This is a genomic window from Deinococcus misasensis DSM 22328 (genome assembly GCF_000745915.1).
Classification (GTDB): Bacteria; Deinococcota; Deinococci; order Deinococcales; family Deinococcaceae; genus Deinococcus_C; species Deinococcus_C misasensis.
Genome location: NZ_JQKG01000006.1, coordinates 115,343 through 198,082 on the forward strand (window position 1 = coordinate 115,343; position 82,740 = coordinate 198,082).

The window sequence follows — 82,740 nt, forward strand, 5'->3', positions numbered from 1 at the left end:
TGGTGGCCGCCGAACGACAACAATGAACCTTGCGGACCTGCTGGGCAACCTGTGGCTCTGGACGGGCTTTGCTGCTGCAACGCTTGCACAACTGTTGAAGGTGCTGCTGGCCCTGATCTTTGAGCGCAGGTTCCGTCCCGGTCTGTTCATGGAAACCGGAGGGATGCCCAGCAGTCACACGGCTCTGGTCGCAGCCCTGTGCACCGGACTGGCTTACACCCACGGGATGGGCCACCCGGTTTTTGCTGTGGCGGTGGTCTTTGCCAGCATCGTGATGTACGACGCCACAGGCGTGCGCCGATCCGCAGGAATGCAGGCCAAACTCCTCAACGAACTGATGGTGGAAATCCGCGAACTGGTCCGTGAAGGGTTTGCCCCCCAACCCCTCAGGGTGCTCCTCGGGCACACCTATTTTGAGGTGGCGGTCGGATTGATCCTCGGGATTCTGGTGGGCTACTTCAGCTTCAAGTGGTTTTTCGTGCCTGTGGCCTGAAACCACAAAAAACCCACCAGAGGAAATGCTCTGGTGGGTTTTGTTTTGCAAGTTTACACAGCAGATTTGGTGCTGTCGCGGGCTTTTTCCAGCAGCTCTTTCAAACGTTCACGGGTGAAAGGGCGTTTGCCTTCCAAGAGTTCACCGTGGTGTTCATGCAGGTGCCAGTGTTTGCTGCCCCCATGCAGACGCAGGCTGATGCCTTTGTCTTCCACGTGTCTGGGGCTCACCGCCGCCAGCAGCAAGGTTTCCCCTCTGGCATTTTGCACAGAAGCACTGGCAATGATGGTGGGCAGGTCGTAGCCGCGTTCCATTCGATAAATGTAATCGGGGAAGTCGGAGACTTTCACGAAGGTCAATCCCAGCTCTTGAGACAGTTCTTGCATCCAGCCAAGAACGTTGGTCCACAGCACATAAATTTTCTGGGTATCTTGCATGATACCCAGAGTATAGCATTTGTGCTTTATCTCCCAAGCTGAACGTCCCTTGCCAGAGTAGGATCAGCCTAGAGTCTGACTTTTGGCAGGTCACTTGAAAAAGCGTTCAGCCCTCAGCTTTCAGCAAAAAGCTCACCTTGAGGCTTCTGCAAAAAGAAAACAAAAAGACAAAAAATGAAAACCACTCAGACTTTCAGGTCAAAAGGCATCCAGAAAACTGTCCTTATGTCTGACGGCTGATCGCTGATGGCTCTTTGTGTTGGCATGACCTGACAGCGACTTTAGGCTTACCCTGCTTGCCAGAGTCCCAGCCCAACACCTTTCAGCGGCAGTCTGCTGTGTAAGAGCTTGCCTGAAAGAAACTGGAGGTGTCTCCGCCCACCGAGGTGGTGCGCACATACAGGTCATAAATGTTGTGCTCTGGACGCACCACAATGCCCTGGACACCAATCTGGTTCTGGTTCACCGTCACGGTGTTTTTGAAGGTTCCAGAGTCGTCTCTGGACAGGAAAATCTTGAGGGTCCCCACCGCATTGCTCAGGCTGACAGCGTCCCCTTTGCGAATCAGCATGGCTTCATAGCTCTGGATGTTGCCGTACGTCTGGAACGAGAAATCATAGCTTCTCTGGTAGGTGGGGCAGTACCACGCTTTGATGTTGCCCGGACGGCCATCTTCGGTTTCAAAATCAGAGATCACCAGGGTGCAGGAACTGAGGGATGCGGCCAATACAGAGAGCATCAAAAGTCTTTTCATGAAGACAGCATAACAGCGGTTTGTAACAAATCATGCGGTTTCGATCTGAATTCTTGCTTCAGGGAGTTCTCAGGGAAATCTCAATGTCAGTCCACTGCAACCTGTGAACTTTGATCAACAGCGACTTTAGGCTTATCCATCACGTGTCCTGCATACGCACAATCCATCATGCAAGTCCGAAATCGGTATAAGATAATCCGGTATGAATCTGAAAGATGCGCTGAGAAGCGCCGTACAACAGGCCATTGCGCACCACGGGCAAGATGTCGAGGTGGCGATTCAGGACACACCCGCCGACAAGCCCGGAGACTACGGTACGCCCGTGGCCTTCCAACTGGCCAAAGCACTCAAGAAAAATCCTGTGCAGATTGCCGCTGAAATCAAGGAGCGCATTTCACTCCCTGTGGGCATTGCCCGAGCTGAAAATGTGGGGCCTTACCTCAACTTCTTTGTGGATGTCCCCAGTTACGTCAAAGGCCTCACCGAAGAGGATTTTGTCCCAGAGCAGAAAACTGGCAAGGTGCTCATCGAGCACACCTCGGTCAACCCCAACAAGGAACTGCATGTGGGGCACCTCAGAAACGTGGTGCTCGGGGATGCCATGGGCCGCATTTTCAGGGCCAATGGTTACCCTGTGGAGATCCAGAATTACATCGATGACACCGGTAGACAGGCCGCAGAAAGCCTGTTCGCCAGAGGTCACTATCAGGCCGAGTACACAGGCACCCCCAAGTACGACCACTGGCTTGGAGAACTGTACGTGCGCCTGAATGCCGACCCCCAGAAAGCCGACCTCGAACCGGGCATCAAAGAGGTCATGCACAAACTGGAGGCCGGAGAACTCCGCACCGAAATTGAAGAAGTGGTGCGTTCCCACCTCGAAACCTGCCATGCTCTGGGTGCCGAATACGACCTTCTGGTGTGGGAATCCGACATTGTGGGCAGTGGCTTCTTAAGCAAAGCCATGAAGATCCTCGAAGAGAGCCCGTACTGCTCCCATCCCACCGAAGGCAAGTATGCAGGATGCTTCGTGATGGATGTGTCCAGTTTCATTCCCGGACTTGAAGACCCCATGCTGGTCCTGATCCGCTCGGATGGAACGGCCACCTACACCGCCAAGGACATTGCCCAGCAGTTCTGGAAATTTGGCCTCTTTGAAGGGCTGGATTACCGTCCCTTCACCCAGGAACCCAGCGGAAAAACCCTTTACACCACCCACCCAGAGGGTCAAAAAGCCGATTTCGCCCATGCCTCCCGCGTGATCAACGTGATCGACTCCCGTCAGGAATTCCCCCAGACCGTGGTGAAAACCGCTCTGGCGATTGCCGGGCATCAGGAAGCCTACCAGAACAGCTTCCACCTGTCTTACAACACTGTGCTTTTGGAAGGGCAAACCATCTCTGGACGCAAAGGCATCACCGTCTCTGTCGATGAGGTGCTGGAAGAAGCCAAAACCCGTGCCATGTCGGTCATCAAGGATCTTGAAGCCAAGCGGACCACTCCATATGTTGATCCTGAAGAAGTGGCAGAAAAGGTTGCTCTGGGTGCCCTGCGTTTCACCATCCTGAAACCCGAGCCCACCCGCCAGATCGATTTCCGCTGGGATGCTGCTCTGGCCCTCAACGGAGACACCGCCCCTTACGTGCAATATGCGGCGGTGCGTTGTGCGACCATCATCAAAAAAGCACAGGAAAACGGCATTGGTTTTGACGGTGCAGATTACAGCAAAGTCACCGATTACGAACTGGAACTGCTGAAAGTGTTGGCCCGTTACCCTGAAGTGCTGGACATGGCCATCCGTGACACCAGTCCCCACCATGTGGTGCAGTACGCTCTGGACCTCGCCACGGCCCTCAACGGCTGGTACAACAAAAAAGACAAGGAAGGCAAAGCGGCCACCCGCGTCATCGATGCAGAGGCAGGCCTCCGTGAAGCCCGTCTGAACATCGTGCTCAGGGTTCGCAAGACCTTAGAGCAGGTGCTCGGGACCCTCGGGATTGGTGTTCCTTCAGAGATGTGATCTTGAACAATTACACAAACCCCCAGAACCTTCTGGGGGTTTCATTTTGGCAATTTGGTGATTCAGGATCATGCAGGATTCAAGGCTCCATCTGTTGCAGGCCACACCCGATTCCGTCCAGAGTGTTTGGCCTGATACAGGCACTGGTCGGCTTGCTGAATCAGGGCTTCAGGGGTCTGGTCATCTGAGCAGGCATAGCCCACGCTGGCGGTCACCCAGAGGTCTGGCTGGATCTGGTTCCATGGGTAAGTGGCAATGGCATAGCGCAACCTTTCACAAGCTGCATGGGCATTTTGTGGCTGCAGGGTCAGAACCAGCAAAAACTCCTCACCACCGTAACGGATCACCAAGTCGCTCTGGCGGCTGTGGTGTTTCAGCAGTTGCCCGAGGTGCCTCAGCACTTCATCGCCTGTCTGGTGCCCAAAGCGGTCATTGATGGTTTTGAAGTGGTCGATGTCCAGCAGCACCACCGTGTAAGGGGCTGGGTGGCTCTGGTAGCGCGGAAGGTGCAGGTCCAGAGCCCTGCGGTTCAGGACCCCGGTCAGGGGATCCAGATGGGCCAGAGAATGCAACTGTGCGGTCAGGATTTCGAGTTCCTGAGAGCGCAGTTTGTGCACTTCCGCTTCCAACAGGGCCTGTTGAAGTTGCATGCGCGCCTCGACGGACTGTGCCCACCATTTGGCCCGCTCATGGGCAAAGCGTTTGTGCAACTGGTGGGCGGTTTTCAGACTGACAATGGCTCCAATCTGGTCGCCCAGTTTCTCCTGACTCTCGGCAAGCAGTTCATAAGCCCGAGCAACCTTGTCTTTGAGGCCCGCGTTTTGTGCGTCCTGCAAGCTGCTGTCCAGCAGTTCGATGGCCTGCTCATGCTGGTTTTCCCTCTGGTAAGCTTCGGCCAGGGTGAGCAGGGCTTCCAGCCTGAGCCACGTGTAATGCATGATGTCTGCGATGCCCAGAGCCTGATGGAAGGAAACGGTGGCCTGTTCAAAGTGCCCCTGTGCTTGCAGGATCTGCCCCCTGTAGAGGTGGATCAGACCTTCCAGACCGGGAAAATGGATTCGGACAGCCCGTTCTTCGGCTTCTTCCAGCAAGGCCAGAGCCATCTGTTGGTGGGTGTGCATGTCTTCATCGGGCAGCAAGCTGAGCTGGTGGTGCCCGTAAGCCAGTTGGGTCAGGGTTTGCTCAAACCAGCAGGGATCGGCAAACTCGGTGTGTCTGGTCCGCACCTCTTCCAGCACCTGCAAGGCTTTGTGCGGTTCTCCCATCCCAAAGTATGCAGAGGAGGTCTTGTACAGGGCCCGCAATTTCTGGTCTGCATTGCCCAGACGAAGCACATGTTCCAGCTGGTTGATGGCCTCTTCAAAACCGCCCAATTCATTGTGGATCACGGCCAGCTGCCAGTAGGCCTCGGCACTGATGGTGAGGTCCTCAGGCTGGGCAGCAATGGTCTGGTAAAACGCCTCCACTGCATTCTGATAATCCGAAACCATGTAATAAGCATCACCCAGCACCTGCAAAGCCGCTGCCTTCTGGTCGCCTTGCAAATGGGGCAGCAAGGGTTGCAGCAACTGAAGGGTTTGTTGAGGTTCGGTGTGGCACAGCTTTCTGGCCTGCTCGATGATGGGCTCGGGATCGGAACGCATGAGAGCCTCCTGTAATGGTTTTACTTTAAACCAGAGGCTCTTGCAGGATTCTTTTTGAATGTCCTGCAGGATTGTTTAGGGTTTTTCATGGCCTCTGGAAGCCGCCCTCTGAAAGTCCTGTTCATAGGCAGGGGAGAGGGTTTTGAACAAGCGGTCCCAGAGCAGGGTGTAAAACCCGAAATTGTGGTGGGCGTCCTGATGGTGCTCTGCATGGAAGGTGCTGGTGGAAATCTCTTTCAGCACAGGTCTTTTGATCCATGCCACAGGAAAAGGTTCCACGCCCACATGACCCAGCAGACCAAAAATCACGTTGAAGGTCAGGTACACCACCATGCCTTCGATGGTGGCTGGATAAACCCAGACGGCAAAGAGCCAGAGGAACCCGAACCCCAGCACTTCCAGTGGATTCAGCACAAACAGGGTCAGGGGCCTCGGGTTTTCGTATTTGTGGTGGGTCAGGTGTGCCCAGGGGTAGATTTTCGGATGGTGGGCAAGCCTGTGCAGCACGTACATCCCCAGATCCATGCCCAGAAAGAACACCACAAAATCCAGCAGCACCCTGAAGAATGTCGCAGGCAAGGTTTCAATCCAGCCGTTTCGCCACATCCACAGGCCCAGTGCCGTGATCAGGGTGTTGAGCAGCACCGTGGAGCAGGCAAGACCCACTTCTGTGCGGGTTAAGGGAGGGGGAACATCTGCCACCCGATGGTTCTGGTTCAGTCGGATGATCCCCTCTCCTGCAACCACACAGCCCAGCACAATCATCACGTTCCAGAGCAATCCCCACAAACAGGCTTGCAAAAAAGGCATGTTGAACAGTGCATCACTGATCTGCTGGATGAACATGCTTCCAGTGTAAGCTCAGATGCCCCGTTGCACCTGAATTTGCCCCAGATTTTCGGCGTCCAGCAGGGCTTGAAAATCCCTCTGGTTGACCTCTGCGTATTTCAGGGCGAACTGGGTGACTGCATTTGCAAAACCATCATCCTCACCCAGAAAACCAGAGATCAAGGTGGCATCTCCAGAGCGGGCATGGGCTCGGGCCAGAACATAAGCGCACAATTCGCTGTATTCTTTGAGGTCCTTGTCACTGAGGTCCTCAATTTCAATGCTTCCCTTGCGGTCCCGCAGTTGGCGCACGTAATAATGGCTGTTCCTGAAAGTGGTCCATCCCAGAAAGATGTCGCTGGTGGCCTGCATGAGTTTTTGACCTGAAACCACCCGTTCTCCGTGATGGGCATGAACGCTTTTCCCCAGAGCCGCTTCCAGGGTGCTCGGGAAGGCTGGTTTGAGTTGCAGGATCAGGGTGTCTCGGGTGTCCTGACCCTGCATCAGGGCCACGTAGACCTGTCTGCCTGCACTGCTGACCCCAGTCAGGCGGTATGCTGCATCCACAAAATGGTATTTTCCGAGCAGGAAATGCCGGTCCACAGGCAAACTGTCCAGATACTCCCTGAACAGGTGTTCCAGACGGACCCTCAATTCACTTTCCTGCACAGGCTGGAGTTTGGGAGGATCTGACTTGAATTTCCACTGTCCATCCTGCAGCACAGCCATTTTTTCCAGTGCCTGTTGAGGGGGCTTGTTGGCTTTCTTGACGCTTTTTTGCATGTGGTCTCTGGCATGGTTCAGGATGTCCAGCACCCGATCAGCATCCACATGGTGGTACCAGACCTCCAGATGGGTTTGACCTGCAAAATCCTGAATGTGCTGCTGATAAGACCGCAAGGCCGCCAAAGTGATGCTCTGTGCCAGACTGTCACTGAATCCGAGGTGCTTCGCCGCAACCGCACAACTGGCCGCCAGTCGGTACAGGTCCCATTCAAAAGGACCGGGCAGGGTTTCGTCAAAGTCGTTCAGGTCAAACATCAATTGCCGCTCTGGTGAGGCGTACAGGCCAAAATTCCCGAGGTGTGCGTCTCCACAGAGTTGGACGGTCACCCCTGAGTTGGGAAGGTGGGACAGATCATGGACCATGATGGCAGCAGAAGCCCGATACAGGGCAAAAGGGTCTTCCAGCATGCGTCCGTATCGGATGGGCAGGTATTCAGCAAGCCGCCCGGCATTCTGAACCTGTTGCAAATTCAGCGTTTCTTGAAGGCTGCGGTTCACCTGAAAGGATTCCAGTGCACCCAGCTCAAACCGTGCACGAAGGTCTTTTCCAATCTGCAAGCGCTCAGCAGGGGAGAGGTGAAAATTCAAAGTGTTTTGAGTGGTCATCGGAAACCTCCAATGTCAACGATTTTAAAGGTTGCCCTGTGCCGTGTCTGTTGTGCTTGTGGCAGCATTCGGTTTGGGATGTGCTTCTGACCCTTGTGGAACTTGCACTGCTCCTGTACGTTAAAGCGGTGAGTGCTTATCCATTGTGTGCTGTGACCGCCCGTGCTCTGGGTGAAAATCCCCTCGGGAGTGCCCCCCATCCCCATGCTCTGGTGGTGGTGGCGGTGCCTCCTGCCGATTGGAAGCTGTACCGTGAATTTGACCAGATGACCCCGGAGGCCCAGGAAACCCTGCGCTCTTTGAAACAGCCTCCCACCATTCTGGCCCTGAACTCCGATCCCCATTACACCCGAGCAGGTTATGTGTTTGTGGCCCGTCTGGATTGGACCCCCTCTGGAATGCACACACAGGCTTTTATGGTGGCAGAGGCCAACCTGCCAGAGGCCTTCGTGGCCTTGCTGCAAGAAGACTGGAACACCCTGTCGCCATGGGAAATCGATGCTCCTGAGCGGATGATGCTGGTGTGCACCCACGGCAGCCACGACTCGGCGTGTGGAAAACTCGGGTATCCCATCTACCAGCACCTCAGACAGCATGCTCCTGCTGGAACGCAAATCTGGCGGGCCAGCCACATCGGAGGGCACCGCTTCGCACCCACCTTGATTGATTTGCCAGAAGGCCGGGTGTGGGGTTTTCTGGACCAGAAAACCGCCATGCAGGTGCTGGAACGCTCTGTTCATCCTGCACAGCTCAGGGGACAACTCAGGGGCTGGATGGGCTTGCCCCCTTTCGCGCAGATTCTGGAAGGCGAAGTGTTTTTTCAGCAAGGCTGGGACTGGATTCACCAGCACCGCATTCTGGAACTTCATGCCATTGAGGGCGAAGTCACCAGCAAACCATTCCAGCAGAAAAACCCTGCCAGAGTGGTGAACATCGAGCTCAGCACGCAGACAGGGTTGTACTCAGGGGTGGTGGCGTACAAAGGCACAGGAAAAACCGCCCTCAACTCAGGCCATGTGCCTCTGGCCGACATCCACCAGTACCGGCTGGAAAGCCTGCATCACGAAGGCTTCTGAGCGTAAAACAAGGTGCGTTTGAAGCCGAAAAACGCTGTTTCGCCCGGATAACGGGTTTTCAGTTCGGCCAGCACCTCCTGCAAAAACAGGTCCCGATGCGGCTCTGGAAGCTGATCCATGATCGGGACCAGCAGGGTGCCTTTGATCCACTCCAGCATGCCTTCTGCTCCAGCAACCACATGGGGGTAAACCTTCTGGTAGCACTGGATGTCCTTGCCCCCCAGATCATGCAAAATCTCGGCGTACTGTTCCAGAGGCAGCACATGGCGGTGGGCTCCGCTCGGGTGCACAAACTCACGGTAAGGGTCCCTCTGGATCACTGTTCGGGCGGTCTGGTAGGTGAAACTGTCAAAATTGCTGGGCAATTGCACGGCCAGTTGCCCTCCGGGTTTGAGCAGGTTCCACATGTGGGTCAGCACACCAGGATGGTCTTCCAGCCATTGCAGCACGGCATGGGAGAAAACCACATCAAATGCCCCAGAGGTTTCCCTGAGGTCCTGCATGGCAAATTGCACCTGATCTGAGGCCAGAGGTGCCGCTTTGACCAGCATCTCTGGGCTGACATCCACCCCCAGAACCTGCGCATCTGGATACACTTCCAGCAGTTTGACGGTCAGGGTTCCGGGTCCACAGCCCAGATCAATGATCTGGGGCTTTGGTGCAGGTTTCAGGTGTGAGATGAGGTCAAAGAAAGGGGCTTCGCGTTCGTTTTGAAATTTCAGGTACTGATCAGGGTTCCAGGTCATGCCTGCAGGTTAGCATGACCCAAAATGAGAGTGTTACCACTCTGGTGGTAACACTTCGTACAGACTTGGCAGTGCTTGGGGTGCTTCTTGTTCTACAAGGAATCGGGCTTCATCAGCGTGATTCCGGTGTCGGTGTGGATCAGGCGCAGCAAGCGGTTGGCACGTTCCACAAACTGGTCCATGTGTTCGTAGAGGTACACAATCCGGCCACTGGACAGATGCACCTGCAAGCAACCTTCTCCCAAATCACGCAGCAACTGGATGTGGGTGACGTTGATCACATCCAGTCCAATGGGACCATTGGCTTCCAGGGCAACGTTGGCAAAAATCAGCATAAAGAGAGTTTAACAGGAAAATCCTGACAGGTGCCTCAATGGCGACACCTGTTGATCTTGTCCTTTCACTCACTCGATTCTTTAAGACCTTCCAGATATGCCTTGATGGATTTTGCTGCTCCGGTGCCCACTCCCGGCACCCTTGCAATTTCTTCCAGAGATGCAGCTTCCAGATCTTGCAGGCTTGTGAAATGCTCCAGCAAAGCCTCCTGCCGTTTCTTGCCAATGCCGGGCAGGTCATCAAAAATGCTCTTGAACATGCTCTCTCCACGCAACTTGCGGTGGTAGGTGATGGCATAATTGTGCACTTCATCCCGCACGGCAATCAGCATCCTTAAAGCAGGATGGGTTTCTGAGAGCAGGAGCTCACGGTTTTTGCCCACCTCTGTCCCGGAGTCCAGCCACCACTGCGCCCCATAAATCGAAGGCAGAATGATCCGCTCTTCGCGTTTGGCCAGACCGATCAAAGGCACTTTGATGCCTGCTTCTTGCAGGGCGTCCAGAGCTGCATTCACCTGACCCCGGCCTCCGTCAATCAGCATCAGGTCAGGCACAGGCAACTTGTCCGAAAGGGAACCCGTGAAACGGCGGTACACCGTCTGGCGCATGCTGGTGTAATCGTCTGGGTGTTCCAGACCCTGCACCTTGAACCTGCGATGCTGTCCTTTGCGGGCACGTCCTCCCTCAAAGACCACCATGCCAGAGACAATGTGCGTGCCAAACAGGTTGCTGTTGTCATAGCCTTCAATGCGCCAGGGACGGTCTGGCAAAGCCAGAACTTCCCGCAAGGCTTCCAGACCTGGATGGTCGCCCCGTTTTTCCAGAAGCAACAGTTCGGATTCCAAACTGTTTTGGGCATTTCTCTGGGCCATCTCGATCAGGTCGGTTTTTTCACCCCTCTGGGGGGTGCGCAGTTCAATTTTGCGCCCCACCTTGTTGCTCAGAAAATCTGCCCAGAGGTTCTCGTCTTCCAGTTCGGTGGGCATCAGGATCAAAGGGGGAATGTGGGTCACTTGCGTGTAGTAATCCTGCAAGAAGGCGGTCAGGATTTCCTCTGGGCTGGATTCTGCTGCACCTGAAAGGAAACGCTTGTCCCGGCCAATCACCCGACCAGAACGCATCCGGAACACCTGCACCATGGCGTACTCCCCGGCCACTGCAAAACCCAGAAAATCGAGGTCTTCCAGACTCATGCTCATGGCATGCTGCTCTGCGCCGAAAAGTTTCTCCACGGCCTGCATGCGGTCCCTGAGTTTTCCGGCCATCTCGAAATCCTTCTGCTTGGCCGCTTCGCGCATCTGGTTTTTCAGGGATTCGGTGACTCTGGAAACTTTGCCTTCCAGCAGGGCTTTGACATCCTCCACGATCTGGTCGTACTGGGCTTTGTCGGCCCTGTTGACGCAAGGGGCCAGACACCGTCCCATGTGGTAATTCAGACAGGGACGGGTTTTCTTTTGCATGGGGTAACCGCTGTTTTTGCGCAGGGCAAACATTCCGTCGATCAGGTTCTTTACCCTGTGCACTGCGCCAGCGTCTGGATAAGGCCCATAATAAGACCCGCCATCTTTGATGACCCGTCGGGTGACCAGCAGGGTGGGGTAAGCCTCTGCAGTGAGTTTCAAGAAGGGATAGTGCTTGTCGTCTTTGAGCAGCACGTTGTAATGGGGCCGATGCTGCTTGATCAGGTTGGCTTCCAGCACCAAAGCTTCCATCTCATTGCGGGTGGTGATGAAATCCAGACTGGTGGCGGTTTCGGTGATTTTGCCGCTTTTTCCACCTGCTTTGAAGTGGCTGGTGACGCGGTTTCTCAGGACTTTGGCTTTCCCGACATAAATGATGGTGTCTTCCTTGCGGAAGATGTACACGCCGGGTTCGGTGGGCAACACAGGAAGGTCGTCGAGACGCACCTTTTCATTTTACATGTTCTTTTACGGTGGAAACGTAAATCTTCTGCCAGTGGAGGGTAGGCACAAAGGCGGACGTTTCATTTCAGGAGAGGGTGTGTTGGTGGTCCTTGCTCGGAAAAGTTGCCAGTCTACAGTGGACAGTTCACAGCAAGTAATTTTCGTACAGGACATTCCATTGCGGTCAACATCATTGGTGAAATTGCACCAGATCATGGAGATCCATCACCTCTAGAATCATAAAGATAATACTTTCACAAACAAAATAAAAAAGACCATAAATCACAAACGCCCCAATTTCTGTACCCACCAATCAAATCCGGTATAGTGGTCCAATTGCTCCCCAGAGCACCCAGAGAGGTCCCCATGTCTGCAACCCCTTCCAGAGCCCTGTTGCCTCCCATTCCTGCAGCCTTGACTGCCATGCTTTCCATTCAAGCCGGTGCAGCATTTGCCAAATCGCTTTTTGTCACCATTGGACCTCTGGGCACCACCAGTTTGCGGCTCACCCTTGCGGCCCTTTTGCTGGCGGTCATTCACCGCAAGCCCTTGCAACAACTGAACCCGCAAGCATGGAAAGCCATCGTGCCTTACGGTCTGATGCTGGGCCTGATGAACCTGACTTTTTATCAGGCCGTAGAGAGGCTTCCTCTGGGTCTGGCTGTCACCATCGAATTTGTGGGTCCTCTGGGTGTGGCGGTCTGGAGTTCCCGCAAAAAGCTGGATTACCTGTGGGCCTTGCTGGCCGCTGTGGGAATCCTTTTGATTTCGCCCTGGACACCGGGCAGCAATGTGGACCCCATCGGGGTGATGTGGGCTCTGGCTGCAGGGGTCTTCTGGGGTCTGTATATTGTGGTGGGCCAGAAGGTGAGTCAGCAGGTGTCTTCCAGACAGGCCGTGGCTGGAGGCATGATCATCGCCTGCCTGTTGCCGCTTCCCATCGGACTCTTTCATGCAGGTGCAGACCTGTTTTCCCCTGCGGTTTTGCTCTCAGGGCTGGTGGTGGCTGTGCTGTCCAGCGCACTGCCCTATTCTCTGGAGATGGTGGCCTTAAAAGCCCTGCCTGCCCGCACTTTTGGCATCCTGATGAGCGTTGAGCCTGCCATTGCTGCTGTGCTGGGCATGGTGTTTCTGAAGGAACACCTGAACACCCTGCAATGGCTGGCAATCCTGTGTGTGATCTCTGCAAGCATCGGCTCCACGCTGGGTTCCAGAAACAGCACATCCGCTGAAGTGCTGAACTGAAACAGGCGCAAGGCGGTCAGGTTGCGGATGTGTGGCTCTGGGATTCGTGCCAAAATGAACAACCATGAATGCCGTGCAGACCCTTTCACAAGCCATTGAACAGCAAGGAGGTCAATGTTTTCAGGTCGGAGGTGCCCTGCGTGATGAACTGCTGGGCCTCTCCAACAAAGACAATGACCTGCTGGTGACTGGCCTTGCTGCCCAAACCCTGCTGGACATTCTGCCGGGCAAAGTCGGACAGGTTGGCCTTTCTTTCGAAGTGATCAAAGTGACCCTGCTGGGCGAAACGGTGGATGTGGCCCTTCCCAGAGCAGGCCAGACCCTCGAAGAAGACCTGTGGCACCGGGATTTCACCATCAACGCTCTGGCCAGAAACAGCAGGGGAGAGGTCATTGACCCAACTGGGGGCTTGCAGGACCTGCACCACCGCATTTTGCGCATGACTTCACCTGCGGTGTTTGATCAGGACCCCCTGAGGCTCCTGAGGGCCGTGCGTTTTGTGGCCAAACTCGGGTTTGATCTGGATGAAGCCACCCGAGCGACCCTCATTCAAAAAGTCCACCTGCTGCAAAACGTTGCTCCAGAGCGCATTCAGGAGGAATGGTGGCGCCTGCTGTCCTGTTCCAACGCGGACCATGTGCTCAAAGCGCTCAGGTTGGCCCGTGACACGGGTCTTCTGGTGCAGGTGTTTCCAGAGTTTGCCCCTTGCATCGGGTTTGAGCAGCAGAATCCACACCACCACCTGACCGTGGATGAACACATCTTTGCAGCGGTGCACCATGCAGTGCAGCACCAGAAGTCCTTGCGAACCAGACTGGCACTCTTTTTCCACGACATCGCCAAGCCCGAGTGTTTTTCGGTGGGTGCAGATGGAGTGGGCCACTTTTACGACCACGAATACGTTGGGGCCAAAACCACCCGTCAAATCCTGACCCGCCTGAAGTGCTCCAACGACACCACCTTGACGGTCACTTCGCTGGTTCGCAATCACATGCGCCCCCCTCTGCGTCCTTCCAGACGTGCCCTCCGCAAATTCATGAACGATCTGGGGGAAGCCTGGGAAGATGCTCTGGAAATGCGCGAAGCCGATCTGGCCGCCCACATCGTTCCAGAGGGCTTTGACCCTGTGGCATGGGCCGTCCAGATCCGTGAAGAAGGACGCACAATGCCTGCTGTGGCCACCTTCGATGAACGGCAACTGGCCCTCTCGGGGCATGCCATCATGGAGGCTTTTGGCGTCACAGGTGAGGGGGTGGGTCGCTTGAAAAAGCTGGCTGTCCAGCAGGTCATCGAAGGCGAACTGGAGAACGACCCCGAGGCCATCCTCCAGTTTCTGAGAAGTCAGGTTTGATGGAAGTGCAAGTGCTGTTCAAAGCTTTTTGGAAAACCAGTTCAACCAGTTCTGGTATTTCACTTTTTCTCTGGCTTCTGCAGGCAAGAGGTCAAAAAACTGCTGCAGGTCCGTCAGGTGCCGGAGTTCTCTGGGAGTGCGTTCCATACCGAACCCTCCATCCAGATCCGACCCGAGGCCGATGCGGTCCCATCCCACCATATCGGCCATGTGCAGGGCGTGGGGCACCAGATCTGCAAAGGAAACCGCATCTTTGGGCATCCCTTTCACAAAACCATGCTTGATGAAAGAGCTGAACAGCACCAGACCGATCATCCCATCCAGTTCAGCGATTTTGCGGATCATGCTGTCTGAAAGGTGACGGTCGGTGGGCACCAGACTCTGACAGTTGGAGTGGGAGGCAATCACCTTCTGGTGCAACTCCACTGCCTCCCAGAAAGCCTGTTCAGCAAGATGGGAAGCGTCCAGAGTCACGCCCAGTTCACGCAGGGCATGCACCATCTCGACGCCTTCCGGGGTCAAGCCACCCGGAGATCCCGTTCCGCCCGAGAAACGCGTCCTGCCCCACGCCAGACCCACCACCCTCAGGCCGTCTTTGTGCCACACCTGCAAATCCTCTGGATTCAGCAGGGGATCTGCCCCTTCCATCAGGACAATCACGCCCAGAGGGCTTTCAGGGGTGTGGGTGTCCCAGTGCTGCTTCACTTCCTGACCCGAAGTGAGGATTTTGATGTGCCCATCGTCCTGCCACCGCAAATACTGGTCCAACTGCTTTCTGGCAAGTCCTCGGGCTTCCAGAGGGGTGGTGTAACCCTCTGGATCATCGGTGCTTTTGGGGTAAGCCCACAAAGTGCCGAGGCAAATTCTGACCCCTGCCTGTTTCAGGGAAGGGAAATTCACGAGGGTGGTTTCGTCATGGTAGGGTTGCGGCTCAGGTCGGGTCAGGTCCCGGCCCTGAATGGCATTGAAAGCCAGATCAAGGTGCGCGTCGAAAATCACGGTTCAATCTAACACGGCCACGAAGGGCTGGACAGTCTATGCCGTTCACGCTATGTCCAAGCTGAAAAAGGTTTGCTACCATGCCTCATGCACCCTCAAAAAACACTGACGGCTGAAGAAAAAACCGCATTGCTTCAAATCTTGCAGACCCGCTTTGAGAAACATCCCAAACGCCATCCCGAGCTGCTCTGGAGTGACGTGCAGACCAGACTGGAAGCCCATCCTGACAAACTCTGGTCTTTGCAGGCCATGGAAAACACCGGAGGAGAACCGGATGTGGTGTCCATCGGTTCACCAACTGGAGAACTGGTCTTTTTGGACTGTGCCCCAGAGAGTCCCGCTGGACGCCGCAGCGTGTGTTATGACCGACCTGCACTGGAATCCAGAAAATCTGCGGCACCAGAGCACAACGCTCTGGACATGGCAGCAGAAATGGGCATTGTCCTGCTCACCGAAGAAGAGTACCACCTGCTCCAACAGTTCGGGCCCTTCGACCTGAAATCTTCAAGCTGGGTGCTGACCCCTCCAGAGGTGCGCAAACTCGGGGGTGCCCTTTATGGAGATTGCCGTTATGGTCGGGTGTTCATTTACCACAATGGGGCACCCAGTTATTACGCTGCTCGGGGCTTTCGGGGGTCTTTGAGGCTGTAAAAATCTCGCACCATGAAAACATGAAAAAGCCTCCCCAGATGTCCTGAGGAGGCTTGCAGAGAAAATTTACCCTTTGACCGTCAATCCGAGGTGGTCCAGCACCCCATGCAGGTCGTGGATGGCGTTCTGGTCCTTGTGGGCACGGTCAATCCACAGGGCCTGCATGCCTGCTTGCTGGGCGGCTGCCACGTTTTCCAGTTTGTCATCGATGAACAGGACCTCTGAAGGCTGGTTCCCCAGCAACTCGGCCACTCTGGAAAAGACCTCCAGATCAGGCTTGTGGACGCCCAGAGAGCAACTGGCAAAAGCATGGTCGATCAGGCCTTCGATGCCCAGAGCGACCAAGGTGGGGGTCATGCTTGGGAGGGTGTTCGACAGAATGGCTGTGGTGTACCCATGTTCCCTGAGGGTGATGAGCACCTGCTCGGTGTCCTCGTAAGAGCGCAGGAACTTCCAGTAGGGAAAGTACTCGCAGATTTCTTGCGCGGTGGAGAGCGGAATGCCCATGCGTTCAGAGAGTTCCTGACAGTACACCTGCCAGAACAACTCCTCGTCTTCATGGGTGCGCAGTTTGGGCCAGTCGGCGTCGCTTTTGGCCCATTGCTGCTGCATGGATTTCAGGATGTGCCGGGTGTCCAGCTCTGGGTGCAGGTGCTGGACATGTTTGGCGGCTTCTAGGTAAACGGCTTGATCGGAATATCCGAGGGTTTCGTCGCGGTCAAAGAGGATGGTTTTGATCATTCAGGAAGGGGGAAAGCTGCGGCGGAGCGGGGAGGAAGGGACAGGTGCAGGTAGCCGCCAGAGCCGCTGAGTTTGGCATCCTGACCGAACAGGTCCTGGGTTAAGGGGGAGAGCACGTTCATCTTCAGGCTGATCGTGCGTCGTTCCTTCCCATTGTGCCATGCCACCAGCACCTTTTCTGTGCCCGATTGGCGAATGAAAAGTAAGAGTTCTTCCGAATAGACACCGGGCACATCAAGCAGTTGCAAGGTGCCTTTGTTCAGGGCTTCACTGCTTTTGCGCACTTCAATGGCTTTGCGGGCCACCTCAAAAGTGGCTTTTTCGGTGTCGGTCCAGCTTTCAGGAAAGCGCATGTCACGGCGGTTGTCTGGATCATTGCCCCCACGCATGGCGATTTCGGTTCCCTGATACACCACAGGAATGCCCCGAAGGGTCATCAGTGCCCGGATGCCATAACGGGTGCGGTTCACCCCTTCGGCTTCAAACAGGTTCCCAGAGGCGAAACGGGCCACATCGTGGTTGTCCAGGAAAATGGCCAGTTCGGCGGGATTCACGTACTCTTTGTCCTGTTGCAGAATCGAGCGGACAGCCGTGAACCCTGCCCCTTTCATGACACTCTGGTTGATGGCCTCCCGCAGCGGAAAATCAAACACACTGGTGAAACCCAGCTTCTGGTAAGAGGCCACCTTCTGGACACTGACCGTTTCAAACACTTCCCCGAGGGTGAACACCCCGTTCTGTTTGTCCTGTGCCACCAGGTCTTTCATGAAGCCTTCAGGGACGTGCTTGATGGCATCGTAACGGAAGCCATCCACCCCGAGGTTCTTCCAGAACAGGGCATTGTCCAGCAAAAACTGCTTGACTTCGGGGTTGTCCTGCTTCAGGTCGGGCAGGCCAGAGAGGGGGCAGTACACATCGTTGTTGCCCAGCTTTTCACAGCCGGGACCCTGAAACCACTCGGGTTTGGTTTTGGGCAGGGTGGCCTCGTACCCGGTGTGGTTGATCACCTGATCAAGGATGATTTTCATGCCGTTGTCTTTGAGGGTTTTGACCAGATTCTCAAAGTCAGAGAGGGTGCCAAAGTGGGGGTCCACATTGCGGAAATCCTCAGGCCAGTACCCGTGGTATCCGGCGGTCCCGAAGGAATTTTTGGCTTGCTGGGTGTACACCGGAGTGAGCCAGAGGGTGGTCACCCCAAGGCTTTTCAGGTAAGGGATCCGCGCCTGAATGCCCTTCAGGTCTCCGCCATGCCAGGCGCGCAGGTCGTCTTTGTTCACGTCTGCGTTGTTGCTTGGGTCTCCGTCGGCAAAACGGTCCACCAGAATCTGGTAGATGACTTCGCCCTGCATGCTGGTAGCGCTTCCAAATCCGGCGCAAAGCGCCGCCAAAATCATCCATTTTTTCATGGATTCATGATAGCGGTTCTGGATGAGGGAGACAATTGGGAATGTGCACAAAATGGGTCAGGCAGAAGGCAGAAGGCAGAAGGCAGAAGGCAAAGGGTTTGCTAACGGCTTAAAACAGCAAAAAAAGATGGGCTTTAAGCCCATCTCCTCAAAATTCCAGGTCCAATTTCTGACAGATGTCTCAGGGGTTGCCGATGCCAATTCCAACTCCTCCACCAATGCCTATGGAGATTCCACCCGAGCCGTTTTCACCGCCAATGGAAATTCCGATGTTGCCAGAGCCGGATGCAGATCCAGAAGTGCTGCCTGAAGTGCTGCCTGAGGTGTTGCTTCCAGAACCTGAGGTGTTGCCTGACACAGTGCCAGTAGCACTGTTGCTCGTGTTGGTGCTGCTTCCTCCATTGGCATTCCCAGAGGTGTTGCTCTTGGCAAAAATCGACACAAGGGTGCTGGTTTTGCCTTCAAACATCACTTTCAGACTGTTCAGTTGGGTTTTGCTGTTTACCGTGCCAGAGAGCAAAAACTCTTGTTTTGTGCCGGTTTTGCTGCTCACCACAGCTTTGCTGGCCAGTTTCAAATCGCCTTTGACGGTCAGTTTGCCTTTGCTGTCAAAGGTGCCAAGGGTGTTGCCTTTGCTGTCCACCAGAACCACGGTGCTGGTTTTGAGGTCCAATTGGGCGGAACCAGAGGTGCTCTGGGCGTGTGCAGAGAAAGCAAGAACAGAAGTGAGCAAAAGGGAAGTGGATGCAATGGATGTGAATTTTTTCATGGTGTCTCCTTTCGAGATGCACCCCACTATAGGCAGTCAACCTGACAGGTCTTGCAGGAATCGGTCAAGCCTTTCTGAAGGCTGGTTTCAGGGTTCCATCACATTTGAGGCAAAGGGAGAAGGGGTTAAAATGAGAACCGCTTTGCAGGAAACTTGAATTTTCTGTTGCCCATCAAAGGAAAACCCATGGATTTTGCTTTCCAGAACAGCATCAAAGAACCCTCTGAAGTGGTGGGCCGATATGCCCCGAGTCCGACGGGCCACATGCACCTCGGGAATGCCCGCACAGCACTGCTGGCGTGGTTGCATGCCCGGAGGCAGGGGGGACGGTTCATTTTGCGTTTTGAAGATCTGGACCACACTCGGGTTCGACCTTATGCTTATGACAGCATCCGTCAGGACCTCGAATGGCTGGGTCTGGACTGGGATGAGGAACACATCCAGAGCGAGCGCCTGGACCTCTACGAGGAGGCTTTCCAGAAACTGGAGACCTATCCATGTACCTGTTCTCGAAAAGACATTCTGGAGGCGGCTTCCGCTCCACACGGAGCAGAAATGGTCTATCCGGGCATTTGCTTGCAGGGAGGGCTCAAACCAGAGCGTCCTCAGGCATGGCGATGGCGGGTTCCAGAGGTTTCAATCAGGGTGTCTGACCATCTGGTGGGGCCGATCACCCAGAACCTGCCTTATGATGTGGGAGACTTTGTCTTAAAACGCAACGATGGGGTTTTCGCTTATCACCTTGCGGTGGTGGTGGATGATGCCGACATGGGGGTGACCGAAGTGGTGCGGGGGATGGACCTCTGGACCGCCACCCCGAGGCAGGTGGCCCTGCAACAGGCTCTGGGGTTTCCCACCCCGGAATACTGGCATGTTCCTTTGATGACCGACTTTCAAGGTGTAAGGTTGGCAAAAAGAAATGGCGCACCTTCCGTGCATGATTTGCGTAATCACAACGCCAATCCAGAGTCGATTGTGTCGCAGTTAACAATGGGTTTAGGGTACGATGTACCCGGTACAATTACACCCCGTGAATTGTTGTCAAGTCCTCTAACAAAGTTAGACAATTCGTATAAGTGATTCCTTGACAACTCGCTATAGTGTCAAACATGACCCAGGAAATGAATATCCCGACCTTTGCATTGCCCGATGCCAGAGGCCGGTTTGACGAATTTGGCGGACGCTATGTCCCCGAAACCCTGATCCCTGCGCTCGACGAACTGAACCGTGCCTATCAGGAAGCCAAAGCAGACCCTGAGTTCCTCAAAGAATTTGATTATTACTTGCGGGAATTCGTGGGCCGTCCTTCCCGCCTGTACTTCGCCAAAAACCTCACCGAGCACCTCGGGGGGGCCAAAATCTACTTCAAGCGCGAAGACCTGAACCACACCGGTGCACACAAAATCAACAACACCATCGGACAGGCCCTCCTTGCCCGCCGCATGGGCAAAAAACGCATCATCGCCGAAACCGGAGCCGGACAGCACGGGGTGGCCACCGCCACCGCCTGCGCCCTGTTTGGTCTCGACTGCGTGGTGTACATGGGGGCAGAAGACATCCGCCGCCAGAGCCTCAACGTGTTCCGCATGAAACTGCTCGGGGCAGAAGTGCGCGAAGTGACCAGTGGCACCTCCACCCTCAAAGACGCCACCAACGAAGCCATCCGCGACTGGGTGACCAACGTGCGGGACAGCTTCTACATTCTGGGCTCGGTGGTGGGACCCCACCCTTACCCCATGATGGTTCGCGACTTCCAGAGCGTGATCGGTGAAGAAACCAAAAAACAACTCAAAGAATTTGAAGGCCGCGAAGTCCCCGATGTGATCGTCGCCTGCGTTGGGGGAGGCAGCAACGCCATCGGTCTGTTCGCTCCCTTTGCCTACCTCCCTGAAAATGAGCGCCCCCGCATCATTGGTGTGGAAGCCGCCGGAGAAGGGGTCACCACCGGACGTCACGCTGCCAGTGTCTCTGGTGGTAAAGTGGGCGTGCTGCACGGCTCCAAAATGTACCTGCTTTATGACAACGACGGCCAGATCATTCCGGCCCACTCCATCAGCGCAGGTCTGGATTACCCCGGCATCGGTCCAGAGCACTCCTACTATGCCAAAGCAGGCATCGCAGAGTACGCCCCCATCACCGACGATGAGGCCCTTGAAGCGTTCCAGAGCTTCACCCGACTGGAAGGCATCATTCCTGCACTGGAAACCAGCCATGCCATTGCGCAACTGTTCAAAACCGCGCCCACCCTCTCCAAAGACCAGATCATCGTGGTGTCCCTCTCGGGCCGTGGCGACAAAGACGTCACCGAAGTCATGCGCCTGATGGACATGCAACAAAAAAAAGTTGAGGTGAATGCATGAACCGCATTCAAAACGCCTTCGATCAGGCCAAAAAAGAAGGCCGCGCAGCTTTTATTCCTTACCTTCCTGCCGGATACCCCAGCAAAGAGCAGTTCGTCAAAGACGCTCTGGAACTGCTGGAGCATGCAGACCTGATGGAAATCGGTTTGCCTTACTCCGATCCCCTCGGAGACGGCCCCACCATCCAGAGGGCCACCGAAAAAGCCCTCCGCCAGGGTTTCACCATGCTGGACTTCTTTGATGCCATCAAGGCTGTGCGTGCCCAGACCGACAAAGCCCTCTTGGTCATGACTTACTACAATCCCATCCTCGCATGGGGTGAAGAAGCTTTCATTCGCGATGTCAAAGCTGCCGGCATCGACGGATTGATCCTGCCTGACCTCCCACCAGACGAAGCCGACACCCTGATTCCTCTGGCCGAAAAGCACGACATCAAACTGACCTTCCTGATTGCTCCCACCAGTACCCCAGACCGGGTTCAACTGGTGTCCAGTTCCTGCACCGGCTTTGTGTACGCGGTCAGTGTGGTCGGCGTGACCGGAGCCCGCTCTGGCGAAGCCCTCTACGAAGTTCCCGAGCTGGTCAAACTGGCCAAACAACACACCCACCTGCCGGTGGCCGTGGGCTTCGGGGTCAGCGACCGGGCCAGTGCAGCCAAAGTCGCCAGCGTCGCAGATGGCGTGGTGGTTGGCAGTGCTTTCATCAACACCATCGAAAAAGGCGGAAGCCTCTCGGGTCTGGCCCGCGCCATTCAGGAAGGCACCTTCAAAGCCTCCTGAACCTTCAAACTCAAAATTGCCCGAGGGGATTTCCCTCGGGTTTTTTGTTGCAGACTTGTTCTTTTCGCGGATCAACCAGAGACTCAACCTCTGATGCTTCTGCCAAATGTGTTCAATGTGCGCTGTGAACGGTCAACTTTCTCTGGTCAGAACCTTCTGAAAATGACTTCAGGGGATGGTTTGCACAGGAATCACCAGCAATTTGGACTCCCCCTGATCCTGATAACTGAACTCAATGGACTCCATGCGCTCTGAGTCGTCCACATCGCGGTTTTCGCTGCGGGTGTAGGGATTCATGGCCACATTGCGGGCGGTGTCATCGGCCACAGAAGGTTCTTCTGAGAGGTCTGGCCTGACCTCAGGAACATGGGGGCTGTTCAGTGCATAGGTGGTGCCACAATGCTTGCAGGTGAAGTCGTTCACATCGGTGATCTGGCTGTATGCAATGGGCAGTTCTCTGCCGCAGACCGGACAATTCAATGTTTCCATGAAGCCTCCTCAAAACAGGTTGGGTTCAGTATAGAAAGCCCCAGTGCCGTCTCCTGTGTGAATTCTTCAGATCTGAAGGCTTGATGGAGAGGCAAAACCAGACTTTTTTCCAATCAGGACTGCTGGCCTGCAGTAGCATGGCTTTTGTGACTGTCAAGGCCCCTGACCTGAAAACCCAAATGCAAGACCTCTCCGCCACCCTGAAACTGGCATGGAGCACCGCTCCTGGACAGGCTTTTTTGTTGATTTTGCTCAGCATTGTGCAGGCCTTTTTGCCTGCAGCCACCCTCTGGGTCTCCAAACTTTTGCTGGACGCCGTCACAGAAACCATCTCCCAGAGGGTCAACAACCTGACTTTGCTGGTGGAACTCCTCTTGCTGCAGATTCTGGTGGGCATTGTGGGAAGTGCCCTGTCTACAGCACAAAACATGGTGCGTGAACTGTTTGCAGACCGCCTGCAAAACCGCATCTCACAGCAGATTCTGTCAAAGGCCAGTTCGCTGGAAGTGGAGCGTTTTGAAAATGCCGAGACTTACGACGCCCTGCAAAACGCCTACCGTGAGGTGGGTTCACGCCCGCTGGGTGTCCTGACGCAAGTGATTGCTCTGGTGCAAGCGGTGATCACGCTGGTTTCAATCAGTGCCCTGATGGCAAGGCTGGGATGGGCCATTTTGCCACTCATTCTGATTGCCACGTTGCCCACCGTTTGGGTGTCCAACCGTTACGGGATGGAAGGCTACCGCATGATCCGTCGGCGCACCCACGATGCCAGAGTGCAAAATTACCTTGGGAGCATCCTGACTTCGGATGCGCTGGTCAAAGAGGTGCGGCTTTTTCACTTTGAGCCTTACCTGCTGGAACGCTGGCAGGAGTACTACCGCAAGTTCAGGGGGCAACTGGTGCCTCTGGTGCGGGCCAGAAGCTTCTGGAGCCTCGCAGCTTCGGTTTTTTCTGCACTGGTGATTGGCTTTGCCACCTACCTGATTTTGAGGCGGTCTCTGGAAGGCCACATCACGGTGGGGGATTTCTCCCTGTTCATTCTGGGCATCACACAGGTCCAGAGCCAGTTTTCCACCTTGCTCAACGGCTTCTCTGGCCTGTACCAGAATGTGCTTTACATGCGAAACCTGTTTGAGTTTCTGGAGTTGCCTGCCAGAGATCTGGACGCCGGACAGGAATTCCGGGGCACCATTGACACCCTGGAATTCGAGGGGGTCAGTTTCCGTTACCCCCTGACCGACCGGGACATCCTGAAAGGGGTCAATTTCAAAATCCAAAAAGGACAGGCGCTGGCTCTGGTGGGGCAGAACGGGGCAGGGAAGACCACCATCGTCAAACTGCTCACCCGGCTTTTCGAGCCCACCTCGGGACGGATCCTGATCAATGGACAAGATGCCAGAGGGTTCAGCATCCGCAGTTTGCAGCAGGCCATGAGCATCATTTTTCAGGACTTCGGGCAATACCAGATGACGGTCAGCGAGAACATCGCCCTCAGCGACCAGAGCCGTCCAGCAGAAGAGAACCGTGAGCGCATCGAGCATGCTGCAGAAACCGCTGGAGCCCAGTTCATCGAGACTTTGCCTGACGAATACAAAACCCAATTGGGAAGGCTTTTCACGGGAGGCCGTCAACTCTCTGGAGGCCAGTGGCAACGCCTTGCCCTTGCCCGACTGTATTACCGCAGAGCTTCATTGCTGGTCTTCGATGAACCGACCGCCGCTCTGGATGCCAATGCCGAATTTGAAGTGATTGAAGCCCTGCGCAAAGAGGCCCATTCCCGCATCACCGTGATCATCTCGCACCGGTTCAGCACCGTGCGTCTGGCCGATCACATTGTCGTGCTGGAAAACGGAATCATCACCGAAAGCGGTTCACACGAAGAGTTGCTGGAAAGCAACCAGACTTACGCCCAGATGTACCTGTTGCAGGCCAGAGGGTATCAGGCCTGATGGATCACATGTGCCCGGAATGTGGAGCCCTCTGGCCAGAGGGCTTCTCCTGTGAACAGGCTTTTCATGCCTTGCTGGCACAGGAATGGCATGACCCTGAGCTGCAGGCCGAGCATTTTTTTCTGGTGGCCTGCTACAACCTGCAGCATCCTTCCTCCTTCACAGAGGAGGCCCTGAAAAACCTGCAGCAAGGACTGTCTGCAAAGTTGGAAACAGGGCTTTCCATCCTTGATTTGCGCAAGAGGGCAGAGGAGGCTTTTGACGGTCCAAACCGGGTGAGAAAGCCAGAGGCTGAGCGTCAGGTGGTGTTGCGCAAGTGGACGTTCACTCTGGTGGAGGTGTACGCAAAGGGGGCTCTGGAAGGTGCAGCCCGGCGGGTGAGGGATTGGGCCAATGCCATCCATCAACAAGTAAAATCAAAAGAATAAAAAAATCACAAATCAAATACAAAACCAAATGGTCACAGTCAAAACCCTCTCAACTTTACCGGCCTGTTTGATCTCAATTGGAACAGAATTTGTTCAAGCTTGGAGCACATGAAGCCCAAGAGTGTTGCAGGTGGCCCCATGGTTGGCAGCTGTGAACTGTGATCAAACCATCAGAAATGTAACATTCAGGTAGACTACAGTTTCAAATCAGTTTACAATCAGGTTAATCTTCTTTGCTCAGGAGTCCCATGGCTGCTCAATCTGGAAGCATCAACTTCATCCGTTTCACAGGCAGGGTCGAACTGTTGACCTTCGGATCCAGTGTGGAAGTGCGTGGATGTGGACAACTCGCCGATGCAGAACCCGTTTACCGGGCGTTCCAGTCAGGCAAATCTCTGTACTACGAAGGCACTTGCAAGTACCCTGGAGGGGAAATCAAAGAGGTCAGGATTCCCATCACCCTCTGGAATCCTGACCTGCAACCCGAGCAAGGCCGGGACATCTTCTTTGAGTCTCTGGGCTTGCCGTCAGAGGGCAGACACGCCTGAAAGCTGCTGGTAGACCTCTTCCAGAGACGATTTGAAGTCGTCCAGTTCACGTTCTTTCATGCCTTCCAGAGCAGCTTGTACGGCGGTTCTGGCCTGAGCCAATTGGGCTTCATCGAACACTTGAGGGGCATGAAGCGGTGCAGGTTGGGTGCTTTCCGGGTACAGCAAAGCCAGAGCCATCCGCAGGTGCTCCAGAGGCCCTTGCAAGGAAGGCAAATCGGGTTGATCCAGATGGTTCAAAAATTGTTTCAGGTGCAAGAATGCAGGTTCATTTCGGTTCATGATCCATTGTGTTGGGTTCTTGCCGTGTCAGGCTGTACCCGAATTTACAGCATGCTCCTTTGAAGTCACGAACCTCCTACTTTGGTCGGAAGATTTGAAACCCTGGCCGGTCTACAGTGTCATCATGATGACTGTGACGAAACCTTCTGCAAGCCCATTGAACGGTTATTTCGCTGAGCTGTTCAGTGCAGCAACGTACCGGCGGTTGTTTTACCTGCTGGCGACTTTTCCTCTGGGTGTCCTGTATTTTGTGGTGCTGGTGACGGGCCTCTCTCTGGGTCTGGCCCTGATGGTCTTGGTGGTCGGGTTTCCGGTGTTCATGGGGACGTTCTGGTTGATCCTGCGTTTTGCGGAGGTTGAACGTGCGCTGGCCACCCTGCTCGGACAGACCCTGTACCGGGAGAAACCTCTGGTGCAGGTGTCTGGTTTTGGCCAGTGGTCCAGAGCCACCCTGAGTGACGCTGGTACCTACAAGGCGTTGTTGTATGCCTTACTGAAATTCCCGCTCGGGGTTGCCTCTTTTGTGGTGACTGTGGTCCTGCTCAGCCTGTCTGTGGGCTTTTTGTTGCTTCCCATTGCCAACCTGTTTTATCCGATGCCCCTGTATTTTGGGAACACCGTCTTTCAGCTGAATGCCTTCGGCTGGATTGTCTGGGAGGTCGTCGCAGTGGCCCTGACCGTGCTTTCCCTGAGCCTCCTTAACCTGATGGCCGATGGCTGGGCGCTCCTCAACAATGCCCTCCTCACCGACTACGGCGAGTCCAAGCATGCCCAGAGGGAAGTGCAGGCCCTCAAGCAGACCAGCAGTGCGGTGGCCTACAGCGGTTCTCTGGAAGAAACCCTTTCACACATTGCAGGTCAGGGGATGCAGGCCCTCGGGGCATCTGCCCTCCTGCTTACAGTGAAAGAAGGTGCAAGCTGGAAGGTGGGAGCCTCCCGCAACTTGCCCGAGCTGTTTGTGCGTGCTTTGCCAGAGGCCCACTCCCGTCTGAACCTGCCCGAGCAGATGGTGCAAGGCCGTGCCCACATCGAGAAGCAATTTTTGCCGCTCTGGGAAAAAGACGTGCTGGTCGCCCCTTTGTTGCAGGGTTTGCCAGATGGCTGCTTGGTGACCTTGCCGATGATGTACCAGCAGCAACTGCTGGGCCAACTGCATGCCTTTTACCGACGGGGACATGCCCCCACCCAGAGGGAACTGGAGTTCATGGCGGCCCTCGCAGATCAGGGAGGGGTGGCCATCGAAACTTCCCAGCTGATTGACCGGGTTCAGGAGCAGGCCTCCCAGCAGGAACGCCAGAGGCTGGCCCGTGAACTGCACGACTCGGTGGCGCAGGCCCTGTACGGCATCACGCTGGGCGCGAAGACCGCTAAAGGCTGGCTGGAACGGGATCCCAACAAGGTGCGAGAAAGCCTCGATTACGCCATCCAACTGGCAGAAGGAGGAACCGCCGAAATGAAAGCCTTGCTGTTCAGTTTGCGCGAAGACGCTCTGGATGAAGGGGGACTCTGTGAGGCCCTGTCCCGACTGGCCCACGCCATGAAGGTGCGTTACGGCCTGACCATCCACACCGATCTGTGCGAAGAACCCGAGCTGCCCGCTGCCCGCAAGCATGCCGTGTACCGCATTGCACAGGAAGCCGTTCACAATGCTGTGAAGCACGCCAGAGCCACCGAAATGTCCCTGAATTTCCACAAAACCGCCTCGGGCTGGACGCTGGACCTTCAAGACAACGGTAAAGGCTTCGATGTGCAGCAGCTTTCAGGCGGCACCCTCGGGCTCAAGAGCATGCGTGAACGGGCCGAGTTCCTCTCTGGCACTTTCACGGTGTCCAGCCAGCAGGGTGAAGGCACCCGCATCCGCCTTGAATTTCCGATTTGAAGTTCACAGTTCATGACAAAACCCCCTTTCAAAGCCCAAGGAGCACACCATGAAACAGATTTCTGACCAGACCCCACAACCGCAAATCTCCAACCAGAATCCCCAGAATGAACACCGCCCTGACCCCAGAGTGACCCGCATCCTGCTGAGCCTGCTCATCATTGCTGGAGGCGTGGCCCTGCTCAGAACCACCTTGCAGGAAGCACGCCCTCAGGGTTCTGCCCTGGTGCAAAATGACCTGCAAGAGCCTCTGGCAGGCATCAGGAATGCAAGGTTGTCGTTCAAGACCACCAGCAGCGACATCACCCTGACAGGCAATGCGAATGGGCAACTGCTCAGTGGTACTTATCTGGCCAATGAAAACTTCAAACTGCGCCGCTCGGGTTCCACAAACGGTGGCATGGCCGACCTGCGTTTTCAGGAGGAAACACCCAGAAGGATTGGGTTTTCACTGGGGTTTTTCGGAGGCACCTCCCCAGAGTTGCGGGTGGACCTGACCCCCGAGGTGCCCATGGACCTCTCGGTGGGTTCGGTCTCTGGTGGTCTGGATCTGAACCTTGCCGACCTGCAACTTCAGGAATTCATGGCCAGCACCACCTCTGGAGACATTGATGCGGTGCTTCCCGATGGGCAGGGTGCCGATACCCACCTGAAAACCGTGGCTGGTGGGATTTCTGTTCGCACTTCAGGAGCAACCAAGCAGAATCAACCAGAGCCGGGATCTTTTGAGGCCAGCAGCACCAGCGGAGACCTGACCTTGAATCTGGAAAACACCCGGTACCGTGACGTGCGGGTTTCAACCACGGCAGGGGAGATTGTGCTGGACCTTCCCCCTGCACAGAACCTGAAGGTGGACACCCGCAGTGTGGCCAGCGACCAGCGACTGACGGTTCAGGAGGGCACCTCGGGTGAAATCTCCGTCCAGAGCACCGGAGGGGAAATCGAACTGAACCTCCCTGCCAACGTCAACGCTGCCATCACCACCAGCACGGTGGGCGGAGAAGTGCAGGCTTCGGGACTTGTCCAGCAAGGGAACACCTACCTGACCGGTTCAGGCCAGGCAGACCTCACCATCAACATCAAAACCGTCTCCGGCGACATCCTGCTGCACACTGGAGGTCGGTGATGGTGCGGGTCTTGCTGGTGGACGACCATGACGTGGTGCGGATGGGCCTGAAAATGTACTTTTCTCTGGACGAGGACATTCAGGTGGTCGCAGAGGCCAGCAACGGACAGGAAGCCCTCGAAGCCATTCCCTCCTGCAACCCGGACGTGGTGATCATGGACCTGATGATGCCGGTGATGGACGGGGTGAAAGCCACAAAGGAACTGCGCAAAATGCACCCCGGCATTGAAGTGCTGGCCCTGACCAGCGCTCTGGAAGAGCACCGCATCCACGCGGCCATCGAGGCCGGAGCCATCGGCTACATGCTCAAAGACGCCAGTGCCGAAACCCTGCTGGAGGCCATCCATGCAGCAGCAAGAGGCGAGGTGCGCCTGCATCCCGAGGTGGCCAAGCGTCTGGTGCGCGAATTCCGCAGTCCCCAGATGCGCGAGTCCCTCACCAACAGGGAAACCTTGACCTTGCAGATGATCGCCAGAGGCATGACCAACAAGCACATCGCAGAGCAACTGGAGGTCAGTGAAACCACCGTCAAGACGCACGTTTCGAGCCTGCTGAGCAAACTGAACCTCGGGTCGCGCACCCAGGCTGCACTGTATGCCCTGAAGCACAACATCGTGGCCCTTGAGGACCTTTAACCTCCGAGCACTTTCTGCACCACCAGACGCACATTTTCCGCAGAAGTCAGCCACTGGTCTTCGGAGACCCCAAATTTCAAACCATCCTTTTCATGAAAAGGGTGGTTTTTTTGGGCGCTGCGCCCACTGAAATGCACCTCTCTGGCGTGGGTGGCCTGCAACAGGGGAATCACATTGTCTTTGGTGATGCCACTTCCGGGCAGGATGGTCAGGCGGTCTCTGGCCTGCCGCACCAGAGCTGCAATCAGCTGTCTTCCTTCAAATGCAGTGCTGGCCTGCCCGGAGGTGAGCACCCGCCGGACCCCGAGTTCAATGAGTTGCTCAAGTGCTCTGGTGGGGTTTTTGCACACATCAAATGCCCGGTGAAACGTGACCTTTGTGCGCCCGGATGCCTGCATCAATTGCTGCATGGCCCATGTGTCCAGTTCTCCCTGACTGTCCAGCGCCCCGAACACCAGACCATCGACCTCCAGAAACTGGCAGTATTCGATGTCGGAAAGCATGGTTTGAATTTCGTTGGGGCTGTACAGGAAGTCGCCGCTTCTCGGGCGGACCATCACGTGCACCGGGACCGGGCAGTGCCGTTTGACTTCACGGATCAAGCCTGCCGAGGGGGTGAGGCCCCCTTCGATCAGGCTGGAGCACAGTTCAATGCGGGTTGCCCCTCCCTGCACGGCATTCATGGCCCCTTGCAGGCTTTCCACACACACTTCAAATTGCATGGTTTCACCTTAACACCCCAATCACGCTTCAATCACGGCCCCTTCTATACCCTGATTCCCAGAGGACGCCATGAACCATCTCACTGCCCGCATCATCCGCGCCGATCAGGGAAAAACCATCAACAGTGCCCTGGAGGACGTGCAACTCAAACTCACAGGCATCGACACCGACGGAAGCTACACGCTGGGTCTGGTGACCACACAGGTGGGTGGCAGCATCCCCCCTCACCTGCACCACCGGGAGGACGAATTGCTGATCCTGCTGATTGGGGAACTGGAATGCCTGACCAGCGAAGGCTGGCAGGTGGCTGGACCCGGCGATGTGGTGTTTTTCCCGTCAGGGGTGATGCACGCCTACCGCAACATCGGTCGTGTGGCGGCCAAACACTGGGTGATTGCCAATCCAGCTGGAGTGGAGGCTTTTTACCAGCAGCTTGCCCCTTTGCTGAACCCCTCCCCGAGCCTGAACAGCCTGTCTTCGGTGAGCCGGGATTACGGCATCGAATTCATGGGCATCATGGAGGAAAAATGAACACCAGACGAACCAGAAGGCTTGCTCGCCTGATGATGGCCTTGCTGATTTTGGGCTCGGTTTACACGGTGTACCTGCAAATTGTGCACACTTAAGCACAATGGCTTAGGCCTCCGAAAAACGTCAGCCGTCACCACCTGAGAAAAAGCGCCTTGCTAGCATGAAGTCGATTCCCATGACCTCGCACCTCTGGCACTGCACACTTCTGGGCATTCCCTCATTGCAATGCAAGGAACACACCCACATCCTTGAACGCAAAACGGCTGCCCTGCTGGCCTACCTTGCACAGGAAGGCCCAACCCCCCGCGCCAACCTGATTGGACTGCTCTGGCCCGACACCCGGGAAGCCGCGGCCCGCAACAATCTGGTGCACCTGCTCCGCAAACTCAAAACCCTCGCCAACGCAGAGCTGGTGACCGGAGCAGAAGTGCTCACCCTGACCGGTGACCTGCAAACCGACGTGGCTGTTGCCCGTGATCACTTCACCCGAGCGCAATACCCGGAGTTCAACCGCAGCACCGGAATCTTCTTGCACGGTCTCTCTTTTGACGATTGCCCGGACCTGGAAACCTGGATCCTGGCTGAACGTGAACAGTGGAACCACTGGCGCACCCAGGCCCTGCTTTCCGAAGCCAACTCCCTTGAGCAGGCCGGAGAGCATCTGGAAGCCACCGCCAAAATCCGTGAAATGCTGACCCTCGATCCCCTTTCTGAAGAGGGCCACCGTCGCCTGATGCGCCTGCAATACCTGCTGGGCAACCGCCACCATGCGCTGGACACCTTCAAAAAACTGCAGACCCTGCTGAAAAACGAACTTGGGGTGGAACCGCTCCCGGAAACCTTCGAGTTGGCCCGCTGGATTGAGCAGGCCACCCTGCCCATCCCATCTAACCCCCGTCAAAAGGCTGGACTGCCCCTCACGGTGCTGCGTCCACCGGCTCTGGTGGGACGTGAAAAAGAGTGGGAGCAGATGGAGCTCGCCTGGGAGCAGGGGCAAATCATCTTCCTGCGAGGAGAACCCGGAGTGGGTAAATCCCGCCTTGCCCGCGACTTTGCTGCCTCCCGAGGACCACATCTGGTGATGGAAGCCCGGCCCGGCGACAGCCAGACCCCTTACGCCTCAGCGGCCCGCAACATCCGCACCATTCTGGACCACCGGCCAGATTTGCCTCTGGAACCGTGGATGGTGCAGGAACTGTCCCGCATCCTCCCCGAGCTCTCAGGTCCCACCCCTCCGCCTCCCATGAATGGTCAGGAAGACCTGCTGCGTTTCCACGAAGCGGTGCGCCTTGCCACCATCTCGGGCTGTCAGGATCTGGCCTGCTGCGTGGTGGACGACTGGCAATACTACGACGAGGCGTCCAGTATGCAAGGGGCATACATGATCTCCCAGTCTTTCCCCATGCAGGAAACCGGATTCCCGAGGTTCATCGAGTGTTACCGCAAAGGCGAACTGAGCAGCGAAGCCGAAGCCCTGATGCTGGAAACGCTGGTCAACACCGGCATGGCTGTCCTGATTGATGTGGAGCCTCTCCCGGAAGCGCAAACCGTGAAGCTTCTGGAAGACCTCGGGGTGGAGGTGCATCCCGGTTTGAAAAGCAGGCTCAGCCAGTACGCTGGTGGGAACCCGCTGTTTTTGCTGGAAACCGTGCGCCACCTGATGGAGTCCGGTCAGTTGCAGCAAGACCGTGAGCTGACGGTGCCCCAGAAAGTCAGCCAGATCATTGAGCGTCGCCTGCAACGCCTGTCTGCCCCTGCCCTGCAAGCCGCCCGGGCTGCTGCAGTGCTGCACACCGAATTCGATCTGGATCTGGTGGCTGCAGTGCTGAATGCCCCCTTGATGGACTTCATTGCCACCTGGGAAGAACTGGACACCGCACAGATCGTCAAGGATGGCCGTTTCAGCCACGACCTGATTTTTGAGTCGGTGCTCCGGTCCACCCCGAAAGCCATCCAGCAACTGCTGCACCGCAGTGCTGCCAAGGTCCTGACCACAAGGGGTGCTCCGACGTTCCGGGTGGCCCACCACCACCAGCAAGGCGGAGACCTCAAACAGGCGGCCCCTTTGTATTTGCAGGCCGCCCAGCAGGCCCACAAGAACTTCGGGGTCAGCGAGGCCAGCCGGTACTTCATGCTGGCAGCACAGGCTTTCCGTGAATCCAACCAGCCTGAAGCGGCTTTTGAAGCCCTGTACCACCGGGCGGTGGCCCTCGGGCAAATGAACGAGCGTGCCCCCAGAGAAGAAGCCCTCCGCTCCCTCTTTGAATATGCGGGAACCCCCTTGCAACGGGCGCAAGCCCATTTTCAGGTGGCCGAATTCCACTCCACCTACCATGAAGGTCCTGAAACCGCTGAAGCGGCACGCAAAGGTCTGGAAGCCCTCGGGGGTGGTCCTTTGATCACCGTAGAGGAACAAATCCTGCGGGCCAACCTGCATGCTTCTCTGGCCGTGGCCCTGTGGATCCAGCAGCAGATTCCCGAGTCCACAAAAGCCATGTGGCAGGCGGTCCAGACCCTGGAACCGCTGGGCGAAAGCCCCAGTCTGGCCAGCAACCTTTCCAACCTCGGGGTGATGCTGGACCACAGCGACCGCCACTCTGAGGCCATCCAATACCACCAGAGGGCCATCGAGATGCACCGCAAGTTTGCGGACCTTCCCCAACTCGCCACCACCATGCACAACCTCGCGGTGTCCTATTCTGAGCAGGGCCGCATGCAGGACAGCCTGACGGTGGTCCTCAAAGCGGGCGAAATTGAGCAGCAAGCCGACACCGAACACCGTGGGGTCTCCCTCGGGCATGCAGCCACCGGACAGGCCTGTTTTGAACTTGGACTGTACGGCATGGCCCTCGACCACTACAACAAGGCCATCGACAAGGCACTGGAAGGCACCTGGCACCTCGGGGTGTTCGAAGGCCTCAAAGGGGAACTGTTCCTGAACATCGGTGAATTTGCTCTATCCCACAAATCCCTCAAGTATGCGGCGCAGTTTCCCGGGATTCCAGGCCAGTACCGCAGCCGTGCCCTGATCAATCTGGGCACCTTGCAGCACCTGCAGGGTGAAGACCCCACTCCCCAGTTTGATCAGGCAGATGAACTGCTCAAAGACACCCCCCGTATGATCTCCAGAGCCCGTTTGTGGCTGGCCCAAGCAGACACCATTTCACCTGAACAGGCCCTTGATTTGTCCCACAGGGTGCTTCAGCTTGCCCTTGAGAAAGACCTCGGAGGCACCGAAATCTCTGCCCGCACCCGCCTGGCGCAAGCCCACCTGAAACTCGGGCAGCTTCAAGAAGCACAGGAACACATCGAGAAAGCCGCAGGGATGCTGGACCCCTTTGAGCCCTCCCGCCTGACCCGAGGCGAAGTGCTCTTGACCCTCTGGCAGGTTCGAGAGGCGTGCCAGAACCCTGAAGCCCCTGAAGCCCGGTCAAGGCTTGAGGGGTGGCTGGACAAGGTGCTGCGCAACCTGCCCGCCGAGCACCATCCGGCTTTCAAGGCCCACAATCCGGTGGCCCGCAGGTTCTTTGAAGTGCAAAACAGCTTGCTGTGAATCCAGAAACATCAAAGAAGCGCCAGAAGGCGCTTCTTCTCTTGAGATGCCCTTACTTTTTCACCAGAGGTTTGATGCTCTGACTGAAGAAAAAAAATCCGTCTGGATCGTACTTTGCTTTCACTTCGGCCAGTTTTTGCTGGTTCTGGGCGTAGTACATGCCCATGAAGTCTTCCACATCCACATCCGGGTAATTCACGTAAGCCCCTCGGGTGTAAGGCAGCATGTCTTTGCGGAAGGCATTCACCCAGTCCAGATGCTCTTTTTCTTCTGAATCTTCATTCCAGTAGGCCTGATACTGCAAACTGAAGCGGGCTTTGCGGTGCGGAAATGCCGTGGCCTCCTCAGTCAGGGCAGACACCTTCCCCCCGAGCGTTTCAAACTGCACCAGATTGTCCGGGGCTGGAGACTGCTCCAGATGCCTCACAATCGTCTCGATGCCCTCTGGGGGTAGGAATTCATAGGCAAAAGCCGAAGTGTTCTTGAACTTGCGGTGTGCCCCATGCCAGTACGCCATCCAGTCTGGATCAGGATCATCGGTGAAAAACTTCAGGCCCTCGAAGTAAGGGTGGCTCTGGACCTTCAGTTCTCTGGGTTTCACTTCCAGCAGGGGTTCCAGAATCCTGTGCAGTTCGTCTTCAGGTCCCACAAACAGGCCCGAGGCCACCGCAGAACCGGGGTCTTTCTTCTCTGGGCCGTGCAGCATGATGATGGAGGTCAATCGGGAATCGAGGGTGTCGCCCCAGCGCTGCCAGCGGTCAATCACCTCAGGGATTTTCTCCCAGTCCCATGAGGCCTGAAAAATCGAGACCTGATCCACCTTGTGCAGTTTGAACTTGAAGCGGGTCACCACCCCAAAATTTCCGCCTCCCCCTCCACGGCAAGCCCAGAACAGGTCAGGGTTTTCGGTTTCGCTGGCGGTCACAAGGTTTCCATGGCTGTCCACCAGTTCCAGTTCCAGCAGGCTGTCACAGGTCAACCCAAGGTACCGGGTCAGCAGTCCGATGCCCCCCCCGAGGGTCAATCCAGAGATCCCCACCGTGGGGCAGATGCCGCCGGGAAAGCCGTAGCCTTGCTGGGTGACTTTGGTGTAAATTTCGATCAGCTGGGTTCCAGAGCCGACCTGCAAGGTGTGGCTCTGGCTGTCAATGTGCAGGGTGGTCATGTCGCTCACATCAATGACCATGCCATCTTCCACCAGAGAGAAGCACTCGTAGTTGTGGCGACCACAGCGCACCGCGACTTTCATCTGGTGGGCTCGGGCGTGCTTCACGGCGTTTTGCACGTCTTCCCGGTTCTGGCAGAACACCACCATTTTGGGCTGGTGGTTGAAGCGTTCATTGAAATTTTTGCGGGCCAGTTCAAAGCCCGGATCACTCGGGGTCAGGATGCGTCCAGTCAAGGTTGGGGCTTGTGTCATGGTTCCTCCCAGAAGTTCGTGCAGAAAATCCATTCAGAAAATTCCTCTCAAGAATGGGTGCTGGGCTGCGGGTGTTCCGTGCGAATTCACACAGCTCTTTCTGAAGGACCACCCATAAAGGTCTGATGAAACGGTTTTGGGAGACCCCACAGCCCGGGTACAGCCATTTATCAAATGGTTATCATTTGCAGCTTTTAGCATGAATGGACCAGCCTGTCTGGTCTGGTGGTGTTTTGTACTTGTGAAACGTGGGAATTCCTGATTTTTGCCAGAGCATTCACCCGTATCTTGAAAAGGAAGCCGGAGAGGTGGGTTTGCTTCCGGTCAGCAATGTAACCGTTTTCTGTTTCCCACAGAAGGAGACCCATGACAAATTCCAATGTTTCCAAGGTGCGTTACGCGCTGATGGTCCATGGCGGAGCCAAAACCGTTCCAACAGAAAAAATCCAGCAAAATCTGGAAGGTGTGAAGCGTGCCCTCAAGGCAGGCCAGCACATCCTGCAAAACGGTGGTTCTGCCGTGGAGGCTGTAGAGGCGGCCCTGAGGGTGTTCGAAGACGATCCCGCGTTCAATTGTGGTTATGGTTCCAGCCTGAACCGTGAAGGCGAAGTGGAAATGGACGCAGCTGTGATGGATGGCAGCACCCTGCAAATGGGTGCGGTGGGCTCTGTGCAAGGGGTGCAGCACCCAGTGTCGGTGGCCCGCAGCATTGTGGAGAAAGAAACCGCCTTCATGGTGGGACAGGGTGCCCGTGAACATGCCGAAAAACACGGCCTTGAGCTCTGCAATCCCAGAGACCTCATCCACCCCGAGCAGCAAGAGAAACTGAAAGACCAACACCAAAAGGCCCAGCACGACACCGTGGGTTGTGTGGCCCTCGATGCACAGGGGCATCTGGCAGCCGCCACCTCCACAGGGGGACTGGTGGGCCACCCACCGGGTCGGGTCGGAGATTCCCCTCTTTCCGGCTGCGGTTTTTACGCCGAGGACGGCATTGGGGCTGTGGCCCTGACCGGAGACGGAGAAGAAATCATGCGGTACCGTCTGGCCAGCCGCATCATGGACCGCATGTTGGACCTCGGGCCAGAGCCATCCATCTGTCAACTCATCCCTGAGATGCACCAGAGGGTGGGAGGCGAAGCAGGCGGGCTGGTCCTCACGGCAAAAGGAGAGATGGGCTGGTTCCACAACAGCAAACACATGCCCTGCGCGTTCGTCAGTTCTGCTGAACCCGAGCCTCAGGTTCACCTGCAGAAGGAGAAGACCGATGCCTGACCACAACCGCCGCAAATCCGATCAGGTGGGCACCCTGATCATCATTGGAGGACACGAAGACAAAGACGGGGACCGCGAAATCCTCAAGGAAGTGGTGCGCAGGGTGGGCAAAGGCAAACTGGTGGTGACCACTGTGGCCTCCCACGAACCCGAAGGGTACTTCGAGATGTATCAGGAGGTCTTCCACGACCTCGGGCTGAAAACCGTGCTGGGTCTCGATGTGAACACCCGAGCGGACGCCGTGACCGAACAAACCCAGCAGATCCTTGCCGACGCAGCAGGCATTTTCTTCACCGGAGGGGATCAGCTCAGGATCACCAGCCAGATCGGGGACACCCCCATGGAAACCCGCATCCGTGAAATTTTCGAATCTGGAGGGGTGGTCTGTGGCACCAGTGCCGGCGCTTCGGTGATGTGCGAAACCATGATGATTGAAGGCAAAGGGGGCGAATCCCACCGGGTGGGAGACCTGCGCATGGCCCCCGGACTCGGGTTCATCCGGGGCGCAATCATCGACCAGCACTTTGCAGAACGGGGCCGCATGGGACGCCTGCTTGGCGCAGTGGCCCAGAACCCGAGGGTCCTCGGCATCGGCATCGATGAGGACACCGCCATCGTCGTGGAAGACCTGCGGTACTGCACGGTCCTCGGGAATGGCGCGGTTTATGTGGTGGATGGGCACGGCGTCACCCACTCCAACATCGCAGAAGGTGGAGACGACCGCATCCTGTCCATCTACGACGTGAAACTGCATGTCCTCAGCAAAGGGGACGCTTTTGACTTGCAGGAACGCCGCCCTCTGGACGCCTGCACCCTGCAACGCACCCCCGAGAAGAAGTCCTCTGGGCAGACGGCCAAAAAATCCAATCCCATCCCTGAAATTTCTGCTGAACCTCAAACCCCTTGACGGCACATGAAAGGCCCACACCATGACTGAAACGGCATCCAGACCACAAAAAAGCAGCACATTCACTTCAGGAGCCCCAGTTCACCTGTACCACGACGGCACCTCCCATTTTGTGCAGCAAGACGGCGACCTCCTGCACCTGTTTCTGGAAGCCCCAGAGGACATGGAGGAGGGTCAGGTGATGAGCTTCCACCACGGAGACGCCCGCTTCGATGACCTGCAAAAACAGGACGATGGACGCTGGAAGGCCACCCTGCCCATGCAAAAACACCGGAACACCCAGTACCGTTTCAAGGTGCAAATCTCTGGGCGCACCTACTGGCTTTCGCAGGCTGGAGTGCAGCCCGGTCCCACCCTGTTTGCGCAGGACTTCAAAGTGTCACACAATCGTCCACCAGGGTGGGTGCATGAACGGGTGTTCTACCAGATTTTTCCGGACCGTTTCCGCAACGGAGACCCGTCCATCAACCTGAAATCCGGTGAGTACACCTACGAGGACCGCGCTGTGGTGCACCGCAAGTGGTACATGGACCCCAATGCCGCAATGGGCGCAAACGAATACTTCGGCGGAGACCTTGAAGGCATCCGGCACAGCCTTGACTACCTGAAAGACCTCGGGGTGAATGCCCTTTACCTGAACCCAATCTTCCAGAGCCCTTCCGTGCACGCCTACGACACGCAGGACCACTTCAAAATCGATGAGCACTTCGGCACCAACGAAGGCTTTGCGGCTCTGGTGGACGAACTGCACCAGAACGACATCAAAATCATGCTGGATGGGGTCTTCAACCACACCGGAAGCTGGCACAAATGGATGAACCGTGAACGCATTTACAGCGAACCTGGTGCATTTCAAGGGGGTCCCACCCGCGATTACTACACTTACGTTGGAGACCAGCCCGAGGAGTACATCGCATGGTTCGGTTTTGCCACCCTGCCCAAACTGAATTACGGCAACCCGGAAGTGCTGGAAAACATGATCACTGGAGAGGATTCCGTGGTGCGATTCTGGTTGAAAGCCCCTTACCACATTGACGGTTGGCGTCTGGACGCTGCACCGGTCATTGGCAAACACGGCACCGACGAAGGCAACCATGAGGTGCTCCAGAAAATCTGGCAAACCGCCCGCGAAGAGAACCCAGAGGCTTACATCATCGGAGAGCACTTCGGAGACGCCATCCCATGGCTGCAAGGGGGCGAAGAAGACGGGGTGATGAACTATTACGGCTTCACCATCCCCACCTGGGCTTTTCTGGGAGGCGAAGATGAAAGCGGCAAATGCGTTCAGCTCGATGCTGCCGATTACGCCCGTTCGGTGATGCATTACCTGAGTTTCATCCCCTTTCACAACCAACTGGCCCTGTTCAACAACCTGTGTTCCCACGACACCAAACGCTTCGCTTCAATCTGCCCGGATCTGGAACGGCGCAAACTCGGGGCCACCCTGCAATTCGTGCACATCGGGGTGCCCTGCATTTACTACGGAGATGAAATCGGTCTGGAAGGGGAAGGGGATCCCCTCAGCCGTCGAACCATGCCGTGGGACTGGAAAGAACTCTGGGAAACCGGACTGTACGACCACTACAAGCAACTGGCCCGCATCCGCAAGCAAGAAAAAGCTTTGCAGGAAGGCAGTTACAGTGTGCTTCACGCTCAGGGAGACCACCTCGTGATCCAGAGGCGTTTCGGTCCAGAGCGCATCCTTGCCCTCATCACCAGAGGAGAACCTTTGGCTTACCCTCTTGAAGGAGCGTGGCAAGACCTGATGTCAGGTCAGACCATGCAAGGCGAAGTGAAGCTCTCGGGTCCTTCCGCGGTCCTCCTGAAGCAAGGGTGATCTGCCCTGCAATTTGCAGGATCCCACAACACCCATTGCACACTTCCCTACAGATTCCCGCCCGATGGCACAGTTCAATGGCTGCATCGGGCGGTCTTGCTGCCCAAGGAGGATGCACACATGATTGAAAAAACACTCTGGGACACCATCATTGTCGGAGGAGGTCCCGCAGGACTGGCTGCAGCCCTGCACCTCGCTTTCCACCGGCGCAGTGTGCTGGTGATTGACCGGGGCTCTGGTCCCCTCCACCACATCAAAACCCCCATCCAGAACCTGCCGGGCTTTGTGGGCAAAAGTGGACAGGAGATCCAACAAGCCCTTGAGCAGGACGCCAGAGCTGCTGGGGCCCACCTGATTTCAGACAGCATCGGGCACATTGAAGGTTCTGCTGGACGCTTCACGCTCAGGGGAGAACACGGCACCTACCAGAGCCGCACTTTGCTGATTGCCACAGGCATTGCCCGCCACCATCCTTTGATCGATGGAGATTACCGCAAATGGCTTCCATTTGCAGGCAAAGGCAACACCTTCTACTGCCCGGACTGCGAAGCCCCAGAACTGCTTGGAAAGCATGTGGTGGTCATCGAGTCGGTCAAACTGAAGGCCGCCCTGTCCACGGCCAAACGCATTTCAGAATTTGCAGCCACTGTGCGGATCCTGCTCACCGACGGTGCCGAAACCCTGCCTCCAGAGGAGCACCTCGACACCTCCTGCGAAGTCATCGAAGGCCAGATCAAAGCCGTCAAAGGGGAAGACGGGGTGGTGCAAGCCCTGTTGCTCGACTCTGGCACCGAAATCACAGCCGATGCCTATTACGTCTCGAACCGCAAACTGCCCAGAAACCAACTGGTGGAAATGCTGGGAGGGGCTCTGGACGACAGGGGACACCCCATCACCGGCCCCAGAGGTCAACTGGTGCAGCAGGGCAGGGGAGAAGAAGATCACCTTGAAGGCGTTTGGATTGCAGGCGACCTGCTCCCGCAAACCCAGCAAACCACCATTGCCATGGGCTCGGGCAACAAGTCCGCGGTCATGATCGATCAGTACCTTACGGATTTGCATGAAAGGGCGCTCGGGAAAGAGCAGGTCTTGCAGCAAGGGTGAAGTGAAGGTGCATGGAGGGTGCTCAGGTGATTTTGATCACTCAAATCAAAACAATAAATATTTCACAAATACTATAAACACCAAAAATATCACATTTAAATCCCGATTTTCCCAAACGCAAATTCAAAAACCATAAAATACAAAACCTTTTCGATTTCAAAAATTTTCAAAAGATTCTCTGGAGGGGTTCTACAACCAGTGATGACGTAACGCACGCCAGCGTGAGGAAAAAACCGACTTCTATGCCGTCTAACACAATACTTTCTGCTTCTTCAATTTAGAGCCTCCTGAACGATTTCTTCGCACTGAATTTTTCGGAAAGCGAAAAATTCTCAGCGTTCAGCACACGCTTTTCCTTCACCTTCAGGGCTTAACGTGCGTTCTGACACGACTGGTTGTAGAACCCCCTGGAGGACTGTCTCGAAAGTCATCGGATGGGAGGGGGCTTCCATCTCACTTTGATCTTGCCAGAGATTGCTTTTCTGCTTTCTATGCTTGGGGTCGGTTGCATGTTGCTGTGTGTGCGGAGGTGCTTCCGAATCGTCTGTTTGATGCTTTTTGGTGGCCCCGCATTTGTGGTGGAATGACCCATGTCTTCTTTTGCGATGTCTGAGGGTCAGCAGCGGCTTGCCACGGTGGGGTTGGTCATTGGGGTGTTTCTGGCGGCCCTGGAGTCTTCGGTGGTGGCGACGGCCATGCCGACGGTGATCCGGGAGTTGGGTGGGGAAAGCCTGTATGCGTTGCCTTTTGCGGTGTATTTGCTGGTGAGCACGGTTTCGAATCCGTTGTGGGGTCGGGCTTCGGATTTGCGTGGGCGCAGGAACCTGTATCTGTGGGGGATTGTGTTGTTTCTGGTGGGGTCCGCGTTGTGTGGTGCGGCCACTTCGATGCCGTTTCTGGTGGCTGCCCGAGTGGTTCAGGGGCTCGGGGCGGGTGCGGTGTTGCCTTTGACCTTGACGGTGATTGGCGCGATGTATCAGGGGGAGCGTCGGGCGAAGGTGCAGGCTTTTGTGGCCAGCGTGTGGGGTGTGAGTGGTTTGCTGGGTCCGGTGCTCGGGGGGGTGCTGGTGGATTTCTGGTCGTGGAGGTGGGCGTTTTACCTGTGCATTCCTTTTGGTCTGGTGGCGTTGCTGCTGGTCTGGCGGAATTTACGCGAACAGGAGGTGCCCGGTCAGGGCCAGTTGGATTGGTGGGGCGCTGGGCTGTTCACCCTGGGCAGTGGACTGATGGTGTGGGGCCTTGAGTTTCAGACGGTGTGGATGGTGCTGCTGAGTGTGGGGGTGCTGGTGGTGGCCTTGAAGGTGGAGGCTTCCCACCCGAGTCCTTTGTTGCCTTTGCAGAGTTTGCGTGAGCGGGGTCCGGGTGTGGGGGTGCTGAGCAACCTGCTGGCTGGGGTGGCGTACTTTGGCTTGACTGCCTACATCCCACTTTTTGCGCAGGCGGCTGGGGGCCAGAGTGCCACGGCTGCGGGGGCACTCCTCACCCCTTTGATTGTGGGTTGGACTTCGGGCAGCATTGTTGGGGGGCGTTTGATGAAGACGGTGTCTCTGGTGACCCTGACGCGGGTCGGCTTTGCGATGTTGACTGTGGGGTTGGCGGGTTTTGCTTTGCTCATTCACGGGTCCCTGCCGGTTCTGGCTCTGGTGGGTGGGGTGATGGGTCTCGGGATGGGGTTCAGCATGTTCAGTTTGCTGTTGCTGATTCAGCAGGCCGCTCCGAGGCAGGAACTCGGGGCGATCACCAGTGCGATTTTGTTTGCGCGCAGCATGGGGGGTGCCATTGGGGTGGCGGTGATGGCGTGGATCATCGGGAAAACCGCGATTGCTCAAGGTGGGGTGTTGTTGATCGATGGGTTGCAGCGGGGGTTTGTGTTTTCGCTGGCTCTGGTGGTGGTGGCTTTTGTTCTGAGTTTCACTTTGCGTGACAGCAAAAATCCCTCCTGAAGGCAGGAGGGATTGAGGGGGCTGAGGTGTGCTCTGGTTTCTTTATCTTTGCAGCCAGAAGCTGTAGCTGCCAGAGCCAGAGTAGCTGTAAACGCGGAAGCGGTAGGTGCCACTTGCAGCGGTGTAGCTGATGGCTTCGTTGTTGGTGGTGCTTTCGGAGCGGGCGACGGTGCTCCAGGTGCTGCCGTTCCATTTTTGCAGGAACAGGTCGAAGTCGACGCTGGTGCTGGCTGGGCCTTTCAGCCAGCCTTTGAGGGTGCCGCCTGCGTAGTTGAAGCCGCTGCTGGAGGGGTGGAACACCATGGAGCCTGTGGCGGCGAGGCTTCCAGTGTATTTGGTGCAACCTGTGCCTGAGCAGGGGTCGGTGGTGGGTGGGGTGGTGGTGCCTCCGGGGTAAATGCTGTTGATGGCTGCAATGTCGGTGGCGGTGAGGGTGTTGCCGTTGCCCACCCGGTTGTAGTCAATGCCGGAGACTTTGGGGGTCATGGCGAGTTGGTTGCCCCAGTACAGGCCGTAGTGCATCACGCTGTAAAAATCGTAGGCGCCGTATCCGCTGCTGGTGTTGATGATCTGGAATTGGCTGTGCCAGTCGGTGGGGATCACGTTCCAGTTGATGGTGATCCATTGGTCACGGTCTGGGCGGCTTTGTTCGTGGTGCATGCCGACTGCGTGTGCCATTTCGTGCAGGATGGTTCCCTGTCCGGTGCAGCCATCTCCGAGGGAGAGGTCTTGTTTTCCGCCGATCATGCCGACGTAGGACCAGCATCCGTTTTCTTTGAAGAAGCGCACGTAGTTGGTCTGGGTGGTGCGGGGAACCCAGCGCACGTTGGTGTTCTGGTTGAAGTAGTTGACGGCGTTCTGGATGGCGGTGGTCTGGCTGCTGAGGGTGCTGTCGATCACGTAGGGAACGGTGTTGTTGGTCCAGCGTCCGGTGCGGGTTTCGATGGTGGCTTCTTTGTGGATGTCAGAGACGCTGTCTTTGAGCACCACGTCCCCTTGGAACATGATTTTGCCGTTTTTGAGGTATCCGGTGACTTGCTGGCTGTTTTTGCTGTCACTGAGGTTGACTTGGACCCGGTCGGGGTTGCTGTTGAAGTCCATGTGGTGGGGATCCACATTTTGCACAGCAGGTGCTTCAGGGGTGGTTTTGCTGCAAGAAGACAAGAGGGCGGTCAGCCCGAGCACGGTCGCGGTCAGGATTTTTTTCATTCTGGGTGTTCCTCTCTGTGATGGTTGTTACAGAATATGCACATTTGTGATGCGAGTCAACACATGTCTAGCCCTTTTTGGTGCGATTTCTGACAAGACGATCGTCTTGCAACACAACCACAAAAAGAAAATGCCCCATCTGGGACATTTTCCTGTTGACACCTCTGAAGTGGGCGACTCGGGGTTATTCCTGAGGCAGCTTCACATCAATGAACAGTTCTTGCAATTGGGCCTGATCCACTTCACCGGGGGCATCCACCATCAGGTCCACGCCACGGTTGTTTTTGGGGAAGGCGATCACTTCACGGATGCTCTGGGCGCGGGACATCAGCATCACCAGACGGTCAAGGCCCCATGCAATCCCACCGTGGGGAGGGGTGCCGTACTCCAGAGCTTCAAGGAAGAACCCGAATTTGTGCTCGGCTTCTTCTTTGCCCAACCCGATGGCCTCGAACATCTTGCGCTGGGTTTCCGGGTCGTGGATCCGGATGGAACCTCCGCCCACTTCAAAGCCGTTCAGGACCAGATCGTAGGCCTGGGCGCGGATTTTCGATTGCCCTTCGGTGCCAAACAGGTGCGTGTCCTGAGGGTTGGGACTGGTGAAGGGGTGGTGCATGTAGGTCCAGGTCTGGGATTCCTCATCGAAGTCCAGTTGGGGGAAATCGGTGATCCATGCAAAGTTGAAGGTTTCGTTGCCCTCCACCCAGCCGAACATGTCCCTGAGGGCCAGACGCACCGCCCCGAGAGCGCTTACGGTGTGTTTCCAGTCACCTGCACCAAACAGCAACGTGGACCCCTCGTACATGTAACCCGTCAGGATCTCTGCTTGCTCTGCGGTCACAAACTTGCTGATGCCACCAGACAACTGGCCCTTGTCCAGACGCACCCATGCGAGACCTTTGGCCCCGTTCTGCTTGGCCACCCGCTCCAGTTCCTCGATCTGCTTGCGGGTCAGCTCTGGAGCCACCAGAAATTTGACCACGCCACCTTCTGCCAGAGCGGTCGAAAAGGCTTTGAATTCGGTGTTCTGGAAAACATGGCTGGCTTCGATGATCTCACAACCGAAACGCAGATCGGGCTTGTCGGAACCGTAATTGCTCATGGCTTCCTGATAGGTCAGGCGCTCGAAGGGCACCGGAATGCTCAGGCCCAGCACCTTCTGGAAGATGTAATCCATCAGGCGCTCACAGAGGGTCATGATGTCTTCCTGATCCACAAAGCTCATCTCGATGTCGAGCTGGGTGAAGTCCGGCTGACGGTCACTGCGCAACGCCTCATCGCGGAAGCAACGGGCCACCTGAAAGTAACGGTCCAGGGTGGACACCATCAGAAGCTGCTTGAACAACTGGGGGCTCTGGGGCAACGCATAAAAAGTGCCGGGATTCAGGCGGCTGGGCACCAGAAAATCCCTCGCCCCCTCAGGGGTGCTCTTGGTCAGGAAGGGGGTCTCGACGCTGATGAACCCCTCAGAGTCCAGAAAGCGGTAAATGGCTGCCGTCACCTGATGGCGCAGGCGCAGGTTCTTCTGCATGTCGCTGCGACGCAAATCCAAGTAACGGTACTTCATTCGCAGGTCTTCTTTGACGTTGTCATCGACAATGCCATCCACCTGGAAGGGGAGGGTGCGGGCCTCATTGAGGATGTTCACCCTGTCCGCCCAGAGCTCAAAATCAGCAGTGCCGCCTTTGCGCTGGTTCTCGGGACGGTACTTCAGGACGCCCTCTACTTCCACGACGTACTCGCTGCGGAGCTTCTCGGCGGTTTCGAAAGCAGCAGAGTCCGGTGGGACCTGCACCTGTAGCATCCCTTCACGGTCCCGCAAATCAAAGAAAATCAGGCCCCCCAGAGGACGGCTGCGGTTCACCCAGCCTTGCAGGGTGATGCGTTGTTCCACGTAAGATGCATTGACTTTGCCAACATAACAGGTTCTTTTCATGGGTGTCCTTGGTGTCCTTATTGCAGTTTGGAGAGGAGGTCCGTCTGGGGAATGGTGCTCTGCTCTCCCGTCGAGAGGTTCTTGAGGGTCACCACACCCTGTTCCATTTCGCTGGACCCGATCAGGGCCACGAAACGGGCATTTTTCTTCAAAGCGTCCTGAATTTGTTTGCCGGGCGCTTTGGCCTTGTAGGAAAAGTCGGCTTTCCCGAGGCTTCTGGCCCCGAAAGCCAATTGCGCAGCCTGCCCGAGGGCAGCTTCTTCCAGAGCCCCCACATAAAGCAGCAGGCCCTCTGGCTCGGGCAGTTTGACCCCTTCAGCGTCCATGGCAATCAGGAGACGCTCAATGCCGAATGCCCAACCAATGCCGGGGGTGTGTGGACCGCCCAACAGTTCAGCGAGGCCATCGTAACGGCCCCCTCCGCCCAGAGCGCTCTTGGCCCCAACCCCTTCGTGGTGGATTTCCCATGCTGTACGGCGGTAGTAATCCAGACCCCGCACAATGGAAGGATCAACGGTGAAAGGAATGCCCCACGCCGTCAGGTAAGCGCACACCTGCTGGAAATGCGCAGAGGCCCCCTCCCCGAGGTGATCCAGCATCATCTTGGGCTGAAGTTCAGCAATGATCTGCTGGTCCCCTTCGCTCTTGCTGTCCAGAATGCGCATGGGGTTCAGGACCAGACGGTCCTTGCTGTCTTCGCTCAGGCGCTCTGCGTGGGGGGTGAACAGGTCGCGCAGGTACTGGTTGTACTGCACGCGGTCCTCGGGGTCGCCCACCGAACCCAGCTTCAGTTCGATTTTCTTCACGCCCAGACGGTCAATCACCTGCATCATCAGGGCAATGGCTTCTGCATCCACCAGAGGATCGTCTGAGCCGAGCACCTCGTAATCCAGCTGGTGAAACTGACGGTAACGCCCTTTCTGGGGACGCTCTGCACGGAACATTGCCCCGAACGTCCAGAGTTTGGCAGGGGAGGGCAACTGCTTCAGGCCGTTCTGCACAAAGGCGCGCACGATGGGAGCGGTGCCCTCTGGACGCAAAATGAACTCGTCGCTCTGGGCTTTTGCGGTGAACATCTCTTTGCGGACGATGTCGGTGCTGTCTCCGACGCCCCGCTTGATGACCTCCACCATTTCGAACATGGGGGTTTGAATGTACTGGGCTCCAGCGTTCTCCAGGACTCGAGCGGCCAATTCCACCAGATGGCGGTGCCCCCGTGCAGAAAACTGCACTTCGAGTTTGGGGCTGCCATCCGGGAGAAGATCCTGTGTGCCTCTGGGCCTTGTGATTCCTGACATTCCAGAATTATATCGTTAATCCACAGGACGGCAATCCCTGCAACGGCTTAAAGGGACTTGCCTTCAAACCCAAGACAAAACCCCCGGACAGATCCGGGGGCAAGGGTTCAAACCGAACTCAGCGGGTGAAGCTGAAAGGGAAAGAGAAAGAACGCTTTCCGGCCACTTCAACAATGATGAAACTTCCGCCGGGGGTGAGGTTGGAGGGCACATTGAACACAATTTTGCTTTCGGTCCAAGAGACGATGTTCTCTTTGGGAACCACAAAACCGCCTTCACCGTTCTCGTTGGCACCAATTCTGATGACCCCACTGCTGCTGGATCCCAGGTAACGGCCTTGCAGGGTGAATTGCTGTTTGTTGTTTTCGATGGGAGAGACCTGGTAGATCTGCGGGTAGATGGTGACGCCGGTTTCTGCAGCTTTGGGAGCGCAAGCACCAAGGATCAGGGTGAGCAGGCTCAGGGCAATGACTCGCTTCATCAATTCCTCCGTTATGGTTTTTAGTTTAAAAGAATTGCAACTGTAAAGCAAACCCTTACATTCTCGTGACGTCCAATCCCAGCCTCACCCAGAGCTGTGGTGTGCACACCATCAACAGATTGATTGTTCCACAGTATAAAAATGCAGATTTTCGGGTGGAGGATTTGGCATCAGGGGCAATGTCCCTTAAGATGTAAAAAACAAGTAACAACATTCTGCCTCACCCTGTCTGCCTTCTCACCCCAAGGAGTGCCAAATGATCGCCAAACTGAAGGCCATCTTCGGGCGGTTTCAGGAACCCATCACCCCCCAGATCCAGAACAGCCTGAATCCCGACACCCTCCCCGAGCAGCACCCGGAAGAACTTCCCACCCCACGCTGGGAAACCAAAACCCTGCACGGACACGTCCTGCTGGACCTGATTCAACAAACCTCTCAAGGCACTGGACGCAACGCACAGTACGGAGCAGAAGCCATCACCCGCTCAGGAAAACGGTACACTTTGACGTTCACCGATCAGGTGCCTGCGTGTCCTCTGGTGGTGGGATGGAACATCCAGTTTCATGACCCGGAAGGCAAAAAGATCAAGGTGGGCACCTTGACCCGCATCGTGCGTCTGGACCCCAATGGAAGCGTTTACGTGAACCTCACCCGGCCCACCGGGCAACTGTACCTGCAAGCCCTCAAGCACCAGAGTGGCCTGCAGCACCTGCACCAACTCCACTGGGACCCCCTCTGAACCCACCTGTCCCTTCACCCTTCATTTAACTTTGTGGGAAATGTGACGGCCTCAGGAACCTGCTCATGCAGCAAAGCTATCATGAGGCCATGTACAGAACCCTCCTGATGCTCACCACCCTGCTTTCCGCGCCGGCACTTGCACAGGTGTACCAGGGCACTGTGGGACCTTACCCCATTGTGCTGAAACTCGAAAAAGACCTCTCAGGCAAATACGCCTACCTCAGCCAAGGCCTCAGCATCGAACTGAAGGGCAAACAGGACAAACAACTCCTGCTGACCGAACAGATCTTCCAGATCGACACTGGACAGTACAAAACCACCGGAACCTTCACCCTCAAACGCTCTGGGCAAGGCTGGACCGGAAGCTGGAAGGCCCCCGGACGCCAGAGCACCCTGGTGGTCAAGCTGCAACCCTTCAAAGCAGGGAAAATTCACCTCCCAGACAGCACTGGACTGCAAAAACTCTTGAAGGCAGATCCTTACACCTTCGCCATCCTCAACCACCCATGGACAACCCGCAAAGATGGCTGGGTGGAGGAACCCCGCAGCAAAATCACCTACCCCAGAGTCAAAAACGCTCTGGCCCTCAACCGCACCCTGCAAGACCTGCAACTCGAAGAAGCGGCCATGGCCCTCGAATGCCGCTCCATGGGAGGAGGCTCAGACCTCACCTCATGGGACAGCCAGACCACCATCACCTACCAGAACACCACCCTGTACAGCCAGCAAACCACCAGCAGCATGTTCTGCGGCGGAGCACACCCCAACGTCAACACCACCGGAACCACGCTGGACGCCAGAACCGGCAAGGACGTTCCCCTGAAAATGCTCTGGAGCAAACTCACCACCAAAGAACAACACCTGCTGTACCTCAAAGCCTACCCGAGGGCCGGAGAGCAAGAATGCCTCGATGTCCTGATGGACTCCAGAGGCAGCGAGTACACCTGGTACCTCACCAAAAACGGCCTCGCACTGTTCCCAAACTTTTTACCGCATGTGGCGTACGCTTGCGCTGAAGAAGTGGTGGTGCCCTACGCCGCTCTGGACGAGTATGCCAACCAGAGCAGCCCATACCTGAAGACCCTGAAATAAAGCCAGAACCTCACACCAGAAAAAGCCAGCCCTTGACAGGCTGGCTCTGGTTTTATGGGCTGAGGGTTGGACTCTGGGACAAATCAACGTCTGGAGGCTTCTTCATCCCGGATGTTGAGGGGTAGGTAGGCAGAACGTTGGGTGATCTGGGACTCCACCTGATGGATGGAGCGCAACAGCACCAGCATCACAGAGACCACAATCAGCAAGAGGATGCACATCAGGTAGACCATGGTTTCATGATGCAGATTTTTTCTGACGGGATTCTTATTGAAGGTCATGGAAAAGGGTGGTGTGGGTTCAATCTTTTGGCATTCTGGGATGGGAATGGATTGGGGCTCAAATTGCTGTAGTTTCTACGATAATTTCACTTATCGTAGAAAGCTTTTTTAGAGAAACCTAAATGCCAGCTTTGCCTGATGGTCAGCCGCACTTCAGAGCCAGAGTGCACAATGACCCACAAGACTGGAGGCCCTGATGAAAACCCTCAAGAAAACCCTTGTGATGACTGCACTGAGCCTCTCTGGAATGTTCGCCGTTGCCCAGAGCACTTTTGAAGTCAAAAGCCCACCTGTCAAAGCTTCGGCTTATGGCATTGCTCAGGTTCCCGCGCGCATTGCTGCCAGCAGCAACTTGCCTGTGAAACTCACGGTGGTCAACGATGGCCAGAGCATCCTGCATGCCCGTTACTCGGGTTGCTTTGTGGATTACGAGGTGCGGGACCGGACCGGGAAACCGGTGGCGAAAGCCAACCTGAAAAGTTGCCTGACTTCGGGGGGCGGATTCAGTGTGCTCAATCAGGCCGACTATCCTTTTCTGGAACCGTTCATGGTGGGCACCCGAGGGCTCGCTCGGGGTGAGTACTCGGTGGTGGTGACGTTGCTGGTGGATGGCAAAATCGGCAGCCGTCCAGTGAAAAAGATCTCCACTGCACCTGTGAAATTCGTGATTTCTTAAATTGGCGTCCAGGATGGTGTTTTTCTTACTCTTTTTAAAATGGCTTCTGAAGGCCATGGATTGAGAAACAAATGGAATGGGTATCGGGCGGTTTTGGAATGCCCTTAAAATCGATTTTAGAGCATGATCAAAACAAAGACGTGTAGGACATGATTTTCACAAGGAAAGGGCTCTGGGTGTGAATTTCAGGCATATTCCACCGATTCACGGACCACCCGAGCAAGCACCTGACCTTCATGAAAGAGTTCAGACACGATCCGGTCTTCCCCACTGCGGTCCTGCCATTCTCCAGCCAGTCCATATTTTTGGATGGCCCGCTTGGCTGCTTTGGGGGCCTGTGCAAAATGGGCACGGATGGCCCCAGAGGGTTTGAGGATTTCCAGAATGTAAACCAGTTGGATCATGGTTTGCAGGATACATCCACAGCAGGCAGGTCATGTGAATTTGCCTCGGCAATCCATTCATAAAATGTCATGATGATGCATGCAGTGAACAGGAGAACCCCATGGACTTGCTCAACCTTTATGTGATGCTTCCTGATCAAATGGCGCATTCCCTCTCCAGTGGAAATCTGGAATGGAAAACCGTGCGTGTGGCCGATCAGGACCAAACCCTTGTTCCCTTTCGTGAGGTGCACGACATCCACATTTCATATGGCCTGGATGCCATCCTTGTGCTGTTGGGAGGTGGCATCATTGGCAGTGCTCAGTATGAGCAAATCTTCGCTTCGGAAGATGCATTCTTTGGCGGAGATTACACCCACTTTTGCGAAGATCCAGAAACGTTAAAAAACTTGAAGCTTCAGATCAATCAGGTGATTCAGACCACCAACACCAACCTGTTTTCACTGGGCTCTCTCTTAAAGGTGCTGATGGAGGGTCAAGAATTGGATGCCACTCAGGTGACACCAAAATTCATCAGGCAGGCTGAGGGGCACCTTTCTCTTTTCGTCGTTGAGAACATGGTGGGGTTTGTTCCACTCACCGTGGTCCTCAGGTCAGGTGGAGAAGTGGTGGTGGGTGCACTGGTCCACGGCACCCTCACACCCGAGGAAGCCCATGTCATCTGTGATCTCATTGATGAGGGAACACGGATTTGAGGGCGACCTTTTAGGGGCTCTGGATCACAGGAGGGTGGAGCATCTGACTCCATAAGGATGAAGTACCTTGCATTGATACCACCAAAGAGACAACATATTCAGATTGAAGCTCTGGTATTCTAAAACATGACCTCCAAACTCAATTGCCACATCCTGGATGATTACCAGCAGGTTTCCATGAACATTGCAAACTGGGACTCCCTTTTGCCCCACCTGAACATCACCGTGCACCCAGAGCACCACCCGGAAGACACCCTCATTGAACAGCTCAAAGACGCCCACATCGTGGTGGTCATGCGGGAACGCACCCCATTCACCGCCAGACTGATCCAGCACCTTCCCCACCTGAAATTGCTGGTCACCTCAGGCATGAGAAATGCCAGCATCGACCTCGCTGCAGCCAGAGCCCAAGGGGTCACCATTTGCGGAACCCGCAGCACCTCACACGCCCCAGCCGAACTCACCTGGGCACTGCTGCTTGGGCTGGCCAGAAACATTCACACCGAAAACCACAACCTGACACACAACGGCCCCTGGCAAAGCACCCTCGGGACAGGACTGCACGGCAAAACCCTCGGGCTTCTGGGACTCGGCAAAATCGGAAGTCAAGTGGCGCACATCGGACAGGCATTCGGAATGCACACCATCGCATGGAGCCAGAACCTCACACCAGAGAAAGCCCGGAGCCTCGGGGTGGAATGCATGCCCGACAAAAGCGCTTTGCTGCAAAAAGCCGACTTTGTGTCCATCCATCTGGTGCTCTCCGAACGCACCCGGCACCTGCTGCAAGCCAGAGACCTGAAGCAGATGAAACCCACCGCATGCCTGATCAACACCTCAAGGGCCAGCATCATCGAACCAGAAGGCCTCCTGAAAGCCCTGAAAGAAAACTGGATTGCTGGAGCAGGACTGGACGTTTTCGAAGAGGAACCCCTTCCCAGAGAACACCCCCTGCGAACCCTTCCCAACGTGCTGGCGACACCACACCTCGGGTATGTGACCCGGGAGAATTACCAGATTTACTTTCAGGAAGCCGTCGAAGACATTCATGCTTACCTGAACGGCAAACCCATCCGCCTGCTGGAATGAATCACCAGAAACGCAAAGCCACCCACCGCCCGAGTTGAACGGCCAGAAACCCCAGCACCAGATTCCCCAACACATACATCACTGCAAAACCGTAACGGCCCTCGCGGATCAAACGGTCCGTGTCCCACTCAAATGTTGAAAATGTGGTGAAAGCACCCACGAAACCCGTCCCGATTGCCAGACGGGCAGACTCGGAAAGCAAACCCTTCAAAGACAGGGTGGTCACAAAAGCCAGCACAAACGACCCGAGCACATTGATCACCAGAATGCCCAGCGGGAAGCTCTGGCCTCCGGCCTGAATCCACTGGTTGAGCAGGTGCCGAAGCAAAGCGCCCAGAGCACCCCCAAACATGATTCCCAGATAAGTCACTTCCACAGTGTAGTGCCTCTGGTGGAAATGCGGGAGGAAATGGACCTCAGGTGTTGAGGACCTGAGAAATGGAAAGATCACAGGGGTCTCCCCCACAGGTTTTTAAGGTTTTTGGAACAATATTTGGAAGGTTAGATGATGGTGGAATCAAATGTGATTTTTTTGGTTTTTATATTGCTTGTGAAAATATTGTTGAATTGATTAAGTTTTTGAACCAATCCCAGAGCACGCCTCTTTACGCTCAGGCGCACCAATCATGCTGCAATCATGGGCCAGGTGGTTTCATGAAACAGGAAGAAGGCCTTCCTTCCAATCTTCCCTCCGCCACACGCCCTCTTTCCGATTCTGATTTCACTGTGAGGTTTTTGAGATGCATCAACGCTTCTGGACCCTGACCGCCGCTTTTGCTGTTGTGCTCAGCGCTTGCGGTACCCCCACCCCGAAAAGCCAGCAGGTGGCCAAAAATGCCACCACCAACACCGCCCCAAAGATCACCACCTTCACGGCCAGCAAAACCAGTGGACCCGCTCCCCTCTCCTCCACCCTGAGTTTTCAGGCTTCTGATGCTGAAGGAGACAGCTTCTCCTGCGTGCTTGACATCAACGGAGACGGGTACGGCGACCTGAACTTTGGCAGTTGCGCCACCCTGAAAACGCTGGATTACACCTTCAAAACCGCTGGGACCATCAACGTGGCCTTGCTGGTGGAAGATGCCAGAGGGGCCAAAACCAAACAGGTGCTGCCCATCACCGTGTCGGGCTCCACTTCTCCCACGCCTCCCCCTCCCACCAATCCTGCACCCAATCCCGGTGCCAACTTTGAAGTGACCTACAAGATCGACAACGACTGGAAAACCGGCTTTGTGGCCACCGTGACGGTCAAGAACAACGGTCCTGCACTGAACAACTGGACGCTGGGCTGGAATTTTGCAGGTGACCAGAAGGTGTCCAGCCTGTGGAACGGGGTGTTCACGCAAGCAGGCAACAAGGTGGAAGTCAAAAATGTCGCTTACAATGCCAGTTTGCCCACAGGAGGAACGGTGTCCTTTGGATTTGTGGGCAGTTACTCGGGCAGCAATGCGATCCCCACGGTGTTCACTTTGAACGGCACCCCCAATGGCACGCCCACCCCTGACCCCGAGCCGGATCCAGATCCCACCCCCATTCCAGACCCCACCGGACAGTGGGTTCTGGGGTATTACGTGGGGTACCTGAAGGACAAGTACCCTCTGGAGAATGTCAAATGGGATGCCATGACCCACATTGTGGTGGGCCGGGCCACCCCGAGGTCCGATGGTTTTGTGAACACCCACTTTGACATCGACGAGTACAACGGTCCCATCTGGGCCAAGTCGGTGGTGCAAAAAGCCCATGCCAACGGCAAGAAAGCCATTTTGATGCTCGGAGGCGCAGGGGAATACTCTGGATTTGTGGGTGCAGCTTCGGATGCCAACCGGGCCACTTTTGTGAACAACCTGCTGAAAATCGTGCAGGATTACGGTTTTGACGGCATCGACATCGACTGGGAACCCCTCCAGAGTGCCGATGAGCCCAAACTCAAAGCGCTGGCAGAGGAGTTGAAAGCCAAAAAACCCGGCCTGCTGCTGACCCTGCCTGTGGGTTGGGCGAATGCCAACTTCCCTGCCAGTGAGGCCAGACCTTACTTTGGCCAGATTGCCCCGCTGTTTGACCGCATCAACATCATGAGTTACAGCATGGCCGGTGTGTGGGGAGGCTGGAAATCCTGGCACTCTTCGGCGCTCAGTGGTCACACCCCCAACACCCCTTCCAGCATTGAGGTGAGTGTGAATGCCTATGTTGCCGCTGGAGTTCCTGCCAGCAAACTCGGGCTGGGCATCGGGTTTTATGGCACCTGCTGGCAAGGGGTGACCGGCCCCTTGCAGACCTCTGACACCATGAAAGTGGTGGCCGATGACAACGTGATGAGCTTCACCAACATCATGAACGAGTATTACGCGCCTGCAGCATACATGTGGGACGACAGTGCCAAAGTGCCCTACCTGAGTTCTGCAGCTGGACTGGGCAGCCAGAAGTGCAACTTCATTTCCTATGAAGACGCCCGATCCATTGGCCTGAAAGGCAACTACGCCAAACAGAAAGGTCTGGGAGGAGCCATCATCTGGAACATCAACGAAGGGTACCTGCCCAACGCCACCTCAGGGTCCAAGGATCCTTTGATGGACGCCGTGAAGCAAGCTTTCTTGCAGTGATCCTGCAAACTGAAAACCCTTGATGGGACAATCCAAGCCCGGTTCCCGAGTGGAGCCGGGTTTTTGCTGGACAGGACCACCCCAAATGGGCCATGAATTGGGGCAAAGAATGTGCATTGAACCACCCGAGAATGGTCACTTTGTGTGCCTGCGCTCAATTTCTGCTTATACTCTAGGTATGTTGCGATTGTCACCCCCTGAGCACTGGCCGGAGGCCGTGCGTCGATCCTCTGAAATCGTGACCCTGCGCAAGGGTGAGATGATCTTTCAGGAAGGCGATGGGGCTTCGCACCTGTACCACCTGTGCTCTGGACACGTGCGCTTGTTCAGGCTGACGGGACAAGACCGGGAAGTGACCCTGTGTGTGGCCTCTCAGGGCCAGTGGCTGTCTGAAGGCAGCTTGTCCGGGGTGGCCCAGCCGTTTTTTGCAGAGTCTCTGGACGCTGCGGTGCTGCTGCGGATTCCCATCCAGCCGCTCTTGCAGGCCGCCAGAGTCAACATGGAACTGGCGCAATTTCTGGTGCAGATCGTGACCTCGCAGATCTCTCTGCTGCAAAAACAGCACCAGCAACTGGTGTTTCAGGATGTGGCCCAGAGACTGGCAACCACGTTACTGACATTGGCTTCACAATCGAAGATGATCAACGGGAAGCTGTCCCATCAGGATCTGGCGTACATGGTGGGGTCCACCCGTGAGACCATCACCAAACTGCTGGGGGAATTCCGTGATCTGGGTTTGCTTGAACTGGGCTATCGCAAGATAGGCTTATTGGATGAGGAGGGCCTGCGCCGTCTGGCGACAGAGCGACAGTAAATTGAAAAACATTGCCAGCCACCACACCACCACCGAATTGCGGCATTTTTACCGTCTGGCTCCCGGCGACCTGGAAGGGGCCTTGCAGTCTCCCCCATCCAACGTGGACCGGGAACGTCTGGTTGCTGCTTTGCGCCGTTACCACCAGAGCCTCGGGACCCTCAGTGAAACGCTGGAAAGCCAGTTGCAGAAACTCGCCCATCCGAACAGTCGGGTGGTTGTTGCTGGACAGCAGGCCGGTTTGCTGCTCGGGCCTGCTTTCACAGTGCACAAAGCTGTGGATGCCATCTTGCTGGCCCGTCAACTGGACCGGGAAGACCAGCCTGTGTTGCCGATCTTCTGGGTGGCCAGTCAGGACCACGATTCACAGGAGGTCGCCTCCACGTTCCTCTTGGACTTTCAGGAGAACCTCGTGCATCTGGGTTTGCCTTTGCCTCAAGGGGTCCCGGTGTACCGGATTCCCCTCAAAGAGGAATGGGTGAACCATGTGGTGGGTGCCCTGCAAAACATGGACGCCCCATTCAAAGATCAGGCAGTGGATCTGGTTCAGCAGAGCGCCAGAGGCAATTATGCAGATTGGTTCTCGGGGATGGCCCAGAGGCTCTTGGGAGAGCATGGACTGATTGCTTTCGATCCGATGTTCCCAGATCTGGCGGCTTTGTTCAGTCCAGCCATCGAGCGGGAGTTGCAAAAACCTCTGGCCAGTCCGCACCGCATTGAGGACGCCGCAGCAGAATTGATTGCTCTGGGGTTTGAACCGCAGTTGCGCCGTCAGGCCGGGGCCACGAACCTGTTTCTGGAGGGCAACGATGGGCACCGCAGACTCCTGAGGTATGACGGCAGCCACTTCCATGCAGACCGCCTGTACACCCTCCGTGAACTTCAGGACCTCTTGAAGCACGACCCGAGCCGCATCACTCCAGCAGCGGGCTTGCGTCCCATCGTGCAAGACACGGTGCTTCCAACCATTGTGAATGTGCTCGGTCCGGGTGAGTTGGCTTACGCCACGCAGCTTGGCAAGGTGTACGACCTGCACGGGGTCAGTCAACCCTTGCTCTGGAAACGCCTGAGCGTCACCTACATTGAACCGCCCGTGCAACGCATGCTGGAAAAGTACGGCATCACGGCGCAAGATTTTCAGAAGGATCCAGAGGGCATCACCGAAAGGCTGCTGCTTCAGGAAAGCGGCATCCAGCAGAACTTCCGTGAAAAACTCGGGGAACTGGAGCTTTTGTTCGAGCAACTGGCAGAGACTTCTCTGGAACTGGACCCCAATCTGGCAGGCAGTGTGCACCGCTCACGCCAGAGGGTGGTGGGGCATGTGCAGCGTCTGGAACGCAAGCTGGCCCGCCACATGATGCAAACGGAGAATGCCAGAGAAGGGCAATTTGCGCGTCTGCACCGCCATTTGCTGCCTGCAGGCATTCCGCAGGAGCGTGCCCTGAGTTACTTCACGTACCTCGCGAAGTACGGGGATTTCCCCTTGAAACAGCTGCTTTCCCTCACCGCAGGTGCCCAGAGTCGATTAAACTTATAAGGACTGATGCGTTCACCGTTACCGTTCAGATTTCGCAACCGACTGGAAACCAGCCGCATGGTGCTTTACAGCGCTCTGGCCGGAAGTCTGGTCGGCGTGGTGGGTGCATTGCTGCTCAGCGGTCTGGATTTGGCGCAGGACTTCCTGATGGGCCTTGCTGGGTACCATCCGCCTTCTTTGCCGTCCAGAGGGGGCGTCCTGATGGCCTTCGAGGGGAATGTGCGCTGGTGGGCGCTCCTGATTCTGCCTGTGATGGTGGGAATCAGCGTGTGGCTGTACCGCCCACAGCACATTGATCCTCTGGCGGAAAACATCGAGCATTACCACAGCGGAGAGTCCAGGCCCATCCAGTGGGGCATGCAACTGCGCCGGATTCTGGCGGGGTTCCTGTCGGTGGGGGCCGGGGTGCCTCTGGGACGTGAAGGGATGCTGCTGAGTGTCGCGCAAGCCACTGCGCACCTGACTTCCAGGTTTGGTTCCCTGTCCAAAAGTGAAGCCCGCACCATCCTGATGGCCAGCAGTGCCGCTGTGCTGGGCGTGGTGTTCCATGCCCCTCTGGCCTGCGCCGTGATCATCGCAGAAATCCTGTACCGCCGCAATGAATTCGAATTTGAAATCCTGATGCCTGCCGTGCTGTCCAGCGTGGCAGCTTATGCGGTTTACGGCTCTTTGATGGGGTTTTCTCCCTTGCTGGACATTCCGCCCGTCGAAACCCCTTCGTACTGGTCCATGCCCCTGTACCTGCTGCTCGGGGCCGTGATTGCCGGGATGGCCAACGTGTACCTGCAAGCCATCCGTGCCCTGCGCAGAAACCTGAGAAGCCTGAAAATCAACCTGCTGTTCGTTCCGGTGGCTGGAGCAGTGGGGGTGGCCCTGTGCAGCGTGTTCTTTGATGGCACCCTCGGGGACGGACTGGGTTGGTTGCAACTCGGGATGCTGGGCATGCTGGATGACTTGAGCGTGTACCAGCACTTCATGGTGCGCTTCATGATCACCTTGATGGTCTCAGGGACCTTCATGATCGGAGGGTACTTCACCCCTCAACTGGTGATCGGCGGATTCGCCGGGGCCAGTCTGGGGGCTGCCATCAACGCGGTTTTCCCAGCAGATCCAGTGAATGTGCTGGTGTTTGGTCTGGTGGGGGCAGCCGCTTTCCTGAGCAGCACCACCAACATCCCCCTCGGAGCCACCCTGCTGGTCGCCACCTGGAGCGGTGAACAAATCCTGATCCCTCTGGTGCTTTCCACCTTCACCGCTTACGCAGTCGGCGGGGTGTACAGCCTGTACGTCGAGCAGAAAAACGTCCGGGCAGAGTCCGGCGCACACATCAGCAACATTGTGTCCGAGGCACTCAGCCAGCCCGGACCGCAGGACCTGATGGACCTCCTGAGAAACCAGCCGGTGACCGTGCTGCAAGGGGACACCGAACAAATCAGCGAAATTGATGTGCCCACCCACTGGTACGACAAAACCAAGGACCTGATCGACCTTCCCGAGAGCATCCTGATTTTTGCCATTGCCCGAGAAGGCAAAATCCTGATCCCCAACAACAAAACCCCTTTCATTGAGGGAGACAAGGTGATCCTGATTGGTGAGCCTCCAGAGGTGGCTGCCTTCAAGGAGATGCTGGCCCAGCAGAAAGAAACCACTTCGCAGGAGGCCCCGGAAACCCCGTCTGAAAACGGGGTGGTGGCATGAGTGGAACTTTGAATTTGAAGCCCACCAAGCCCCTAGAAGACACCCCTCAGGGGTACATGCAGATGGAGAATTACAGCAGTGTGAAACGCCTCTGGACGTACCTGCAGGCGGCAGATTCAAGAGGTCTCTCCATCCGCCTGCTTCGCACCGACACCGAAGACGTGTGCAGAAGGCACCTCTCTGGATACCAGCTTGCCAACGCAGGGTTTTTGCTGGACCAGAGCCGCACTTTGAAACACCTCGACGAGCACGTGTACAGCCCGCACCCCACATTGCTGGCCGCTCTGGAGGGGGATTTTGATCCTTTAAAAACCCTGCTGAGTGAGCATTACGTCCTGAAGGTGGATTTTGTGCTGGGATTCACCCGCTTGCGGCAACTGGTCCTGAAACCCACAGCCCTGTATGTTCCCAAGCCCGAGACCACCGAAAAGCTGGACCTGAAACTCGAACCGCGCCGATTTGGTCGGGATGAGTGGAAAGTCATGCTGGACAAGGCTTGCGGCTTGATGCAGTGAGCAAAGGAGCTTACAGGTCTTCGATGGGGGTCTGACCACTCAACCAGTTGAGTTCACTGTCCTGCATGAACAGGTTCGTCCAGTGCAGTTTGGGGGTGCCCCAATCCTGGTACCCAAGCACCAAGTCGCACAGGTCTCGGGTGCCCTGCACGGAAGGGCTTTTCATCAAAGCATCCACTTTTTGCAGGTATCCCTCAGGCAACTCTGGGGCCAGTTCGAGCATTCTGAGCATCCACTTGTGGTAAGGGAAAAACAGGCGGTTGTGGGCAAGGAGCATCCGGGCAGTGAACAGTACCGCACGATTGGCCGACCATGAAAGCAAGTAAGGGTTCTGGTGCTTTTCACCCTCTCCAACGTACCAGTGCATGGCCTGCACCTGCGCCATGAAACGGTGAATGCGGTCCTGAACGCCCTCCTCTGGATACGTGGTGATCTGCTCCAGCAGGGATTGCAGTTCCGCAGCGTCCCCTCTGGAGTAAGCAACAAAAGACTTCCAGAAGGCAGCTCTGGCAGGTTCACTGCCTTTTTCGGCCACAGTACGCAGGAAAGCGAGGGACAGGTGCTTGCCGTCCACGTAGCCTCCTTCGTAGTCCGTGAAGTCTTCGGAGTAGTAGGAAAGTTGACCCGAAGCTTTGCGCTGCTCGAAAGCCTCTTCGTCCACCACAATCAGCACGTCCAGATCGCTGGAAGGTTTCCCGAAACCCTTGACCAGAGACCCCCCAACCACAATGGCCTGCACCTCTGGGTTCTGGCTGTACTGGGCGATGAAGCGTTCAAGGGCGGATTGATGGTGTGGGTAGAGCATGGGGGTGTCCTCCTGAAGGTTTTGAAATCGTTTTCAAAATCAGTGTACAGCTCTCTGGCTTTGTCAGGATAGGCGAAATGGCAGAGCCTCACTCTGGTCGCCACATCAAAATCAAAACCCATCTTGTTTTGACAGATGGCTTCTTCAACCTCAGGGTAGACGCAAAGTCGCTGTTCGGGCGATGAAAAAAGAAAGAGCCGTCAGCCCTCAGCGTTCAGCCGTCAGCCAGAAGGAAAGTCTTCTTCCAGTCGGTTGAGCTTGCCAAACCTGATGGGGCTTGGCCTTTGGGTCTTGCTGCTCTCGAAAGCAAAAGCCTCTGGATCCGCTTTTCACTGAGCGCTGACTGCTTTCTCAAGTGCCATGCCAAAGGTCAGACTTTGCGGTGAACCTGTATTCAACCTCCCTTGAACGCTGAAGCCGTCCTGAGGTTAGAATGAACTGCAATCCCCTGCAGCATTGGAGGCATATGCGCGGTTTATCTCCCGAGGCGATGGTGCTCGAAGAAATCAGGCAACAGAAACTGGTCAACCCCGAGGAATACCTGTTGATCCAGAAGTACATCCAGACCCGCACCGACCACAGCAGTGCTTCGCAAATCAAGGACCTGCACCAGAGTTGGCAAAGCGGTGAGATCACCGAAGTGACCTATCTGGACACCAAAGCCAAGCTGATCACCCGCATCCGCAAGGAAGTCAAAACCCGTGAGATTTCTCCGGTGGTGCAAGAAGAAGTGGTGATGAAAAAGCCTGCCCCACGGGTGCCTTTTTTGCTTTTTCCTTTGCTGGCGGTGGCTTTTTTCGGGTTGGGATTCACAGGGATTTTTACGCCCAAACCCACAGAATCGGCACAATTTCTGGAAAGCATCCTCAAACGCCCGAGTGGCAGTTACCCCATGGAAAGTTTCCGGCAACCGGACGGCACCTTCAAGTTCGATTACCCGAACACCCGACTCGGAGAGAGCACCCATCTGGTGTGGTACTCCCCTGAGAAGTGGTGGTTTCACATCGAGAAACCCGCCATTGAAGCCACAGACCTTGGGAAAGGCCGTGCTCTGGACGGAGGATTGACCGTGGTGGACACCCGTTTCGGGAACCTGTTTGTTGAAGAGGGATCCACAGGACTGCACATCCGCTCTGAAATGTTCCAGAAAGCTTTTTCAGGGCAGTGACCGCACAGACCCCCGCTCGATGATGTGCACCCCGAGGTCCAGTCCTTTCTGACCATCGGGGTTGTGCAGGCATTCCATCAACAGGTGCACCGCTTGCTGGCCCATCTCCACAAAAGGCTGGGCCACCGTGGTCAGGGTGGGATGGGTCATCTGGCACAAGGGCAGGTTGTCGTAGCCCATCACACTGAGTTGCTCTGGCACGGACATGTGGTGCTCTGCGGCAACGGACAGCACACCTGCAGCCATCTCATCGCTGCATGCGAACACTGCACTGACTGCGGTTTCCCGTTCCAGCAGCAACCGAAAACCGTCTTTTCCGTCCTGAAAAGAGAAACCTCTGGTGTACACGATGTGCCGTTCCTGCACCGGAAGCTGGTGGTGCAGCAAGGCATCCAGATAACCTGTCACCCGAGCCGTGGAACTGAACGGATCCGAACGGGCTCCGGCAATGATGGCGATGTCCCGGTGTCCTTTCCGAATCAGGAAATCGGTGGCCAGAAAGGCTGCACGGCGGTCATCACAGCGCACGAAAGGCACAGGGAACTGAAAAGAAATCGCAGAAAGCAGCACCACAGGGGTTTGGTGCTTCTGCAACAGATCGTGGTATTCGCGGTGCAGGATTTCGCTGGCAAAAACCACCCCCTTCACCGGGAGGTCCAGAAAAGTGCGCAGGACCGTCAGGGTGCGTTCCAGAGAACCATCGGTGTGCCCCACCAAAATTTCAAAGCCATGTTGGTGTGCAGCTTGTTGAAGTCCCGCAAGGGCTTCCTGAATGAGCATGCTGGCCACCTTCGGAAACACCACACCCAAGATCGGTCTTTTTGAAGAAGGCTCAGGTTCTGGAGCATGCAAGACGACATACCCGAGGTCCTGCATGGCCTGCAGGACCCTTGCCCGGGTGTCCGGATGGTAACCGCCTCTGGCATTCAGAATCCGAGAAGCTGTCGCCACGGACACCCCCGCTTTCTGGGCCACGTCTTTGAGGGTGGGCTTCAAATTCAATGCCCCACAGGGTACGTTTGGCCGTGCCGGTTGATGGTGGCTTTCCGGCCCTGTTCTTCCAGAACCTTCTGGAAGGTTTCCATCACGGTGATGTCCCCGTGCACCAGATGCACATGGGCCTGCCCGGTGGGTGCCAGAAAGGCCAGCAGGTCATCCTGATCTGCGTGGGACGAGAATCCGCCAATGGTGTGCACACTGGCCCTGACGGCGATCTCTTCGCCAAAAATACGCACAGTGTCTGCCCCGGCAATCAGGCGACCCCCGAGGGAATTCGGGCTCTGGTAACCCACAATCACCAGGCTGGTGCTTTCCTTCCAGAGCTGGTGTTTGAGGTGGTGCACGATGCGCCCTCCCGAGAGCATTCCCGAACCGGCCATGATGATGGCCCCTCCTTTGAGGTCGTTCAGGTTGCGGGATTCCCCAGAGGTGGCCGTGATGAACAGGTTCTCTGGGGTGAAAGGGCGGTCTCCTTGGCGGAGGTCCTGTTCGAGGTCGAAGTTGAATTCTCCGCCCAGTTTCTCGTACAGGCGGGTGATTTTGGAACCCATTGGAGAGTCCAGGTAGATCGGGGTGAGGGGGATGCGCCCTTCATCCTGCAATTGTCGCAACACGTACAGGATGTTCTGGGTGCGTTCCAGCGCAAAAGACGGAATCAGAACTTTGCCGTCTTTGCGCAGGCTCTCTTGCAGGACACGGGCAAATTCGTCGATGGTGTCCCTCTGGGTGCGGTGGTTGCGGTTGCCGTAAGTGGATTCGATGACCACAGCATCACAAGGGCCGGGAAGTTCAAAGTCCGCCTCCACGGGACTTTCTCGGTTCCCGAGGTCTCCAGAGAAAACCACTTTCTTGCCGTCATGCTCGATTTCGATCCATGCACTACCCAGCACGTGACCCGCTGGATGAAACTGAATGCGAATGCCGTGAAACTGCAGGGGTTTGTCCCAGTGGGCATCGGGCACCATGCGTTCCAGCAAGCGATCCACGTCTTTCTCGGTGTACAGCGGAGGCAGCACCTGACTTTCCCGACCTTGCCTGCGGGCCTTGCGGAGGTCCCGGTCGTGGTCTTCCTCTGCGATGCGGGCAGCGTCCCTCAAGATGATTTCGGTGACGGCCCGGGTGGCCGGGGTGCAGTGAAATTTGCCGTGGTAGCCCTGCTTGATCAGCAGAGGCAAGCGTCCCACATGATCAAGGTGCCCGTGGGTGACCAGCACCAGATCCAGAGAGGCCGGATCAAAATCAAAGGGTTGCTGGTTGCGTTCCTCCAGTTCCCGGCTGCCCTGATACAATCCACAATCAATCAAAATGCGTTTTCCAGAGACTTCCAGCAGGTGACAGCTTCCCGTCACCGTTTCCGCGGCGCCATGACTGGTGATGTTCATGCTTTCATGTTAAAGGTTTTGCCTTTGCAGTGCTTCAAGGGGCAGAGCAAAAGCCGTCAGCGATCAGCCGTCAGCAATAAGGACAGTTTTCTGGCTGCCTTTTGAACGGAAAGCCACTCAGACTTTCCGTTTGTGGCTTTTTGTTTTGCTGTTTGCAAAAGCCTTTTGGTGAGCTTTTTGCTGAAAGCTGATCGCTGAACGCTTTTTCAAGTGACATGCCAAAAGTCAGACTTTGCGCTGACCCTGACGTCTCCCACTGTGTTCTCGATTCTCACCCCAACAGCGAGTATGCTTGTAAGGTATGTCGTTTTTCAAGGCACCACCTTTTTCATTTCCTTCCAGCAAAATGCTTGTTCTGGACGTTCAAATTTTCGCAGGACCGTCAAGGGAGGTTTGAGGACACACGTGGAATGGGTGCTCGCTTCCCAGAGTCCCCGCCGTCGGGAGTTGCTGTCCCGGCTCGGGTTGACCTTTCGCATTCAGGTGGCCCACACCGATGAGGTGTCCCACGCCCCCACCCCCTTTGAGGTCGCCAGAGACCTTTCGCGCCAGAAGGCCCTTGCGGTTCGGGATCAAGAACCCCACGCCTGCATCGTGGCTGCAGACACCATTGTGGTGCTGGACAATGAAATCCTCAACAAACCTGTGGACGCCGCAGAGAACCGCCGCTTCATCCAGAGGCTGCAAGGCCGGGAGCACGAAGTCATGACCGGCGTGACGGTCAGCACCCCCGAGAAAACCGTCTCTGGGGTGGAGGTCACCCGTGTCAAATTCCGGGCCCTGAGTGATCAGGAGATCGAGTGGTACGTGAATTCCGGAGAAGGCCTCGACAAGGCCGGAGGGTACGGCATTCAGGAACTCGGGGCCTTGCTGATTGAAGGGGTTCACGGGGATTACTTCAATGTGGTCGGTTTGCCTCTGGTGCGCCTGATGCACGTCGCGCACGAGGCGGGCGTGAAGTTGCTGGGGGAGCATGTTTAAACAGCTTTCCTTGCTGTTCGTGGCCCTGATGATCGTTGGACTGGTGATGACCCGCTTCATGCCCACCCCTCCGATGGCGGTCACCAGTGGCATCGTTCCGTTGACCCGACTGGCCGGGCAGGTGTCCAGCAATGTGCGGGATGCGGTGGCAAGTGTGATTGAACAACGTGACCTCCGCGAACGCTACAACCTCAATTACGAAGAGCTGCAGAACCTGAGAAATGAGGTCCGGCAGCTTCGTCTGGAGGTGGCGCGTTTGCAGCGTGCAGAAGCGGTTCGCAAAACCGTCAGTCCGGGCATCTTCACCACTGCCGAAATCACCGCCATTGACCCTTCTCCCCTGCTTTCCCGCCTGAGGATCAACGTGGGTGGACAGCAGGGCGTGCAGCGCAACATGCCCGTCACGGTGCCCTCGGGTCTGGTCGGACAGGTGATGGAGGTCAGTCGGACCGAAGCCTGGGTGATTACCCTGGTGGATCCCGAGTCGAATGTGGGTGTGGCGATTCAGGGCAAAGCCGGGCGAGGCATTGCTGTGGGCGCACCACCAGACCGCCTGAGGGCTGAATTTCCCCGCAATGTGGACGTGCAAGTCGGAGACCAGATCGTGACCGCCTCTCTGGGTGGGGTGTACCCGGCGAATGTGCGGGTGGGCGTGGTGGACAACGTGCTGCCCCTCGGGGCCAATGCCACCAAACGGGTGGCGTTCATCAAACCGGATGTGGATGTCAGCAACCTTGAAGAAGTGATCCTGTTGAGGGCTTTATGATTCGACCCATCCTGTTCATTCTGCTGACCGTGGTGGTGCAGGGGATGTTCCCCATTCTGCTGCCCAGAGCGTGGGGTTTTGACGGGCCAGACCTGTTCTTGCTGTTGGCCCTGATCTTTGCTGCCCGGCTTCCCATGAACTGGGGCATTCTGGTGGCGTTCCTGATCGGGTTGTTTCAGGACGCTCTGGGCGCAGGTTTGATGGGCCTCCATGCCACCGCTCTGGCCGGTGCCGTGTACCTGTTTTATGGCGCAAGGGTGTGGCTCAGCCAGCAAACCCCCGGACGGGAAACCCTGTGCCTGATTCTGGCCCTGATCGGCCAGTGGACGGTGTTCCTTTTCCTGACCTACTGGCTGCGCAGCAACCTGGTCACCGTGCACACCCTCTACACCGTTTTGCCTTCACAGGTGGGGTTCACCTTGCTGTTCACCCCCCTGATGTACCGCATGGCCGACTGGGCTCTGGGCCGGGTGGCCACCGACGACCGGAGAATATGAACCGACTGAAGGGCATCGCCATTTTCTTCACGCTGGTGCTGCTGGCCTTCGGGTACCGGCTGTACGACTGGCAGGTCCAGAAGTACGACCAGTTCCAGTCCAGAAGCCAGAGCAACTCACAGCGCGTCGAACCCATCCGGGCATGGCGCGGAGAAATCCGCACCCGTGATGGGGTCCTGCTTGCCACCAACCGGATCAGTGTGGATCTGGTCTACAAGTGGATCAACAGCAAAACCAACCGCCCTCTGGTGGCATGGGAAAAAATCCGTTACCTTGCAGGCATCAAAGACCCCAAAATGCCAGAGCTTCCCGTGGGCAGTGAAGTGGTGCTGGCCCAGAACGTGCCCCAGCAGAACCTTTCCGCCCTGTACGAGTACGTGGTGTACCAGCCAAACCTCGAACTCCGTGAGCGCATCGAACGGGTGTATCCGCAGGGCAAACTGGCCTCCAACCTGCTCGGGTACGTCAAACCGATTGACGAAACCGAATTGGCCTCAGGGAAGTACCAGAGGGGTGACATCAGCGGAAAAACCGGACTGGAAGCCAGTCTGGAAGAGAAACTGCGCGGGGTCAACGGCCTGAAGATCATCGAGGTGGATTCCGCAGGCCGCCGCATCACCGAACGTGTGGAGCGCGAAGGGGAAGCCGGAAAAAACTACACCCTCACCATCGACAGCAAGTTACAGAAAGCAGCCGAAAAGGCCCTCGAAGAAGGCTTGCAAGATGTGCTGAGGCAACTCAAAGGCCGCAGGGACATCAAAGAGGCGCAAGGGGCCATTGTGGCCCTCGATCCCCGCAACGGCGAAGTGCTGGCTCTGGCCAGCAGACCCACCTTCAACCCCAACTGGTTCGCACAGTCCCCTACGGCTCCAGAGGCCGGGAAAGCTCTGGGGGCAGGCAGCCTGAACAGCCCGATGATCAACCGGGCCGTGAACGCCTTCACACCGGGAAGCGTGTACAAACCCAGCACCACCAACGCCATCATCGAACACTTCGGGACCAACCCGGTGTTCAACTGCCCCTCCAGCATCTTTTATGGAGGCCGGGCATGGCGCAACTGGGACTGGCGGAACCGGGGGCCCATCGACGGACGCGGAGCCATCGCCCACTCTTGCAACCCCTGGTACTATCAGGCTTCCATCAAAGGGGATCCGGTGCCGTTCTCCAATGTGCTGGCCAAACGCCTCCGCGAACTGGGCTTCGGTGAAGAAACCGGCATCGAGCTGATTGGCGAGAAAGTCGGCATCGTCCCGAGCGCCAAAGACTACAAAGAGTGGTACCCCGGCTTCACCCTCAACATGAGCATCGGCCAGGGGGATGTGACCACCACGCCACTGCAAATTGCCAAAGTGCTGGCCACGCTGGTCAACGAAGGCAAGAAACAACCCGTCACGGTCATTCGGGCCATCGATGGCAAAATCCAACCCCACAAACCCGTGGTTCAGCTTCCCGGCAGCGCATTTGGCTGGCAGCAGGTCAAACAGGGCATGGAAATGACCACCCGGGAGGGCACCAGCAAACACATGCTCGGGCCGGACCTGTTCCCCATCCGCACCGGAGGGAAAACCGGAACCGCCCAGACCACCATCCGCATTGATGGCAAACTGCGCGATTTTGAGCACAGCTGGTACGAAGGCTACGGTCCCCTGAACAACCCGGATCTGGTGGTGGTGGCCTTCTTCGAATTCGGCGGGGAAGGCTCTGGGGTGGCTTTGCCTGCCGTCAAAAAAGTCATGGCAGCCCACTGGGGCATCAAACTGGATGACAAACTCAGGGTGGTCAAACCCGAGAACCTCCCTGCAGATTGAAACCCTGAAATCACCCATCCCGGCCCTGTAAAGCCGGGATTTTTTGTTACACTGAATCAAAATCCCGAGGTTCCCAAAGTGATAGACTGAGCGCTTTTCAATCCATCCATTCCCACTGCCATGCAGCATGGGAAAAGGTTGAAACATGCGTTCCAGAGCTGACTGCTCTGGCTTTCACGGTTTTGAGGGAGCCTCATGAAATTGCAAAACACCATCATTTACCTTCTGGGTTTTCCGGGGGTTGGCAAATACACCATCGCAAAATGCATCACTGAACAAACCGGGGCGAGGCTGATTGACAACCACAGCCTGACCAACCCCATCTACAACGTGATCGATCTGGACCACAGCAAAGGGCTGCCACCGACGTTTGGACATCGGGTGCATCAGATTTTTGCTGCGGTTTTTGAGGCCATCAACACCCTTTCTCCTCCAGAGTGGAGTTTTGTGTTCACCAATGCCCGGACCGACCATGAAGAAAACGACGTGGAGTACTGCATGCGTCGGGATCTGGCAAGGTGGCGGGATGCCACCTTTGTGCCCGTCCAGCTTGTTTGCACCCTTGAAGAAAACATGAGGCGCATTCAAGGTGAAGACCGAAAAACACGCTTCAAGCCTACACAATCAGAGCTTGCCCGGCACATCCATCAGACCCAGACGGTTTATCAGGTCCATCATCCAAATGTGCTGACTCTGGATGTCACTGGATTGAGCCCTGAGGCAGCAGCGGAGACCATTGTGAGGCATGCCCAGACGGTTCAATTGAAAACAGACCTGAAAACACCGCAGTGATGATGTGATGCAGGTTGGGATTGTGGTCTAGGTGACTGCAATCCACCCGATTGACCTTAGATTTGTTTACGATACAATCTGTTTTGTTTACGATACATATGGATTGGTTTAGTGAACAAAACCTTTGGAGGTCCATCATGCGTCACCGCACATTGCTCTCTTTGATTCTTGCTTCAGGCACTCTGGCATCTGCGCAAACCCTCTCTGCACCCGTTCAGGTGGAAACCTACTGCAAACAGTTGGTGCAAAACGTGGACCGTTGGAACGGAGGACCTGAAGGAAAAACCGGAATGGGAGCCTACAACCCCGGTTTCTCTGGATTCTTCAATGTCAACCTGACCCGAGACTGGCAACCCAAGCCCACAGACACCATCAGTTCAGTGGCCCAAGAGCGTGCCATCTACATGAACATCGAAGCGTACCGTGCCAGCAAAGAGCCACGTTTCAAGCAAGCAGCCATTGATGGTGCAGACTTTCTGCTGAAACACTTCTGGGACCCCAAACTGGGAGGGTTTTACTGGGAAGTAGACCGCAACGGCAACCCCACCAGTCGCAGCAAGCAGGGATACGGCAATGTTTTTGGCCTGTTCACCCTGACCCACCTGTACGACATCACCAAAGACATCAAGTACCTGCGGGTCATTCTTCAGCAACTTGATGTGATGAAAAACCACTTCGTGGTTAAAGAACACCCCGGCATTGTGCACCCTGGCTTCAATGCAGACTTCACCGCCGTTGAAGGCAACAACAACAGCGATGTGTTCACCCACTACTTCGAAGCCCTGATGGCTTTGCATGACATCCTGAAAGGCCAACGCAAAGCCGAAGTCCACCAGATGATCCAGCAAGCAGGCGAAGGGCTGATTCAGGTGCTGTACAGGGACCAAACAGGTTACACAGACCGGGGCTACGTTGCCTACAACTACGACAGCGCATGGGAACCTGCTTCTGCCCCCTACACCAGAGACACCCAATGGACCACCTCCAGACAGGCGAGCACCGGACACAACATCGAATTGGCCTACCTGCTCTCTCGGGCCGTGGAAAGGGGCTTTGATCCCCAATGGCTGAAAACCGCCCAGAAACTCAAGAAGTTTGTGGAGGTGCACGCCTTGAATCCAGACACCGGGGCCATGCAATACGAAGTCACCGACCATGACGGCACTCCCTTGCAAGGCAATCCAGACAATGATTTTTATGTCTGGTGGGCCAACAGCGAAACCGCCAGAGGCTTCCTGCATTTTTATGTGGTACGCAAAGATGACACTTTGAAGGAATTTGCCCTTCAAGAGAATTTCATTCAAAACCACTTTGTGGACAAAGAATTCGGTGGATGGTATCAATCGGTGCATGTGGGAGACCTGCAGGTCTTTGACACCACCAAGGGAAGCATTTGGACCATGAACTACCATGAAACCATGCTGGCTGTGGAAGTGCTTCGTCTGGCCCGACTGTATCCTGAGGCGATGGGAAAACAGAACAGCAGTTGTTTTGTTGCTTCAAAGCGCTGAAAACAGGATTTGGGTGGAAGTAAATGCTTCCACCCAAATCCATTATTTGTGTATGTTTAGGTTTTATATTTAATTTGTGAAATTTTTATTGATTTATATATTGGTTTTCCAGAGCAGCAGCTTCTGAAGCACTTTTGCTGGCTGCGCTGCAAAGAATTGGTGATTTTCGCTGTGCCACCACTGCACCTGTCCCTGAGCACACTGCTCAGAGAACTGTCTGATCGACCTGTCCTGCCAGGGCAACATCACCTGCTCCAGAAAAACCGGATGGCCCATCAGAGGAGCGTAAATCGCCAGAGCAGGGCACCGTATTGCACGGTAATCTGGTGCAAAAGTGTGGGTGTCTCTCAACATGTTTTGCCACTCTGGACGCAATTGCAGTCTTCCCTCTTTCAGGACCAGTTGGTCTTGCAGATCGGCTTCCAGAGCAGCATTCCAGAAACCGTATTGTGCTGAAGCGTCCTGCCTGAAGCCTTCCAGCGTTTGTGGCTGGGGTTTGCTCTGTTGAATTTGGGGATCCTGACGAATGCGGTCCAGCACACCACTGCGATCATAAGCTGCGTCCAGATAGACCAGTCCTGCAAAACGCTCTGGCTGCATGGACGCAGCAAGGGTCATCTCGTTGCCAGCAATGGAATGACCCATCAGCAAAATGTTTTGGAGATTCAACCCTTCCACAAAACCCAGCAGGTCTTCTGCCAGAGCTTGAGGGGTAAAATCCCCTTCAGGGGGCATCTCCGATTTTCCATGGCCTCTTCTGGACAGGGCATAAACCACATGGTTTTGGGCCAGCAGAGGGGCCAATTCTGTGAAGATGTGGGCAGTGTGTCCCATTCCGGCCAGCAGAACCACAGACGAACCCTGCTCCCCCCATTTCAGATGTTGCAAACGGTGGGTACCCAGATGGAACCATTGAACCTCTGGCGTCAATACGCCCACCTGAGGACCGTTGAAGCCCAGGTCAAGCCCCCTCCAAAACCCGCCAGAGCGACCAGATCGCCTTTTTTGAGGCGTCCATTTTTCAGGGCGTGGTCCAGAGCCATGGGCATGGAGGCGGTGGAGTTGTTGGCGTGTTCGTGCAGGCTGACCACGAATTTTTCGAGGTCCAGACCCAAACGCTGTGCAGCAGATTCGATGATGCGGGCGTTGGCCTGATGGGTGACGATCAAATCGAGGTTGGCAAGGGTCAGACCCGCTTTTTGGGTGGCGGTCTGGATCGCCTCGGGGATGACGCGGGTGGCGAACTTGAACACTTCACGGCCATTTTGAACGATGTGAGGACTGAGGGGATCACCCGAGGGCAGGTTTTTGGCAATGGCCCCTGCATGAAGGTGTTTTGCTCCAGAGCCGTCGGTGCCCCATGCGAAACTTTTGAAGCCGTAGGGCTCTGGGACCTCTTCCAGAACGGCCACCCCTGCACCATCTCCAAACAGCACAGCGGTGGTGCGGTCCTGCCAGTTGGTGATTTTGGACATGGTTTCCGAGCCAATCACCAGGGCTTTTTTGCTCATGCCGCTCTGGATCTGACTGACCGCGATGTTGATGGCGTAAGCCCATCCGGCACATGCAGCAGACAGGTCAAATGCTGCGGCTTGCAGCTTGAAGTGGTCTTGCACCAGAGCTGCCACCGATGGAAAAAAAGCATCTGGTGTGGAGGTGGCCACGATGATGAGATCCACGCCCTGAAGGGCCTCTGGGGGCAGCTTCTGGACGGCCTGAATGGCAAGGGTGCTGGTGTATTCCTGTTCTCCAGCCACGAAACGCTGACGGATTCCGGTGCGGGAAAAAATCCATTCATCACTGGTGTCCACGAGGTGGGCAAGGTCGTCGTTGGTGAGGCGTTTCTCGGGAAGGTGGGTGGCCAGAGCAGTGATTCCAACAGTCATTGGAACAGTATATGATTGTCTGACCGGTCGGTCAATTTATTTCAAGATCTGGTGAGACTGAGTTCAATTTCTGATGCAACCCCTTCAGGAATGAACCCCCATGGCCTCACACGCATGAGCTCGAATCCCTCTGGGAAGTCTGGCGGTGACTTTTGATTGTGGAACAGTCTTGTGATGCTGCCCTCTCCTCTTTGGCACAGCTCAGAATCCCATCTCGCTGTGAACTGTTCACTGTGAACTGTCCACTTTTCTGGGAGAGGGCTCTGCTTGCATACCCTCTCCTGTACCCCTGCACTAATACTCCCGAGGGTGCAGGTGTGGGTGCAAAACCCCGTGAATGATGCGTCCCGTCATGCCCCAGATGCGGTGCCCCTGCCACGGATAGGTGTAAATCAGGTGGGTACGACCCTTGAATTCTCGGGTCAGGGTCTCTGGAGACAGATTTTGCAGGTCGGAAACGGGCACCAGCAGGATTTCAGCCACCTCTGGGGTCAGGGTGTAAGGGTAATCGGGTGGAAGGGTGACAATCACTGGCGTCACATGGAAGCCTTGCGGGGTGAAGGTGTCGTCCCAGAGGCCATGCACTTTCACCTGTGAGGGGTCAAGACCCACCTCTTCTTCGGCTTCCCGCAGTGCCGCTTCAATGATGGTCTCCCCTGCTTCGATTTTGCCGCCCGGAAAACTGATCTGGCCTTGATGGCTCGGGAGGTCCAGAGAACGCACGGTCAGCAGGACTCTGGGGTTTGGTTCATCGGTGAAGCCCACCAGTACGGCAGCATGGCGGTACTCGGGGAGGTGCAGGGTCAGGCGCTCCCGGCTTTTCAGGGCGGTCAGCAGGTCATTGGTCAGGATCGAGGACATCATCAATGCGCTTTTCGGTGCGGGCACGCAGCAGGATTTCAGGGTTGAGATCGAGGCTTCTGGCCCATGCCACCACAGCTTCCAGAGCGTCCAGCACACCTTCTTCGGTGTTGTCGGCCTTTTGAAGGACTTCGCGGACAGCATCCAGTGAGCCTTTTTCAGAGCCAAGGGCTTTCATCACCTGTCTGGAGCGTTCCAGAGCCCCCAGACTGCTCGGGATGCGTTCGAGGGGGTGTTTTTCCTTGCCACCATTTTCGGCTTTTTTGATGTCTTGCCAGTTGCGCACCACTTCATTGGCATCCTGAACGCTGGTGTCTGCAAACACATGGGGATGGCGGCGAATGAGTTTTTCACAGATGCCCTGTTCCACGTCCTGATAATTGAAGGTCCCTGCCTCTTCTGCAATGACCGAGTGAAACGCCACCTGCAACAGCACGTCTCCAAGCTCCCCTTTGAGTTCGTTCAGGTCCCCTTTGGAGATGGCGTCCACGGCTTCTGCGGCTTCTTCCAGCATGTAAGGCCGCAAGCTTTCATGGGTCTGCTCCTGATCCCATGGACATCCGTCTGGAGCCCGCAAGCGGCGCATGATGTTCATCAGGTCTTGCATTACTTTTTCAGGCCTTTGAGGGTTTCAGAAAGCACCTCTTGAAGCTGGGACTGGCGGAGCACTTTGCTGGCCTCGGGGTGCGCTTCCAGATATTTCAGGGCGGAGGGGTCAATGGACTGCATGGCCCGGATGTACGCTTGCTGGACCTCTGGGGAAAAAGACAGGAAAGCAGCCACCCGGTCTGCATCGGAATTCAGGGCAGGTGTGGAGGGGACGTTGGTTTTCTTGGCCTTGCGTTTCATGCTTCAAGCATAACTCAGACCCCACAGATTCCCGCGATGTAACGGCCAAATTGCAGGGTTTCTTCTTCGTCGAAGGTGCCATCTGGTTTTTTGGTGGCCCGGAGGTACTGGTACAGGGTGACCATCAGTTTCATGGTGGCATCGAGCTTGAAAGGAGCGTCCTGTTGCCCGGAAAGCTGCAAGGCGTATTTGATGGCGAGTTCCAGAGCGGCCATGTCCACCACTTCGGCCTGACGGTAACGGAATCCGCCGCCGGTGGCCAGCCATTCGAGGGAGCAGTTGGCGGCTCTGGCGATCTGGTTGGCTCTGGACAGGCTGGGTTCGGCTCCGTTGAGGTACTTGCGGATCAGGGCTTCCCCGAGTCCGACTTTGCGGGCAAAGGCTGCCACACTTTGCTCACCGATGAGTTCTCTGAGGCGTTGCGCGAAGGTGCTGGTGGGGGTTTCAGAAGTTGAAGTTTCCATACTTTAGTACGAGAAATAGAACCGTGGTATTGATTTCTGTTCGAAATCCCGTAAGATGATTGTACATCCCTTCGGAAAAGGAGACCCCATGAAACACATCCTCAGCCTTGGCGAGCAGGAAGCCACATTGGCACTGAACGCCGTCCATGCCGAATTGCAAAAACGGCAGACCCCTGCCGTGATCGCCATTGCCGATGCACACGGAGAACTTCTGGCCTTGAAACGCATGGACGGTGCAGGCTTGCCTTCCATTCAGGTGGCCACCAACAAGGCCTACACCGCAGCCCGACTGGGCGAAACCACCGGACAGACCGGACAGGCATCCCGAGAACAGGGCTGGAGCTTCACAAATTACGGCGAACTCCGGTACGTGGGCTGGGATGGCGGGGTCCCTGTGCTGTTCCAGAATCAGGTGGTGGGCAGCGTGGCCGTCAGTGGACTCCCTCCAGAGGAAGACCGCCAGGTGGCCGAAATTGGAGTGCAAGCCGTCCTGCACAGCCTGCAACCAGAGGTGCACCTGTGAAACCTGTTCAGCTTTCTCCGATTGTGGCCGGAGCATGGCGCATGGCCGACTGGAACTGGACCAAGGAACAACGCCTGCGTTGGATTGAGCAGTGCCTTGAACGGGGGGTCACCAGCTTCGACCATGCCGACATTTATGGCAATTACAGCGTGGAACAGCTGTTTGGAGAGGCTCTGGCTTTGCGCCCTGAACTCAGGTCACAGATGCAACTGGTCAGCAAATGCGGGATCAAATTGATCTCAGACCAGAGGCCAGAGCACCACATCAAAAGTTACGACCACTCTAAAAAACACATCCTGAACTCGGTGGACCAGTCCTTAAAGGCCCTCCAAACCGATCATCTGGATGTGCTGCTGCTGCACCGCCCGAGCCCTCTGATGCACGCCGATGAGGTCGCCGAAGCATTCAGCCTACTCAAAGCTGAGGGAAAAGTGCTGCATTTCGGGGTGTCCAACTTCACCCCTGCCCAGTTTGATTTGCTGAACAGCCGTTTTGAACTGGTCACCAACCAGATTGAGCTTTCCCCATTGCATCTGGACCCCTTGCATGACGGGACCCTCGATCAGGCCCAGCAACTGAAGGCCCCTCCAATGGTGTGGTCTCCTCTGGCACAGGGCCGCATTTTCACGGAACATTCAGAGCGGGCAAAACGGGTCAGAAGCACCCTTGAAAAGCTGGCCCAGAGTCTGGGGGTTGCGGTATCCACTGTGGTGTACGCATGGATTTTGAAGCATCCGGCTCGGCCCATCCCGATCACTGGGTCCCACCGGATCGAAGCCATCGATGAAGCGGTGAAGGCTCTGGAGGTCCACCTGACCGATGAACAGTGGTTTGAGGTGTGGCAGGCCTCTCAAGGCCACGAAGTGCCCTGAAAGTGAAAAAGCGCCAGCAGTGCTGGCGCCTGTTCCAAAAATGGGAAAGCTTCAACCCGAGGTGGTGTCATCGGAGTCGATGCCGTTAAAAACCTGTCCAAGGTGGTGCCGCAGGTGACGCACGTAATCGGTGACCCACCAGCGAAGGGGAGCTTCGAAGGATTCTCCGGCAATCTGGATCACGTTGTCCAGCTTGTCGGGTTCGATTTTGCTGGCGATGCCCAGCAGGTGCTGGTTGTAGGCATACCAGAGGTTCAGGATGGTGAGCCAGGGAAGCTCTTGGTACTTCTGGACCTCGACCCACTGGTCCGGGTTGTAACCGGGAATGACCGCATGCTTGGAGAGTTGCCCCCGCACGAACCTCTGGTGGTTGGTGGAGGCCGAATCGATCAGGTGCCCGAGGACCTGCTTGCGGGTCCATTTGCCCTGTGCCCAAGGGGATTCGGTGAGGGCGGCAGGCATGGCGTACAGCTTCTGGTAGGCCGATTCCAGCGTGTCCTGGAACTCTTTGAGCACTTCATTCATGGTTTCACTCCTAGCACCCTGGCAATTTGTTTGATGGCAAACTCGTTGTTGATCAGCGCGGCGGGATAGCGGAACACCTTCCATCCCATTTCGGTGGCGATGGCATACTTTTCAGCGTCTTTGACAAAGCCGTCAAGTTGCGTGTGCCTGCCTCTGGAACTGACTCCACCTTCAATTTCCACAGCCACTTTCAGGTGCACCCATGCAAAATCAAAGCGCCATCGGCGTTCCGGGTGAAACTCATGCTCCCGGATGGGGGTGGGAATGCCAAACAAACGCATTTGCAGCACGAACACTTCTTCGAGGTGAGAGCCTGCTTTGGGCAGACCGGTCCCTTTCAGGTCCTGAAGTTGCCGAAGCAGCATCAGCCGCTTCTCGGGGGGGAGTTTTTGCGCGTAGACTTCCAGGAGTTTGTTCTTCATGCCAGTCCTCGGGGTGCAGGGAAGGTGAAATGCCTTTTCTACACAGTAGCCCAAACTCTAGCACAGAAGAAATCCTCGCAGAAGTGGCCGGGCATGGCTCCTTCTCCTTAGATGCAGTGTAGAAGGATTGGGGTGGGCGGATGTCCTGCCCACTTCCCATTTGTCCAGATGATTTCCGCAAGCTTATGCACTTTGCTGCAAAAAAGATGCAAGGTTGCCCTCTGGACGGGGCAACCTTGCATCTTTTCAAAACGTCATTTCACAGTCAGGGGGATGCGGGCCAACACCGTGCCATCTGCAGTGACGTACCGGATTTCATAGTTTCCAGCATCGTTGGGGGCCGTCATTTGCACCTGCAGGTTTCCTTCCACATAGTGGGAGAAGATGTATGCATCATCGGCATCTCCTTTGGCGGCAATGGTCAGGTAATCTCCTTCTCCAGCAGGTCCCGTCCAGTTGAGGGTGAACGTTGCACCTGCATTCACACTGGCGAGGGCTTTCAGGGTGGCGGTGGCCCGGGTGATGGTCAGGGGTTCGGAATGCATCACCATGTTGTTTTGTTGCTCATTGACATAGCGAATTTCATATTCACCGGGCTCTTTCGGCAACTGAATCTGCACAGGATTTCCAGCCCTCACATAGACGTAATCCATGTAGGTGCCCACTGCAGCCCCTTTGGGCACCACCGTGATGTAATCCAGTTCTGCACCAATGCCTGTCCACTTGACCTGCAAGCGGCTTCCCGCCATTGCGGAACGGGGGAAATCCAGATCATAAGCACCGGCCGTCAACTTGAGGTCCTTGCGGAACAGCACCACATTGCCGTTTTCGCTCATGTAGCGCACTTCAGCCATGCCAGGCGTGCCGGGGGCCACGATTTTCAAAGGGTTGCCCGAGCGGGTGTACTCGTAGCGCATGTATGTTCCATCAGGAGCGTTTTTGGGAACAATGGTGATGTAATCGTCTGGGCTGTTGGGTCCGGTCCATTCGATGGTCACCGTGCCACCAGCGGGCGCTTCATCGGGGAATTTCAGGCCGTAAGTGGCCATCTTGAGGGTGATCTTGGCCCGAGCGTACACCTTGCCCCGTTCGGTGTTGTAACGGATTTCGTACTCGCCGGGTTTGAGGGGGGTGCGCAGTTCGGCTTTGCCGTCGGTGTCGTTGCGGGTGTACTTGTAGTCGGTGTAAGCCCCGTCCGATGCCCCAGAGGGAACGATGGTGACGTAATCGCCTGTCACCCCTCCACCGGTCCATGCCACCTCGATGACCGATCCAGCAATTGCTTCTGTGGGTCCAGAAACCGTGTATTCACCCATCTTGACTTGCACAGATGCTCTGGCCAGCGTGGTGCCCTGACGGGTGACATACCGCACCTCGTACTGGCCTGCTTCCACAGGGGCATTCAGGGTCTGGTCCGCACCCTGCACAGCATTGAAGTAATCGGTGTAGGTGCCCTCTGGGGCGTTGACCGGCACGATGGTGACGTAGTCACCGGGGTTGGCCGGTCCGGTCCATTTGACCAGCACTTCCGCACCGTTCATGACTTCTTTGGGGGCCTCAAGGGTGGCCGTGGCTTTCTGGGGGGTGAAAGGGGCACTCTGCCCGAGGGTTTGCAAACTGCCATCCGGGTTGGAGAGGTGGTACCTGAAGATGTAAGGCTGGATGACCTCTGGAATGGCCATGCTCACTTTGCCAGAAGTGGCACCGACATCTTCCCAGTTCAGGTAATTGCCTTCTGGAGCATCCGGGGTGGTCAGGGCAATCCAGCGTTTGCCTGTCTCTGGAGCACCCGAGTACAGCACTTCAAGCAGGCTTCCGGCCAGAGGGTTGGGGTTGGAGACCGTCAATTTCACCTGATTGTCCAGCTTGCGGGTTTCAAAGCTGAAACGGTTGGCGGCACCCACGTTCACGTTGATTCCCGAGTAGGTGCGGGGTTCCTGACCGGGGCTTTCCACTCTGGCTTCGTAACTGCCTGCTGGAACAGCGCCAGAGAATTCTCCGGCACGTCCAGTGGGGGTCAGGTCATACTGGCGGGTGCGGTCAATGGTGCTGTTCAGGTACACCCGGCTTCCGCCGGGATCGGGTTGACCATCACGTGTAAGTTGCACTGTGACAGGCAAGGTCCGCTCTTCGGCGCGGGTGACGGTTTGCACTGCACGGCCCAGAGCAGCAGCAAAAGTGGCTGCATTGCGGGCATTCTCGAAAGTGCCTATGCCAGCAAAACTGCGCTCTGCACGCTCGTCAAGATCAATGCCGATGATGCGCAGGTCCACATCAATGCCTCGGGTTTTGAAGGCCTCCATGGCGGTTTTGAGGTTGCCTCCGCAGGACTCCTGCCCGTCGGTGACCAGCACGATCAATTTCTTGCCAGGCGTGTTGGGAAAATCCTCGGCGGCTTTCAAAAGGGAATACGCAATGGGAGTCGCCCCTTTGGGGTTGGTGCGCTTCACGGTGTCTTGCAATGCAGCCCGGTTGATGCCTTGCATGGGCAGCACCAGTTCGCTGTCTTCACAGGAACCGGCTGAGCCTGCCACGGTTTTCGCACCGTAAATCCGCAAGCCCACATTGAGTTCAGGGTCTTCAGGAAGTCCCCCGATGAAACTGGTCAGCACATCCCGGGCCACCTGAATGCGGGTCTGGCCGGTCTCGGAGAGTTTGTTGTACATGCTTCCCGAAGCATCAAGAATGAGTTCCACATGGGTCTGGGCGCTTGCTGAGGTGATCAGCAGTGCACCCAGCAATGCAACGGCTCGGGGCAACTGTTTCATGGCATTTCCTCCACTCCTGATCATAAGAGCTTTCTTTTGCTGGGACGTGTTGACGGTCACTTCATGGCTGGTCAGCACAAAGTCTGAAGTTTGGGCATGGCACTTGCAAAAGTGATCAGCGGTCAGCCATCAGCTTTCAGCGAAAAATCCATTCAGAGGCTTTGACTTCCAGAGACAGTAAACCCCAAGCTGCAACGGTACCGTTGCAGCTACCCTGTCACTTCCTCACAACTCCATGCTGTGAATGGGAAGGCGCACATGCACAGTGGTTCCCTGATCCACCTGGCTTTCCAGCCAGATTTTGCCTTTGTGGGCCTCGACAATCCATTTCGCAATCGGAAGCCCGAGCCCTGTCCCTCCGGGGTCCTGCGTGCGGTGCCGGGATTTGTCTGCACGGAAAAAGCGCTCGAAGACCCGTTCCAGATCTTCTTCATGGATGCCCATTCCGGTGTCCTGCACTTTGAGCAGGGCAAAACCTTCTTGTTTTTCCAGCGAGAGGTGGATTTCCCCTTGCTCTGGGGTGTACTTCAGGGCATTTTCCAGCAGGATCAAGAGGAGTTGTTTCAGGCGGTCTGCATCGCCCGTGAAGGGCAAGGATTGCACCCGGTCCAGCACAAAACGGTGGCTGGAAAACACCCTTTCGGTTTCCCTGAAAGTGTCCAGCACAAGCCTGCCCAGATCCAAAGACTCCTCACGCAGACTGGCTCCACTGTCTCCTCGGGCAAGTTGCAACATGTCGTGGACCAAACGGCCCAGACGGGTGGCTTCTTTCTGCACATCGGTGATGATTTCCAGTTTTTCTTCTTCAGGGATGTCTGCATAACGCACCAGAATGTCGAGGTTGCCCTGAATGGCGGTCAAGGGGGTGCGCAGCTCGTGGGCCGCATCCGCCACAAAACGTTTCTGGGCATCCATCAGTTCACGCAAGCGCTTTTCGCTGTCTTGCAAAACGGTTTCTGCCAGCTTGCGGTCATGGATGTCAATGGAGGCCCCGATGAATCCCTTGAACTCTCCGGTTTCAGTGAATCTGGGAACGCCCCGGTCCACAATCCAACGGTACACCCCATCAAAGCGTTTCAGCCGGTATTCCAGAGTGAATGCGGTGCCATGGTGGTGGGCCTCCAGAAAGGTGTTCTCACAGCGGAGGCGGTCCTCTGGGTGGATGCCTTCATGCCACCCTTCCCCGAGTTCCTGCTTGAGGGAGCGCCCCCGGAAATCCAACCAACTGGTGTTGAAAAACGAGGCTCCATACTGAAAATCCGCCATCCAGACCATCACCGGGGCATGGTTGGCAACCAACTGAAACCGCCGCTCACTTTCCTGCAAAGCCATTTCGGTCTTTTTGCGTTCGGTGATGTCCAGAGCAGCCCCCAGCAAGGAAGCCGGGGTGCCATCAGGGTGTCTGGAGAACACCGTCTGAATGGCATGGAGCCACACCCAATCCCCTTCTCTGTTTCGTACGCGAAATTCAGCAATCTGGGTTTCTCCGTCTTGCAGTTGAAGCAAACGTGTCCCTTGCGCCTGCATGTGATTCTGGTCCTCTGGGTGGATGGTGAACACCAGATCCTGAGCATCCATGTGCTGCAAATCCCGCAGGGTGAGTCCTGTGGCCGCAGAGAATTCAGGATTGACGTATCGGATGCGGTTGTGGTCCAGATCGAAGATGTACACCAGAGCAGGCACGGTGTCGGTGATGTGCTTCAGAAAGTGCTCACTGGTGCGCAGGGCTTCTCTGGCCTGCTGTTCGGTGGTGATGTCTTGCACGATGGTCCCCACCCCCAGAATGTGGCCGGCACTGGTTTTCACTGGAAAATAGCTGATCAGGTGGTGCTGCACCGGCCCGGTCATGCTTTCGGTGGACACTTCGATGTTCAGAATGGGCATCCCAGAGGAAAGCACGTGCTGCTGGGCAGCCATCAGGTGCTCGGATTGCTCAGGGTACAGGTCTTGCCAGCTTTTTCCCAGATGGTCCGCAGCGGGCAGGTGGTTGTGTTCTGCCAGTTTGGCATTGACCCCTCGCAGTTTCAGGTCAGGCCCAAACAGACCGATACCCATGGGGGCATTTTCCAGAATGGCGTTCAAGACAGCAATGGTGTCCTCCTGCCCGGTCAGCAACTCTGGTGGCATGGGTTGCTCAGGGGATTCATGAAGCAGAATCAGGGTGCCCATCCAGCACCTTGGGGCATCGGGAAGGCGTTCCAGAGACAGCAGTGCTTTTTGCAGGGAACCGTTTTTCAGGGTCACCTGAACCTGTCTCTGCACCGCATTTTGCATTTCCTGCACGTCTTTTTGCCTTGACCAGCACAAGGCTGCTCCCTCAGCATCCAGAGCTTCAAACGGCACAGCGCCCAGCAGGTTTTCCCAGAGCCGGTTGAATTCCGGATGGGCATGTGGGTCCAGCAAACACGTCGGGTGGGGCAGCATGTTCAGCACCTGAATCAAATCGCAATCTGCCTGCAAACCTTTGGAAGTCATGTTGAGCCCTCGGGAGGTGTTTTCCTCAGGGTGTCATGGGGAACTGAAAAGAAACTGAGGAAAAAGGAGTTGGGGCATTTCCCTCATGGCCCTGAACCGCTTTGCAGCCAGAGCCAAAATCCTGTTGCCATCCCCCCTTTGCATGTTGGCTCAAGGGGTGTTATACTTCCTGCCATCAAAACCAAGCTGTGGACTTTTTTCTGTCCCAGAGTGATTTTCCCTGCACCCATCAGGGAAGTGCCAGTGGGATGGGGCTTCACCCCATCCGCCAAACCGTTTTGACCTGTAGAATGGGCACCAGAGTTGTACTGTACCGCTTCAGAGGAGGAAGTTCATGCGCAAGAGAACCATTGCCCTGCTCACCCTGAGCCTCACCAGTCTGATGTCTGCCGCTCAAGCAGACAAACTCGACACCGTCAAAAAACGCGGCAAGCTCGTCTGCGGCGTCAATGACAAACTCCCCGGATTCGGTTTCCTCGATTCCAACGGCAAGTACTCCGGCTTCGATGTCGATTTCTGCAAAGGCGTCGCCGCCGCCATCTTTGGCGATGCCAGCAAAGTCCAGTACGTTCCCCTCACCGCAGCCGTGCGTTTCACGGCCGTCCAGAGTGGCGAAGTCGATGTGGTCTTCAGAAACACCACCTACACCTCTTCACGGGACGGTGAAGTGGGCATGGACTTCGGTCCGGTCACCTTCTACGACGGTCAGGGCGTGATGGTCAAAAAAGAAGCACCCGTCAAGAAAATCACCGACCTTGATGG

The 82,740-nt window shown here is 56.1% G+C and carries 79 protein-coding genes (1 of these 79 running past the window's edge); 43 read left to right on the forward strand and 36 right to left on the reverse strand.

From position 1 onward, the window contains the following. Together Q371_RS06645 and Q371_RS06650 are read left to right on the forward strand one after the other, a co-directional pair. On the forward strand, positions 1-26 hold the 3' end of the coding sequence (locus Q371_RS06645) for a bifunctional 5,10-methylenetetrahydrofolate dehydrogenase/5,10-methenyltetrahydrofolate cyclohydrolase (RefSeq protein WP_034337852.1). The gene continues 802 nt to the left of window position 1, outside the view; only the last 26 of its 828 coding nucleotides appear in the window; its start codon lies off the left edge, out of view; the stop codon is at positions 24-26. After that, complete coding sequence (locus Q371_RS06650) at positions 23-493, forward strand: divergent PAP2 family protein (RefSeq protein WP_034337855.1); 471 nt, start codon at positions 23-25, stop codon at positions 491-493. The genes Q371_RS06645 and Q371_RS06650 overlap by 4 nt, the downstream gene beginning before the upstream one ends. Before the next feature lie 53 nt (positions 494-546). Here the strand turns inward: Q371_RS06650 and Q371_RS06655 are convergent, their stop codons facing one another. Then, positions 547-930, reverse strand: coding sequence for an NADH-quinone oxidoreductase subunit 15 (locus Q371_RS06655; protein WP_034337858.1), 384 nt, complete (start codon positions 928-930; stop codon positions 547-549). Positions 931-1,252: 322 nt separating this feature from the next. Further along, complete coding sequence (locus tag Q371_RS06660) at positions 1,253-1,684, reverse strand: hypothetical protein (RefSeq protein ID WP_157442572.1); 432 nt, start codon at positions 1,682-1,684, stop codon at positions 1,253-1,255. Between the two features lie 202 nt (positions 1,685-1,886). Between Q371_RS06660 and Q371_RS06665 the strand changes: the two genes are divergently transcribed. Then, positions 1,887-3,704 carry an arginine--tRNA ligase gene (locus Q371_RS06665; protein WP_034337865.1) on the forward strand — a complete coding sequence of 606 codons (1,818 nt, stop codon included), beginning with the start codon at positions 1,887-1,889 and terminating at the stop codon, positions 3,702-3,704. A gap of 68 nt (positions 3,705-3,772) precedes the next feature. On the opposite strand, the gene Q371_RS06670 is transcribed toward Q371_RS06665, so the two are convergent. From Q371_RS06670 to Q371_RS06680, 3 genes are all read right to left on the reverse strand, one after another. Continuing rightward, complete coding sequence (locus Q371_RS06670) at positions 3,773-5,347, reverse strand: tetratricopeptide repeat-containing diguanylate cyclase (protein WP_034337868.1); 1,575 nt, start codon at positions 5,345-5,347, stop codon at positions 3,773-3,775. A gap of 75 nt (positions 5,348-5,422) precedes the next feature. Continuing rightward, positions 5,423-6,193 carry a sterol desaturase family protein gene (locus Q371_RS06675; RefSeq protein ID WP_034337871.1) on the reverse strand — a complete coding sequence of 257 codons (771 nt, stop codon included), beginning with the start codon at positions 6,191-6,193 and terminating at the stop codon, positions 5,423-5,425. A 15-nt stretch (positions 6,194-6,208) separates the two neighbouring features. Then, positions 6,209-7,567: a DUF2252 domain-containing protein gene (locus Q371_RS06680; protein ID WP_034337874.1), complete on the reverse strand. Its 1,359-nt coding sequence runs from the start codon at positions 7,565-7,567 to the stop codon at positions 6,209-6,211. Positions 7,568-7,647: 80 nt separating this feature from the next. Between Q371_RS06680 and Q371_RS06685 the strand changes: the two genes are divergently transcribed. After that, the gene (locus Q371_RS06685) at positions 7,648-8,643 is read left to right on the forward strand and encodes a ferredoxin family protein (RefSeq protein ID WP_034337877.1); all 996 of its coding nucleotides are present in this window, start codon (positions 7,648-7,650) and stop codon (positions 8,641-8,643) included. On the opposite strand, the gene Q371_RS06690 is transcribed toward Q371_RS06685, so the two are convergent. From Q371_RS06690 to uvrC, 3 genes are all read right to left on the reverse strand, one after another. After that, positions 8,628-9,389 (reverse strand): methyltransferase domain-containing protein, encoded by a 762-nt coding sequence (locus tag Q371_RS06690; RefSeq protein ID WP_034337880.1) that lies wholly within the window; start codon positions 9,387-9,389, stop codon positions 8,628-8,630. The genes Q371_RS06685 and Q371_RS06690 overlap by 16 nt on opposite strands. Before the next feature lie 92 nt (positions 9,390-9,481). Then, positions 9,482-9,724, reverse strand: coding sequence for a hypothetical protein (locus tag Q371_RS06695; protein ID WP_034337883.1), 243 nt, complete (start codon positions 9,722-9,724; stop codon positions 9,482-9,484). A gap of 65 nt (positions 9,725-9,789) precedes the next feature. After that, the gene (gene uvrC, locus Q371_RS06700; protein WP_034337886.1) at positions 9,790-11,631 is read right to left on the reverse strand and encodes an excinuclease ABC subunit UvrC; all 1,842 of its coding nucleotides are present in this window, start codon (positions 11,629-11,631) and stop codon (positions 9,790-9,792) included. 363 nt (positions 11,632-11,994) lie between these two features. Here uvrC and Q371_RS06710 point away from each other — a divergent pair, with 363 nt between their 5' ends. Both Q371_RS06710 and Q371_RS06715 read left to right on the forward strand, forming a co-directional pair. Next, entirely contained in the window at positions 11,995-12,873 is an 879-nt protein-coding gene (locus tag Q371_RS06710; RefSeq protein ID WP_034337892.1) for an EamA family transporter, read from the forward strand. Between the two features lie 64 nt (positions 12,874-12,937). Next, positions 12,938-14,224 carry a CCA tRNA nucleotidyltransferase gene (locus Q371_RS06715; protein ID WP_034337894.1) on the forward strand — a complete coding sequence of 429 codons (1,287 nt, stop codon included), beginning with the start codon at positions 12,938-12,940 and terminating at the stop codon, positions 14,222-14,224. An 18-nt stretch (positions 14,225-14,242) separates the two neighbouring features. Here the strand turns inward: Q371_RS06715 and Q371_RS06720 are convergent, their stop codons facing one another. Further along, a complete protein-coding gene (locus Q371_RS06720; RefSeq protein WP_034337897.1) occupies positions 14,243-15,223 on the reverse strand; it encodes a dipeptidase in 981 nt (326 codons plus the stop codon). Positions 15,224-15,310: 87 nt separating this feature from the next. On the opposite strand from Q371_RS06720, the gene Q371_RS06725 reads away from it, so the two are divergent. Continuing rightward, positions 15,311-15,874 (forward strand): DUF4256 domain-containing protein, encoded by a 564-nt coding sequence (locus Q371_RS06725; RefSeq protein ID WP_034337900.1) that lies wholly within the window; start codon positions 15,311-15,313, stop codon positions 15,872-15,874. Between the two features lie 66 nt (positions 15,875-15,940). Here Q371_RS06725 and Q371_RS06730 read toward each other — a convergent pair whose 3' ends face one another. The 3 genes from Q371_RS06730 to Q371_RS06740 all read right to left on the reverse strand — a co-directional run bounded on the left by Q371_RS06730 (position 15,941) and on the right by Q371_RS06740 (position 18,790). After that, the gene (locus Q371_RS06730) at positions 15,941-16,615 is read right to left on the reverse strand and encodes an HAD family hydrolase (RefSeq protein ID WP_034337903.1); all 675 of its coding nucleotides are present in this window, start codon (positions 16,613-16,615) and stop codon (positions 15,941-15,943) included. Further along, a complete protein-coding gene (locus tag Q371_RS06735; protein ID WP_034337906.1) occupies positions 16,612-18,021 on the reverse strand; it encodes an alpha-amylase family glycosyl hydrolase in 1,410 nt (469 codons plus the stop codon). Before Q371_RS06735 ends, Q371_RS06730 begins: the two co-directional genes overlap by 4 nt. Before the next feature lie 181 nt (positions 18,022-18,202). Beyond that, positions 18,203-18,790: a hypothetical protein gene (locus Q371_RS06740; protein WP_034337909.1), complete on the reverse strand. Its 588-nt coding sequence runs from the start codon at positions 18,788-18,790 to the stop codon at positions 18,203-18,205. Positions 18,791-18,976: 186 nt separating this feature from the next. On the opposite strand from Q371_RS06740, the gene gluQRS reads away from it, so the two are divergent. From gluQRS to trpA, 3 genes are read left to right on the forward strand one after another with little or no spacing between them, the layout of a single operon-like run. Continuing rightward, entirely contained in the window at positions 18,977-19,870 is an 894-nt protein-coding gene (gluQRS, locus tag Q371_RS06745; protein WP_051963552.1) for a tRNA glutamyl-Q(34) synthetase GluQRS, read from the forward strand. 29 nt (positions 19,871-19,899) lie between these two features. Continuing rightward, positions 19,900-21,150, forward strand: a complete 1,251-nt coding sequence (gene trpB / locus Q371_RS06750) for a tryptophan synthase subunit beta (RefSeq protein WP_245618258.1) — start codon at positions 19,900-19,902, stop codon at positions 21,148-21,150. Then, positions 21,147-21,929, forward strand: a complete 783-nt coding sequence (gene trpA, locus Q371_RS06755; protein WP_034337910.1) for a tryptophan synthase subunit alpha — start codon at positions 21,147-21,149, stop codon at positions 21,927-21,929. The genes trpB and trpA overlap by 4 nt, the downstream gene beginning before the upstream one ends. Before the next feature lie 168 nt (positions 21,930-22,097). Here the strand turns inward: trpA and Q371_RS06760 are convergent, their stop codons facing one another. Next, complete coding sequence (locus tag Q371_RS06760; RefSeq protein WP_034337913.1) at positions 22,098-22,418, reverse strand: hypothetical protein; 321 nt, start codon at positions 22,416-22,418, stop codon at positions 22,098-22,100. Between the two features lie 137 nt (positions 22,419-22,555). On the opposite strand from Q371_RS06760, the gene Q371_RS06765 reads away from it, so the two are divergent. The 3 genes from Q371_RS06765 to Q371_RS06775 all read left to right on the forward strand — a co-directional run bounded on the left by Q371_RS06765 (position 22,556) and on the right by Q371_RS06775 (position 25,343). Further along, positions 22,556-24,367 carry an ABC transporter ATP-binding protein gene (locus Q371_RS06765; protein ID WP_051963557.1) on the forward strand — a complete coding sequence of 604 codons (1,812 nt, stop codon included), beginning with the start codon at positions 22,556-22,558 and terminating at the stop codon, positions 24,365-24,367. Beyond that, on the forward strand, positions 24,367-24,795 hold the full coding sequence (locus Q371_RS25450) for a DUF5946 family protein (protein ID WP_051963487.1): 429 nt from the start codon (positions 24,367-24,369) through the stop codon (positions 24,793-24,795). Before Q371_RS06765 ends, Q371_RS25450 begins: the two co-directional genes overlap by 1 nt. Before the next feature lie 248 nt (positions 24,796-25,043). After that, complete coding sequence (locus Q371_RS06775; RefSeq protein ID WP_034337915.1) at positions 25,044-25,343, forward strand: hypothetical protein; 300 nt, start codon at positions 25,044-25,046, stop codon at positions 25,341-25,343. Here Q371_RS06775 and Q371_RS06780 read toward each other — a convergent pair. Next, on the reverse strand, positions 25,323-25,625 hold the full coding sequence (locus Q371_RS06780) for a hypothetical protein (RefSeq protein WP_034337917.1): 303 nt from the start codon (positions 25,623-25,625) through the stop codon (positions 25,323-25,325). The genes Q371_RS06775 and Q371_RS06780 overlap by 21 nt on opposite strands. Before the next feature lie 124 nt (positions 25,626-25,749). On the opposite strand from Q371_RS06780, the gene Q371_RS06785 reads away from it, so the two are divergent. From Q371_RS06785 to Q371_RS06795, 3 genes are read left to right on the forward strand one after another with little or no spacing between them, the layout of a single operon-like run. Further along, entirely contained in the window at positions 25,750-27,504 is a 1,755-nt protein-coding gene (locus Q371_RS06785; RefSeq protein WP_051963489.1) for a sensor domain-containing protein, read from the forward strand. A gap of 49 nt (positions 27,505-27,553) precedes the next feature. After that, positions 27,554-28,630: a DUF4097 family beta strand repeat-containing protein gene (locus Q371_RS06790; protein ID WP_034337920.1), complete on the forward strand. Its 1,077-nt coding sequence runs from the start codon at positions 27,554-27,556 to the stop codon at positions 28,628-28,630. Continuing rightward, entirely contained in the window at positions 28,630-29,265 is a 636-nt protein-coding gene (locus tag Q371_RS06795) for a response regulator (protein WP_034337921.1), read from the forward strand. The genes Q371_RS06790 and Q371_RS06795 overlap by 1 nt, the downstream gene beginning before the upstream one ends. Here the strand turns inward: Q371_RS06795 and Q371_RS06800 are convergent. Further along, a complete protein-coding gene (locus Q371_RS06800; RefSeq protein WP_034337924.1) occupies positions 29,262-29,987 on the reverse strand; it encodes a copper homeostasis protein CutC in 726 nt (241 codons plus the stop codon). The two genes, Q371_RS06795 and Q371_RS06800, sit on opposite strands and share 4 nt — an antisense overlap. Before the next feature lie 70 nt (positions 29,988-30,057). Between Q371_RS06800 and Q371_RS06805 the strand changes: the two genes are divergently transcribed. Next, positions 30,058-30,519 (forward strand): cupin domain-containing protein, encoded by a 462-nt coding sequence (locus tag Q371_RS06805; protein WP_051963492.1) that lies wholly within the window; start codon positions 30,058-30,060, stop codon positions 30,517-30,519. A 160-nt stretch (positions 30,520-30,679) separates the two neighbouring features. Beyond that, positions 30,680-34,072, forward strand: coding sequence for an ATP-binding protein (locus Q371_RS25455; protein ID WP_084571278.1), 3,393 nt, complete (start codon positions 30,680-30,682; stop codon positions 34,070-34,072). A 52-nt stretch (positions 34,073-34,124) separates the two neighbouring features. Here Q371_RS25455 and Q371_RS06815 read toward each other — a convergent pair whose 3' ends face one another. After that, positions 34,125-35,492, reverse strand: a complete 1,368-nt coding sequence (locus tag Q371_RS06815; protein ID WP_034338104.1) for an FAD-binding oxidoreductase — start codon at positions 35,490-35,492, stop codon at positions 34,125-34,127. A gap of 366 nt (positions 35,493-35,858) precedes the next feature. Here Q371_RS06815 and Q371_RS06820 point away from each other — a divergent pair, with 366 nt between their 5' ends. The 5 genes from Q371_RS06820 to Q371_RS06840 all read left to right on the forward strand — a co-directional run bounded on the left by Q371_RS06820 (position 35,859) and on the right by Q371_RS06840 (position 42,558). Continuing rightward, positions 35,859-36,767 carry an isoaspartyl peptidase/L-asparaginase family protein gene (locus Q371_RS06820; protein ID WP_034337926.1) on the forward strand — a complete coding sequence of 303 codons (909 nt, stop codon included), beginning with the start codon at positions 35,859-35,861 and terminating at the stop codon, positions 36,765-36,767. Continuing rightward, complete coding sequence (locus Q371_RS06825) at positions 36,760-37,674, forward strand: cyanophycinase (protein WP_051963497.1); 915 nt, start codon at positions 36,760-36,762, stop codon at positions 37,672-37,674. Before Q371_RS06820 ends, Q371_RS06825 begins: the two co-directional genes overlap by 8 nt. Positions 37,675-37,696: 22 nt before the next feature. After that, complete coding sequence (malZ, locus tag Q371_RS06830) at positions 37,697-39,511, forward strand: maltodextrin glucosidase (protein ID WP_051963500.1); 1,815 nt, start codon at positions 37,697-37,699, stop codon at positions 39,509-39,511. Between the two features lie 120 nt (positions 39,512-39,631). Continuing rightward, the gene (locus Q371_RS06835; protein WP_034337929.1) at positions 39,632-40,615 is read left to right on the forward strand and encodes an NAD(P)/FAD-dependent oxidoreductase; all 984 of its coding nucleotides are present in this window, start codon (positions 39,632-39,634) and stop codon (positions 40,613-40,615) included. A gap of 590 nt (positions 40,616-41,205) precedes the next feature. After that, positions 41,206-42,558: an MFS transporter gene (locus Q371_RS06840; RefSeq protein ID WP_034337932.1), complete on the forward strand. Its 1,353-nt coding sequence runs from the start codon at positions 41,206-41,208 to the stop codon at positions 42,556-42,558. 42 nt (positions 42,559-42,600) lie between these two features. Here Q371_RS06840 and Q371_RS06845 read toward each other — a convergent pair whose 3' ends face one another. The 4 genes from Q371_RS06845 to Q371_RS06860 form a co-directional block, all read right to left on the reverse strand. Then, positions 42,601-43,767 carry a M12 family metallopeptidase gene (locus Q371_RS06845; RefSeq protein ID WP_051963504.1) on the reverse strand — a complete coding sequence of 389 codons (1,167 nt, stop codon included), beginning with the start codon at positions 43,765-43,767 and terminating at the stop codon, positions 42,601-42,603. Between the two features lie 184 nt (positions 43,768-43,951). Beyond that, complete coding sequence (aspS, locus tag Q371_RS06850) at positions 43,952-45,703, reverse strand: aspartate--tRNA ligase (RefSeq protein WP_034337935.1); 1,752 nt, start codon at positions 45,701-45,703, stop codon at positions 43,952-43,954. Between the two features lie 17 nt (positions 45,704-45,720). Then, entirely contained in the window at positions 45,721-47,001 is a 1,281-nt protein-coding gene (gene hisS, locus Q371_RS06855; protein ID WP_034337938.1) for a histidine--tRNA ligase, read from the reverse strand. Between the two features lie 118 nt (positions 47,002-47,119). Then, a complete protein-coding gene (locus Q371_RS06860; protein WP_034337942.1) occupies positions 47,120-47,482 on the reverse strand; it encodes an IPT/TIG domain-containing protein in 363 nt (120 codons plus the stop codon). 256 nt (positions 47,483-47,738) lie between these two features. Here Q371_RS06860 and Q371_RS06865 point away from each other — a divergent pair, with 256 nt between their 5' ends. Both Q371_RS06865 and Q371_RS06870 read left to right on the forward strand, forming a co-directional pair. Continuing rightward, a complete protein-coding gene (locus Q371_RS06865) occupies positions 47,739-48,221 on the forward strand; it encodes a hypothetical protein (protein WP_034337944.1) in 483 nt (160 codons plus the stop codon). Positions 48,222-48,310: 89 nt separating this feature from the next. Then, positions 48,311-49,315: a hypothetical protein gene (locus tag Q371_RS06870; protein ID WP_157442573.1), complete on the forward strand. Its 1,005-nt coding sequence runs from the start codon at positions 48,311-48,313 to the stop codon at positions 49,313-49,315. A gap of 83 nt (positions 49,316-49,398) precedes the next feature. On the opposite strand, the gene Q371_RS06875 is transcribed toward Q371_RS06870, so the two are convergent. Continuing rightward, on the reverse strand, positions 49,399-49,548 hold the full coding sequence (locus Q371_RS06875) for a hypothetical protein (RefSeq protein WP_157442574.1): 150 nt from the start codon (positions 49,546-49,548) through the stop codon (positions 49,399-49,401). A gap of 244 nt (positions 49,549-49,792) precedes the next feature. On the opposite strand from Q371_RS06875, the gene Q371_RS06880 reads away from it, so the two are divergent. Continuing rightward, the gene (locus Q371_RS06880) at positions 49,793-50,272 is read left to right on the forward strand and encodes a hypothetical protein (protein WP_034337950.1); all 480 of its coding nucleotides are present in this window, start codon (positions 49,793-49,795) and stop codon (positions 50,270-50,272) included. A 185-nt stretch (positions 50,273-50,457) separates the two neighbouring features. On the opposite strand, the gene Q371_RS06885 is transcribed toward Q371_RS06880, so the two are convergent. After that, positions 50,458-50,676 (reverse strand): hypothetical protein, encoded by a 219-nt coding sequence (locus Q371_RS06885; RefSeq protein WP_034337953.1) that lies wholly within the window; start codon positions 50,674-50,676, stop codon positions 50,458-50,460. Positions 50,677-50,777: 101 nt separating this feature from the next. Here Q371_RS06885 and Q371_RS06890 point away from each other — a divergent pair, with 101 nt between their 5' ends. After that, positions 50,778-51,371, forward strand: a complete 594-nt coding sequence (locus tag Q371_RS06890; protein WP_034337956.1) for a hypothetical protein — start codon at positions 50,778-50,780, stop codon at positions 51,369-51,371. A gap of 126 nt (positions 51,372-51,497) precedes the next feature. After that, on the forward strand, positions 51,498-52,460 hold the full coding sequence (locus Q371_RS06895; RefSeq protein ID WP_034337958.1) for a D-2-hydroxyacid dehydrogenase family protein: 963 nt from the start codon (positions 51,498-51,500) through the stop codon (positions 52,458-52,460). Between the two features lies 1 nt (position 52,461). Here the strand turns inward: Q371_RS06895 and crcB are convergent, their stop codons facing one another. Next, positions 52,462-52,830, reverse strand: coding sequence for a fluoride efflux transporter CrcB (gene crcB / locus Q371_RS06900; protein ID WP_245618259.1), 369 nt, complete (start codon positions 52,828-52,830; stop codon positions 52,462-52,464). 370 nt (positions 52,831-53,200) lie between these two features. Here crcB and Q371_RS25460 point away from each other — a divergent pair, with 370 nt between their 5' ends. The 5 genes from Q371_RS25460 to Q371_RS06925 all read left to right on the forward strand — a co-directional run bounded on the left by Q371_RS25460 (position 53,201) and on the right by Q371_RS06925 (position 59,624). Beyond that, positions 53,201-55,060, forward strand: coding sequence for a glycosyl hydrolase family 18 protein (locus tag Q371_RS25460; protein WP_051963510.1), 1,860 nt, complete (start codon positions 53,201-53,203; stop codon positions 55,058-55,060). 178 nt (positions 55,061-55,238) lie between these two features. Continuing rightward, positions 55,239-55,874 (forward strand): Crp/Fnr family transcriptional regulator, encoded by a 636-nt coding sequence (locus tag Q371_RS06910; protein ID WP_169743803.1) that lies wholly within the window; start codon positions 55,239-55,241, stop codon positions 55,872-55,874. A gap of 1 nt (position 55,875) precedes the next feature. Then, positions 55,876-57,411: a bacillithiol biosynthesis cysteine-adding enzyme BshC gene (bshC, locus tag Q371_RS06915; protein ID WP_034337961.1), complete on the forward strand. Its 1,536-nt coding sequence runs from the start codon at positions 55,876-55,878 to the stop codon at positions 57,409-57,411. Positions 57,412-57,417: 6 nt separating this feature from the next. Then, complete coding sequence (locus Q371_RS06920) at positions 57,418-59,109, forward strand: chloride channel protein (protein ID WP_084571282.1); 1,692 nt, start codon at positions 57,418-57,420, stop codon at positions 59,107-59,109. Then, positions 59,106-59,624 carry a hypothetical protein gene (locus Q371_RS06925; RefSeq protein ID WP_034337964.1) on the forward strand — a complete coding sequence of 173 codons (519 nt, stop codon included), beginning with the start codon at positions 59,106-59,108 and terminating at the stop codon, positions 59,622-59,624. The genes Q371_RS06920 and Q371_RS06925 overlap by 4 nt, the downstream gene beginning before the upstream one ends. 10 nt (positions 59,625-59,634) lie before the next feature. Here Q371_RS06925 and Q371_RS06930 read toward each other — a convergent pair whose 3' ends face one another. Continuing rightward, positions 59,635-60,429, reverse strand: coding sequence for a nucleotidyltransferase domain-containing protein (locus Q371_RS06930; protein ID WP_034337967.1), 795 nt, complete (start codon positions 60,427-60,429; stop codon positions 59,635-59,637). 466 nt (positions 60,430-60,895) lie between these two features. On the opposite strand from Q371_RS06930, the gene Q371_RS06935 reads away from it, so the two are divergent. Continuing rightward, positions 60,896-61,597, forward strand: a complete 702-nt coding sequence (locus Q371_RS06935; protein ID WP_157442576.1) for a hypothetical protein — start codon at positions 60,896-60,898, stop codon at positions 61,595-61,597. On the opposite strand, the gene Q371_RS06940 is transcribed toward Q371_RS06935, so the two are convergent. After that, the gene (locus Q371_RS06940; RefSeq protein WP_084571284.1) at positions 61,586-62,599 is read right to left on the reverse strand and encodes a LacI family DNA-binding transcriptional regulator; all 1,014 of its coding nucleotides are present in this window, start codon (positions 62,597-62,599) and stop codon (positions 61,586-61,588) included. The genes Q371_RS06935 and Q371_RS06940 overlap by 12 nt on opposite strands. Further along, positions 62,596-63,978 (reverse strand): MBL fold metallo-hydrolase, encoded by a 1,383-nt coding sequence (locus Q371_RS06945; protein ID WP_034337974.1) that lies wholly within the window; start codon positions 63,976-63,978, stop codon positions 62,596-62,598. Before Q371_RS06945 ends, Q371_RS06940 begins: the two co-directional genes overlap by 4 nt. 405 nt (positions 63,979-64,383) lie before the next feature. Between Q371_RS06945 and Q371_RS06950 the strand changes: the two genes are divergently transcribed. The 6 genes from Q371_RS06950 to Q371_RS06975 all read left to right on the forward strand — a co-directional run bounded on the left by Q371_RS06950 (position 64,384) and on the right by Q371_RS06975 (position 70,333). Beyond that, positions 64,384-64,959, forward strand: a complete 576-nt coding sequence (locus Q371_RS06950; RefSeq protein ID WP_034337977.1) for a Maf family protein — start codon at positions 64,384-64,386, stop codon at positions 64,957-64,959. Continuing rightward, positions 64,952-65,725 carry a rod shape-determining protein MreC gene (gene mreC, locus Q371_RS06955; protein WP_034337980.1) on the forward strand — a complete coding sequence of 258 codons (774 nt, stop codon included), beginning with the start codon at positions 64,952-64,954 and terminating at the stop codon, positions 65,723-65,725. Before Q371_RS06950 ends, mreC begins: the two co-directional genes overlap by 8 nt. Continuing rightward, complete coding sequence (mreD, locus tag Q371_RS06960; protein WP_034337983.1) at positions 65,722-66,222, forward strand: rod shape-determining protein MreD; 501 nt, start codon at positions 65,722-65,724, stop codon at positions 66,220-66,222. Before mreC ends, mreD begins: the two co-directional genes overlap by 4 nt. Then, complete coding sequence (locus Q371_RS06965; protein ID WP_051963519.1) at positions 66,219-68,030, forward strand: peptidoglycan D,D-transpeptidase FtsI family protein; 1,812 nt, start codon at positions 66,219-66,221, stop codon at positions 68,028-68,030. The genes mreD and Q371_RS06965 overlap by 4 nt, the downstream gene beginning before the upstream one ends. Positions 68,031-68,225: 195 nt before the next feature. Beyond that, complete coding sequence (locus Q371_RS06970) at positions 68,226-68,822, forward strand: hypothetical protein (RefSeq protein WP_051963521.1); 597 nt, start codon at positions 68,226-68,228, stop codon at positions 68,820-68,822. Between the two features lie 137 nt (positions 68,823-68,959). Further along, complete coding sequence (locus Q371_RS06975) at positions 68,960-70,333, forward strand: AGE family epimerase/isomerase (protein WP_034337987.1); 1,374 nt, start codon at positions 68,960-68,962, stop codon at positions 70,331-70,333. Between the two features lie 93 nt (positions 70,334-70,426). Here the strand turns inward: Q371_RS06975 and Q371_RS25465 are convergent, their stop codons facing one another. The 6 genes from Q371_RS25465 to Q371_RS07005 form a co-directional block, all read right to left on the reverse strand. Continuing rightward, complete coding sequence (locus Q371_RS25465) at positions 70,427-71,263, reverse strand: alpha/beta fold hydrolase (protein WP_051963525.1); 837 nt, start codon at positions 71,261-71,263, stop codon at positions 70,427-70,429. Beyond that, entirely contained in the window at positions 71,260-72,219 is a 960-nt protein-coding gene (locus Q371_RS06985; protein WP_034337988.1) for a beta-ketoacyl-ACP synthase III, read from the reverse strand. The genes Q371_RS25465 and Q371_RS06985 overlap by 4 nt, the downstream gene beginning before the upstream one ends. A 294-nt stretch (positions 72,220-72,513) precedes the next feature. Next, a complete protein-coding gene (locus tag Q371_RS06990) occupies positions 72,514-73,083 on the reverse strand; it encodes an NUDIX hydrolase (RefSeq protein WP_034337990.1) in 570 nt (189 codons plus the stop codon). Further along, entirely contained in the window at positions 73,058-73,687 is a 630-nt protein-coding gene (locus Q371_RS06995) for a MazG family protein (protein ID WP_034337992.1), read from the reverse strand. The genes Q371_RS06990 and Q371_RS06995 overlap by 26 nt, the downstream gene beginning before the upstream one ends. Continuing rightward, positions 73,687-73,929, reverse strand: a complete 243-nt coding sequence (locus Q371_RS07000; protein WP_034337995.1) for a hypothetical protein — start codon at positions 73,927-73,929, stop codon at positions 73,687-73,689. The genes Q371_RS06995 and Q371_RS07000 overlap by 1 nt, the downstream gene beginning before the upstream one ends. A gap of 14 nt (positions 73,930-73,943) precedes the next feature. Next, entirely contained in the window at positions 73,944-74,393 is a 450-nt protein-coding gene (locus Q371_RS07005; protein WP_051963528.1) for a helix-turn-helix domain-containing protein, read from the reverse strand. A gap of 88 nt (positions 74,394-74,481) precedes the next feature. Here Q371_RS07005 and Q371_RS07010 point away from each other — a divergent pair, with 88 nt between their 5' ends. Together Q371_RS07010 and Q371_RS07015 are read left to right on the forward strand one after the other, a co-directional pair. Continuing rightward, positions 74,482-74,916 carry a GlcG/HbpS family heme-binding protein gene (locus Q371_RS07010; protein ID WP_034337999.1) on the forward strand — a complete coding sequence of 145 codons (435 nt, stop codon included), beginning with the start codon at positions 74,482-74,484 and terminating at the stop codon, positions 74,914-74,916. After that, positions 74,913-75,788, forward strand: coding sequence for an aldo/keto reductase (locus Q371_RS07015; protein ID WP_034338002.1), 876 nt, complete (start codon positions 74,913-74,915; stop codon positions 75,786-75,788). The genes Q371_RS07010 and Q371_RS07015 overlap by 4 nt, the downstream gene beginning before the upstream one ends. A gap of 51 nt (positions 75,789-75,839) precedes the next feature. Here Q371_RS07015 and Q371_RS07020 read toward each other — a convergent pair whose 3' ends face one another. The 4 genes from Q371_RS07020 to Q371_RS25470 all read right to left on the reverse strand — a co-directional run bounded on the left by Q371_RS07020 (position 75,840) and on the right by Q371_RS25470 (position 81,978). Next, positions 75,840-76,313, reverse strand: a complete 474-nt coding sequence (locus Q371_RS07020; RefSeq protein ID WP_051963531.1) for a DinB family protein — start codon at positions 76,311-76,313, stop codon at positions 75,840-75,842. Further along, positions 76,310-76,735, reverse strand: coding sequence for a PDDEXK family nuclease (locus Q371_RS07025; protein ID WP_211253812.1), 426 nt, complete (start codon positions 76,733-76,735; stop codon positions 76,310-76,312). The genes Q371_RS07020 and Q371_RS07025 overlap by 4 nt, the downstream gene beginning before the upstream one ends. 254 nt (positions 76,736-76,989) lie before the next feature. After that, positions 76,990-79,503, reverse strand: coding sequence for a vWA domain-containing protein (locus Q371_RS07030; RefSeq protein ID WP_169743804.1), 2,514 nt, complete (start codon positions 79,501-79,503; stop codon positions 76,990-76,992). Positions 79,504-79,728: 225 nt separating this feature from the next. After that, on the reverse strand, positions 79,729-81,978 hold the full coding sequence (locus Q371_RS25470; RefSeq protein ID WP_051963532.1) for a PAS domain S-box protein: 2,250 nt from the start codon (positions 81,976-81,978) through the stop codon (positions 79,729-79,731). A gap of 334 nt (positions 81,979-82,312) precedes the next feature. Here Q371_RS25470 and Q371_RS07040 point away from each other — a divergent pair. After that, the coding region (locus tag Q371_RS07040) for a transporter substrate-binding domain-containing protein (protein WP_034338008.1) at positions 82,313-82,740 on the forward strand (428 nt) is incomplete at its 3' end.

Coding starts and splice junctions, on each gene's coding strand:
- Q371_RS06945 (WP_034337974.1), bottom strand. CDS start 63,978: ATGAACATCACCAGTCATGGCGCCGCGGAAACGGTGACGGGAAGCTGT.
- Q371_RS06680 (WP_034337874.1), bottom strand. CDS start 7,567: ATGACCACTCAAAACACTTTGAATTTTCACCTCTCCCCTGCTGAGCGC.
- Q371_RS06875 (WP_157442574.1), bottom strand. CDS start 49,548: ATGGTCTACCTGATGTGCATCCTCTTGCTGATTGTGGTCTCTGTGATG.
- Q371_RS06735 (WP_034337906.1), bottom strand. CDS start 18,021: ATGAAAAAATGGATGATTTTGGCGGCGCTTTGCGCCGGATTTGGAAGC.
- Q371_RS07010 (WP_034337999.1), top strand. CDS start 74,482: ATGAAACACATCCTCAGCCTTGGCGAGCAGGAAGCCACATTGGCACTG.
- Q371_RS06715 (WP_034337894.1), top strand. CDS start 12,938: ATGAATGCCGTGCAGACCCTTTCACAAGCCATTGAACAGCAAGGAGGT.
- Q371_RS06785 (WP_051963489.1), top strand. CDS start 25,750: ATGATGACTGTGACGAAACCTTCTGCAAGCCCATTGAACGGTTATTTC.
- Q371_RS06965 (WP_051963519.1), top strand. CDS start 66,219: ATGAACCGACTGAAGGGCATCGCCATTTTCTTCACGCTGGTGCTGCTG.
- Q371_RS06665 (WP_034337865.1), top strand. CDS start 1,887: ATGAATCTGAAAGATGCGCTGAGAAGCGCCGTACAACAGGCCATTGCG.
- Q371_RS06870 (WP_157442573.1), top strand. CDS start 48,311: ATGTACAGAACCCTCCTGATGCTCACCACCCTGCTTTCCGCGCCGGCA.
- Q371_RS06910 (WP_169743803.1), top strand. CDS start 55,239: ATGTTGCGATTGTCACCCCCTGAGCACTGGCCGGAGGCCGTGCGTCGA.
- Q371_RS06935 (WP_157442576.1), top strand. CDS start 60,896: ATGCGCGGTTTATCTCCCGAGGCGATGGTGCTCGAAGAAATCAGGCAA.
- Q371_RS06670 (WP_034337868.1), bottom strand. CDS start 5,347: ATGCGTTCCGATCCCGAGCCCATCATCGAGCAGGCCAGAAAGCTGTGC.
- malZ (WP_051963500.1), top strand. CDS start 37,697: ATGACTGAAACGGCATCCAGACCACAAAAAAGCAGCACATTCACTTCA.
- Q371_RS06840 (WP_034337932.1), top strand. CDS start 41,206: ATGTCTTCTTTTGCGATGTCTGAGGGTCAGCAGCGGCTTGCCACGGTG.
- Q371_RS06995 (WP_034337992.1), bottom strand. CDS start 73,687: ATGCAAGACCTGATGAACATCATGCGCCGCTTGCGGGCTCCAGACGGA.
- Q371_RS06975 (WP_034337987.1), top strand. CDS start 68,960: ATGCGTCACCGCACATTGCTCTCTTTGATTCTTGCTTCAGGCACTCTG.
- Q371_RS06920 (WP_084571282.1), top strand. CDS start 57,418: ATGCGTTCACCGTTACCGTTCAGATTTCGCAACCGACTGGAAACCAGC.
- Q371_RS25470 (WP_051963532.1), bottom strand. CDS start 81,978: ATGACTTCCAAAGGTTTGCAGGCAGATTGCGATTTGATTCAGGTGCTG.
- mreC (WP_034337980.1), top strand. CDS start 64,952: ATGTTTAAACAGCTTTCCTTGCTGTTCGTGGCCCTGATGATCGTTGGA.
- Q371_RS06730 (WP_034337903.1), bottom strand. CDS start 16,615: ATGATCAAAACCATCCTCTTTGACCGCGACGAAACCCTCGGATATTCC.
- Q371_RS06845 (WP_051963504.1), bottom strand. CDS start 43,767: ATGAAAAAAATCCTGACCGCGACCGTGCTCGGGCTGACCGCCCTCTTG.
- Q371_RS06820 (WP_034337926.1), top strand. CDS start 35,859: ATGACAAATTCCAATGTTTCCAAGGTGCGTTACGCGCTGATGGTCCAT.
- Q371_RS06825 (WP_051963497.1), top strand. CDS start 36,760: ATGCCTGACCACAACCGCCGCAAATCCGATCAGGTGGGCACCCTGATC.
- Q371_RS06710 (WP_034337892.1), top strand. CDS start 11,995: ATGTCTGCAACCCCTTCCAGAGCCCTGTTGCCTCCCATTCCTGCAGCC.
- Q371_RS06970 (WP_051963521.1), top strand. CDS start 68,226: ATGAAATTGCAAAACACCATCATTTACCTTCTGGGTTTTCCGGGGGTT.
- trpA (WP_034337910.1), top strand. CDS start 21,147: ATGAACCGCATTCAAAACGCCTTCGATCAGGCCAAAAAAGAAGGCCGC.
- Q371_RS06740 (WP_034337909.1), bottom strand. CDS start 18,790: ATGAAAAAATTCACATCCATTGCATCCACTTCCCTTTTGCTCACTTCT.
- Q371_RS06805 (WP_051963492.1), top strand. CDS start 30,058: ATGAACCATCTCACTGCCCGCATCATCCGCGCCGATCAGGGAAAAACC.
- Q371_RS06765 (WP_051963557.1), top strand. CDS start 22,556: ATGGCTTTTGTGACTGTCAAGGCCCCTGACCTGAAAACCCAAATGCAA.
- hisS (WP_034337938.1), bottom strand. CDS start 47,001: ATGTCAGGAATCACAAGGCCCAGAGGCACACAGGATCTTCTCCCGGAT.
- Q371_RS06860 (WP_034337942.1), bottom strand. CDS start 47,482: ATGAAGCGAGTCATTGCCCTGAGCCTGCTCACCCTGATCCTTGGTGCT.
- Q371_RS06985 (WP_034337988.1), bottom strand. CDS start 72,219: ATGACTGTTGGAATCACTGCTCTGGCCACCCACCTTCCCGAGAAACGC.
- Q371_RS06790 (WP_034337920.1), top strand. CDS start 27,554: ATGAAACAGATTTCTGACCAGACCCCACAACCGCAAATCTCCAACCAG.
- trpB (WP_245618258.1), top strand. CDS start 19,900: ATGACCCAGGAAATGAATATCCCGACCTTTGCATTGCCCGATGCCAGA.
- Q371_RS06865 (WP_034337944.1), top strand. CDS start 47,739: ATGATCGCCAAACTGAAGGCCATCTTCGGGCGGTTTCAGGAACCCATC.
- Q371_RS25450 (WP_051963487.1), top strand. CDS start 24,367: ATGGATCACATGTGCCCGGAATGTGGAGCCCTCTGGCCAGAGGGCTTC.
- Q371_RS06990 (WP_034337990.1), bottom strand. CDS start 73,083: ATGATGTCCTCGATCCTGACCAATGACCTGCTGACCGCCCTGAAAAGC.
- Q371_RS06880 (WP_034337950.1), top strand. CDS start 49,793: ATGAAAACCCTCAAGAAAACCCTTGTGATGACTGCACTGAGCCTCTCT.
- Q371_RS06800 (WP_034337924.1), bottom strand. CDS start 29,987: ATGCAATTTGAAGTGTGTGTGGAAAGCCTGCAAGGGGCCATGAATGCC.
- Q371_RS06725 (WP_034337900.1), top strand. CDS start 15,311: ATGCACCCTCAAAAAACACTGACGGCTGAAGAAAAAACCGCATTGCTT.
- gluQRS (WP_051963552.1), top strand. CDS start 18,977: ATGGATTTTGCTTTCCAGAACAGCATCAAAGAACCCTCTGAAGTGGTG.
- Q371_RS07025 (WP_211253812.1), bottom strand. CDS start 76,735: ATGAAGAACAAACTCCTGGAAGTCTACGCGCAAAAACTCCCCCCCGAG.
- mreD (WP_034337983.1), top strand. CDS start 65,722: ATGATTCGACCCATCCTGTTCATTCTGCTGACCGTGGTGGTGCAGGGG.
- Q371_RS06660 (WP_157442572.1), bottom strand. CDS start 1,684: ATGAAAAGACTTTTGATGCTCTCTGTATTGGCCGCATCCCTCAGTTCC.
- Q371_RS07030 (WP_169743804.1), bottom strand. CDS start 79,503: ATGAAACAGTTGCCCCGAGCCGTTGCATTGCTGGGTGCACTGCTGATC.
- Q371_RS06760 (WP_034337913.1), bottom strand. CDS start 22,418: ATGGAAACATTGAATTGTCCGGTCTGCGGCAGAGAACTGCCCATTGCA.
- Q371_RS06925 (WP_034337964.1), top strand. CDS start 59,106: ATGAGTGGAACTTTGAATTTGAAGCCCACCAAGCCCCTAGAAGACACC.
- Q371_RS25460 (WP_051963510.1), top strand. CDS start 53,201: ATGCATCAACGCTTCTGGACCCTGACCGCCGCTTTTGCTGTTGTGCTC.
- Q371_RS25455 (WP_084571278.1), top strand. CDS start 30,680: ATGAAGTCGATTCCCATGACCTCGCACCTCTGGCACTGCACACTTCTG.
- Q371_RS07000 (WP_034337995.1), bottom strand. CDS start 73,929: ATGAAACGCAAGGCCAAGAAAACCAACGTCCCCTCCACACCTGCCCTG.
- Q371_RS06695 (WP_034337883.1), bottom strand. CDS start 9,724: ATGCTGATTTTTGCCAACGTTGCCCTGGAAGCCAATGGTCCCATTGGA.
- Q371_RS06780 (WP_034337917.1), bottom strand. CDS start 25,625: ATGAACCGAAATGAACCTGCATTCTTGCACCTGAAACAATTTTTGAAC.
- Q371_RS06815 (WP_034338104.1), bottom strand. CDS start 35,492: ATGACACAAGCCCCAACCTTGACTGGACGCATCCTGACCCCGAGTGAT.
- Q371_RS06675 (WP_034337871.1), bottom strand. CDS start 6,193: ATGTTCATCCAGCAGATCAGTGATGCACTGTTCAACATGCCTTTTTTG.
- Q371_RS06775 (WP_034337915.1), top strand. CDS start 25,044: ATGGCTGCTCAATCTGGAAGCATCAACTTCATCCGTTTCACAGGCAGG.
- Q371_RS06690 (WP_034337880.1), bottom strand. CDS start 9,389: ATGACCTGGAACCCTGATCAGTACCTGAAATTTCAAAACGAACGCGAA.
- Q371_RS06650 (WP_034337855.1), top strand. CDS start 23: ATGAACCTTGCGGACCTGCTGGGCAACCTGTGGCTCTGGACGGGCTTT.
- Q371_RS07020 (WP_051963531.1), bottom strand. CDS start 76,313: ATGAATGAAGTGCTCAAAGAGTTCCAGGACACGCTGGAATCGGCCTAC.
- Q371_RS06835 (WP_034337929.1), top strand. CDS start 39,632: ATGATTGAAAAAACACTCTGGGACACCATCATTGTCGGAGGAGGTCCC.
- aspS (WP_034337935.1), bottom strand. CDS start 45,703: ATGAAAAGAACCTGTTATGTTGGCAAAGTCAATGCATCTTACGTGGAA.
- Q371_RS06655 (WP_034337858.1), bottom strand. CDS start 930: ATGCAAGATACCCAGAAAATTTATGTGCTGTGGACCAACGTTCTTGGC.
- Q371_RS06795 (WP_034337921.1), top strand. CDS start 28,630: ATGGTGCGGGTCTTGCTGGTGGACGACCATGACGTGGTGCGGATGGGC.
- Q371_RS06890 (WP_034337956.1), top strand. CDS start 50,778: ATGGACTTGCTCAACCTTTATGTGATGCTTCCTGATCAAATGGCGCAT.
- Q371_RS07005 (WP_051963528.1), bottom strand. CDS start 74,393: ATGGAAACTTCAACTTCTGAAACCCCCACCAGCACCTTCGCGCAACGC.
- Q371_RS06930 (WP_034337967.1), bottom strand. CDS start 60,429: ATGCTCTACCCACACCATCAATCCGCCCTTGAACGCTTCATCGCCCAG.
- Q371_RS06885 (WP_034337953.1), bottom strand. CDS start 50,676: ATGATCCAACTGGTTTACATTCTGGAAATCCTCAAACCCTCTGGGGCC.
- Q371_RS06895 (WP_034337958.1), top strand. CDS start 51,498: ATGACCTCCAAACTCAATTGCCACATCCTGGATGATTACCAGCAGGTT.